The organism is Vibrio sp. J2-3(2022) (assembly GCF_021725735.1).
GTDB lineage: Bacteria > Pseudomonadota > Gammaproteobacteria > Enterobacterales > Vibrionaceae > Vibrio > Vibrio diabolicus.
This window is the reverse complement of sequence record NZ_JAKKCK010000002.1, coordinates 820,707-936,049: the sequence shown is the minus strand read 5'-3', so window position 1 is coordinate 936,049 and position 115,343 is coordinate 820,707. Positions and strand designations below refer to the sequence as shown.

General features: G+C 45.1%; 104 protein-coding genes, 3 tRNA genes and 1 pseudogene. 61 read left to right on the top strand and 47 right to left on the bottom strand.

The features are described 5' to 3' along the window. Window positions 1-149 precede the first annotated feature (149 nt). Window positions 150-599 carry a ferric iron uptake transcriptional regulator FcrX gene (gene fcrX, locus L3V27_RS12265; protein WP_005382141.1) on the bottom strand — a complete coding sequence of 150 codons (450 nt, stop codon included), beginning with the start codon at window positions 597-599 and terminating at the stop codon, window positions 150-152. A 200-nt stretch (window positions 600-799) separates the two neighbouring features. On the opposite strand from fcrX, the gene L3V27_RS12260 reads away from it, so the two are divergent. Further along, a complete protein-coding gene (locus L3V27_RS12260) occupies window positions 800-1,303 on the top strand; it encodes a DUF4442 domain-containing protein (protein ID WP_047009532.1) in 504 nt (167 codons plus the stop codon). Between the two features lie 50 nt (window positions 1,304-1,353). On the opposite strand, the gene fldA is transcribed toward L3V27_RS12260, so the two are convergent. The 3 genes from fldA to L3V27_RS12245 all read right to left on the bottom strand — a co-directional run bounded on the left by fldA (window position 1,354) and on the right by L3V27_RS12245 (window position 3,037). Beyond that, entirely contained in the window at window positions 1,354-1,887 is a 534-nt protein-coding gene (fldA, locus tag L3V27_RS12255; protein WP_005393040.1) for a flavodoxin FldA, read from the bottom strand. A 48-nt stretch (window positions 1,888-1,935) separates the two neighbouring features. Then, window positions 1,936-2,157, bottom strand: a complete 222-nt coding sequence (locus tag L3V27_RS12250) for a DUF2788 domain-containing protein (RefSeq protein WP_005393038.1) — start codon at window positions 2,155-2,157, stop codon at window positions 1,936-1,938. Window positions 2,158-2,269: 112 nt separating this feature from the next. Then, window positions 2,270-3,037, bottom strand: coding sequence for an alpha/beta fold hydrolase (locus tag L3V27_RS12245; protein WP_109168620.1), 768 nt, complete (start codon window positions 3,035-3,037; stop codon window positions 2,270-2,272). Window positions 3,038-3,129: 92 nt separating this feature from the next. Between L3V27_RS12245 and seqA the strand changes: the two genes are divergently transcribed. Both seqA and pgm read left to right on the top strand, forming a co-directional pair. Further along, window positions 3,130-3,672, top strand: coding sequence for a replication initiation negative regulator SeqA (seqA, locus tag L3V27_RS12240; RefSeq protein WP_005393026.1), 543 nt, complete (start codon window positions 3,130-3,132; stop codon window positions 3,670-3,672). Window positions 3,673-3,764: 92 nt separating this feature from the next. Continuing rightward, a complete protein-coding gene (gene pgm / locus L3V27_RS12235) occupies window positions 3,765-5,411 on the top strand; it encodes a phosphoglucomutase (alpha-D-glucose-1,6-bisphosphate-dependent) (protein WP_237311933.1) in 1,647 nt (548 codons plus the stop codon). Between the two features lie 62 nt (window positions 5,412-5,473). On the opposite strand, the gene L3V27_RS12230 is transcribed toward pgm, so the two are convergent. Further along, window positions 5,474-6,247, bottom strand: a complete 774-nt coding sequence (locus L3V27_RS12230) for a DUF1853 family protein (RefSeq protein ID WP_053303293.1) — start codon at window positions 6,245-6,247, stop codon at window positions 5,474-5,476. Window positions 6,248-6,479: 232 nt separating this feature from the next. Here L3V27_RS12230 and L3V27_RS12225 point away from each other — a divergent pair, with 232 nt between their 5' ends. Beyond that, complete coding sequence (locus L3V27_RS12225; RefSeq protein ID WP_005393019.1) at window positions 6,480-7,238, top strand: Nif3-like dinuclear metal center hexameric protein; 759 nt, start codon at window positions 6,480-6,482, stop codon at window positions 7,236-7,238. 87 nt (window positions 7,239-7,325) lie between these two features. Here the strand turns inward: L3V27_RS12225 and L3V27_RS12220 are convergent, their stop codons facing one another. Continuing rightward, a complete protein-coding gene (locus L3V27_RS12220; protein ID WP_005382163.1) occupies window positions 7,326-8,615 on the bottom strand; it encodes a citrate synthase in 1,290 nt (429 codons plus the stop codon). A gap of 396 nt (window positions 8,616-9,011) precedes the next feature. Between L3V27_RS12220 and sdhC the strand changes: the two genes are divergently transcribed. From sdhC to sucD, 8 genes are all read left to right on the top strand, one after another. Further along, window positions 9,012-9,404: a succinate dehydrogenase cytochrome b556 subunit gene (sdhC, locus tag L3V27_RS12215; RefSeq protein WP_017634811.1), complete on the top strand. Its 393-nt coding sequence runs from the start codon at window positions 9,012-9,014 to the stop codon at window positions 9,402-9,404. Then, window positions 9,398-9,742, top strand: a complete 345-nt coding sequence (sdhD, locus tag L3V27_RS12210) for a succinate dehydrogenase, hydrophobic membrane anchor protein (protein WP_005382169.1) — start codon at window positions 9,398-9,400, stop codon at window positions 9,740-9,742. Before sdhC ends, sdhD begins: the two co-directional genes overlap by 7 nt. Next, window positions 9,743-11,509 carry a succinate dehydrogenase flavoprotein subunit gene (gene sdhA / locus L3V27_RS12205; protein ID WP_005393016.1) on the top strand — a complete coding sequence of 589 codons (1,767 nt, stop codon included), beginning with the start codon at window positions 9,743-9,745 and terminating at the stop codon, window positions 11,507-11,509. Window positions 11,510-11,524: 15 nt separating this feature from the next. Continuing rightward, window positions 11,525-12,235 (top strand): succinate dehydrogenase iron-sulfur subunit, encoded by a 711-nt coding sequence (locus L3V27_RS12200; protein ID WP_005382174.1) that lies wholly within the window; start codon window positions 11,525-11,527, stop codon window positions 12,233-12,235. Between the two features lie 170 nt (window positions 12,236-12,405). Continuing rightward, window positions 12,406-15,231 (top strand): 2-oxoglutarate dehydrogenase E1 component, encoded by a 2,826-nt coding sequence (sucA, locus tag L3V27_RS12195; protein WP_005393014.1) that lies wholly within the window; start codon window positions 12,406-12,408, stop codon window positions 15,229-15,231. Window positions 15,232-15,259: 28 nt separating this feature from the next. Then, a complete protein-coding gene (gene odhB, locus L3V27_RS12190) occupies window positions 15,260-16,468 on the top strand; it encodes a 2-oxoglutarate dehydrogenase complex dihydrolipoyllysine-residue succinyltransferase (protein WP_005393012.1) in 1,209 nt (402 codons plus the stop codon). A 213-nt stretch (window positions 16,469-16,681) separates the two neighbouring features. Next, a complete protein-coding gene (gene sucC, locus L3V27_RS12185; protein WP_005393009.1) occupies window positions 16,682-17,848 on the top strand; it encodes an ADP-forming succinate--CoA ligase subunit beta in 1,167 nt (388 codons plus the stop codon). Then, window positions 17,848-18,720: a succinate--CoA ligase subunit alpha gene (gene sucD, locus L3V27_RS12180; protein WP_005382181.1), complete on the top strand. Its 873-nt coding sequence runs from the start codon at window positions 17,848-17,850 to the stop codon at window positions 18,718-18,720. The genes sucC and sucD overlap by 1 nt, the downstream gene beginning before the upstream one ends. A 71-nt stretch (window positions 18,721-18,791) precedes the next feature. Here the strand turns inward: sucD and znuB are convergent, their stop codons facing one another. Both znuB and znuC read right to left on the bottom strand, forming a co-directional pair. Then, window positions 18,792-19,577, bottom strand: coding sequence for a zinc ABC transporter permease subunit ZnuB (gene znuB, locus L3V27_RS12175; RefSeq protein WP_046874250.1), 786 nt, complete (start codon window positions 19,575-19,577; stop codon window positions 18,792-18,794). Then, the gene (gene znuC / locus L3V27_RS12170; protein ID WP_006742704.1) at window positions 19,570-20,358 is read right to left on the bottom strand and encodes a zinc ABC transporter ATP-binding protein ZnuC; all 789 of its coding nucleotides are present in this window, start codon (window positions 20,356-20,358) and stop codon (window positions 19,570-19,572) included. Before znuC ends, znuB begins: the two co-directional genes overlap by 8 nt. Window positions 20,359-20,436: 78 nt before the next feature. On the opposite strand from znuC, the gene znuA reads away from it, so the two are divergent. The 5 genes from znuA to L3V27_RS12145 all read left to right on the top strand — a co-directional run bounded on the left by znuA (window position 20,437) and on the right by L3V27_RS12145 (window position 28,460). Then, window positions 20,437-21,324: a zinc ABC transporter substrate-binding protein ZnuA gene (gene znuA / locus L3V27_RS12165; RefSeq protein ID WP_006742703.1), complete on the top strand. Its 888-nt coding sequence runs from the start codon at window positions 20,437-20,439 to the stop codon at window positions 21,322-21,324. A gap of 201 nt (window positions 21,325-21,525) precedes the next feature. Further along, on the top strand, window positions 21,526-24,903 hold the full coding sequence (locus L3V27_RS12160) for a helix-turn-helix domain-containing protein (protein ID WP_237311931.1): 3,378 nt from the start codon (window positions 21,526-21,528) through the stop codon (window positions 24,901-24,903). Between the two features lie 826 nt (window positions 24,904-25,729). Then, the gene (locus L3V27_RS12155; RefSeq protein WP_005382190.1) at window positions 25,730-25,957 is read left to right on the top strand and encodes a FeoA family protein; all 228 of its coding nucleotides are present in this window, start codon (window positions 25,730-25,732) and stop codon (window positions 25,955-25,957) included. After that, the gene (gene feoB, locus L3V27_RS12150) at window positions 25,957-28,233 is read left to right on the top strand and encodes a Fe(2+) transporter permease subunit FeoB (protein ID WP_104974369.1); all 2,277 of its coding nucleotides are present in this window, start codon (window positions 25,957-25,959) and stop codon (window positions 28,231-28,233) included. The genes L3V27_RS12155 and feoB overlap by 1 nt, the downstream gene beginning before the upstream one ends. Further along, window positions 28,230-28,460 (top strand): FeoC-like transcriptional regulator, encoded by a 231-nt coding sequence (locus L3V27_RS12145; RefSeq protein ID WP_005396058.1) that lies wholly within the window; start codon window positions 28,230-28,232, stop codon window positions 28,458-28,460. Before feoB ends, L3V27_RS12145 begins: the two co-directional genes overlap by 4 nt. A 92-nt stretch (window positions 28,461-28,552) precedes the next feature. Here the strand turns inward: L3V27_RS12145 and L3V27_RS12140 are convergent, their stop codons facing one another. Then, on the bottom strand, window positions 28,553-28,981 hold the full coding sequence (locus L3V27_RS12140; RefSeq protein ID WP_012842045.1) for an HIT domain-containing protein: 429 nt from the start codon (window positions 28,979-28,981) through the stop codon (window positions 28,553-28,555). A 126-nt stretch (window positions 28,982-29,107) separates the two neighbouring features. Then, on the bottom strand, window positions 29,108-30,841 hold the full coding sequence (argS, locus tag L3V27_RS12135) for an arginine--tRNA ligase (RefSeq protein ID WP_053807098.1): 1,734 nt from the start codon (window positions 30,839-30,841) through the stop codon (window positions 29,108-29,110). A gap of 220 nt (window positions 30,842-31,061) precedes the next feature. Here argS and L3V27_RS12130 point away from each other — a divergent pair, with 220 nt between their 5' ends. Then, window positions 31,062-31,658 (top strand): VOC family protein, encoded by a 597-nt coding sequence (locus L3V27_RS12130; protein WP_012842043.1) that lies wholly within the window; start codon window positions 31,062-31,064, stop codon window positions 31,656-31,658. Window positions 31,659-31,730: 72 nt separating this feature from the next. On the opposite strand, the gene L3V27_RS12125 is transcribed toward L3V27_RS12130, so the two are convergent. The 3 genes from L3V27_RS12125 to purU all read right to left on the bottom strand — a co-directional run bounded on the left by L3V27_RS12125 (window position 31,731) and on the right by purU (window position 34,757). Further along, window positions 31,731-32,099: a hypothetical protein gene (locus tag L3V27_RS12125; RefSeq protein ID WP_237311929.1), complete on the bottom strand. Its 369-nt coding sequence runs from the start codon at window positions 32,097-32,099 to the stop codon at window positions 31,731-31,733. A gap of 1 nt (window position 32,100) precedes the next feature. After that, window positions 32,101-33,720: a serine protease gene (locus tag L3V27_RS12120; protein ID WP_237311928.1), complete on the bottom strand. Its 1,620-nt coding sequence runs from the start codon at window positions 33,718-33,720 to the stop codon at window positions 32,101-32,103. 203 nt (window positions 33,721-33,923) lie between these two features. After that, window positions 33,924-34,757 carry a formyltetrahydrofolate deformylase gene (gene purU, locus L3V27_RS12115; protein WP_005382206.1) on the bottom strand — a complete coding sequence of 278 codons (834 nt, stop codon included), beginning with the start codon at window positions 34,755-34,757 and terminating at the stop codon, window positions 33,924-33,926. A gap of 218 nt (window positions 34,758-34,975) precedes the next feature. On the opposite strand from purU, the gene L3V27_RS12110 reads away from it, so the two are divergent. The 7 genes from L3V27_RS12110 to rnd all read left to right on the top strand — a co-directional run bounded on the left by L3V27_RS12110 (window position 34,976) and on the right by rnd (window position 42,469). Continuing rightward, window positions 34,976-36,916, top strand: a complete 1,941-nt coding sequence (locus tag L3V27_RS12110; protein WP_005382210.1) for an ATP-dependent DNA helicase — start codon at window positions 34,976-34,978, stop codon at window positions 36,914-36,916. A gap of 29 nt (window positions 36,917-36,945) precedes the next feature. Continuing rightward, window positions 36,946-37,647 carry a tRNA (adenosine(37)-N6)-threonylcarbamoyltransferase complex dimerization subunit type 1 TsaB gene (gene tsaB / locus L3V27_RS12105; protein WP_005396049.1) on the top strand — a complete coding sequence of 234 codons (702 nt, stop codon included), beginning with the start codon at window positions 36,946-36,948 and terminating at the stop codon, window positions 37,645-37,647. A gap of 60 nt (window positions 37,648-37,707) precedes the next feature. Next, window positions 37,708-38,013, top strand: a complete 306-nt coding sequence (locus tag L3V27_RS12100; RefSeq protein WP_012842040.1) for a hypothetical protein — start codon at window positions 37,708-37,710, stop codon at window positions 38,011-38,013. 41 nt (window positions 38,014-38,054) lie between these two features. After that, a complete protein-coding gene (locus L3V27_RS12095; RefSeq protein WP_237311926.1) occupies window positions 38,055-38,612 on the top strand; it encodes a Slp family lipoprotein in 558 nt (185 codons plus the stop codon). Between the two features lie 6 nt (window positions 38,613-38,618). Then, window positions 38,619-39,473, top strand: a complete 855-nt coding sequence (locus tag L3V27_RS12090) for an alpha/beta hydrolase (RefSeq protein WP_237311924.1) — start codon at window positions 38,619-38,621, stop codon at window positions 39,471-39,473. 106 nt (window positions 39,474-39,579) lie between these two features. Further along, complete coding sequence (gene fadD, locus L3V27_RS12085; RefSeq protein WP_005382216.1) at window positions 39,580-41,271, top strand: long-chain-fatty-acid--CoA ligase FadD; 1,692 nt, start codon at window positions 39,580-39,582, stop codon at window positions 41,269-41,271. A gap of 79 nt (window positions 41,272-41,350) precedes the next feature. Next, the gene (rnd, locus tag L3V27_RS12080) at window positions 41,351-42,469 is read left to right on the top strand and encodes a ribonuclease D (RefSeq protein ID WP_082244853.1); all 1,119 of its coding nucleotides are present in this window, start codon (window positions 41,351-41,353) and stop codon (window positions 42,467-42,469) included. A 78-nt stretch (window positions 42,470-42,547) separates the two neighbouring features. On the opposite strand, the gene minE is transcribed toward rnd, so the two are convergent. Genes minE through minC form a run of 3 tightly spaced genes read right to left on the bottom strand, consistent with a single transcriptional unit; the run spans window position 42,548 to window position 44,306 of the window. Next, window positions 42,548-42,811, bottom strand: coding sequence for a cell division topological specificity factor MinE (minE, locus tag L3V27_RS12075; protein ID WP_005396037.1), 264 nt, complete (start codon window positions 42,809-42,811; stop codon window positions 42,548-42,550). A gap of 2 nt (window positions 42,812-42,813) precedes the next feature. Then, window positions 42,814-43,626 (bottom strand): septum site-determining protein MinD, encoded by an 813-nt coding sequence (gene minD / locus L3V27_RS12070; protein WP_005388331.1) that lies wholly within the window; start codon window positions 43,624-43,626, stop codon window positions 42,814-42,816. Between the two features lie 17 nt (window positions 43,627-43,643). After that, the gene (gene minC / locus L3V27_RS12065; RefSeq protein ID WP_005382304.1) at window positions 43,644-44,306 is read right to left on the bottom strand and encodes a septum site-determining protein MinC; all 663 of its coding nucleotides are present in this window, start codon (window positions 44,304-44,306) and stop codon (window positions 43,644-43,646) included. A 197-nt stretch (window positions 44,307-44,503) separates the two neighbouring features. Between minC and L3V27_RS12060 the strand changes: the two genes are divergently transcribed. The 4 genes from L3V27_RS12060 to L3V27_RS12045 all read left to right on the top strand — a co-directional run bounded on the left by L3V27_RS12060 (window position 44,504) and on the right by L3V27_RS12045 (window position 48,298). Then, on the top strand, window positions 44,504-44,785 hold the full coding sequence (locus L3V27_RS12060; RefSeq protein ID WP_005382303.1) for a YcgL domain-containing protein: 282 nt from the start codon (window positions 44,504-44,506) through the stop codon (window positions 44,783-44,785). A gap of 48 nt (window positions 44,786-44,833) precedes the next feature. Further along, window positions 44,834-45,805 carry a lytic murein transglycosylase gene (locus L3V27_RS12055; protein WP_047009509.1) on the top strand — a complete coding sequence of 324 codons (972 nt, stop codon included), beginning with the start codon at window positions 44,834-44,836 and terminating at the stop codon, window positions 45,803-45,805. 91 nt (window positions 45,806-45,896) lie between these two features. Then, window positions 45,897-46,841 carry a LysR family transcriptional regulator gene (locus tag L3V27_RS12050; RefSeq protein WP_017634801.1) on the top strand — a complete coding sequence of 315 codons (945 nt, stop codon included), beginning with the start codon at window positions 45,897-45,899 and terminating at the stop codon, window positions 46,839-46,841. Between the two features lie 257 nt (window positions 46,842-47,098). After that, window positions 47,099-48,298: a NupC/NupG family nucleoside CNT transporter gene (locus L3V27_RS12045; RefSeq protein ID WP_237311922.1), complete on the top strand. Its 1,200-nt coding sequence runs from the start codon at window positions 47,099-47,101 to the stop codon at window positions 48,296-48,298. A 67-nt stretch (window positions 48,299-48,365) separates the two neighbouring features. Here the strand turns inward: L3V27_RS12045 and folD are convergent, their stop codons facing one another. Then, window positions 48,366-49,226 carry a bifunctional methylenetetrahydrofolate dehydrogenase/methenyltetrahydrofolate cyclohydrolase FolD gene (gene folD, locus L3V27_RS12040; RefSeq protein ID WP_005396027.1) on the bottom strand — a complete coding sequence of 287 codons (861 nt, stop codon included), beginning with the start codon at window positions 49,224-49,226 and terminating at the stop codon, window positions 48,366-48,368. A 203-nt stretch (window positions 49,227-49,429) separates the two neighbouring features. On the opposite strand from folD, the gene L3V27_RS12035 reads away from it, so the two are divergent. Together L3V27_RS12035 and L3V27_RS12030 are read left to right on the top strand one after the other, a co-directional pair. Next, window positions 49,430-49,506, top strand: a tRNA-Arg gene (locus tag L3V27_RS12035). Between the two features lie 162 nt (window positions 49,507-49,668). Then, on the top strand, window positions 49,669-51,363 hold the full coding sequence (locus L3V27_RS12030) for a class I SAM-dependent methyltransferase (protein ID WP_237311920.1): 1,695 nt from the start codon (window positions 49,669-49,671) through the stop codon (window positions 51,361-51,363). A gap of 94 nt (window positions 51,364-51,457) precedes the next feature. Here the strand turns inward: L3V27_RS12030 and L3V27_RS12025 are convergent, their stop codons facing one another. Genes L3V27_RS12025 through L3V27_RS11945 form a run of 17 tightly spaced genes read right to left on the bottom strand, consistent with a single transcriptional unit; the run spans window position 51,458 to window position 66,672 of the window. Then, window positions 51,458-52,681 carry a beta-ketoacyl-ACP synthase gene (locus tag L3V27_RS12025; protein WP_005382295.1) on the bottom strand — a complete coding sequence of 408 codons (1,224 nt, stop codon included), beginning with the start codon at window positions 52,679-52,681 and terminating at the stop codon, window positions 51,458-51,460. Further along, a complete protein-coding gene (gene fabG / locus L3V27_RS12020; RefSeq protein ID WP_005396021.1) occupies window positions 52,678-53,403 on the bottom strand; it encodes a 3-oxoacyl-ACP reductase FabG in 726 nt (241 codons plus the stop codon). The genes L3V27_RS12025 and fabG overlap by 4 nt, the downstream gene beginning before the upstream one ends. Beyond that, window positions 53,400-53,864, bottom strand: coding sequence for a hotdog family protein (locus tag L3V27_RS12015; RefSeq protein WP_005396020.1), 465 nt, complete (start codon window positions 53,862-53,864; stop codon window positions 53,400-53,402). The genes fabG and L3V27_RS12015 overlap by 4 nt, the downstream gene beginning before the upstream one ends. Further along, window positions 53,857-55,044, bottom strand: a complete 1,188-nt coding sequence (locus L3V27_RS12010) for a beta-ketoacyl-[acyl-carrier-protein] synthase family protein (protein WP_237311919.1) — start codon at window positions 55,042-55,044, stop codon at window positions 53,857-53,859. The genes L3V27_RS12015 and L3V27_RS12010 overlap by 8 nt, the downstream gene beginning before the upstream one ends. A 20-nt stretch (window positions 55,045-55,064) precedes the next feature. Beyond that, window positions 55,065-55,676: a DUF3261 domain-containing protein gene (locus tag L3V27_RS12005; RefSeq protein ID WP_237311918.1), complete on the bottom strand. Its 612-nt coding sequence runs from the start codon at window positions 55,674-55,676 to the stop codon at window positions 55,065-55,067. After that, entirely contained in the window at window positions 55,673-58,015 is a 2,343-nt protein-coding gene (locus L3V27_RS12000; RefSeq protein WP_237311917.1) for an MMPL family transporter, read from the bottom strand. The genes L3V27_RS12005 and L3V27_RS12000 overlap by 4 nt, the downstream gene beginning before the upstream one ends. Continuing rightward, the gene (locus tag L3V27_RS11995) at window positions 57,987-58,607 is read right to left on the bottom strand and encodes an outer membrane lipoprotein carrier protein LolA (RefSeq protein WP_170903129.1); all 621 of its coding nucleotides are present in this window, start codon (window positions 58,605-58,607) and stop codon (window positions 57,987-57,989) included. Before L3V27_RS11995 ends, L3V27_RS12000 begins: the two co-directional genes overlap by 29 nt. Further along, window positions 58,607-59,053: an acyl-CoA thioesterase gene (locus L3V27_RS11990; RefSeq protein ID WP_005388315.1), complete on the bottom strand. Its 447-nt coding sequence runs from the start codon at window positions 59,051-59,053 to the stop codon at window positions 58,607-58,609. Before L3V27_RS11990 ends, L3V27_RS11995 begins: the two co-directional genes overlap by 1 nt. Next, window positions 59,053-60,606 carry an aromatic amino acid ammonia-lyase gene (locus L3V27_RS11985; protein ID WP_237311916.1) on the bottom strand — a complete coding sequence of 518 codons (1,554 nt, stop codon included), beginning with the start codon at window positions 60,604-60,606 and terminating at the stop codon, window positions 59,053-59,055. Before L3V27_RS11985 ends, L3V27_RS11990 begins: the two co-directional genes overlap by 1 nt. After that, complete coding sequence (locus L3V27_RS11980; RefSeq protein ID WP_237311915.1) at window positions 60,590-62,296, bottom strand: glycosyltransferase family 2 protein; 1,707 nt, start codon at window positions 62,294-62,296, stop codon at window positions 60,590-60,592. Before L3V27_RS11980 ends, L3V27_RS11985 begins: the two co-directional genes overlap by 17 nt. Then, window positions 62,289-62,657: a hypothetical protein gene (locus L3V27_RS11975; RefSeq protein ID WP_021449611.1), complete on the bottom strand. Its 369-nt coding sequence runs from the start codon at window positions 62,655-62,657 to the stop codon at window positions 62,289-62,291. Before L3V27_RS11975 ends, L3V27_RS11980 begins: the two co-directional genes overlap by 8 nt. Before the next feature lie 10 nt (window positions 62,658-62,667). Further along, a complete protein-coding gene (locus L3V27_RS11970) occupies window positions 62,668-64,068 on the bottom strand; it encodes an AMP-binding protein (RefSeq protein WP_237311914.1) in 1,401 nt (466 codons plus the stop codon). Window positions 64,069-64,072: 4 nt separating this feature from the next. After that, complete coding sequence (locus tag L3V27_RS11965; RefSeq protein ID WP_164666903.1) at window positions 64,073-64,633, bottom strand: hypothetical protein; 561 nt, start codon at window positions 64,631-64,633, stop codon at window positions 64,073-64,075. Next, complete coding sequence (locus L3V27_RS11960; protein ID WP_005382279.1) at window positions 64,633-64,890, bottom strand: acyl carrier protein; 258 nt, start codon at window positions 64,888-64,890, stop codon at window positions 64,633-64,635. Before L3V27_RS11960 ends, L3V27_RS11965 begins: the two co-directional genes overlap by 1 nt. Before the next feature lie 15 nt (window positions 64,891-64,905). Continuing rightward, window positions 64,906-65,166, bottom strand: a complete 261-nt coding sequence (locus L3V27_RS11955) for a phosphopantetheine-binding protein (protein WP_005382278.1) — start codon at window positions 65,164-65,166, stop codon at window positions 64,906-64,908. 13 nt (window positions 65,167-65,179) lie between these two features. Beyond that, entirely contained in the window at window positions 65,180-65,947 is a 768-nt protein-coding gene (locus tag L3V27_RS11950; protein ID WP_006742871.1) for a lysophospholipid acyltransferase family protein, read from the bottom strand. Further along, a complete protein-coding gene (locus tag L3V27_RS11945) occupies window positions 65,944-66,672 on the bottom strand; it encodes a beta-ketoacyl synthase chain length factor (protein ID WP_053807119.1) in 729 nt (242 codons plus the stop codon). The genes L3V27_RS11950 and L3V27_RS11945 overlap by 4 nt, the downstream gene beginning before the upstream one ends. Before the next feature lie 77 nt (window positions 66,673-66,749). Here L3V27_RS11945 and L3V27_RS11940 point away from each other — a divergent pair, with 77 nt between their 5' ends. The 4 genes from L3V27_RS11940 (at window position 66,750) to L3V27_RS11925 (ending at window position 70,455) form a co-directional block, all read left to right on the top strand. Continuing rightward, the gene (locus L3V27_RS11940) at window positions 66,750-67,148 is read left to right on the top strand and encodes a hypothetical protein (RefSeq protein WP_005390458.1); all 399 of its coding nucleotides are present in this window, start codon (window positions 66,750-66,752) and stop codon (window positions 67,146-67,148) included. 27 nt (window positions 67,149-67,175) lie between these two features. Further along, window positions 67,176-68,243, top strand: coding sequence for a methyltransferase (locus L3V27_RS11935; protein WP_047009493.1), 1,068 nt, complete (start codon window positions 67,176-67,178; stop codon window positions 68,241-68,243). Window positions 68,244-68,250: 7 nt separating this feature from the next. After that, complete coding sequence (locus tag L3V27_RS11930) at window positions 68,251-69,495, top strand: NAD(P)/FAD-dependent oxidoreductase (RefSeq protein WP_237311913.1); 1,245 nt, start codon at window positions 68,251-68,253, stop codon at window positions 69,493-69,495. Between the two features lie 219 nt (window positions 69,496-69,714). Further along, window positions 69,715-70,455, top strand: coding sequence for a transglycosylase SLT domain-containing protein (locus L3V27_RS11925; protein WP_237311912.1), 741 nt, complete (start codon window positions 69,715-69,717; stop codon window positions 70,453-70,455). 9 nt (window positions 70,456-70,464) lie between these two features. Here the strand turns inward: L3V27_RS11925 and L3V27_RS11920 are convergent, their stop codons facing one another. Further along, window positions 70,465-71,769 (bottom strand): hemolysin family protein, encoded by a 1,305-nt coding sequence (locus L3V27_RS11920; protein WP_012842026.1) that lies wholly within the window; start codon window positions 71,767-71,769, stop codon window positions 70,465-70,467. Between the two features lie 176 nt (window positions 71,770-71,945). On the opposite strand from L3V27_RS11920, the gene L3V27_RS11915 reads away from it, so the two are divergent. The 9 genes from L3V27_RS11915 (at window position 71,946) to L3V27_RS11875 (ending at window position 84,730) form a co-directional block, all read left to right on the top strand. Beyond that, window positions 71,946-73,154: a DEAD/DEAH box helicase gene (locus L3V27_RS11915; protein WP_046874220.1), complete on the top strand. Its 1,209-nt coding sequence runs from the start codon at window positions 71,946-71,948 to the stop codon at window positions 73,152-73,154. A gap of 254 nt (window positions 73,155-73,408) precedes the next feature. Next, the gene (locus L3V27_RS11910; RefSeq protein ID WP_006742864.1) at window positions 73,409-74,071 is read left to right on the top strand and encodes a TrkA family potassium uptake protein; all 663 of its coding nucleotides are present in this window, start codon (window positions 73,409-73,411) and stop codon (window positions 74,069-74,071) included. After that, window positions 74,068-75,435, top strand: coding sequence for a TrkH family potassium uptake protein (locus L3V27_RS11905; protein WP_237311910.1), 1,368 nt, complete (start codon window positions 74,068-74,070; stop codon window positions 75,433-75,435). The genes L3V27_RS11910 and L3V27_RS11905 overlap by 4 nt, the downstream gene beginning before the upstream one ends. A gap of 356 nt (window positions 75,436-75,791) precedes the next feature. Beyond that, window positions 75,792-78,776, top strand: coding sequence for a M6 family metalloprotease domain-containing protein (locus L3V27_RS11900; protein WP_237311909.1), 2,985 nt, complete (start codon window positions 75,792-75,794; stop codon window positions 78,774-78,776). A gap of 174 nt (window positions 78,777-78,950) precedes the next feature. Then, on the top strand, window positions 78,951-79,763 hold the full coding sequence (locus L3V27_RS11895; protein WP_005390499.1) for a hypothetical protein: 813 nt from the start codon (window positions 78,951-78,953) through the stop codon (window positions 79,761-79,763). A 176-nt stretch (window positions 79,764-79,939) separates the two neighbouring features. Further along, window positions 79,940-81,409, top strand: a complete 1,470-nt coding sequence (locus L3V27_RS11890; protein ID WP_237311908.1) for a protein adenylyltransferase SelO — start codon at window positions 79,940-79,942, stop codon at window positions 81,407-81,409. 212 nt (window positions 81,410-81,621) lie between these two features. Next, window positions 81,622-82,620 carry a TRAP transporter substrate-binding protein gene (locus L3V27_RS11885; protein ID WP_005390503.1) on the top strand — a complete coding sequence of 333 codons (999 nt, stop codon included), beginning with the start codon at window positions 81,622-81,624 and terminating at the stop codon, window positions 82,618-82,620. A 70-nt stretch (window positions 82,621-82,690) separates the two neighbouring features. Continuing rightward, complete coding sequence (locus L3V27_RS11880; RefSeq protein WP_005390505.1) at window positions 82,691-83,365, top strand: TRAP transporter small permease; 675 nt, start codon at window positions 82,691-82,693, stop codon at window positions 83,363-83,365. A 3-nt stretch (window positions 83,366-83,368) separates the two neighbouring features. Further along, on the top strand, window positions 83,369-84,730 hold the full coding sequence (locus L3V27_RS11875) for a TRAP transporter large permease (RefSeq protein WP_053807126.1): 1,362 nt from the start codon (window positions 83,369-83,371) through the stop codon (window positions 84,728-84,730). 42 nt (window positions 84,731-84,772) lie between these two features. Here the strand turns inward: L3V27_RS11875 and L3V27_RS11870 are convergent, their stop codons facing one another. The 3 genes from L3V27_RS11870 to L3V27_RS11860 form a co-directional block, all read right to left on the bottom strand. Then, complete coding sequence (locus tag L3V27_RS11870; protein ID WP_041853050.1) at window positions 84,773-84,955, bottom strand: hypothetical protein; 183 nt, start codon at window positions 84,953-84,955, stop codon at window positions 84,773-84,775. Between the two features lie 78 nt (window positions 84,956-85,033). Then, a complete protein-coding gene (locus L3V27_RS11865) occupies window positions 85,034-86,371 on the bottom strand; it encodes a sigma-54 dependent transcriptional regulator (RefSeq protein ID WP_005390512.1) in 1,338 nt (445 codons plus the stop codon). Between the two features lie 4 nt (window positions 86,372-86,375). Further along, window positions 86,376-88,181, bottom strand: coding sequence for an ATP-binding protein (locus L3V27_RS11860; protein WP_237283721.1), 1,806 nt, complete (start codon window positions 88,179-88,181; stop codon window positions 86,376-86,378). Between the two features lie 40 nt (window positions 88,182-88,221). Between L3V27_RS11860 and L3V27_RS11855 the strand changes: the two are divergent. The 8 genes and pseudogenes from L3V27_RS11855 (at window position 88,222) to L3V27_RS11820 (ending at window position 97,644) form a co-directional block, all read left to right on the top strand. Then, window positions 88,222-88,434, top strand: a pseudogene (locus L3V27_RS11855) (hypothetical protein). 273 nt (window positions 88,435-88,707) lie between these two features. Continuing rightward, window positions 88,708-90,015 carry a trigger factor gene (tig, locus tag L3V27_RS11850; protein WP_005390526.1) on the top strand — a complete coding sequence of 436 codons (1,308 nt, stop codon included), beginning with the start codon at window positions 88,708-88,710 and terminating at the stop codon, window positions 90,013-90,015. 105 nt (window positions 90,016-90,120) lie between these two features. Beyond that, window positions 90,121-90,747 (top strand): ATP-dependent Clp endopeptidase proteolytic subunit ClpP, encoded by a 627-nt coding sequence (gene clpP, locus L3V27_RS11845; protein WP_005382347.1) that lies wholly within the window; start codon window positions 90,121-90,123, stop codon window positions 90,745-90,747. A gap of 70 nt (window positions 90,748-90,817) precedes the next feature. Further along, window positions 90,818-92,098, top strand: a complete 1,281-nt coding sequence (gene clpX, locus L3V27_RS11840; protein ID WP_005390528.1) for an ATP-dependent protease ATP-binding subunit ClpX — start codon at window positions 90,818-90,820, stop codon at window positions 92,096-92,098. A 129-nt stretch (window positions 92,099-92,227) separates the two neighbouring features. Then, a complete protein-coding gene (gene lon / locus L3V27_RS11835) occupies window positions 92,228-94,579 on the top strand; it encodes an endopeptidase La (protein ID WP_005390529.1) in 2,352 nt (783 codons plus the stop codon). Window positions 94,580-94,770: 191 nt separating this feature from the next. Beyond that, complete coding sequence (locus tag L3V27_RS11830; protein WP_005382341.1) at window positions 94,771-95,043, top strand: HU family DNA-binding protein; 273 nt, start codon at window positions 94,771-94,773, stop codon at window positions 95,041-95,043. Between the two features lie 201 nt (window positions 95,044-95,244). Beyond that, complete coding sequence (ppiD, locus tag L3V27_RS11825) at window positions 95,245-97,104, top strand: peptidylprolyl isomerase (RefSeq protein ID WP_005390530.1); 1,860 nt, start codon at window positions 95,245-95,247, stop codon at window positions 97,102-97,104. 255 nt (window positions 97,105-97,359) lie between these two features. After that, window positions 97,360-97,644, top strand: a complete 285-nt coding sequence (locus L3V27_RS11820; RefSeq protein WP_031780151.1) for a ComEA family DNA-binding protein — start codon at window positions 97,360-97,362, stop codon at window positions 97,642-97,644. A gap of 98 nt (window positions 97,645-97,742) precedes the next feature. On the opposite strand, the gene rrtA is transcribed toward L3V27_RS11820, so the two are convergent. Next, the gene (gene rrtA, locus L3V27_RS11815; protein WP_005390532.1) at window positions 97,743-98,294 is read right to left on the bottom strand and encodes a rhombosortase; all 552 of its coding nucleotides are present in this window, start codon (window positions 98,292-98,294) and stop codon (window positions 97,743-97,745) included. A 3-nt stretch (window positions 98,295-98,297) separates the two neighbouring features. Here rrtA and L3V27_RS11810 point away from each other — a divergent pair, with 3 nt between their 5' ends. Beyond that, a complete protein-coding gene (locus L3V27_RS11810) occupies window positions 98,298-98,912 on the top strand; it encodes a DTW domain-containing protein (protein ID WP_237311907.1) in 615 nt (204 codons plus the stop codon). 6 nt (window positions 98,913-98,918) lie between these two features. Here the strand turns inward: L3V27_RS11810 and L3V27_RS11805 are convergent, their stop codons facing one another. The 3 genes from L3V27_RS11805 to L3V27_RS11795 form a co-directional block, all read right to left on the bottom strand. After that, the gene (locus L3V27_RS11805; protein ID WP_167426774.1) at window positions 98,919-100,241 is read right to left on the bottom strand and encodes an anti-phage deoxyguanosine triphosphatase; all 1,323 of its coding nucleotides are present in this window, start codon (window positions 100,239-100,241) and stop codon (window positions 98,919-98,921) included. Window positions 100,242-100,256: 15 nt separating this feature from the next. Continuing rightward, window positions 100,257-100,841, bottom strand: coding sequence for a 5'-deoxynucleotidase (yfbR, locus tag L3V27_RS11800; RefSeq protein WP_031780152.1), 585 nt, complete (start codon window positions 100,839-100,841; stop codon window positions 100,257-100,259). Window positions 100,842-100,932: 91 nt separating this feature from the next. Next, the gene (locus L3V27_RS11795; RefSeq protein ID WP_005390543.1) at window positions 100,933-102,147 is read right to left on the bottom strand and encodes a pyridoxal phosphate-dependent aminotransferase; all 1,215 of its coding nucleotides are present in this window, start codon (window positions 102,145-102,147) and stop codon (window positions 100,933-100,935) included. A 217-nt stretch (window positions 102,148-102,364) separates the two neighbouring features. Here L3V27_RS11795 and L3V27_RS11790 point away from each other — a divergent pair, with 217 nt between their 5' ends. The 7 genes from L3V27_RS11790 to L3V27_RS11760 all read left to right on the top strand — a co-directional run bounded on the left by L3V27_RS11790 (window position 102,365) and on the right by L3V27_RS11760 (window position 109,877). Next, complete coding sequence (locus tag L3V27_RS11790) at window positions 102,365-103,672, top strand: isochorismate synthase (RefSeq protein ID WP_237311906.1); 1,308 nt, start codon at window positions 102,365-102,367, stop codon at window positions 103,670-103,672. Continuing rightward, the gene (gene menD / locus L3V27_RS11785; protein ID WP_237311905.1) at window positions 103,669-105,387 is read left to right on the top strand and encodes a 2-succinyl-5-enolpyruvyl-6-hydroxy-3-cyclohexene-1-carboxylic-acid synthase; all 1,719 of its coding nucleotides are present in this window, start codon (window positions 103,669-103,671) and stop codon (window positions 105,385-105,387) included. The genes L3V27_RS11790 and menD overlap by 4 nt, the downstream gene beginning before the upstream one ends. Beyond that, window positions 105,374-106,201, top strand: a complete 828-nt coding sequence (gene menH / locus L3V27_RS11780) for a 2-succinyl-6-hydroxy-2,4-cyclohexadiene-1-carboxylate synthase (RefSeq protein ID WP_237311904.1) — start codon at window positions 105,374-105,376, stop codon at window positions 106,199-106,201. The genes menD and menH overlap by 14 nt, the downstream gene beginning before the upstream one ends. Beyond that, the gene (gene menB, locus L3V27_RS11775; protein ID WP_140281195.1) at window positions 106,194-107,060 is read left to right on the top strand and encodes a 1,4-dihydroxy-2-naphthoyl-CoA synthase; all 867 of its coding nucleotides are present in this window, start codon (window positions 106,194-106,196) and stop codon (window positions 107,058-107,060) included. The genes menH and menB overlap by 8 nt, the downstream gene beginning before the upstream one ends. A gap of 126 nt (window positions 107,061-107,186) precedes the next feature. After that, window positions 107,187-108,176: an o-succinylbenzoate synthase gene (gene menC / locus L3V27_RS11770; protein WP_046874206.1), complete on the top strand. Its 990-nt coding sequence runs from the start codon at window positions 107,187-107,189 to the stop codon at window positions 108,174-108,176. Next, the gene (gene menE / locus L3V27_RS11765; RefSeq protein WP_182036794.1) at window positions 108,161-109,588 is read left to right on the top strand and encodes an o-succinylbenzoate--CoA ligase; all 1,428 of its coding nucleotides are present in this window, start codon (window positions 108,161-108,163) and stop codon (window positions 109,586-109,588) included. The genes menC and menE overlap by 16 nt, the downstream gene beginning before the upstream one ends. Window positions 109,589-109,688: 100 nt before the next feature. Continuing rightward, window positions 109,689-109,877, top strand: coding sequence for a hypothetical protein (locus L3V27_RS11760; RefSeq protein ID WP_005390556.1), 189 nt, complete (start codon window positions 109,689-109,691; stop codon window positions 109,875-109,877). Here the strand turns inward: L3V27_RS11760 and L3V27_RS11755 are convergent. From L3V27_RS11755 to L3V27_RS11745, 3 genes are all read right to left on the bottom strand, one after another. Next, window positions 109,867-110,802 (bottom strand): putative sulfate exporter family transporter, encoded by a 936-nt coding sequence (locus L3V27_RS11755; RefSeq protein WP_006743254.1) that lies wholly within the window; start codon window positions 110,800-110,802, stop codon window positions 109,867-109,869. The genes L3V27_RS11760 and L3V27_RS11755 overlap by 11 nt on opposite strands. A gap of 116 nt (window positions 110,803-110,918) precedes the next feature. Continuing rightward, complete coding sequence (locus L3V27_RS11750; protein WP_046874204.1) at window positions 110,919-112,793, bottom strand: MFS transporter; 1,875 nt, start codon at window positions 112,791-112,793, stop codon at window positions 110,919-110,921. A 13-nt stretch (window positions 112,794-112,806) separates the two neighbouring features. Continuing rightward, window positions 112,807-113,397 carry a TetR-like C-terminal domain-containing protein gene (locus L3V27_RS11745; protein WP_006743255.1) on the bottom strand — a complete coding sequence of 197 codons (591 nt, stop codon included), beginning with the start codon at window positions 113,395-113,397 and terminating at the stop codon, window positions 112,807-112,809. A 376-nt stretch (window positions 113,398-113,773) separates the two neighbouring features. Here L3V27_RS11745 and L3V27_RS11740 point away from each other — a divergent pair, with 376 nt between their 5' ends. Continuing rightward, complete coding sequence (locus tag L3V27_RS11740) at window positions 113,774-114,646, top strand: Tim44 domain-containing protein (RefSeq protein WP_046874203.1); 873 nt, start codon at window positions 113,774-113,776, stop codon at window positions 114,644-114,646. A gap of 425 nt (window positions 114,647-115,071) precedes the next feature. Here the strand turns inward: L3V27_RS11740 and L3V27_RS11735 are convergent. Both L3V27_RS11735 and L3V27_RS11730 read right to left on the bottom strand, forming a co-directional pair. After that, window positions 115,072-115,156, bottom strand: a tRNA-Tyr gene (locus tag L3V27_RS11735). 84 nt (window positions 115,157-115,240) lie between these two features. Continuing rightward, a tRNA-Tyr gene (locus L3V27_RS11730) sits at window positions 115,241-115,325 on the bottom strand. Window positions 115,326-115,343: the final 18 nt, after the last annotated feature.

Genomic DNA, 115,343 nt, shown 5'->3' with positions numbered 1-115,343 from the left:
AAAAACAATGATGTTTATTAAGGTTTGAATTGGTAAGTCTAATCGACGCTTTACAAAAGTTGGTACGGCAATTCAGCTATTGAAAGATATCGCCCTCAGAAACAAAAAACGCCAGCATGAGCTGACGTTTATTTTAAATCAACAAACCGTTATTTTTTTGGTTTGTGTGCATCTGGATTGTCTTTACAACCACCATCACTGCACTTGCCGTACAAGTATAAGCTGTGGTTTGTTAGCGTGACATTGTACTTAGCTGCAATCTCTTTTTGACGTTCTTCAATAAGATCGTCAGAAAATTCAATTACCTCACCACAGTCTAGGCACACTAGATGGTCGTGGTGATGTTGAGTCGATAATTCGAAGACTGACTTACCACCTTCAAAGTGGTGACGAGTTACAATACCAGCATCATCGAATTGGTTTAGAACTCGGTAAACAGTTGCTAGGCCAATCTCTTCACCTAGATCAATCAACTTTTTGTACAAATCTTCAGCACTGATGTGCTGGCAGTCTGGCTGCTGAAGTACTTCTAGAATTTTTAGCCTTGGAAGGGTTACTTTTAAACCCGCATCCTTCAGCGCCTGATTATTATCTGACATATACTTTCCCGTTGGATCATCTGCAGCGATTTAACAGAATTCAATCTTCCTACCATTATAGGATAAGCGCTCAGAACATTAAACCACGAACTTTAAAGGGTTAATAGAATCTTTTTGTAAATTAGAAACAGGTCGATTATATTACAGATCTGACCAGTTACAATTATGTAACATTGAGCTTGGAGAGGGCACGGACTGCGATGAATAAGCGACTTGCGAAGATATACAAACCAGGAATTGTAAAATTCGCACTCAATATTTGGCCACCTTTTTGGGGCGCTGGTATTAAAATCTTACATATTTCTGAAGACTTTCGTACCGTGAAGGTGCGTTTGAAGCTTCGCTGGTGGAATAAAAACGCCAATCGTACTCAGTATGGTGGCAGTATTTTCTCTTTAACTGATCCCATTTACTCGTTGATGCTGATGGGGATTCTACGCGAGGAGTATTACGTGTGGGATAAAGAGGCGAGTATTAACTTTATTAAGCCAGGGCAAAGTGATTTATATGCAGAATTCGAAGTTACTGAAGGGATGCTAGAAAACATTTATCAAATGACACGGAATGGAGAAAAGTGTTTTCCTGAATTTATTACCCATGTAAAAGATAAGCAGGGGAATGTGGTTTCAGAGGTTCAACGCAAGCTTTATGTAAGAAAGAAACCTCAGTATCGCGAAGAGGAAGTGCTCACCGATGCTTTGTGAAAATATACAAAAAGACCTCCAATCGGAGGTCTTTGTATAATTCGATTTATTTAGCCTTCAAGCTCAGCTAAACACATTTCTTCGTAAATCTGTTTAACCCAGTTCTCAACACGTTCGTCAGTCAGTTCCGGTTGACGGTCTTCATCGATACATAGACCTACGAATTGGCTGTCGTCGCCTTCAACAAGTGCTTTAGACGCTTCAAATTCGTAGCCTTCTGTTGAAGTATGGCCAAGAATTGTGCCACCTTTAGACTCAACGATATCACGTACTGTGCCCATCGCGTCACAGAAGTACTCTGCGTAGTCCTCTTGGTCGCCACAGCCAAAGATAGCCACTAGCTTAGTAGAGAAGTCGATTTGCTCAAGTTCAGGGAAGAAATCATCCCAATCACATTGTGCTTCGCCGTAGTACCAAGTTGGGATACCTAGAAGAAGAAGATCGAAGTTATCAATGTCTTCTTTGCTGCTTTTCGCGATGTCTTGAACGTGAACTAGATGCTTACCTAGTTGCTTTTGAATCATCTTTGCAACGGCTTCAGTATTACCTGTGTCGCTACCGAAGAAGATACCTACACTTGCCATAGAGTCTATACCTTTACATTGTTTGTTATTGGCGATGGTACTAAGGGTTTAACCTAACCCAGAGCCTTCCCAAGTTAGCTGAATTACACCTTTTGCAATAAAGCCAGCACAGCCTAGGAAAAGGACTAACCATACAATACGACGACCAAAAACAGGTACATTGCCTTGCTTTAGCACATCTTTTATCGCCATCCCGATGAAAAAGAAGATAGCAGCAAAAAGAAGATCGAGCCCAATAGACTCGAGCATATCCATATAGTCGTAAAGCATTTTAGTCCTTCATGCCGAAAAATCTTGGGCGCACTATACCACTGTTAAACGGTAAAGTTAATGCACTACAAGAAGGGTTATTTCAATAATCTATTGTTGCTTTTCGAATTTGTTAACTCGAAATGTATTTCCGAATGACTCTCATTACTTCGGCCGGTTTTTCGGCGTGCAGCCAGTGGCCAGTATTAGCGATAATATGTGCTTTTGCTTGTTTGAACTGTTTTTGCACCGCAGGTTGGTGCTCTGGCATTAAGTAATCGGAATCACCACCTTTAACAAACAGAGTGGGTATATCTGTTGGGGCAATTTCCTGCCAGCCGATAATTTGTGCGTAATTCTCAAAAAGGCTCGATACGTTAAACCGCCAGTCCATTTTATCGCCATTTTTGTATAGTGACTTAGAGAGAAATTGTCTTACACCGTCGATCTCAACATGTTGAGCTAGGATATCCATCGCTTGTTGACGGCTTGCTGGCTTTTCGTTAATTACGGCGTGTAAACCGTTAAACACATTATCGTGACGGTTTGCTGTGTAGGCGACAGGTGCCATGTCGAGTACAACCAACTGTTTGACGAGCTCTGGAGCAATGTCCACCAGTGTCATCGCGACCTTTCCACCCATTGAATGCCCAATAATAATAGATGGATCAACATTTAAGTGTTGTAGGAGTTGTGCCACATCTTTTGCCATGTCGGCGTAATTATGAATGTTTGAGTGAAAAGAGAGGCCGTGATTTCTCAGATCAATACTGATCACCGTGTGATCTTTAATAAGATCGCGGGCTAGTAGACCCAGATTACTTAAACTACCAAACAATCCGTGAATCAAAACAACTGTTTGGCCTTGGCCTTCCTGCTTATAGTTGAGTAATGCTGACATTTTATCTTATTCGTGATGGGTTTAACGTGGAGTATCCGAGAGGATCTCGTTATAATCCCCCAGAGTTTAAACATTGAGAATGTGAAAAGCGAATGAAAACAATTGAGGTTGATGAGGATCTATACCGTTACATTGCTAGCCAAACTAAGCATATCGGTGAAAGCGCCTCGGATATTTTGCGACGCCTTTTAAACCTTGATGGTCAGTTGCAGGAAGCTGAAGCCGCGCCTGTAGTAGAGAAGCCACAAGGGATTGTAGTAAGTAAAGATGCGGGTAAAACGGAATCTGTTGATGTAGTGAAAGAAATGCGTTCGCTGCTTATTTCTGATGAGTTTGCCGGCCTAAAAAAAGCGATTGATCGCTTTATGTTAGTACTATCGACCTTACATAAATTAAATCCAGAAGGTTTCGCGCAGGCTACGAATGTAAAGGGACGCAAACGCGTGTACTTTGCAGATAATGAAGAAACCTTGTTGGCAAATGGCAACACGACCAAGCCAAAAGCCATTCCTGGCACACCGTTTTGGGTTATCACGAACAACAATACCAGTCGTAAAAGACAGATGGTTGAACAAGTGATGACACACATGGGGTACCAACCTGACTTAATAGAAAAAGTAACAGGTTCAATCTAAGAAACCTGATAGAAGCCTCATAATGTGTCGCAGTTAGCGGATATTATGAGGCTTTTTTAATTTTATTTGTATTTAAAGAAAGGATGTCAAACATGGCTATGCACCCTCGTGCTGGGCAAAAAGCGCAGCAGGAAGATCTTCATAATATTCCGGCACTTGTTGCCAATTACTTCTTGCTTCAACCTGATGCTAAGAACCCCGATCACAAGGTTCAATTCGGCACATCAGGTCACCGTGGTACCGCTGATAAGCATACATTTAACGAAAACCACATTTTGGCTATTGCTCAAGCGGTTGCAGAAGTTCGTGCCCAGCAAGGAACCACAGGTCCTTTGTTTGTCGGTAAAGATACGCATGCTTTGTCTGAACCTGCATTTTCTAGCGTGATTGAAGTTTTGATTGCGAATGGCGTAAAAGTCATCGTACAGCAGGATAACGGCTACACGCCAACACCAGGTATCTCGCACGCAATTCTGACTTACAACATCAAGCACGATGAAAAAGCAGACGGTATTGTGATTACACCATCTCATAACCCACCACAAGACGGCGGTATCAAATACAATCCGACTCACGGTGGTCCAGCAGAAGCTGAGTTGACTCAAGCTATCGAAGATCGTGCGAACGCACTGATTGCCGAAGGTTTACAAGGTGTTAAACGCTTACCACTAGCAGAAGCAAAAGCATCGGATCTGTTTGTGGAGATGGACTTGGTTAAACCCTATATCGATGATCTGGTGAACGTTATCGATATGGAAGCAATCCAAAAAGCAAATCTGAAGATTGGTGTAGATCCATTGGGTGGCAGCGGCATCGATTACTGGCGTCAAATTGGTCAGGCATACAACCTAGACCTAACGCTAGTAAGTGAAGCGATTGATCCTTCTTTCCAATTCATGTCTCTCGATAAAGACGGCGTTGTACGTATGGACTGTTCTTCTCCTTACGCAATGGCGGGTCTATTGGCACTGAAAGACGAATACGATTTAGCATTTGGTAACGATCCTGACTACGACCGTCACGGTATCGTTACGCCCAAAGGTTTGATGAACCCGAACCACTTCTTAGCCGTTTGTATCGACTACCTATACCGCCATCGTGACGCATGGGGTAAAGATGTAGCTGTTGGTAAAACACTAGTATCAAGTGCACTGATTGACCGTGTTGTTGCGGATCTAGGTCGTGAGCTATGTGAAGTACCAGTAGGCTTTAAATGGTTTGTTGATAGTCTGTACACTGGTAAATTCGGCTTCGGTGGCGAAGAAAGTGCCGGGGCATCTTTTCTTCGTAAAGATGGTACGCCTTGGTCAACAGACAAAGACGGCATCTTGTTATGTCTTCTAGCGGCAGAGATCACTGCGGTAACGGGTAAGAACCCACAAGACTACTATGAAGAGCTAGCGGCGAAACACGGTGAGTCGAAATACAACCGTATTCAAGCTGTAGCGAATGGCCCTCAAAAAGACGTACTGAAGAAGTTGTCACCAGAAATGGTCGCGGCTGAAACACTAGCGGGTGATCCAATTACGGCTCGTCTCACGCATGCGCCTGGTAATGGTGCTGCAATCGGTGGTCTAAAAGTAACGACTGCCAACGGCTGGTTTGCTGCTCGTCCATCAGGCACAGAGGACATCTACAAGATTTACTGTGAAAGCTTCAAAGGTGAAGAGCACCTAAAACAAATCGAAGCAGAAGCACAAGAGATCGTTAATCAAGTGTTTGCAGCTGCCGGCCTGTAAACCATTCAATAGTCGATTTAGAAAACAAAGGGTTGATGTGCAAGCATCAACCCTTTTGCGTTTTAAGATTCCTGAACTGAGTTGTTTCCGGGCCAGGAATCCGGTACCACAAACCAGAATTGACCGTCCTCCGTTTGTGCATGTACAAATCGGTCTGAAGGCTTTTCAATGGGTTGAGATAAATCGTCCGTACCAATCGCCCAGCATGGTTTGTGTAAATGATAAAGTGGCTTACCGATTAACTCCCATTGGCTCTGGTAGCACCAGTAACCACTAATCTGACTTGGATTTAGTTCATAACCCAAGCACTCGCTAGGAGTTGGCTCTGGAGTAAACGGATTAATATAGAGTCGTCCTTGCATCAATAGACGTTCTTGTGGAGCGTCGTTTAACGGAATTATTTTTTGAAATTCCGGGCGATCGCTCATTTTCAACTGATGAGTAAGCATTCTATTCAGTTTTGTATGCAGCTGGTCGTGAGCATTCGGACCATACCATACGCCGTTATAAAGAAGATAAAACTTAATCGCTACTTCCCAGTGTTCTATTTGATTTGATTCTGTATTCCGCAACACCAAGTCGATAGCACCAATAGTCTTACCTTCGATGTCGTTTAACTGAACCTCTTCCGCGATAACCTGATATCGTTCTGAACTAGAGAGAACTGCAGTGCATAAGTGCTGATATAAAAAGCCCAATCTTGGATTACCATTGTATTGCTCAGCGTTATTTAAAGGCGTTACCGAAAGATCCTCTAAGGTTGTAAACGGAGGGCGTAACTTGAAAAGAGGAGGTGAAGTGGCGATCCATTGGTAAAAGCGTTGCAGTTGGTTCATCCGTATCCCTATATGTATGGTGAGGCGACAAGCTTTGTTATTGTAACTAAATTTGCTTTTGAGGGTAGGGTGGCTAGCATCGATATTAGGGTTCGAGATACACTTTAAGTACCTAAATGATATCAAGGTGCCAGATGTCAAAACGTTGTTGTATCAACTAGGTTGCACACTCTCGGTCTGATTTCATCGAGAGGTTATTTAGGTTTACATGCGCTAGAAATTGGAAGTAATAATGAATAACTTAAAGCTAGAACAGATTCTTAATGACAAACTGTCACCGCAGTTAATTAAAGATTACGCACCAAACGGGTTACAGGTAGAAGGGACGCCAGCCGTAAAGCGTATTATCACTGGCGTAACTGCCTCCCAAGCCTTAATCGATAAAGCGATTGAGCTTAATGCAGACGCATTACTCGTTCATCACGGTTATTTTTGGAAAGGTGAACCTGAGCCAATTCGTGGTATGAAAGGTAAACGAATTCGTAGTCTGATCAAAAACGATATCAACTTATATGGTTATCACCTTCCTCTGGATATTCACCCAGAGCTAGGCAACAACGCCGAATTAGCTCGCTTACTTGAAATAGAAGTAGAAGGTGGGCTTGAAGGACATCCTCAATCAGTAGCCATGTTTGGACGCTTGAAAAAACCGATGTCTGGTGCTGAGTTTGCGAGCAAGATCAATCAAGTTCTTGATAGAGAACCACTGCATATTGCTCCAGAGAATACCGATAAGATGATTGAGACGGTCGGTTGGTGCACTGGTGGAGGGCAGGATTTTATTGAGCTTGCTGTACAACACGGATTAGATGCGTTTATCTCTGGCGAAATTTCTGAGCGTACAACCTATACTGCGCGAGAAATGGACATTCATTACTTTGCTGCAGGTCATCATGCTACTGAGCGTTATGGTGTTCAGGCTTTAGGAAAATGGCTAGCGGATGAATACGGCCTACATGTGGAGTTTATCGATATTGATAATCCGGTTTAGTGTTCGCTATTCATAACGTGAGACGCTGAAAAGAAAAAGGGTTGAGACAAAATCTCAACCCTTTTGTTTATCTTCTAACTAAAAAGATCATTCACGTTCGTGAAGTGGAGAAAACTCACGCTGTGTCTCACCAGTGTATAGCTGACGAGGACGACCGATGCGGTTCAGTGGATCGCTGTGCATTTCGTTCCAGTGAGCAATCCAGCCGATGGTACGAGAAATCGCGAAGATAACCGTAAACATAGAAACTGGAATACCAATCGCTTTAAGAATGATACCTGAGTAGAAGTCTACGTTCGGGTACAGCTTCTTAGAAACGAAGTACTCATCAGAAAGCGCAATGCGCTCAAGTTCCATTGCTACATCTAGTAGAGGGTCTTGAATGTTTAGCTCTTTGAGAACTTCATGACACGTTTCGCGCATTACTGTCGCACGTGGATCGTAGTTTTTATAAACGCGGTGACCAAAGCCCATTAAGCGGAATGGGTCATCTTTGTCTTTCGCGCGGTCTACATACTCAGGGATGTTATCGACGCTGCCAATCTCTTCTAGCATTCTCAAGCACGCTTCGTTTGCACCACCGTGAGCAGGTCCCCAAAGTGATGCAATACCAGCGGCAATACATGCAAATGGGTTAGCACCAGAAGAGCCAGCTAGACGTACAGTTGACGTCGACGCATTCTGTTCATGATCCGCGTGTAGCGTGAAGATTTTATCCATTGCACGAGCAACGACAGGGTTTACTTCATACTCTTCGCAAGGGTTTGCGAACATCATGTGTAGGAAGTTTTCTGCGTAGCTCAAATCGTTGCGTGGGTAGATAAATGGCTGACCGATAGAGTATTTGTAACACATTGCAGCCAGTGTCGGCATCTTCGATAGCAGACGGTACGCCGCGATCTCGCGGTGCTCGTCGTTGTTGATGTCAAGAGAGTCGTGGTAGAAGGCTGCAAGTGCACCGACTACACCACACATTACTGCCATTGGGTGAGCATCACGTCGGAAGCCATGGAAAAAGCTTGCGATTTGTTCGTGGACCATAGTATGACGCGTTACGGTCGTCTTGAATTGCTCGTATTGTTCTCGGGTAGGGGCTTCACCATAAAGAAGGATGTAACATACTTCTAAGTAATCTGCGTTATTGGCTAATTGATCAATCGGGAAACCGCGGTGCAAAAGAATACCTTTGCCGCCATCGATGTACGTGATTGATGATTCACAAGATGCAGTGGCAAGAAAACCTGGGTCAAAAGTAAAGTAACCATTGGCTCCCAGCTTACGAACGTCAATTACAGGTGTACCTAGCGTACCGTCCATAATTGGCAGTTCGATTGGCGCTTGACCTTCAACATGAAGGGTCGCTTTCTTATCCGCCATAACAATCTCCTTTGTTTATTATTTAATCCGTCCAGGATGTTTATGTGCCATTTTTGTACTGTTGTTAAAGCTTAAAGTCAATTTTTCTCCATCTTTGTGTGCACTTGTTATGATTTTTCTCATGAAAATCGTTAAAAATCTGTTCTATGTAGCATAATTTGTTACACCAATTGTATTAGAATGTTGCTCGCCGTATATTGGCTAAGAAAATTTTAGTTAAATCCTTATAAATTCGGGGCTAGAAACAAAGAGTGAGGTTTGTTGCTGGACTCCGATTGTTAACAAGTTGTTTACAATTATCTGGGTGGTTACTCGCGATATTTGTTAAATAGATGTTAACTTTTGTACGTTTGGAAGCTGAAATTGGTTATAACAATAAATGCTCAATGGAGCTGAGTGAGCAAGCCCGTGAAAGAAAGAAAGTCAAGACCTGTTAATTTAGATTTACAGACCATCCACTTTCCTATCACAGCAATCGCATCCATCCTACACCGTGTGTCTGGGGTAATTACGTTTGTTGCGGTGGGTATACTACTGTGGTTACTGTCCATTTCTCTGTCATCCCCAATGGGTTTTATGGAAGCCGCTGACATCGTCGATAGCTTCTTCGTAAAATTCATCCTGTGGGGAATTCTTACTGCACTTGCCTACCACATTGCAGGTGGTATCCGTCACTTGTTGATGGATCTAGGTCACTTTGAAGAGCTAGATTCTGGCACGATGAGCGCTAAAGTCGCGTTTGGTGCAACAGCAGTATTATCATTATTGGCGGGGATCTTGGTATGGTAAAACACGTATCTTCATTTGGTCGTAATGGTGTACACGATTTCCTACTAATTCGTGCAACTGCAATCATTATGACGCTATACACGATTTATCTGATTAGCTTCTGTGCATTTTCAGATATCTCTTACGCATCTTGGACCCAATTCTTTGGTGGTACCTTCACTAAAGTATTCACCATGTTGGCACTTGTCTCGATCCTGATCCACGCATGGGTCGGTTTGTGGCAGGTATTAACGGATTACATTAAGTGCGCGAAACTGCGTGGCGCACTGCAACTTGGTGTTATTGCCGTGCTATTCGGCTATGTCTTCTCTGGTCTATTTATTCTGTGGGGTGCGTAAGTGTCTATTCCAGTTCGTGAGTTTGACGCCGTAGTAATCGGCGCTGGTGGTGCAGGTATGCGCGCTGCACTACAAATTTCAGAACAAGGCCTATCATGTGCTTTGTTGTCAAAAGTATTTCCAACACGTTCTCATACTGTGTCTGCACAGGGCGGTATTACCGTTGCTCTGGGTAACTCGCACAAAGACGATTGGCAATGGCACATGTACGATACCGTTAAAGGTTCCGATTACATCGGTGACCAAAATGCGATTGAATACATGTGTAAGAATGGCCCTGAGTCCGTTATCGAACTAGAAAAAATGGGTCTTCCATTCTCTCGTTTTGATAATGGTACTATCTACCAACGTCCATTCGGTGGTCAGTCAAAAGAATTTGGTGGTGAGCAAGCTGCACGTACAGCAGCAGCTGCGGACCGTACAGGTCACGCGCTTCTTCATACGCTTTACCAACAAAATGTGAAACACAAAACCACCATTTTCTCGGAATGGTATGCACTAGACTTGGTGAAAAACCAAGACGGCGCCGTAATGGGCTGTACTGCGATTTGTATGGAAACAGGCGAAATCTGTTACTTCAAATCAAAAGCAACGATTCTAGCAACAGGTGGCGCAGGTCGTATTTACGCGTCGACCACTAACGCACACATCAACACTGGTGACGGTGTAGGTATGGCATTGCGTGCGGGTGTACCTATGCAAGACATGGAAATGTGGCAGTTCCACCCAACGGGTATCGCTGGTGCAGGTGTTCTTGTAACAGAAGGTTGTCGTGGTGAAGGTGGTTACCTTCTAAATAAAGATGGCGAACGCTTCATGGAACGTTATGCTCCAAACGCGAAAGACCTTGCTGGTCGTGACGTAGTTGCTCGTTCAATGATGATCGAAATCCGCGAAGGCCGCGGTTGTGATGGCCCTTGGGGTCCACACATTAAGCTGAAGTTGGATCACCTTGGTAAAGAAGTGCTTGAGTCACGTCTGCCTGGTATTTGTGAGCTGTCTCGTACTTTCGCGCACGTTGATCCAGTGAAAGAGCCAATTCCAGTAATTCCAACCTGTCACTACATGATGGGTGGTGTACCGACTCAAGTGTCTGGTCAAGCAATCAAGCAAAAGGCTGACGGCAGCGAGATGGAAGTACAAGGTCTATATGCATGTGGTGAGATTGCTTCTGTATCAGTACACGGAGCAAACCGTCTAGGCGGCAATTCATTACTAGACTTAGTCGTATTTGGTCGCGCGACAGGCTTGCATCTTGGCGAAACGCTCGCAGCGCAAGCTGAGGCACGCCCTGCAACTGAATCTGATATTGAAGCATCTCTAGCGCGTACCATGCGTTGGGAAAATAGTACTGGCGGTGAAGATCCAGTTCAAATCCGTAAAGACCTACAAGCTTGCATGCAAAACAGCTTCTCGGTATTCCGTGAAGGCGATGCAATGGCAACGGGTCTAGAAGAGTTGAAAGTAATTCGCGAACGTCTGAAAGATGCGCATCTAGCGGACAAGTCTTCTGAATTCAACACGCAACGTATTGAGTGTCTAGAGTTAGACAACTTGATGGAAACAGCATTCTCTACAGCCGTAGCGGCGAACTACCGTACTGAAAGCCGTGGAGCACATGCTCGTTTCGATTTCCCTGAGCGTGATGATGAGAACTGGTTATGCCACTCTATCTACAACCCGGAAACAGAAGCGATGACTAAGCGTGATGTGAACATGACGCCAACGCATCGTGAAGCTTTCCCGCCGAAAGTACGTACATACTAAAGGGAGGATACGACTATGAAATTGAACTTCTCTTTATACCGTTACAATCCGGATGTGGATACCAAGCCTTACATGAAAGAGTATACCCTTGAGGTAGACGAAGGCTCAGACATGATGGTGCTTGATGCATTGATTCTGCTAAAAGAGCAAGATCCAAGCATCGCGTTCCGTCGCTCATGCCGTGAAGGGGTATGTGGTTCTGATGGTTTGAACATGAATGGTAAAAATGGTCTAGCGTGTATCACACCGTTATCTGCTCTACAAGGCGATAAGATAGTTATTCGTCCACTGCCAGGGTTACCTGTCGTGCGCGATCTTATCGTTGACATGACGCAGTTCTATGATAACTATGCGAAAGTTAAACCATTCTTGATTGATGATGGTGCATTACCACCATCACGCGAGAACCTACAATCGCCTGATGACCGTGCGCATTTAGATGGATTGTACGAATGTATCATGTGTGCATGTTGTACAACGTCTTGCCCATCATTCTGGTGGAACCCTGACAAATTCATCGGTCCAGCTGGTCTTCTTGCGGCGTACCGTTGGCTAATTGATAGCCGCGATACGGCAACAGATGAACGTTTGTCTGATCTTGATGATGCATTTAGCGTTTTTCGTTGCCATGGCATCATGAATTGTGTAAGTGTTTGTCCTAAGGGATTAAATCCGACGAAAGCCATCGGCCATATTAAGTCGATGCTGGTTAATCGCTCGGTTTAATTTACTCGCTCTTAGGAATGTCGCAGTGTTGCGGATCACCCGATATGACCGCTTCACTGCTTCAAGAATATTTCGAGTAAAGAATACAAAAATTGCCGACTAGTTCTGGTCGGCTCTTATAGCTCGGCAAAGACCGAAGCAAACGTGAAAACTACTGGTTAAGGGAAAATATGCACAACGGCGTGATGAAGGCATGGCTCGAGTCTTCACACTTGGCTGGCGCCAATGCAACGTATGTAGAGGACCTCTACGAACTGTATCTAAGTGATCCCGATCTGGTAAGTGAGGAGTGGAAACGTGTTTTTGAAGGCTTACCTAAGCCGTCAGAAGAAGTGGCAGAACAACCACATTCACGTGTCCGTGACTACTTCCGTCGACTCGCTAGAGAAACAAAGCATTACAATGTCCAAGTTAGTGACCCAGATGTCGATGCAAAACAAGTAAAAGTTCTACAGCTAATCAACGCATACCGTTTCCGCGGACATGAAGCTGCAGAATTAGACCCACTAGGTCTATGGCAACGCCCAACCGTGGCGGAGTTAGACCCTGCTTTTCATAATCTTACCGAAGATGACTTCGAAGAAACTTTCAACGTAGGTTCTTTTGCTGTTGGGCAAGAAACCATGAAGTTGAAAGACATCTATGAAGCCCTCAACAAAACTTACTGCGGTTCCATCGGTGCTGAATACATGCACATGACTGACACAGAGCAAAAACGTTGGATCCAACAACGTCTTGAGTCTGTCGTAGGCCAGCCATCATTCAACAAAGATGAGAAGCGCACATTCCTAGAAGAGCTAACAGCCGCTGAAGGTTTGGAGCGTTACCTCGGGGCGAAATTCCCAGGTGCAAAACGTTTCTCTCTAGAAGGTGGTGACGCACTGATTCCGATGACGAAAGAGTTGATCCGTCACGCGGGAACAAGTGGGATGCGTGAAGTGGTTATCGGTATGGCTCACCGTGGTCGTTTGAACATGCTGGTGAACGTGCTTGGTAAGAAGCCTCAAGATCTATTCGATGAGTTTGCCGGTAAACACGACGAAACTTGGGGCACGGGTGATGTGAAATATCACCAAGGTTTCTCTGCCGACTTTGCTACCCCAGGTGGTGATGTTCACTTAGCTCTTGCATTTAACCCATCGCATCTAGAAATCGTCAACCCAGTAGTCATGGGGTCGGTGCGAGCACGTCAAGATCGCTTGGGTGATAATCAAGGTAGCAAAGTGCTTCCTATCACTATCCACGGTGACTCTGCAATCGCTGGTCAGGGTGTGGTTGCCGAAACGTTCAACATGTCACTGGCTCGTGGTTTCCAAGTCGGTGGTACGGTGCGTATCGTTATTAACAACCAAGTTGGCTTTACGACGTCTAACCCTCGTGACACGCGTTCAACGATGTACTGTACAGATATCGCTAAGATGGTTCAGGCGCCAATCTTCCATGTGAATGCCGATGACCCAGAAGCAGTTGCTTTTGTTACTCGTATTGCTTTGGATTACCGCAACGAGTTCAAGCGCGATGTCGTGATTGATTTGGTGTGTTACCGTCGCCACGGTCACAACGAGGCCGATGAGCCAAACGCGACTCAGCCTTTGATGTACCAAAAAATCAAAAAACACCCTACACCACGCAAATTGTATGCGGATATTCTGATCGATAAAAACGAATCAGATATCGAGACAGCGACTCAGTTAGTCAATGAGTACCGCGACGCATTAGACCGCGGTGAAGTGGTGGTTAAAGAATGGCGTCCAATGGCGTTGCACTCCGTAGACTGGTCCCCTTACTTAGGGCATGAATGGGATATGGAGTGGGATTCAAAATATGACAAGACGCGTCTTATCGAGTTGGGTAATCGTCTTTGTCAGTATCCAGAAAGCCATAAACTGCAAAGCCGTGTTAATAAGCTTTACAACGATCGCCTAGCAATGATGACCGGTGAAAAAGCAATCGACTGGGGTATGGCCGAAACATTGGCGTATGCAACATTAGTTGATGATGGTAAGCGTATTCGCCTTTCTGGTCAGGATTCGGGTCGTGGTACTTTCTTCCACCGTCACTCGGTTCTTCATAACCAAACAGATGCAAGTACGTACATTCCATTAGCGAATATTCATGACAATCAGGGGCCATTCCAAGTGTTTGACTCAGTACTGTCAGAAGAAGCGGTATTGGCATTTGAATACGGTTACGCAACAGCAGAGCCAGGTGGTTTGACTATCTGGGAAGCGCAGTTTGGTGACTTTGCCAACGGCGCGCAGGTTGTGATTGACCAATTCATCTCGTCAGGTGAGCAGAAATGGGCACGCTTGTGTGGTCTCACAATGCTTCTACCTCACGGTTACGAAGGTCAAGGCCCTGAGCACTCCTCTGCACGTCTAGAGCGTTACCTTCAGTTGTGTGCTGAGCAAAATATGCAGGTTGTAGTTCCTTCAACACCGGCTCAGGTATACCACATGATTCGTCGTCAAGTTGTACGCCCAATGCGTCGACCTCTGATTGTTATGTCGCCAAAATCTTTGCTGCGCCATCCTCTATGTACTTCGACAATTGAAGACTTAGCGGACGGTACATTCCAATCTGCAATTCCAGAAGTAGATGATTTAGACCCAAGCAAAGTAAAACGCGTCGTGTTCTGTTCAGGTAAGGTTTATTTTGACCTACTGGAGCAGCGCCGTAACAACGAGCAAGACGATGTCGCTATCGTGCGTATCGAGCAGCTTTATCCATTCCCGATGGAAGAAGTACAAGCAGCGATTGCTCAATACACTAACGTTGAAGACTTCGTGTGGTGTCAGGAAGAGCCTCAGAACCAAGGTGCTTGGTACTGTAGCCAACACAACTTCCGTGCCGCTATTCCTGCAGGTGCAGATCTTAAATACGCAGGTCGCCCAGCTTCTGCTTCGCCAGCAGTTGGCTACATGTCGGTGCACTTGAAACAACAAAAAGCGTTGGTTGAAGACGCTCTGAACGTGAACTCAAAAACTTCGAATTAAGAACTAGAAGTTAAAGGAAGAAACAGATATGACAATTGAAATTCTGGTTCCAGATTTACCTGAATCAGTTGCTGATGCAACCGTAGCGACATGGCACAAACAACCAGGCGACGCAGTAGAGCGTGACGAGGTTTTGGTTGACATCGAGACAGACAAAGTCGTACTAGAAGTGCCAGCTCCGGAAGCAGGCGTTTTGGAAGCTATCGTTGAAGAAGAAGGTGCGACAGTACTTTCTAAACAAATCATTGCTAAATTGAAGCCAGGTGCAGTTGCAGGTGAGCCTACTGCAGACAAAACAGAAGGTACGGAAGCATCTCCTGATAAACGTCATAAAGCTGCGCTTAGCGAAGAAAGCAATGATGCACTAAGCCCAGCAGTACGTCGTTTATTGGCTGAGCATGGCTTAGAAGCAAGCCAAGTGAAAGGCACTGGCGTTGGTGGTCGTATTACGCGCGAAGATATTGAAGCGCATCTTGCGAACGCTAAAGCTGCGCCAAAAGAAGAAGCACCAGCAGTGGTTGACGTGCCGGCAGCGGCTCGTAGCCAAAAACGTGTTCCAATGACTCGCCTGCGTAAGACAGTCGCTAACCGTCTACTAGAGGCGAAGAACAACACGGCAATGCTAACGACGTTTAACGAAGTGAACATGAAACCAATCATGGACCTTCGTAAGCAGTACAAAGATCAGTTCGAAGAGCGTCACGGTATTCGTTTGGGCTTCATGTCTTTCTACGTAAAAGCAGTAACAGAAGCGCTTAAGCGTTACCCAGAAGTAAATGCTTCGATTGATGGCGATGACATTGTTTACCACAACTACTTCGACATTAGCATGGCGGTATCAACGCCACGTGGTCTAGTTACACCTGTCTTAAAAGACTGTGACAAGCTTGGTTTCGCTGATGTTGAAAAAGGCATCAAAGAACTGGCTATCAAAGGTCGTGATGGCAAGCTAACGGTAGACGAGCTAATGGGCGGTAACTTCACTATCACAAACGGTGGTGTGTTCGGTTCACTAATGTCTACACCAATCATCAACCCACCTCAATCAGCGATTCTTGGTATGCATAAGATCCAAGAGCGTCCGATGGCAGTGGATGGCAAAGTTGAAATCTTGCCGATGATGTACCTAGCGCTGTCTTACGATCACCGCCTAATTGATGGTCGCGAGTCTGTTGGCTTCCTAGTGACGATTAAAGAGTTGCTAGAAGATCCAGCACGTCTCCTATTAGACGTTTAATATCGCTAAAACGTCTAGTTATCGTAGGTAGCTAGACGTTAAAAATTTCAATGGCTAGACTAGCTCAACGTCTGGCCTTCATTTGAATCCCACTCCATGAGTACTCGTGATGAGGGATTGATTTGAGAAGACCCTACAGACGTACAAGCAGCCAAGACTGCAGCGTTATGGAAATAATAAATCCCTTAAGGGAAAAACAAACGGAATATCGAAATGAATTTGCATGAATACCAAGCCAAACAGCTGTTTGCAGAATTCGGTTTGCCTGTGCCAGAAGGCTACGCGTGTGATACACCACAAGAAGCTTTTGAAGCTGCAGGCCGTATCAGTACAGAAAAGAAAGTAGTTAAATGTCAGGTTCACGCTGGTGGCCGTGGTAAAGCGGGCGGTGTAGAGCTGCACGATACAAAAGAAGGCGTTAAAGAGTTTGCACAAAAGTGGTTAGGTAAAAACCTAGTGACTTACCAAACTGACGCTAACGGTCAGCCAGTTACAAAAATCCTTGTTGAAGAAGCTTCAAACATTGCAAACGAATTATACCTAGGTGCGGTTGTTGACCGTGCAAGCCGTAAGATCGTTTTCATGGCTTCAACAGAAGGTGGTGTTGAAATCGAAAAAGTTGCGGAAGAAACGCCGGAGCTTATCCACAAAGCTGCAATCGATCCACTAGTAGGCCCACAAGCTTACCAAGGTCGCGAGCTTGCGTTCAAACTTGGTCTTGAAGGCGACCAAATCAAACAATTCGTTAAGATCTTCATGGGTCTTGGCACGATGTTCGCCCAGTACGATCTTGCTCTACTTGAGATCAACCCGCTTGTGGTTACTGGTGAAGGCAACCTGCTATGTCTTGATGGTAAGATCAACATCGATTCAAACGCTCTTTACCGTCAGCCTAAGCTTCGTGAAATGCACGATCCATCACAAGAAGATGAGCGTGAAGCACACGCAGCTCAGTGGGAACTGAACTACGTAGCACTAGACGGTAACGTTGGCTGTATGGTTAACGGTGCAGGCCTAGCAATGGGTACGATGGATATCGTAAACCTACACGGCGGCAAACCAGCTAACTTCCTAGACGTAGGTGGCGGCGCGACGAAAGAGCGTGTTGCTGAAGCATTCAAGATCATCCTATCAGATGACAACGTGAAAGCGGTACTTGTTAACATCTTCGGTGGTATAGTACGTTGTGACATGATCGCAGAAGGTATTATCGGTGCGGTTAAAGAAGTAGGTGTAAGCGTACCTGTTGTTGTTCGTCTAGAAGGTACTAACGCTGACCTAGGTCGCGAAGTTCTTGCTAATTCTGATGTTGATATCATTGCTGCTGAGTCGCTAACGGATGCTGCTCAGAAAGTTGTTGCTGCTGCGGAGGCTAAATAATGTCTGTATTAATTAACAAAGACACTAAAGTAATCTGTCAGGGTTTCACTGGTGGTCAAGGTACTTTCCACTCAGAGCAAGCTATCGCATACGGCACTCAGATGGTTGGTGGTGTGTCTCCAGGTAAAGGTGGCCAAACTCACTTAGGTCTACCTGTATTCAACACAGTTCGCGAAGCAGTAGAAGCAACTGGCGCAACAGCGACAGTAATCTACGTTCCAGCACCTTTCTGTAAAGATGCAATTCTAGAAGCGATTGATGCGGGCATCGAGCTAATCGTAACAATCACGGAAGGCATCCCTACAACAGATATGATCGACGTGAAAGTGAAGCTAGAAGAAACTGGCGTTCGTATGATCGGTCCTAACTGTCCGGGTGTTATCACTCCTGATGAGTGTAAGATCGGTATCATGCCTGGTCACATCCACAAGAAAGGTAAAGTAGGTATCGTATCTCGCAGCGGAACTCTAACTTACGAAGCAGTTAAGCAAACAACTGACGAAGGTTTCGGCCAGTCTACTTGTGTTGGTATCGGTGGTGACCCAATCCCAGGTTCAAACTTCATTGATATTCTAAAACTGTTCCAAGAAGACCCTGAAACTGAAGCGATTGTTATGATCGGTGAAATCGGTGGTACAGCAGAAGAAGAAGCAGCAGCATACATTAAAGAAAACGTAACGAAGCCAGTGGTTTCCTACATTGCTGGTGTAACTGCTCCTCCTGGTAAACGTATGGGCCACGCTGGTGCGATTATCTCTGGCGGTAAAGGTACTGCTGAAGACAAATTTGCAGCACTAGAAGCGGCGGGCGTTAAGACTGTGAAATCTCTAGCAGAGATCGGCCAAGGTCTACGTGAAGTAACGGGCTGGTAATTTCCAACTCGAAGCTTAAAGCTAAAAAAGCCTAGCAATTATTGCTAGGCTTTTTTGTATCAAGGTACTTTTTACGATTTTTGGCGAATAAATTGGCTAAGCATAAACAGAGATGTTGCGCTGATTACTACTGATGGGCCAGCCGGCGTATCGAAGTGCCATGATAGGCTAAGCCCCATTAGTACTGCCACAGAGCCAATAATAGATGCGAACAGTGCCATTTGCTCTGGTGATGAAGAGACCTTACGTGCTGTTGCTGCTGGGATGATCAGCAAAGAAGTCATGATAAGTGCCCCAACAAACTTCATTCCTACGGCAATCACAACACCTACCATAAGCATTAACACCAATCTAACCAAGTCTGTATTGACGCCCTCGACGGCAGCAAGCTCTTCACTAACTGTGCTCGACAATAAAGGTCGCCAAAAAACGTAAAGACACACACTAACAGCAGCGACACCTGCGTAAATGAACATCAGATCTTGCGGAGATACTGCGAGTAAGTCACCGAACAAGTAACTCATCAGATCTACACGGACATTATCCAAGAAACTAACAGAAACTAGACCAACAGATAATGCGCTATGGGCGAGTATACCCAGAAGCGTATCGGTTGCGACCAGTTGTTGTTTCTGCAATGTCACGAGCAATACGGCGAGTGCTAAACAGCAAACGAGTAGTGCAAGATAAAGGTTCACGTTGAGCAGAAAGCCTAATGCCAAACCCATCAATGAAGCATGTGCCAGGGTATCACCGAAGTAAGCCATTTTGCGCCAAACGACGAATGACCCAAGAGGACCTGCAATGATCGCGATGCCAATACCAGCAAGAATAGAAGGTAGAAGAAACTCAATCATGGTGATGATGTCCGTGTTTATGGTTGGAGCATGATGTCGCATCGCCAGTTACTGGCGTTCCGGATAAATCGTGATGATGATGCTCGTGGTCGTGATGATAAAACGCGAGCGATTCTCTCGCTGCATTGCCAAATAGCGCGATGTAAGAAGGGTGCTGAGTAATCGTGGCAGGTGAACCAGAGCAGCAAACATGGTGATGCAGACAAATGACATCATCTGTTTTGGCCATTACTAAATGTAAGTCGTGTGACACCATAAATACACCGCAATCGAATCGGTGACGAATGCTTTCAATTAGATCGTAGAGATCGATTTGACCTTGAATATCCACACCCTGCGCAGGTTCATCTAGCACTAACAGCTCTGGGCGTTGAAGCAAAGCACGCGCAAGTAATACGCGTTGGTTTTCACCACCTGACAAGCGATGCATGTTACTACTAATTAAATGCTCAGCGCCAACAAGCCTTAATGCATCAATACATTCTTGTTTACTGTATTTTCCTGCTAAATTTAGAAAACGGGTGACATTCAATGGAAGAGAGTCATTGAGCTTCAATTTTTGAGGAACATAACCAATTTTTAGTTTTCTTTGTCGGTTTAATTTGCCGCTAGTCGGTTTTTGAAGGCCTAAAATGACTTTGACTAACGTTGATTTTCCCGCTCCATTGGGACCAATTAGGGTTGTTATTTTGCCCTTTTGTAATTCCATACTAATGTTATCGAGAACTCTGCGGCCATCGAACTCGACGCATAAGTGCTCAAGATGGACTAAGGAAGACATGAATGAAACTCATTTGCAAATCAATAATGTTATAATGTAACATTATCACACTTTCTACACCATATCCCAAGTAAAACTATGAAAAGAGCATTAATTCTTGCTGCGTCAGCGATGCTAACGTTGCCAGCACACGCAGTAACGGTACTAACGAGTATCAAACCGATTCAGTTATTAGTGACAGAACTTACTCAAGGTGTGACTTCGCCAGATGTATTACTGCAGTCCAACACTTCACCCCATGATTACGCTTTACGCCCATCGGATGTTAAGAAAATCGCTTCTGCTGATTTAGTTATTTGGTACGGACATGATCTCGAACCGTTTCTGGAAAAAGTCGTGTCAGACAGATCGAATACGCTGACTATTAGTCAAATTCCAGATCTAGATTTGCGTGAGTTTGATAGTGAGCACAATCATGACCATGATGGCCACGATCATGGTTCACATGATCCGCACTTTTGGTTAGGTGTAAGTCAAGCACAACAAGTTGCCAAGGCTGTCGTGAATCAACTGGGATCACTTGATCCGGAAAATGCAGCACAGTACCAAGAAAACCTTAAAAAATTTGAAACTGAGCTCAGCCAGACGGACCTAGAGATCAAGAAGAAATTATCGCCAGTGAAAGACAAAGGTTACTTTGTGTTTCACGATGCTTATGGTTATTTCGAAGAGCGTTATGAGTTAAATCAAATGGGGCACTTCACCGTGAGCCCGGATCGTAAGCCGGGCGCAAAAACCTTAATCCAAATTCGTCAAAAGTTAAGTTCAGGAGATGTAGCCTGCGTGTTTTCTGAACCTCAGTTTACTCCAGCTGTCGTTCAGAGCGTGATGCGAGGTAGCAAAGTTGCCAAAGGTGAACTTGACCCATTAGGGAGCACAATTGAAGCAAAACCGGGCAGTTACTTTACTTTTCTCAACAATATGGCGAATAATTTTGAGCAGTGCTTGAGCCAAAAGACGGATTAAGTAGTGTTGTTGTGTAGGAATAGTCCTTTTAACGTGATCCAGTAGTAAGAATTACAACCTTTGGCAAGGCGAGCCTTTTCTCAAACAGTAATTGAGATATCATTATCAATAATTAGCAGCTCAAAATAACCGTATAAGTCCATGCTGTAGAAGATATGGACGGTGAGCGCCGAGCACAAATTGATATAAAAGGTTTTCGTCTTGCTACGCCAATTAGCCCTTGTCTTGTTGGGCTTTTTCCTATCTTTCCAAGCATTTGCTCTTCATAATGCGAATGCCATCTTTTACCCTTTGCCGACTCAGGTTAAGGGTACTTTTATTGCGGCTAAAAAATTGTTCTTGGGTGAGCAAGGGGGCTTGTGGATTCACGACGTGCATGGGCGGGTGTTGTTTTATGATGGCCAAAATATCCTACCTAAATCAGGCAGTTTTTTACAAACGTCTGCCAAGCAACTGGCTTATCATGAAGGCTCGTTCTGGACCTTTGTTGAGAATGAGGTGTATCAAACTTATCCAAATCAAGAAAGACGTTTAGTCTTTAGCTTAAACCCTGGGTCGCAAATAAGAAAAATCGGTTCTTCTGAAGATTATATTTGGGTTAGTGATGGCGCACATTTCTATACTTACGACATCGATACTAGCGAGTTAAAGTCCTTTTCTTTGTTGCAGCTCTATCAACATAGCAACAATAGCTATGTTTATATTAACGATGCAGTTCTGCTCGAAGAGAAGTGGGCACTTGCTACAACTTCTGGCTTTTATCTTTCAGAAGGAGATAAGTTTGACCATGTAGTCGCTTCAGGTCAGAACTACATTGAAAAGATCTACTACTCACACACGCGCAGAGAAATTCTGGTAGGAACGTTGCGTGGGGCATTAATTTTCAATATTTATCAACCTGATAAAGAGGTGATTAAGATTGGCGGCTCTCATGTGTTGACTTTCGCTGAGACAAATCAAGAGTACTGGGTGGGGACTGAGCATGGTCTGTATTTATACTCATTCTTGTCAGGCGAAGTGACAGAAGTCGAGCCTGCAAGCTTTCTTGAACTGGAGCTGGATAATACAAAGATCTATTCGCTACTGAGTGACAACATGGGAGGGATGTGGATCGCGACTAACCAAGGCATTCGCTATTACTCCTTGTTTAGTAAAAAGTTTGAACGAGTAACCTTCAGTAGTTACGACTCGCAAACCTTATCAGGGCGAATTCGACAAACCTCCACAGGACCTGATGATGCGCTTTGGTTCGCGGATGACCGAAAGCTTTATCGGACAGGTGAGAGTGGCAACATCAAAGTCTTGGAGCTTGATTCGCAGATCAATGAATTTGCATTTCAAGGTGGGATGCTTTGGCTTGCGACCTCTAAAGGGCTCGAAATATTCGAGCTGAATGGTCTTAACAAAGTGACATTTCCTTATTTACAGGTTATGGCTGGACACGGAGTGGAGCATGTGACTGTAGATGGTAATGAGCGTCTCTGGGTATCAAGCGGATACCATCTTTACAATGTTGATATAACCAAGCAAAGCGTAAGAAATTTTGGAAGTGAGTGGCTAGTAAGTCAGTACTTACCAGCTAAGGTTACGCGTTTATACGACACTGAAGATTCTCTATTGATAGGGACCGATCATGGGATTTATCAATACAGCAATGAAAACATCCAGTTCATCCGCTATTCCGAAAAATTTGGTGAATCATTAGACATGGTCACGGCGGTTGATGGCAGTCAGTGGTTTGCGTCATCTTACGGCGTTTTTAAAACGATTAAAGGAAGTAACGAGAAACATGTTGTTGAAATGAGTGTGCCCAACGCGCGACCTGCTTGCTTGATCAGAGACAGGCAAGGTGTGTGGTTAGCCTCTTCTGTCGGATTAAGCTATTACCACCTTTCGGGTGAATTAGTGAAACATTATTCATCGGCGTCTGGCTTAATGAACAACGAGTTTCTACCAGGAATCTGCAGTGTTATACAGCAAAAAGAAGGTGGTGAGCGAGAGCTCGTCCTAGGGTCGAAATACGGGTTGGTAAAAGCTGAAGCATCCAAGCTGCTTGTGTCCAACCCTCCAGAGTCGAAGTTTATCGTGAGCCAAGTTGTGCTTGAAAACGAGATTCTACAAGTTGGTAGCGCCGATTTGAATGGCATAAAATTACCGTATGGCTCTTCTCTAAGTTTCTTATTTGGCGTGATGCCAAAACCAGACAGCCAAAATTTGTATTATCGATTGAATAGCGATGATCCTTGGCAAGCGCTAGAGGGAGGCCAACTGACTCTAGAGCATCTCAATTCCGGTGAATACCATCTACAGGTAAGTAATGAGTCTCAAGTCGCTGCTGGATTGGTTGGGCTCGAGTCATATTTTATTGTGCTTAATCCTTGGTATTTATCGCAACTCGCAATTTTAGGTTTTGTGGTCGCGAGTATTGCCATGGTTGCACTACTTATGTACTGGCGTTCTCGCTATGTTGTACAGGCTAACCGTGATTTAGCTGCGCAAGTGACACTCAAAACTAACCAGTTGAGGCATCAAAGCCGAGTGTTGTTGACGAGTAACCAACAGCTACGTAAACAGATTCAAGTCAGAAACCTGTTGGTTGATCACGTGGCGCAATCTATTAAGTCCAGTGTGGATTTTGTAGCGTCAAAATTACCCATACCTTTGGATGCAGCTACGGAAGATCATCTGGCGAAAACGACATGGCAATTAAATGAGTTAAAAAGTGTTCCTGGCGAAGCTAGCGGCGGCAGTCACAATTACAATTTGAGTCAGATAACTCAATCGGTGGTTGATGTATGGCAAGATGATTTTGCGAAGGCTGGGATTATGATGGAGCTTGAAGATGAGAGAAAAACAAGTCGAATTGCTCTGGAAAGCTTTAACCTTGATGTTATCTTCAACAGCATTTTTGCCAATATCATCAAGCGTTCTTTCCGAGGCCAAACGGTGAGAATCATGCTAGAAGAGGGCAATGATATTGTTTCATTGAGTTTTCTTGATTATGGGACGCAACTGCCTAATAAAGTCACGACCGGGCGTCCATCTAATATGAACCACTCTGAATTGAGTATTGATCATCTTGCCCAGTTAGTGACAACGAGTGGAGGATACTTGGCGGTGTTTACTTCCGACGCTCAAAATAAAATCGAAATTACATGGCCAACTGCGAAAGAGATGAGTTATGTGGATGAATCTTTGCAAGAATTTGAGTCTGAACCTATCGTCGAAGATAAAGTGACCCCAGAGAAAGAATGGTTGCAAAAAGTCTATCAGCTGGTGGCTGAGCATTACCATGACCCTGAGTTTGGTACTGCTTTAGCGGCTAAAATGCTGTTCATGTCAGAACGCTCTTTACAGAGGCGCTTTAAATCAGCCTCGTCAAGAACGTTAAAAGATTATGTAACCGAAGTTCGTTTAGAAACGGCGTGTGAGCAGTTATTAGCGGGCGAGAAAATCAGCGAAGTAGCGTTTAACTGCGGCTTTAATGATCCTTCTTACTTTAGCCAAAAGTTTAAATTGCATTTTGGTTTGCCTCCTTCCAAGTTTGCTTTGACTCAAGAAAGCCAAGAAACCAACTAAAAACCCTCATTACACACTCCCTAGTGAATATTCAAAAGACTGGGGAGCTGCTTATAGCGCTCTACTATTCTAGAGCTACCAATGCAGTGATTCTCATTGCTTCTTCATCACATCTAGCCTACAAATCCATTCTCAATACGTAAGCACGGTCACGCTCTATCTGTTAGTAGCGCTGTTCTTAGCTATAACCATACATGGCTTAAGAGGACGGATTTACCTACGGCGACAAATAGATGAATGGTTGTATTTTTGTATCTAGAGTGCGTTGGTTCATTTGAGTAGTGGGGGTATGCGAAATTCGTGAAAACAGAACTGTGCTGAAAAGGTGGATAAGATAAAGAGTTTAGAGAGAGATGAAAAAAATATCGTGGTATAGCCGGGGGGACTATACCACGGGTGTCAATGACACCTTCGCTTGCTGCCGGAGTGACATGTTGCCATGCCACCTCTGGAATTCATTTGAGAGGTGGCCCTCTCGATGGAGTAACTATACGAAAGGTTACTTATTTTTCTTATAAAAATAACGCCATGTTGATATGAGAAAAGCGACAAAGTTTTAAGTTCCAGCTAAATTATTGTTTTGTATTGAATTTTTTATTTTTGCCCTTTGTTTGTGACATTTTTATTTCATTGATCGTGATTTTTAATTGTTAATTTTGACGTAAATAACGAGAGGAAATTTACGGAGTTGACGTTTGAAAGCATGAAAACATTTATGAAATCTTTGATTTCACACAAGGATTGAAGGGTTATAGAAGAGTAATATTGGCAGCCTAAACTTATTAAATAATAATATTTCTCATTAGCAATACTCTTAAGGGCCACTATGAAGTTATCAGAGATTAATCCTGGCGATACGGTGACGATTCGGTTGTTAGATGGTCTTTCATCAGATATCAGAAAGAAACTCATGGTAATGGGGCTGCTTCCCAATACAGAAGTCAAAGTGATTCGACGTGCTCCAATGGGCGATCCTTTACAAGTCGAAGTCCGTGGTGTGTCTGTCGCATTGCGAGAAACCATTGCTCAGAAAATTGAAGTGGAGCGAGTGTAATGCAATATCAAGTGCTTACCGTAGGTAATCCTAATAGTGGTAAAACGACGCTATTTAATGGTTTGACTGGCGCAAAACAGCAAGTTGGTAACTGGGCAGGCGTCACCGTTGAAAAGAAAACGGGACAATTCAAACATGCGGGTGACGAGTTTTTGCTCACTGACCTCCCTGGCATTTACTCGTTAGACAGTGGTAATGATAGCAATAGTATTGACGAATCCATTGCATCGCGTGCGGTTCTAACTCATCCTGCTGATCTAATTATCAACGTGGTTGATGCCACGAGTTTAGAGCGCAGCTTATATATGACGTTGCAACTTCGCGAACTTGGCCGTCCTATGATTGTTGTTCTCAACAAAATGGATGCGCTAAAACGTGAACGTCAAATGATTAACGTTTCAGAGCTTGAGAAAACGTTAGGTTGTCCTGTAGTAAGTTTATCTGCAACCAATAAAACTCAAGTTGCAGAGTTTAAAGAAAAACTTCATAAGTCCATCGTTCAAGGGGTCGCGCTTAAAGAGCTATCTTTGCATTACGGTGAAAAGATGGAGTCGGCGATTCAAACTGTTTCCGCACTTTTTAACGATCAAACCGTCGCCCATCGTGCATTAGCAATTCGTGCGCTTGAAAAAGACACGATGGTTCTCAATAGCCTTTCCGATATTGATAGAAGCAAAGTATTGGAAGTCATTGCGACTTTAGACTTGGATATCGATTTGCATGTCGCGGATACCAAGTACACATACCTGCATGAACAGTGTAAAAAAGTTCGCCGAAGCGAAGGCAAATTAAGCCGTAGCGTGACTGAAAAACTCGACCAGTTTATTTTGAACAAGTGGATTGGGATCCCATTCTTCTTTGTGGTTATGTACTTGATGTTTATGTTCTCGATTAACATCGGTAGTGCATTTATCGACTTTTTTGACATTGGTGTAGGCGCATTGCTGGTTGATGGTGGACATCACTTATTAGATGGTCACCTCCCCGTATGGCTAGTTACGGTGATTGCTGATGGTTTAGGCGGCGGTATTCAAACAGTTGCGACCTTTATCCCGGTCATAGCGTGTTTGTACTTATTCCTTGCTGTGCTTGAGAGCTCGGGTTACATGGCACGCGCTGCGTTTGTGCTTGATAAAGTGATGCAGAAAATCGGCTTGCCGGGTAAAGCGTTTGTCCCTTTGGTTCTTGGTTTTGGCTGTAACGTTCCGTCGATCATGGCAACGCGCACGCTAGACCAAGAGCGTGAGCGCAAGTTGGCTGCGTCGATGGCACCGTTTATGTCATGTGGTGCTCGCTTACCTGTGTACGCTTTATTTGCTGCCGCTTTCTTCCCAAGCTCTGGTCAAAACATTGTGTTTGCACTTTACCTACTTGGTATTGTCGCCGCGGTGTTTACCGGTTTGTTCCTCAAGCACACGCTGTATCCTGGCAGCAGTGATAGCTTGGTGATGGAAATGCCTGACTATGAGCTTCCGACATTGCAGAACGTCGTGATCAAAACTTGGCAAAAACTTAAGCGGTTTGTATTGGGTGCAGGTAAAACCATCGTAGTGGTTGTTGCTATCTTGAGCTTCCTCAACTCGCTAGGAACTGACGGTACATTCGGTAATGAAGACAGTGATAAATCGGTTCTATCAAAAGCCGCTCAGGTTGTGACGCCAGTGTTTGCACCAATTGGTATTCAAGAGGATAACTGGCCAGCAACGGTTGGTATTATTACTGGTATCTTCGCGAAAGAGGCAGTCGTGGGCACATTGAACAGCTTATATACTACGCCAACCGATGGAGAGGATGCAGAATTTGATCTTATGGGTAGCCTAGAAGAAGCGGTGATGAGCATTCCTGAAAACCTAGCAGGGCTGAGCTATTCTGATCCTCTGGGGATTGACGTCGGTGATTTAGCAGATTCTCATGCAGTCGCAGAGGAGCAAGAAATTGATGAATCGATCTTTGGTAACATAAAAGAGAAATTTGTTTCTGGTCATGCTGCTTTTGCGTACCTAGTTTTTATCTTACTTTACACTCCTTGTGTGGCTGCGATGGGTGCCTATGTTCGAGAATTCGGCAATAACTTTGCGCGCTTTATAGCGGTATGGACAATGGGGCTCGCGTACTTGAGTGCGACTTTCTATCATCAGCTTATGCATTTCGCTGATAGCCCTATCACCAGCGGCGTTTGGATTGCCATAATTATTGCGATTTTCTTTGGCACGTACCGCGTTTTCAAGCGCGTAGGCAAGAAACATCAAGGCGAGTTTGAGGCGCAAGTCGTATGATTTTAAAAGAGCTTTATCAATATATTGCCGAAAAAGGAACGGTTTCCCAATCTGAGCTAGCAAAACAGTTCGGAATGAGTGAAGACGGTGCAGACGCCATGTTAAGTGTATGGATTAACAAAGGTCGCATTTCTCGCTTGGTAGATACAAATAAAGCTCATCATATAACGCGAATACGCTATGCAGTCACAAAGCACGATGGTTTGTCACTTACCGTAACCATGTAGTAGGAGCAATAACCATCGCGCACAAACAACAAAGCCGCATCAGCAATGATGCGGCTTTTTACTTTCTACCTGAATTAAAAGTTATATAACGGTTACGCTTTACGGAAGATAGAGCTTAACGACAACACATTACGAATTCGGTTAAGAATCTCTTCTTGTTCTTCGTCAGTACGAAACTCACCTTTGGTGTTACCCCAAACTGGTCCCGGCCATGCCATATCGTCTTTAAAGCGCGCAATATGGTGAATGTGCAGCTGTGGCACCATGTTACCTAGGGCGCCAAGGTTTAACTTGTCTGGGCGGAATGTCGCTTCGAGTGCTTGGCTTACCGCTTGAGATTCGAGCAAAAACTGTTGTTGCTCTTGCATTGGCAAGTGGTGTAGCTCTTTCAAATTTTCGCGTTTAGGCACCAAGATAACCCATGGCACAGCATTATCTTTATGAAGAAGCGCGACGCAAAGTGGGAAGTGACCAATCACCGAAGTGTCTTTTGCCAATTGAGGATGAAGTTCAAAACTCATTATTGCTGTCCGATTAATTTTTAGTTTGAATTAGTATACGACAGATAAAACAAAAGGTTGGCGCTTTCACGTCAACCTTTGTCATCATTTAGCTTGTGCTACTTAAGCTAACTACGTAAAAGCGGATTACATACGCTCTAGAGTATCGATACCCAGTAGAGACAGACCTTGCTTGATGGTCTTCGCTGTTAGCGCAGCTAGTTTCAGACGGCTTTGTTTCACTGCTTCGTCTTCAGCAACTAGGATAGGGCACGCTTCGTAGAAGCTAGAGAACTGACCTGCTAGTTCGAATAGGTAGCTACACATGATGTGTGGTTGGCCTTCGCGAGCAACAGATTGAACCGCTTCTTCGAACTGCATAAGTTTAGCAATAAGTGCTTTCTCTTTCTCATCAGTGATTTTGATGTCACCTTGGAGAGCGTCCATAGCAACACCAGCTTTAGCGAAAATAGAAGCTACGCGAGTGTATGCATATTGCATGTATGGTGCTGTGTTACCTTCAAACGCTAACATGTTGTCCCAATCGAACACGTAGTCAGTCGTACGGTGTTTAGATAAGTCAGAGTATTTAACCGCTGCCATTGCAACTGTTTTAGAGATCTTCTCTTTTTCTTCCGCATCTAGTTCAGGGTTTTTAGATTCGATCAGCTGTGCTGCGCGAACTTCTGCTTCATCTAGAAGATCTGCTAAACGAACGGTACCACCCGCACGAGTCTTGAATGGCTTACCATCTTTACCCAGCATCATGCCGAACGCGTGGTGCTCAAGAGATACAGACTCAGGCACGTAGCCCGCTTTACGAACAATCGTCCAAGCTTGCATTAGGTGCTGGTGTTGACGTGAGTCGATGAAGTAAAGCACACGGTCTGCGCTTAGCTCTTCATAACGATATTTTGCACATGCGATATCTGTTGTTGTGTATAGGAAACCACCATCGCGTTTTTGAACGATAACGCCCATTGGTTCGCCATCTTTGTTCTTGTATTCATCTAGGAATACAACTTGCGCGCCATCATCTTCAACGGCAAGACCTTGTTCTTTTAGGTCTGCAACGATCTTAGGAAGCATGTCGTTGTACATGCTTTCGCCCATGACGTCGTCACGAGTCAGTGACACGTTTAGACGGTCGTAGTTGCGCTGGTTTTGGATCATGGTTACATCAACGAGTTTTTTCCACATTTCTGCACAGTACTCGTCACCGCTTTGCAGTTTTACCACGTAGTTTCGCGCCTTTACTGCGAACTCTTCATCTTCATCGTACAGCTTTTTAGACTCACGATAGAAGCCTTCAAGGTCCGCAAGTTCCATAGAAACTTCGCCAGACTCTTGTTGTACACGCTCAAGGTTTGCGATAAGCATTCCGAACTGAGTACCCCAGTCGCCGATGTGGTTCGCGCGGATCACTTTGTGACCTAGGAACTCAAGCGTACGTACTACCGCATCACCGATGATGGTTGAACGTAGGTGACCAACGTGCATTTCTTTTGCTACGTTTGGTGCAGAGTAGTCGGCAACGATGGTTTGTGCTTCTTCTTTAGCTACGCCAAGACGCTCGTCTTTTAGCGCCGCGTCGGCTTGTTTCGCAAGGAACTCTTCGCTTAGGAAAATGTTGATGAAACCAGGGCCAGCGATTTCTGTTTTGCTCGCAATACCATCTAGGTCCAGAACATCCAGTACTTTCTGTGCAAATTCTCGAGGGTTAGTACCCAGTTTTTTAGCAACGCCCATTACGCCGTTTGCTTGGTAATCACCAAATTGTGGCTTTGCTGATTGGCGAACGGCTGCAGGACTGCCTGCAGGTGCGCCAGCGGCTTCTAGAGCCTGAGATACTTTGTCATTAATAAGTGCTTGGATATTCACACGCGTTTCCTTCAATTCAAGGACAAAGAACTCGGCAATATGTACGCCGAGCTCTGTTAGAGTTCACAAAAATGGGGCTAATCATAACAACTTTATTGCTTTTCATACAGAGATGAATAGGCGAAATTTTTACTTTTTCGATTGAATGGAAATGTGGCTTAGTTTGCGTTTACTATTGCACTCAAAGTAATGAGATAAATCGCCCCATAAGAGACCCACAATGACGACTCAACTAGTTGAAAAGCGCCTAACGCCTGAATTGATGATCCAAGATCTGGACGCATTTATGGCGAAGATTGAAGAGCTTGCAACCCTGTTAAAACTGGATCTGAGCTTTGCTCAAGCTGACCATATTGCGCTGCGTATTAATGATACTGAAACAGCGAAAGCCGCGCATGAAGCATGGAATCAATACGGTAAGGTGATTTCACAAGCGAAAATAAACGGTCGCCCAATCATCGTTATCGAATTCGACAAAGCGTTGGAAAGCCGTGGCTGGAAGATTGAGTGTCTAGAGCTGCCATACCCTGCGGAAGGCAAAATCTACCCAAATGAAAGCTGGGAACATGTGGAGTTTGTGATTCCGTCTCATGCCGAAACCGCAGATGAGTTTCTTGCTGATTTGAAACACACTTACCCAGCGTTTGGCGCGCGTTTTGATGAGTTAAAAGAGCTGGGTGTAAAGAGCAAATTGTCGAGCCCGAAAGGGGAAGGCGAACGCTTGAACAACCCAACCGTGGCGTTTAAGTACCAAGGCATTTGTATCAAGCTGCACCCGCATTCACTTAAGCGTATTGTGGAGTCTGAGCAGGCGTAAAACGCTAGAGTGAAAATTGCTGAGTTGCGAGAGGCAAAAAGGGAGCCGAGGCTCCCTTTCGTAAGCGAATCACTATTTAGCCAGTGACTTGCTTTTTGGGTTGGTAATGGAAAGTTTTTTGCCTTTCAACTCTTCGTCTAGAGTTAGTGTGAAAGTCTTTGGAAACGGCATTCGTTTACAATGATCCACTTTGTTCCTGACGATTGTGAGCAGGGCTTCCGTTGACGAGTTTTGCTCTATTTTTAAGCTAAAGTCATCGTTCTTACTGCAGCCATTAGACTCGGCGATAAATGAAATTTGACTATCGCTAGTTCGGTACGCTTCAACCATGACGGCTTGATGTTCAGACTCTAGACCTTGCTGCGTTTCTGTATTTGCCGAGCAAGCGACTAAACTGATGGAGCTCAAGCCAAGCAGCATTGTTTTGAGTACATATTGCATCTTATTGTCCTTTTTTGCGACGCAGGAAAGGACCTGCGGCTAGCAACATTAGTAGGCTAAGTGAGAGGCTGCCGCCTGAACTCGATGTTGTTGTTACGCTGCTCTCGCTAGTGTTATCTGAACTAACTGACATCTTGATATTGCGAATATACGCTTGCGCGTTGTAACCACCGCTAAACTCGTAGTTTTTCAGATAAGCAAAAGTAATCGTGTTTGACTTCCGGTAAAGATCGATAGAAAGTTCATTGTACTCAAGAAGCTGGCGAGTGTAGTCATACTCTTGGCCATTGACGTAAACGACAAAAACATCGAAACCATCTGACAAGACTTTAAAGTCCATTGATAGTTTGCCTTTTGGAAGATCGGTTAAATACAAGATGGATGCGCCAGCAGACGTTCCCATGTCTGCTGATTGAAGTTCACCATTTTCAGCGGTCCAAGCGTGTTCATTGGTGTACACGTTTGCGCCAGCTAGCGTAACGGCACTGCTCAATGAGCTGCTTGCTTTATCAATACCACTATATATTAAGGTAGTCGAAAGTTTAGATAGTTTCGGATGATCAGTAGAGACGTCAATCGTTTCAACTGAGTGCGAGTAGCTTGGGTAGTAGCCTACCGTAATTTGACAGCTCTGAGATGGTGCCAGTGTCGCAGTACAGGTATTTTTGGCGAGGCTGATTCCGCTTGTTAGGGTAACGCCCGTGATGTTAATTGGCGTATTCCCCTCGTCATTACGAATAGTAAAGGTCTCTTGCTGCGCTTTTCGCTCAACGAAATGAAGATCTCGATACTGAGTGTAGCTGATAGTATTACGATGACTATCTATCCAGCCGTTGTGCTGAAAATGAGCGACGTTTGCGTAAACACCATAAGCATTTGGTTGAGCACATCCATCACCCCAACTGACCACCCCTAATAATTTGTTGATGCCGTTATCGTCAACGATGAGCGGACCGCCGCTATCTCCTTGGCAGCTATCTTTACCTCCCCAATAGTATCCGGCGCAAATGCCGTCATCTGATACATTAGAGTAGTTTCCTGGTAGGTTTTGGCAGGTAGCTCGATCTACGTATTCCAAATCTACTTGTTGTAAAACGGTTGGGTATATTCTGTCTGTCGTGGACGTATTTCCCCATCCAGCCACATGCAACTTGTCTCCCACACGTACGCTATCTAAAAGTTCTGGCGTTGCCAGATCAATAGTTGCGCTATCGACATTGCGTTCTAATTCGATAAGAGCGATGTCATTGTTCGTTGTATTACTGTTATATGCAGTATGCGAGTAGATATTGTTAACCGCGATGCGCTGCGCGTGAGACTCGTTGTTTTGATCATAAAGACCAAGAGCGATATCAATATCGTCCGCATTAAGACCTTCCACACAGTGCGCAGCAGTTAATACGTATTTTCCACCAAGGAAACTACCGCCACAGAAGTGACCAATAGATGTTGGCTGTCCTTTACGGACCAGTGAAGCAATAAACTTCCAGTCGGAAGTATTAGCTGGCTCGCCGCCAATAATGCGAGTGGATACATCATTCTGAACAGGCTTAAGAGTATCTGCGATTGTGGTTGCTGGCAAAGTCAGCCCAATCAGAAAAGCCACTAACGTTTTTTTCATTTTAATTCCGTAATATTAACGTGGTTTATTATAAGGGGTCCAAATGATAAACGGAATCATTCTCTCAGTAAATAGTTGTAGTGAAATGAAAAATTATAATATATCGGTTTAATTTTGATGGTTAGAGTCGGGGGATATCCCTGAAAAGATGAAACCCGTCAAGTTGGACGGGTTTCATTCTCTTTGTAACTAGTGCGGAAGGATTACAGGATCACTGTTTTATTTCCATAAACAAAGACGTGGTCGTTAATGACTTTATTCAACGCTTTGCTCAACACATTCTTTTCTACATCGCGTCCCGCTTGTGCCATATCTTGGGCATTGAATGTATGGTCGACAGGAATTACGTCTTGCTTGATGATCGGCCCTTCATCTAAATCATTGGTCACGAAGTGTGCCGTTGCACCGATGATTTTCACACCGCGATCGTAAGCTTGTTGATATGGCTTCGCGCCAATAAAAGCAGGTAAGAAGCTGTGATGAATATTAATGATTTTGTGGTGGTATTTCTCAACAAACGTAGGCGTCAATACGCGCATGTATTTAGCTAACACCAAAAAGTCAGCATCGTATTGGTCGATCACTTCTAGCATCTTCTGCTCGTGTTCTTCACGGCTAAGGTTTTCATGGGTCACATGGTGGTAAGGAATGTCGAAGCGTTCAGTGAGAGTTTGCAGTTTGTCGTAATTCCCCACCACAGCGGCGATCTCAACATCTAGGCTTCCATCGTAGGTTTTCATCAGAATATCGCCTAAACAATGCGCTTCTTTTGTGACGAGAATGACGATGCGCTTACGGCGAGAGCCAACCAATTTACGCTTAGCACCTTGCGGGAGAGCTTGGTCCAAGTCGGCAAGAAACGTTTGATCGTTGAAGTATCCCTCCAGCTCCGTTCTCATGAAAAAGTGGCCACTGGTATTATCAACAAATTCGTTATTGTGAACGATGTTGAGTTGGTGCTTGTAACAGATATTAGTAATTTTCGAGATGAGACCCGGGGCGTCAGAACAGTGGGTCAACAGTGTTTTCTTTTCCATAAATCAGGTACTTCCATGCATTAATATTTTAGCGTACGAATTTGTTATTATTCCCTGGCGGGTGTAACTGTACTGCCATGTTTCACCATAAATAATCTATTCTTACGTTGGTTTCAACAAAATATCCGCGTGTCGCCGCAAGCTGGTCAGATTGTGGGCTGATGTCACTCCTATTCCTCTGATATACTCTCGATAATTTTTCAAACTCAATACCAAGCATGATCGCAAAAACTTTTTCCTCTGATGGCGCGTTAGGTAAGGCCATTCCTGGCTTTCAAGCTCGTCAGCCACAAATCGATATGGCGGAAGCCGTCAGCAGTGCGATCAAAGATCAAACCCAGTTGGTGGTGGAGGCAGGAACCGGAACCGGTAAGACCTTCGCCTACCTAGTCCCTGCGCTGTTGAGCGGTAAAAAAGTGATCATCAGTACAGGTTCGAAAAACTTGCAAGAGCAGTTGTACCATCGTGACTTACCACTCATGGTCAATGCGCTTGGTTTTTATGGCCAAGTTGCATTATTAAAAGGGCGTTCTAACTATCTGTGTTTGGATCGCTTGAGCCGCCAAATGGTCGAAAGCCATACTAATGAATCTGACCCGACGCTATTAACTCAATTGGTTAAAGTGCGTGCTTGGTCATCAGAAACCAAAACAGGTGACCTTGGTGATTGTGATGATCTGCCAGAAGACAGCATGATCATTCCGACCATCACTTCAACCAATGATAACTGTTTAGGTAAAGAGTGTCCGAGCTACACCGATTGCTTTGTATTGAAAGCTCGTAAGCGAGCCATGGATTCCGACATTGTTGTGGTGAACCATCACTTATTTCTTGCTGATTTAGCGATCAAAGAAACAGGATTTGGTGAACTGATCCCAGAAGCCGATGTGTTTATTTTTGATGAAGCTCATCAGTTGCCAGATATTGCGAGCGAATATTTCGGCCAGTCAGTATCAAGTCGCCAAATTCACGATCTTGCCAAAGATATTGAAATAGCCTATCGCACCGAAGCAAAAGATATGCGCCAATTGCAAAAAGTGGGCGACAAACTCATGCAAAGCGCAATGGACATGCGGATTGTACTGGGTGAGCCTGGCTTTCGTGGCAACTGGCGTGAGGCGTTGCAATCAGGCTCTATTAAGCGAGAATTATTGCGCTTAACTGATAGCCTCGAATTGGCGATTGATGTACTCAAAATAGCCTTAGGGCGCAGTCAATTACTGGATACCGCCTTTGAACGAGCCAATTTGATCAAAGGCCGCATCGACCGGGTATGTGATGTCGATATTACCGGCTACTCATACTGGTACGATACCTCGCCTCGTCATTTCGCTCTGCACATTACGCCTCTTTCTGTCGCGGACAAGTTCCATGAGCAAATAGAGATTAAACAAGGCGCGTGGATTTTCACGTCAGCAACCCTAGCCGTATCGGGCGACTTCAAGCACTTTACTGAGCGCCTTGGCCTCAAGCCTACAAAGCAATTTTCTCTGCCGTCCCCCTTTGATTATCAAAAACAAGCGCGCCTTTGTGTGCCAAGGTATCTGCCAGAGCCAAACAGTAACGGCTTAGCGGATAAGTTAGTCCGAATGCTTGCTCCGGTGATTGAAGAAAATGATGGTCGCTGCTTCTTTTTATGTACCTCGCACAGCATGATGCGTGAACTAGGTGAGAAGTTCCGAGAAGTACTTGAGCTGCCTGTGTTAATGCAAGGGGAGATGAGTAAGCAGAAAACCTTGGCGGAGTTTATGGAACTGGGTAACGCTTTACTCGTGGCGACAGGTGCATTCTGGGAAGGGATTGATGTTAGAGGTGATGCGCTGAGCTGTGTTATTATCGACAAATTACCGTTTACCGCCCCTGACGATCCATTACTCAAAGCCCGTATCGAGGATTGTCGATTGCGTGGCGGTGAACCATTTGCTGAAGTACAAATCCCGGATGCAGTGATTACGTTAAAGCAGGGAGTAGGACGATTAATTCGAGATCAGAAGGATCACGGTGCGTTGATTATTTGTGATAATCGCCTCGTCACGCGAGACTACGGTGGTATTTTCCTCGGAAGCCTACCACCTATCCCAAGAACGCGAGACTTAGATGGAATCAAAGCATTCCTGAAAGCAGAACAATCTGTCACAGACGCAAGTGCTGAGGCATAACCCAATAAATGAGAGTTGTAGAGAGTTAAATGAGCGCAAAAATTCTTGCTATCGATACAGCGACTGAAAACTGTTCAGTTGCGTTGTTGGCTAATGATCAAGTGATTTCACGTAGCGCGGTTGCACCACGCGATCACACCAAAAAAGTACTGCCAATGGTTGATGAAGTACTTAAAGAAGCTGGCCTGACTCTACAAGAGCTAGATGCGTTAGCGTTTGGACGTGGTCCAGGTAGCTTTACTGGCGTTCGTATCGGTATTGGTATCGCACAAGGTTTGGCGTTCGGTGCTGACTTACCTATGATCGGCGTTTCAACGCTGGCTGCGATGGCTCAAGGTAGCCATCGTTTACATGGTGTGACCAATGTCGCTGTTGCCATTGATGCACGTATGAGTGAAGTTTATTGGGCGCGCTATTCTCGTCAAGACAATGGTGAATGGGTTGGTATTGATGAAGAGTGTGTTATTCCACCAGCACGTCTAACTGAAGAAGCACAGGCAGACGACAAAATGTGGACGACAGCAGGTACTGGTTGGGATGCATACCAAGAAGTATTAGCAGACCTACCATTTAATTTGACGCATGGTGAGGTTCTGTACCCTGATTCACAAGACATCGTGATTCTTGCTGAACAAGAATTTAAAAAGGGTAATACTGTGCCGGTAGAAGATTCTAGCCCAGTTTATCTACGCGATAATGTGACATGGAAAAAACTTCCTGGTCGCGAATAGTCCGTTTTTCATTAACCTGACAAAAAGCAGGGCGTTTGCCCTGTATTTTTATGGAGTGCTATGGCGTCGATTAATGGCTTGCCTCCTTCTTTGATTCCCGGTGCAAATCGCACTAATAAAGTCAGCAAAAAGAAGCAGGTAGATAAATCACAAACAAAGCAGCCTGTAGGTCAGCCTTCAAAGGTTGCTAACGCTGTGGCGCACTCCATAAAACACGTGGATGAGTCCCAAATTCACCGAGCTCAAGTGCAATATGACCTTCCTGAAGGGAGCGCACGTAAAGCAATGGAGCAGTACATGGATGTCATGAATCGAGCTAAAAAAGAGGAACTGGCTCAATTACTTGGTGTCGATATTTACGTGTGAGATCTCCCCAGCTTGGGGTTACTAATATTGAAAGGTGGTTTATGAAGGTTTTTGGACGGTTTTTTCTCGCATTATTTGCTACGGTTGGTTTGTCTGCGTGTAGCTCGTTGCCAGAGGAGCTAAATGCAAGCACAGAATTGGTCGTTACAGACTATAAAGCTTTTGCTGAGTCTCAGGGGCAAGTGAGTGAAGATGTTCGCCTTGGTGGAATCATCGCTAAAGTGGATAACTTTAAAGATAAAACGCGTCTAGAGATTGTAAATCTTCCAATCAGTAAGTCTGGTAAACCTGATATTGATGAAGAGCCTACGGGACGTTTTGTCGCCTATTTTGATGGCTATTTAGAGCCTGTTGCCTTTAGTGAAGGTCGTTTGTTGACGGTTGTAGGTAAAGGCGCCGGAGAAGAAGAAGGAAAGATTGGTGAGCACGAATACGTATTCCCGATCATTAAGGGGCGAGGCTACCGTTTGTGGAAAATTGAAGAACGTGTACGCATGTATGACTCGCCAACCTACTTTTACCCATGTTACTCGATTAACTGCCGCATGTGGCGTAATGATTTCCCACAAGACGGTAAAGTGATAAAACAGGTCAAATAATCTGCGATGCATGAGCGTCAATTCGAGCTTCCTGCCGGCAAAATGGCAGCCCTAGAGATAGGGAACGAAAAAACGGCTGACTTGTCAGTCGTTTTTCTTCATGGATGGTTAGATAATGCGGGCAGCTTTAAAGCGCTCATGGAGCAGTTGAACCAACTTAATCCTCACTTACACCTCCTTGCTATCGACCATTTTGGTCACGGTTTATCGAGTCATAAATCTCACGATAATTATTACCCCTTTCACGACTATATTGCCGATTTGTATCAGTTTTTGGACGAATTATCACCAAACAGACTGATATTAGTAGGGCATTCACTTGGTGCTTTAATCGCAAGTTGCTATAGTGCTGCGTTTCCAGAGCAGGTCGAAGCTCTTGTGCAAATTGAGGGAGCAGGTCCTCTTACTGAAGATCATGCTAACAGTTTGCCTCGTCTTCGCGATGGCGTTTTAAGTCGAGTAAGACAGCACAACAAGCCAGAGCGAAGCATTACCTCCTTCGATCTGGCGTTAAAATTACGCATGCAAGCCAACCAATTAACCGCTGAGCAGCTTCTGCCGATAGTCGAGCGTGGAACAGAGCGGCGAGGAGATAAATGGTATTGGCGGCATGATGCCAAGTTAAAATGTGCGTCGCTTTACCGAATGGCGCAAGCGCATGCTAACTCGATTACCAGCCAAATACGTTGTCCTCATTTGATCGTATTAGGCGATCAAGGATTTCAGAATTTACCATCTAACCAAACTGATTGGGGAGAGAACCCGCCGCAAGTGGTTTCTGTCAAGGGTGGTCATCACTGTCATTTAGAGCAAATACTCGAGGTCGCAACGCGAATCCTTGGTGTAGTTAACAAAATTTAAACAAGTGTTTGAGAGTTGCGTGCTCAAGCACGTTCGCTGTGCTGTAATAGCTTTCAAAATAAAAAGGACGCTATTTTTTAGCCAGTTATAAACGAGGAGTAACATCGTGGATAAACCATGGCTTTCACGTTATCCAAGTGACGTACCTGAAACCATTAATCCAGAGCAATATGAGTCTTTGGTAGAAATGTTTGAGCAGTCTGTACAAAAATATGCAGACCAACCAGCATTCATGAACATGGGCTCGGTTATGACCTTCCGTAAATTGGAAGAGCGTAGTCGCGCATTCGCAGCGTATCTGCAAAACGAGTTAAAACTGCAAAAGGGTGACCGTGTTGCTCTGATGATGCCAAACCTACTGCAATACCCAGTGGCGTTGTTTGGTATTTTGCGTGCAGGTTGTATCGCCGTAAACGTTAACCCACTTTACACTCCTCGTGAACTTGAGCACCAATTGAATGACTCAGGTGCGACGACGATTGTGATTGTATCTAACTTTGCGAACACGCTAGAACAAATCGTCGATAAAACACCAGTTAAACACGTGGTGTTAACCAGCCTTGGTCAAATGCTGCCACGAGCGAAAGGTACGATTGTCGATTTTGTCGTGAAGTACGTTAAGGGCATGGTGCCTAAGTACGATTTACCTGGTGCAATCTCAATGCGTCAGGCTCTACGTAAAGGTCGTCGTCTACAATACGTTAAACCGTTTATGTCTGGGGATGACATCGCATTCCTGCAATACACGGGCGGTACGACAGGCGTCGCGAAAGGTGCGATTCTGACTCACCGTAACATGATTGCGAACGTTTTACAGGCGAAAGGCGCGTACGGGCCGGTTTTATCTCCAGGCCGTGAATTGGTCGTGACAGCGTTACCGCTGTATCACGTATTTGCTCTTACCGTAAACTGTTTACTGTTTGTCGAAATGGGTGGCCGTAACCTACTTATTACCAACCCTAGAGATATTCCAGGGTTCGTGAAAGAGCTACAAAAGCATCCGTTTACCGCGATTACGGGCGTGAATACCTTATTTAATGCATTGGTCAATAATGAAGATTTCCACGAGTTGGATTTCAGTAATCTACGTTTAGCCGTTGGCGGCGGCATGGCAGTGCAGCGCTCAGTGGCAGAAAGATGGCAAAAGACCACGGGTTGCTATTTGCTCGAAGGTTACGGTCTAACAGAGTGTTCTCCGTTGGTGGCGGCATATCCGCATGATCTTGTTGAATACAATGGCTCTATTGGTCTGCCGGTACCATCAACAGAAGTTCGTATCGTGGACGAAGAAGGCAACGCTCTTGCGAATACTGAAACTGGTGAACTTCAAGTTCGTGGCCCTCAGGTTATGCAAGGTTACTGGCAACGACCTGAAGCAACGAAAGACACGATTAACGAAGACGGTTGGCTATCAACTGGCGACATCGTTAAGTTCGATGACGAAGGCTTCCTGCATATCGTTGACCGTAAGAAAGACATGATCTTAGTATCAGGCTTTAATGTTTACCCGAACGAAATCGAAGACGTTGTAGCACTACACGGCAAAGTACTTGAAGTTGCTGCTATTGGTCAGCCGCATGAAGTGTCTGGTGAATTAGTGAAGATTTATGTCGTGAAACGCGATCCGAGCTTGACCAAAGACGAAGTGATCGCGCATTGTCGAGAACACTTAACTGGCTATAAAGTACCTAAGTTGGTTGAGTTCCGCGAAGACTTACCTAAAACCAATGTCGGTAAGATCTTGCGTCGTGTTTTACGCGAAGAGAATGACGCTGAACTCGCGAAGAAAAGCGCATAAGCCGATTTCGTCGAGTCGAGAGATTTAAAAAATGATAGAATGCCAGCGTTTTGCTGGCATTTTTTATAGCGAGAAGTATGTGAATTATCAAATTATTACCAAAAACAAAGACCTAGAAGAAGTTTGCATTCACGCCCGAGAGGCAGATGTAGTGATGCTGGATACCGAATTCGTCCGTATTCGCACTTTCTACCCGCAGTTAGGTCTGATTCAGCTTTTCGATGGTAATCGCCTCTCGCTGATTGATCCGACCGAATTAACGGATATGACGCCGTTCGTAGCGCTATTAAAAGATACTTCTGTGCTAAAAGTGCTGCACGCATGTGGTGAAGATTTAGAAGTTTTCCAAAACGCATTTGGTTGCACTCCATTCCCTATGGTAGATACACAGTTGATGGCGGCCTTTCTTGGTCACGGTCTATCAACAGGCTTCGCATCGCTGGTGGAAGAATATTTAGGCGTAGAGCTCGACAAAAGTGAATCACGTACTGACTGGATGGCTCGACCGTTGACGCAAAAGCAATTAGATTATGCTGCTGCAGACGTGCATTACTTATTACCGTTATACGAAAAGCTGTTCGATAAGGTGACGCAAGCAGGTTGGTGGGAAGCCGTACAACAAGAAAGTGATTTGTTGGTTTCAAAACGCATTCGCGTCACTAATGAGGAGAATGCCTACCTTGATATTAAAGGTGCTTGGCAGTTAAAACCTTCTGAACTGGCGATTTTAAAGCCATTGGCGACGTGGCGTTATCGTGAAGCAATCAAACGAGATTTAGCGCTGAACTTTATCTTCAAAGAAGGTGACCTATTAACAGTCGCTCGTCTTGGCTTAACGAACTTTAAGAAGATGGAAGCGGAAGATATTGATATCCGAGCGATTAACCGCCATGGCGCGAAGATTGCCGCGATTGTTAAACAAGCGAAGCAAACACCTTCTGAAGAGTATCCAGCGAAAATTGAACGCTTAATGGATTATCCAGGTTACAAACAAGTCTTCAAAAATATGAAAGACATAGTGAAATCGGCGTCGCAGAAGTCTGGCTTAGCGACGGAGTTCCTTGCTTCTAAAAAGCAGATCAATCAGCTGATCAGTTGGGTGTGGAAAAAAGATCGCGATCCAGAAGTGTTGCCTGACTTGATGCAAGGGTGGCGTTTGGATCTACTCGGCGACAAGATGAACAAAGCATTAAAGTAATAAAAGGTTAAAAGGTTGGCCTCGGTGCCAACCTTTTTCATTCAAATCTGAGCATTCAATCTCGCGAGGAAAAGTGGTTTACTTCTCGTCGTCTGGTAGCTTCACATTGAGCTCAAGAACTGAGATATCGTCGTCTTTGTGCTCAAATGTTAAGTCAACCATATTTGGATCAATTGCCACGTACTTACTGATCACCTTCAAGATGTCCTCTTTCAATTGAGGTAAGTAAGAAGGCGCTGGATCATTTTGGCTGCGGCGCTCAGCAACAATGATTTGCAAACGCTCTTTAGCTAGATTCGCAGAAGTTTTCTTCTGTGGACGGAAAAATTCTAATAATGACATGTCTAGCCTCCAAAGAGTCGTTTAAAGAGTCCTTTCTTCTCCTCAGTAAGGAAACGAAATTCAACCTGATTGCCTAATAAGCGATCAACGGTGTCAGAGTAAGCCATACCTGCATCGGTGTTATCGTCAAAAGTGACTGGCACACCTTTGTTTGACGCGTTAAGCACGGCTTGGCTTTCTGGAATCACGCCCAGTAGTGGAATATGTAAGATCTCCTCTACGTCTTCAACGCTTAGCATTTCGCCTTGAGTGACGCGAGATGGGTTGTAGCGAGTCAGTAGCAGGTGCTGTTTTACTGGCTCTAGCCCTTGTTCTGCACGCAGGGACTTAGAATCTAAAATACCGAGAATGCGGTCAGAGTCACGCACAGAAGAGACTTCTGGATTCGTTGTGACAATGGCTTCATCGGCGTAGTACAAGGCCATCAATGCGCCTTGTTCGATACCTGCTGGTGAATCACAAATAATGAAATCAAAGCCCATTTCATCAAGTTCGCCGAATACGCGCTGAACACCATCTTTTGTCAGTGCGTCTTTATCACGAGTTTGAGAAGCAGGAAGAATGAATAGGTTGTCCGTGCGCTTATCTTTGATCAGCGCTTGGTTTAATGTCGCTTCGCCGTTAATGACGTTTACAAAGTCATACACGACACGGCGCTCACAGCCCATGATTAGGTCGAGGTTACGCAAACCGATATCAAAATCGATCACCGCGGTCTTTTTTCCCTTCAGAGCTAGACCAGAGGCGATGGCTGCGCTTGAAGTGGTTTTACCAACGCCACCTTTACCAGACGTTACTACAATAATGCGTGCCATTTTTTTTCCTTTTTAGATTAAATCGCGAGAACTTCTAAATGCAATGATTCATCGGCTTTACTGATCATTACTTTCTTTTGCCAGTACTCGCTTTCAATTTGATCGCTTAACCAGTAGTCACCCGCAATGGATACCAGTTCTGCTTGTAAATCGTGGCAAATAATACGCGCTTCCTGCTGACCACTTGCGCCTGCAATCGCACGGCCTCGAAGTGTGCCATGGATATGAATAGAGCCGTCAGCGATGACTTCAGCACCAGCACTTACGTGCGCTAACACCACCAAATCACCATCTTTCGCGTAGATCTGTTGTCCTGATCGAACAGGCGTGCGAACTACTTTCGTTGGTGCCATTTTGGCTGGCGCCTGGCTTGGTGATTTGCTTGCCGACATAATGGCGAAGCCAGCTTCGGAAGCAAGATTTTGTACACGCTTGTCTTTACAGCCCGTTACACCGACCGGAATAAAACCAGCATCTGAGATGCCTTGTTTAAGCTTAGGGAAATCAATGTCGCCTTGTACTTTTGCTATATTGATTACCAAAGGCGCGGATGCAAAAAAAGAAGGTGCTTGAGAAACTTTTTCTTGCAAAAATTCGACAGTCTTTGCGATCTCATTGTCAGAAAGGTGTAAAACTGACAATGTAAAACTGCTACCTTTAAGGTCTGGTGAATGGGTCATCGTGGACTTCTTGCCTTTATTGAAAGAGCGTTGCCTTAAACTAGGTCTGTCATGTTATATTTCATCCTTTGACGCAGCAAGTTCTCTCGTGGGCAAATAGGTGAATTAATCTCAAATTTGCTATTAAGTTTGCGAGAATTTGACGTTTTCAACCTAATCCGCACTCAACGCGGCTAAATCAGCATAAAAGGCGTGTCATGCTTTGTTCTATTTATAAAAGCTCGAAAAAAGAAGGTACTTATCTCTATATTCCGAAAAAGGATGATTTTTCACAGGTTCCTGACACCTTAATGCAGATGTTCGGTAAGCCTATCGCTGTTATGACGATTAAACTTGATGGCCGTAAATTGGCACAAGTTGATATCGAAAAAGTGAAGGCTTCATTGCAAAATGATGGCTTCTTTTTGCAGGTTCCGCCTCCGCCGGAGAACCTACTAGAAAAGTACAAAGAACAAAAAGCCCAGCAGAAAGGCGAATAACGTCATCGTTTTTCATCTGGGATTTCTGCCTTGCTCAAGGAGGGCAATATGAAAAAAATACTGGCTACCATGCTTAGCGTTGGTGTGTGTACCTCGGCTTTTGCAAGTAGCGAGGGTTTCGATGAATACTTGAATAAGCTGCGTGCTGAAGCGCGTGATAAAGGTATCTCAGAGCAGGTCATTAGTGCTGCTTTTGCGAATGTTGAGTACAAGCCTCGAGCAGTAAAAGCGGACCGAAACCAACCAGAGAAGAAACTGACGTTGGATGAATACATTCCTCGCGCGGTGCCCGAATGGAAGGTGAAGCAAGCAAGACAACTCTATAAAGAGCATTACACCGAGCTAAAGCGTATAGGCGATGAGTACGGTGTGCAGCCTCGTTTTATCGTGGCGCTGTGGGGTGTAGAAAGTAACTTTGGTAAATTTACGGGTAACTTCAAAGTGATTGACGCGTTGTCTACAATGGCATTTGAAGGTCGTCGTGAAGAGTTTTTCCGTAAAGAGACCATGTCGGCATTGCAGATCCTCGATCAAGGCCATATTGAACTGGAAAACTTTAAGGGTTCATGGGCTGGTGCGATGGGGCAATGTCAGTTTATGCCAAGCTCTTTTCTTCGTTTTGCCGCTGACGGCAACGGGGATGGTAAAAAAGACATTTGGCAATCTGAAGCCGACGTGTTTGCATCAACCGCTAACTATTTGAGCAAGTCCGGCTGGGATGACAAATACACTTGGGGTCGCCAAGTGAAAGTCCCTAAAGGCATTGATCGCAGCTTAGAAGGGCGCACGGCTGAAAAAGGTAAATATCTTCAGGAGTGGAGCAAACTTGGTATCACAAAATACGATGGTAGCCCGTTGCCAAAACTGGATGAAGACATCAAAGCATGGTTGATCATGCCGGACGACGAGAATGGTCGTACGTATCTGGTTTACAATAACTACAACGTACTGATGAAGTGGAACCGCTCTTACTACTTCGCACTCGCCGTGAGTCACTTGGCTGACCGAATTAAATACTGAGCTGTTATAAAATAATCACTTGGCATCCAGTATTCAATATGAGGGCTCTTCGGAGTCCTTTGTTTTTCCTATAATCAAATCGAGGTAAAGCGTGTTATCTGAACGTGCCGCACAAATGGTGATTTTCTCCGCTCTTCTTAAACATAAAAGCTTCACAGCGGCTGCAAAGAGCTTAGGCGTGTCGGTGTCTCATGTGAGTAAACAGTTGAGTCAGCTAGAAGCGTCTCTTGGTATCAAGCTTGTTCAACGCACTACGCGAAGCTTTACGCCGACTGAGGCAGGAAAAACCTTTTTTCATCACTGTGAGCAAGTAGTACAAGCGGTGAGCAGTGCTACATTAGAGATGGAAACCCAGCGGGATGAAGTGGCAGGCTTAGTGCGTCTTGGTTTGTCGCAATCATTCGGTACCTTGCACATTATTCCTGCAATTCAAGAGTTGCGCGAACTGTATCCTCAACTTCAAGTGGAGGTGCATTTGTTTGACTATAAGGTCGATATGTTAGCCGAAGGGCTCGATTTATGGGTGACCAACAACGAGCATTTACCTGAAGGCTACATTGCGCAGCGTTTGACGGATTGCCAGTTTGTTGTTGCGGCATCGCCAGATTACTTATTGAAACATGACACGCCAACAGAACCGGATGACCTATCTGCTCACAACTGCCTCATATACAGAAGCTGGGAGCGTGACTATACGGGGTGGGCGTTTACCAAAGATCAGCAAGAATTGAACGTAAAAGTCTCCGGAAACTACTCTGTCGATTTAGCAGAAGCGGTACGTGACGCCGCGATTGCAGGTTGGGGCATTGCCTACCTTGCCACTTACTTACTGGGTGATGAGTTTAGAACGGGTAAGTTAATACAGTTGTTACCGGACTGGAAAGCAAGCCAGTCGATGCCGTTTTATGCGGTGTATCCAAGCCGCCAACATATGCCAAAAAAAATATCCGCAGTGATTAACTTCATCAAACAGAAGATCGGTAACCCGTGTCATTGGGATCAACGTCTAGCGCCTTACATATCTATTCCTAAGTAACAGGATCAATGACGTTATTGAACGGCACATAAGGTGATTCACTTCACAAAAATTTTTCCAGAACTAGAAACATCTTTTCTATATGGAAACAATAAAAATAAGCAAACGTTTATATTTATATAATTCAATGTCTTATGATTAAGGTCAATTATTGGGCGCTTAAACTTTTCACACTGTTAACATCCTCAACTTGCAGCATTTTGAGTCCGCTATACAATCCGGTGCCTTCCATATCCCCCTTCTGTCGGATTCATTTTATGAACTCAATTATTGGTATCGTAGCCATACTATTCGTAGCATGGCTACTTTCTACAAATAGAAAAAATATAAAGCTGAGAACAGTGTCGTTTGCGTTTGCTTTGCAGGTACTGTTTGCGTTGTTGGTTTTATATGTACCAGCAGGACGAGATGCGCTGAATTCAGTGAGCAGCGTTGTGTCGAATTTGATCAACTATGGTCAAGAGGGCATTGCGTTTTTATTCGGTAATTTGGCGACAGAGGGCTTCACCTTTGCGATCAATGTTCTGGGTATCATCGTTTTCTTCTCCTCTCTTATCTCCGGTCTTTATCACATTGGTGTGATGCCAAAAATCATCAACTTTATCGGTGGCGGTATTCAAAAGCTGCTGGGTATCGGTCGCGCGGAGTCTTTGTCTGCAACGGCGAATATTTTTGTTGGCACCATTGAAGCGCCATTGATGGTAAAGCCATACCTAAAGCACATGACCGACTCGCAGTTCTTTGCGGTGATGACAGGTGGTTTGGCTTCTGTTGCTGGTGGAACGTTGGTCGGTTACGCGTCACTGGGCGTTGACCTTAACTACCTGATCGCTGCCGCATTTATGTCGGCACCTGCGGGCTTGTTAATGGCAAAAATCTTAATGCCAGAAGATACGGATAAAGCAGCAGATATCGACATTAGCCAAGTTGAAATTCCACGTGCAACCAACGTAGTAGAAGCATTGGCCGATGGTGCAATGGCGGGTGTACGCATTGCTGTATCGGTAGGTGGTACGCTATTGGCGTTCATCAGTGTCATTGCAATGTTAAACGGCATGCTAGGTTGGATTGGTGACCTTGTTGGGACGCCACTAAGCTTCGAGCTGATCCTAGGTTATGTATTCGCACCTGTCGCTTGGTTATTAGGTGTACCATGGCAAGAAGCAACCACAGCAGGCTCGCTGATTGGTAATAAGATTGTGGTGAATGAGTTCGTTGCTTTCATCCAGCTTGCTGAAGTGAAGTCTCAACTCAGTGAACACTCACAAGCAATCGTGACGTTTGCTTTGTGTGGTTTTGCAAACATTTCAAGTATGGCGATGTTGATTGGCGGACTGGGCTCATTGGTACCTGAAAAGCGTGCATTTGTTTCTAAGCATGGTTTCCGTGCGATTATCGCTGGTGTGATGGCGAACTTAATGAGCGCTTCAATTGCGGGCGTGATTTTAAGTCTGTAACTGAAAGAGATACCTAAAATTAGCAAAAAGGCTCCTTGCGGAGCCTTTTTCGTATCTGAAGTTTACGTTATTTGTCTGTGTGGAACTGCTCGCAAGCGAGCATCGTGTTCTCAATTAAGCTTGCGACGGTCATTGGGCCAACACCACCAGGGACAGGAGTAATAAAGCTCGCACTTTCACGTGCTTTATCGTATTCCACGTCGCCAACTAGCTTGCCTGAATCAAGACGGTTAATGCCGACATCGATAACCACTGCACCTTTCTTAATCCACTCTCCAGGGATGAAGTTTGGCTTACCAACCGCAACCACGACAACGTCAGCTTGACGCACATGACTCTCTAGGTCTTTGGTAAAACGGTGACATGTTGTTGTCGTGCAGCCCGCAAGCAGCAGCTCAAGTGTCATAGGACGACCAACAATGTTTGATGCACCGACCACAACAGCATGTTTGCCACGAAGCTCTATGTTGTAACGGTCTAGTAGGGTAATGATGCCCTTTGGCGTGCAAGAGCGAAGCTTTGGAATACGTTGCGCAAGACGACCAACGTTATAAGGGTGGAAGCCATCCACGTCTTTCTCTGGGTGAATGCGCTCTAAAACATGTGTTGTGTCGATGCCCGCAGGAAGGGGTAATTGCACTAGAATGCCGTCAATTTCATCATCGTTGTTTAATTCATCAATCAGCGCTAGTAACTCTTCTTCTGAGCTAGACGCAGGAAGGTCAAAAGACTTAGAAACAAACCCAACTTCTTCACATGCGCGGCGTTTGCTACCGACATAAACCTGAGAAGCAGGATCTTCACCAACTAGAACCACTGCTAAACCAGGGGCACGTAGCCCAGCTTCAACACGAGCTTTAACACGTGCTGCCACTTCGGATCGAACAGTTTGGGAAATGAGAGTTCCGTCTATATTTTGAGCAGTCATGACTTTCCTTATAAATTAAGAAGGCAAATTATCTGCGGCGCATTGTCGCAGAATTTCTTATTAACATCCATACGCAAACGTTTGCTTTGTGGTGTTTTTGAACATTAAGCGTTTTGATGGACTTTTTTTAGGCATTCAGATCAGAATGTTATGAAAACCCGTTGATTTACCCGTTTGAACTCGTATAATCCTGTCCCTGTAGCGCGCCCTTAGCTCAGCTGGATAGAGCACGTCCCTTCTAAGGATGTGGTCATTGGTTCGAATCCAATAGGGCGTGCCATTATTTAAAAGCCCCGATAACTCTTTGAGTTGTCGGGGCTTTGTCGTTTTTAGGTTTTTGGCTGTAATTACCACTCTATCTACAACTTTTGAATGGCATTCTAGCCATTGCAATTTCTAGCAATTAATATGGACGCATATTAATTATCTTTCGTTAGTCTTTATGCCTGCCACTTCTAATTTTTATGACCAACACGCCGACTCTTTTGCGAAGCAATACACATCGCTCCAGTTTGAGGATGTCCACGCGAGTTGGAGAGTTTTCTGGCCCCAGGCTGGAGATCGCGTGTTAGATGTTGGCGCGGGCTCTGGTCGAGACGCGAAATGGATGGCTGAACATGGGTGTGAAGTTGTTGCGATTGAGCCTGCTCAAGCACTTCTAAGGCTTGGTAAGTCTTACTGTGGCGATTCCGTTACTTGGCTTGAAGATGCATTACCTAAGCTTGAGAAAACCATTAATCTTGGCTTTCGCTTCGATTTAATTCTTGTCAGTGCGGTATGGATGCATCTTGCGCCTACGCACCGTGAACGTGCATTTCGCAAACTTGCAAATTTGTTAGCGCCTAATGGTCGATTGGTGATTAGCCTTCGTCACGGTGACTTTTCTGACGGTCGTAAAGCTTATCCGGTATCGGTTGAAGAGCTTGAAAAGTTTGCAAAGAATAGCGCGTTAATGGTGAGAAACGTATCTCTCGATGATGATCAGTTAAAGCGAATGGGTGTATCTTGGCAAACTGTAGTTATGTCTTTGCCTGATGATGGTTCTGGTGATCTGAATAAGGTTCGCCACATTATCGTCAATGATTCCAAATCGGCTACCTATAAACTCGCACTACTGCGTACTTTACTACGGATTGCAGACGCTCATTCTGGTGCAGTGGTTGACCGCAGCGAAGGTAAAGTTGCCATCCCATTAGGATTAGTCGGCTTATATTGGATTCGTCAATTTAAGCGTTTAATCGATAAAGAGAACATCCAGCAAAGCTCGAACTCGTCTAAAGGGCTAGGTTTTATAAAGCCCGATGGTTGGGGCAGACTTTCCCATTTAAGTCCTGATGATCTTGCTATAGGCACGACATTTTTTGGCGAAGACGCAGTGGCGCTTGATAAAGCAATAAAAGACAGCTTAAAAACCATAAAAGATGGCCCCGTCACCTTTACCTATCAAGGTGATAAATCAAACCCTTACTTTGAAATAATTCGTTCAGCTAAAAAGCCTAATAAAGGCTCAATTGTTGTGGATAGTGAGTTCCTCGAAAGCTATGGGCTGTTTGTGTTGGATGAAAGCCTTTGGGATTGTTTTCGATTGTATAACTCTTGGATTGAGCCGCTGGTAGTCAACCAGTGGATTATGGAAATGCAACGATTTCGGTCTAATCAAGAGCGGGGTATTCCACTGCAAACGTATCACGATTGTTTGGTCTGGATTGATAAAGACCATGATACGCGAGCCGTTCGAAAGCGAATTGTTCAGTTGAAACTCAGCCACTCCGACATTGTCAGCGTATGGAGTGGAAGCAAATTACGAAATGAGTATCACGTTGATCACTGTTTGCCTTTTGCTTATTGGCCTAACAATGATAAGTGGAACTTGCTACCAACTTCTAAGGCTGAAAACCTGAACAAACGTGATCGTATTCCTGCTAGCTATCGATTAAACGCGTCTAAGCCGCGAATTTTGGATTGGTGGCAGTTAGCTTGGGGAGAGACGGATAGTTTGAGTCGGACATTTTTTACCGAGGCTTCATTGTCGCTACCTAATGTGCCAGCATCTTGCCAAGATTTTGAGCATGTCTTTGAAGCGATGGGATTACAAATTCGTGGTGTTAAAAGTCGCCTTTGTATCGCGGAATGGTAATGTCTTGTTTGCCGTTACAGCGTGATATATGAACCTGATAGGCAACCAACAAAAAAGCGCTGGTTAACCAGCGCTTTTGCATTTACCAAGGGCATTACATCTTTTTAAAGATGATGGAGGTGTTGATGCCGCCAAAGGCGAAGTTGTTACTCATCAAATATTTCACGTCCAGCTCTCGGCCTTGTCCGGCGATGTAGTCTAAATCACCACATTGCTCGTCGAGGTTTTTTAGGTTGAGCGTTGGGTTGAACCAGCCTGTGTGCATCATTTCTAAACCTAGCCACGCTTCAATCGCGCCACAGGCGCCTAGTGTGTGGCCAAAGTAGCTCTTGAGTGAACTTATTGGCACTTTGCCCAGAGCATTCGCTGTTGCGTTGCTTTCCGCAATATCGCCGCGGTCGGTGGCAGTGCCGTGAGCAGATACATAGTCGATCTTCTCAGCAGGAATGCCCGCGTTTTGCAAAGCCATTTCCATACAGATTTGCATGGTTTCCATCTGTGGTTGAGTGACGTGTGCGGCATCACAGTTGCTGGCAAAACCGATGATTTCTGCATAGATTTTCGCGCCACGAGCGACGGCGTGTTCGTACTCTTCCAGAACTAGCGTTCCCGCACCTTCACCAATCACCAAACCATCGCGATCGGAGTCATAAGGTCTTGGTGTGCTTTTCGGGTCTTCATTCTTCAGACTGGTGGCAAAAAGGGTATCGAAGACAGCGGATTCCGTTGGGCACAATTCTTCAGCGCCACCCGCAACCATGACCGTTTGGTAGCCGTGTTTGATCGCTTCGTAGGCGTAGCCGATTGCTTGGCTGCCAGAGGTACATGCACTGCTGGTTGGGATCACTCGGCCTTTCAAACCGAAAAATAGACCAACGTTCACCGCCGTGGTATGTGGCATCATCTGCACGTAAGTCGTTGCGGTGATCGCTTTAGTGGTTTTCTCATTCAGCATGACACCAAATGCGCCGATTGCGTCAGTACTGCCTGTTGATGAGCCGTATGCGATACCCGTTTGGCCATTGGTGAGTACGTCGTTACCAATCAAACCTGCTTGGCTTAGTGCGTTTTCTGTTGCGACGGTCGCCAATTTGGAAACACGGCCCATGCCGCGTACTTGCTTGCGCTTGTAGTGCTTTGGCAGTTCAAAATCTAAAATGGGTGCCGCGAGCTTGGTGTTCAAACCATCATACTGTTCGTAAGAAGGCATGTATTGCGTCGCGTTCTGGCAGTCACGCAGTTTTGGCTCGACAGATTGCCAATCGTTACCAAACGCAGTCACACCCGACATTCCGGTTACAACAACTCGACGGCTCATACTAGGCCTCCGTTTACCGAAATGACTTGGCGAGTTACATAGCCTGCGATGTCAGACATAAGGTAACTGACTAAACCAGCAACTTCTTGTGGCTCTCCCATGCGGCGCAAAGGAATTTGCGGCATCGCGTGTTCTTTTACGTGTTCGTCTACCATGCCTGTGTCGATAAGCCCCGGAGCAACACAGTTGACGGTGATTTTGCGTTTTGCCAGTTCAAGTGCGAGTGATTTTGTTGCACCAATTACGCCCGCTTTCGCTGCGCTGTAGTTAGTTTGACCGCGGTTACCCATTAGGCCAGAGACTGATGCAAGCGTAACAATTCGGCCGCCTTTGCGTTTTTGCACCATTGGCATAACACAAGGGTGAAGAACATTGTAAAAGCTATCTAGGTTGGTATGAATCACGCCATCCCATTCTTCTTCGGTCATCGCAGGGAAAGCGGTATCTTTTGTGATGCCTGCGTTGTTCACGACGCCATAGTAAGCGCCGTGTTCGGCGATATCGGCTTCTAGCTTCTCACGACAATCTGCACGGTCACTGATGTCGAATTGGATAAGACGACCGCTACCACCATGCTGTTCGATGGTGTTTAGGGTGTCTTGCGCGCCTTGTTGATCGCCCATGTAATGGACAATGATTTGGAAACCATCTTTGGCTAATTGAACGGCAATGGCTTTACCGATGCCTTTGCTGGCACCTGTAACGAGGACTTGTCGGGTCATTGTTGACTCCTGATTTTCATTTCTTGTAATTTTTCTTCTGATGGAACGTAAACGTTCAATTGGCAAGTCGCTACAACAGTTCCTTGTAGCTCAATACGGGCTGAAAAAACCGCCATACCGTTATCTTCCATAACTTTTTCAGCATACACATCGAGCACCTGTCCGCGAGAAAACGTATCGCATTCAGACGTGTATCGACGGCTACCAAGTAAAAAGCCAATCGGTGGTGCTTGTTCTTTCATTAATGCGTGGTAACCAGACCACGCCGCGACAGATTGCGCCATAAACTCAATGCCAACGTAAGCTGGCACAGTTTGAGAGGCCAAGTCGAAGAACGGGTTGTGTTCTGCGATATCAACCTGGCAGTGAATCGTATCTTGTTGAACATCCAAGGCACGATCGACCAAAATCATTGGTTTGTCGTGTGGCAAAAGTTGTTCGATGGGAGGAAGTTTAGTCATGAGCGTAACCAAAAATAAGACTAATATTATTGCCACCAAAAGCAAAAGAGTTGCTGAGAATCGCTTTGTTACCCAGTTTGGTTGGCGTCTCAACTAACGATATATGGATATCGTCTGCTTTGGTTTCGCAGTGTTGTATTGGCAAATCAAGGTTGTACTTGAGAATATGCCAAGCGATCGCGGCTTCCGTTGCACTTGCAGCGCCTAATGTGTGTCCGGTAAGTGGCTTTGTAGAGCTCACAGGGACGGAGTCACCAAAGCAGCGATGAATGGCTTTGCTTTCCATCGCATCGTTTAACGGCGTTGCTGTGCCATGCGCGTTGATGTAACCAATGTCTTGCGCTGTAAGTCCTGCATTGGCCAACGCTTTTTTCATCGCTTCTTCTGCGCCTAACCCTTCTGGATGTGGTGCGGAAATATGGTGTGCGTCTGAGCTGTCGCCAGCTCCGAGAAGAGCAACGGGCGCAGGTGTTTTGCTTAGCAACATTAATGCTGCGGCTTCGCCGATATTGATGCCGTTGCGATGTTGGTCAAACGGCTTACAAAGGGTATCGGATAGGGCTTCTAAACCGTTAAAGCCGTTTAGTGTGAGGCGACAAATGGTATCCACACCACCTACAATGACCGCATCAACAATGCCAGAGCGAATCAGGCGCTGCGCGGTTAAAAAGACACGACCACTAGAAGAGCAAGCGGTGGAAACTGAGTAATGTGGGCCGCTCAAATCAAAGTAGGTGGCAATAAAATCGCTGCAGTTGCCAAGTTCTTGTTTGGTGTAATGGTAGTCGGCAGGAAACTCACCATTTGCCAGCTTTTCGCCAAATGCGATTTCGCCATCTGAAATGCCAGATGTGCTGGTGCCGATCACGACTGCGATACGGTCACGACCATATTTAGCAATGGCTTCACGCACGTCGCTTTCGATTTGCTGCAAAGCCGACAGTGCGAGGCGGTTGTTTCTCGTATCCAACTGGCTGAGTGTGGTCGGTAATTGCGGTAACGTCTGTGCAATTCGACCAATTACTGTTTGGCGGCCTGAATTTAAAATATCTTGGTCAACCACCATGTTGGATGGCTTCGCTCCCGATAAACACTGGTGGATGAGCGCGTCATCTTGCCCCATGGCAGAGTGAAAGCCACAGGCCTGAATATACAAAGGTTGAGAAGAGCGAATAGGCATATTGTTATTCTAAATTGTTCTTAATTAATCTGATGTTGCAGTGTTTGAATAGAAATTGAAAACTGATGTTTGAGGTGATGAAAATCAATCTTACCCTCTAACTTGTTAGAAGAGCTGTATTGAATCTCAATGATCTTTTCACCGTCGCTATCAAAGATGGCGCGAGAATTATTTTTATCAATAATTCGCCACCTTACCTCATTTAACGATCCTTCCCAAGCGGAACTCGGCCAGAGCGTGATCATCAGGTTAAATAATACCTGTTCTGGCTGCGGTAGCGAACCTTGTAAACCGTTGAGTACTTCGGTTTGGATTTGTTCTCCATCGTAAGACAATGACAGTACTCTTGTCCCCCAGGATGAGAAGCCTGCCAGCACCACTTCGTTGTTGGTTACTTGCAGTTGTACCGGAAGTTGCTCAGATGTGGTTTTACCATCTATTGCCCAAGAAACCGTAATCAACTGACTGGCAGACAACTGATAGCCCAAGCTTGTGGGAGTGGGCAAGCTAACTTGGGTGTGCTCGGCAATATCGACCTGAGGCGTCGATTGGTGAGGTACCAAGCTACATGCACTTAAAAACAGACTCAGTGCGATTAACGCCGCGCAGCGAAAAGCATGGTTAAAAATCATGACGTCGTTTCCTCTGTTTTAATCGCAATCGGAGAGAGCAGCCAAGCGACAAAAATACCACTTAACACCGTAATGCCGAAACTGTGAATCGCGTGAGTTTGGCTTAGTGACAGCAACCCAAATGACAGCGCAGTGGTTATTGCCGAAAGGGTGATCGCCAATAGTGTGCTCACACTGCGGGCTTTCTCGGCAAAGAACAGAGTGTAATCGATCCCGATACCAAGAATGAGCACCAAGCCAAGCAAGTTGAACAGGTTTAATGTTGTTCCCATCGCGACTGCCGTTGCCAGACCGCAGGCGCAAGCAATCAATGATGGCAGTAAAACTCGCCAACTGTGTTGCAGACCGTACCGCTTGATTAATACCAGAAAGATCACAGCACTGGCGGCTACCAATAGCTCCATGATTTTGATTCGGTATTCACCAAATAGGGAGGAAATTTCTTCTGCTTTGTTTAGGTAGACAATATCAGACTGCGATTTGGCAAAAGACTTAACAACGGCGGAGTCTTGCAATTGGTTTAACACCACTACCGTTGCCGATTTTCCTTTGATCTTACCCAAATGAAGAAAACGCACAGGTGCCGATACCGGGTTTTGCAAGTACTGCTCAACCGTGACAGGGATAAAGTCGGCGTCCATTTTGGGCTTTTTATTTAAGCCCAGTCCGGATGCAAGTGGGCTGGATTGTGTTGCGTAAAGATCGCGAATCAATTGATAGTCTTGTTGCTGACGCTCCACTGAGCTCAAGTAGCGGCTCAGACTTTGGTAGCTTTCGATGGTGCTGTCCGCTTTCCACGCTTCTAATGTTGGCGTCAAAGACTCCAGCTTTTTCATTAGTTTTTCGTCATCGTCGGCGGTAACGACCAACATTTGCTGTGAAGATTGCATGCCACTAAGCGTCGTAATCAAGGTTTCTTGCTGCTTGAGATCGTTCGGCATCGTTTGCAGTAGACGAATGTCGTCATCGTAGTTCAATTGCAGCAAGAAAAAGCCACTCGCAACCACACATAACATCGGCAATCCGACTTTAATTCGAGGTTGATTCCAAAGCGTTAACCATTTCGCCAACAGTGATTGTCCCGGTAATGTCGAAATGGATCGCGATGGGTTACGAGCCAGTATCGGATACCAAGCCACCACGGTGATGTAAGCGGCAATCAGACCAATGGATGAAAACAGCGCAAGCTGCTGCAAACCAGGAAACGGCGCAACTAACATGCCCAAATAGCCGATCAAACTGGTGATTAAGCCAAGTGTGATAGCTATGAAAATATGCTTTAACCCTTGCTCGCTATCCCATTCATTTCCCGCCGCAAGACGTTCGGTTAGGTAGTGGAATGCGTAGTCGATAGACACGCCGATTAAACTTGCGCCAAACACTAAGCTGAACAGATGGACTTTTCCAAAAATCCACGTCGTAACGGACAACGCAACGAGCAAACCAATGGTGATGGAAAGCAGTGCGAGAGACAGTGGCATCACACTACGAAAGACCAACACGAATAATGCAATGATACCGAGCAGAGAGAACACACCGATGGTACTGATCTCCGATTTGGCACTTTGCGTACCAAAGTCGGCGTAAAATAGAACGCCAGTATGTGCCACTTCAGCGCCATATTTCTGCACGACGCTTTGTTCTAGCGCTTGAATGTCAGGGACGGCAAGCTGCCCAGTTAGGCTATAAGGCGAGTCTTTAAGCTCAGCAGTAATAAGCAAGTATTGAGCACCGTCTTTTTCGACGGATAGATAGCCATTATCCAATCGGAAAGAGGACGATTGCTGGGTAACTTGGCTTAAATAATCACGAAATAGCAAGAAAGGATCATTTTGTAACTCTTGCCCAGTCACTCCAGAAAACGGGTTGTACAGAGACTGAATCACATGCTGCACTTGCTGTTCTGGATTTTTGCTTAAACGCTCTCGTTGCTCAGGCGTCAGCAATTGGAAACGGTGCTTAAAGTAGTAACTTGCCCAAGCTTGCTGCTCTTGAGGTGAGATTTTTCCCACCACATCGCGAAAATGATTACTTTGTCGTAACCCCTTATCAAATTCAGCGGCCGCTGCAAAAAGGGCATTTTTGTCCGGCGCTGTGATCACGAAAATGACTTTGTCGCTCATACTTGCCGAGACCGACTCAAAGGCTTGCTCAGCCACCGGGTTTTGTTGGTTCTTAGGCAGCAGTTTTAAAATGTTGGTCTCAATCGGAGATTCTGCACTCCAAACCCATTGTTTGAGTAGCAACGCGCCCGCTAAAACAACGAGATTGAGCCAAACCAGAGCAAAGGTATGAGTGCCGAGACTGAGTTTAGAAACGGAATTGAGCGTCTTCGGCATCCGTGAGTTCCTGAGGTAGAGAGGTCTGGTTCGTAAACGTGATTTCGGTCTTATCGCCACGCAGCTCTTGTAGGGTTAGGCGATCAATGTGCGTTTTACCTGAAAGGGTGATGGCTTTAAACACCGCATTTAATGGCGACTGTTTTGGCTCTAAAATGAGCTGCCACTGATTGTTCTCAACTGAAAAATCGAGTGTGAATTGTTCTTGCAGTGCAGAAGTATCCCCGTGGAACACGGATAAAAACACATGGCTAAAGTAGAACGCCATTGGGTTTTCTTGTGCAGAGATCGTTTTCGGTGCTTGGTCGGCAAAAGTCTGACGAAGTTTGTTTTCCGTCAATACCAAATTGACTGCGAAAGGTTCTGTTTGTTGCCACAACAAGCCATGTGTTTTGCTCAGTGTGAACTGACCTTTAGAGGTTAGAGGTTGACTGAACATTTCCAGATGACGCTGCTGCGTAAAATCTCCGCGTACGATTTCATGCTGAGACAACTGCTGCTGAAGCGATGCCAAATCCGTTACGTTTGCAGTCGGTGTGGCCAGTGCTGGAACAGAAAATATCAGCAAAAAAGAGAGTAACCACTTTTGCATTAGTTCAGGCTCCCATGGTTGTGCCATTGCTCTACTTTATCTAAAAAGACTGCTGGAGAAACAAAGCACATCTCTTGCTTTTCAATGGATACGGCGACTTGCGTTGTATGCGCTTTGCACATACGTTGATTCGTTTCGGCGTCGTAAATCACGTAATCCACACGTAAGCGGTTTTCCCACTCAGTGAGTTGCGCGGTAATACGAATGGTGTGATTAAACGGAATCGCCTTCACGTATTTAACGCGCGTGTCGATGATCGGCCACATGTACCCAGAGTCTTGCATATCGCGATAGCTGTATTGGATCTTCTCCATCAGCACACGACGCGCTTCTTCAAAATATCGAAAGAAGTTGCCGTGATAAATCACGCCCATCGGGTCTGCATCTTGGAATGAGGTGACCATAGTCACCTCCGCTTCTAATGGGTAGAGAACCTGCTCTTGCATTATACCTCCGCGTAGAGTGGCCAATGACGTTGCTGAATGCGTTCAATGAAATGACGCAAATCTTGTTCTAACGGGCGATCTTCAATCACAAATTCAAACTCGCTCAGTACGGCGTCACGAATTACTCGCAAACTCTGACTCATGTGGTGTTCGTCCAATTCGTTATGACGACGACGAATCTCAACCGCTTGAACGCTTGCTAGGAGTGAAGCCGCAGCAACTTGCTCTGTTAACTCAAGTACGCGTAGGCAATCACGAGCCGCAATGGTGCCCATGCTCACTTTGTCTTGGTTGTGACATTCGGTTGAGCGAGAAAAAACGCTCGCTGGCATGGTGTTTTTCAACGCTTCTGCCGTCCAAGCTGAGATACCAATCTGAACCGCTTTAAAGCCGTGGTTGATCGGTTTACGTTCGCCTTCTGCACCGGTTAAGTTAAACGGCAGGCCGTTATTGAACTTGTAATCCATCAATTGCGCCATCTGACGATCCAGCAAATCAGCTAAGTTGGCAATGTTCACTTTCAACGTATCCATCGCCATTGCGATATGACCACCGTAGAAGTGACCGCCGTGCAGAACGCGCTCGTTGTCGCCATCGATAATTGGATTGTCGTTGGCACTATTTAGTTCATTCTCGATCAATTGACGTAGCCAAGGCAGTGAGTCTTGCACCATGCCAATTACGTGTGGCGCGCAACGCAGCGAGTAGCGATCTTGCAGTCGGTCGCTATTGCGTGGCGGACGTTCAGCATTGAGATCATCACGCAGCCAAGCCGCAACTTGCTGTTGACCAGGGTGAGGTTTTACCGCAAACAACGCTTCATCAAAGTGGAAGTCATTACCTTGCATACCCACAGAAACCATCGCGGTAATCTTGGTGCAAAGCTGCGCTAGGTATTCTGCGCGTTTGTAGGCAAGACAGGCGAGGGCAGTCATCACGGATGTACCGTTCATTAACGCCAAACCTTCTTTTGGTTTTAGGCGAATTGGCTCAATGCCCAGCTCTGCAAACACTTCTTGTGTTGGTCGCACATCGCCTTTGTAAAGCACTTCACGCTCGCCAATTAAGGTCGCCGCTAGGTAAGACAGAGGCGTTAAATCGCCGCTTGCGCCCACCGAGCCCTCTTGTGGAATACGCGGCGCAATGTCGTGATTGATAAGCGTAACGATTTGGTTCAACAGATCGTGAGACACGCCAGATACGCCTTGCGACAATGAACACAAACGGGTTGCCAACACCGCACGAGCTTGATCATGAGAAAGGATTTGACCTAAGCCACAACCATGGAAGCGTGTAAGGTGCAACGGAAGTTCATCCACAAGCGCGGGTGGAATCGCCACAGTACATGAATCGCCGTAACCCGTGGTCACGCCGTAAATAACGCCTTCTTCTTTCAGTAATCGTTCCAGAAACGCCACACCACGATCAATTTTCGCGGTAAATTCTGGCGAGGTGTTCATGTTTGCCTTTGCACCTTGAGCAATGGCAACGACATCTTCGATGGTTAAAGATTGGGCACCAAAAGTGATGTTGTGATTATTGTTGTTTGTCATGTGGCTGATTACTTAAAGTCCAGAAGTTAAAAAAGTTGTACCACTGTAACGGCGCTTGCAGTGTGTGGTGTTCTAATCTGTGTGCGTACTGTTGAACAACGTGTTCTAGTGCCTGCTGACGCTCTTTGCGCGGTAGCGTGATTTGGTCACTAAAGTGTTCAAAGTACACATTAAAATGCGGAGTATTTGCTTCGTCGTCGCGTAGGCCGAAGAGTAGGTAAACCGGCGCTTTTAATACCGAGGCCAGCATGAATGGGCCTTGCGGGAATGGTGCGGGTTTACCAAGAAAATCTGCCCAAACGACACGATTTTCTTTGCTGGTGGAAGTGCGATCGCCAACGATCACTACCCATTCGCCTTGCTCGATTTTTTGTTGAAGCAGAATCGCGGTGTCTGGTCCCATTGAGCTGACTTGAATAAGATTCAGTTCCGAATTTGGGTTTACCGCCTTCATTACCGCATTAAATTGTTCAGCGTGTTGGGTAAATACCAAGGCATTGATTTTGACATGAGAGTGTCGACGACCAAGCGCGCGGCAGAGTTCGATATTGCCAAGGTGCGAGCCTAAAATGAGCACGCCTTGTTTTTTCTGCGCCATCTCTTCGAAATGATGCTGGCCGTGAATGGTTAGGTTATCGACGTTAAAGTCACCTTGCCATGCTGCCAGTTTGTCGAGCATGGTACGCCCAAAGGAAAGCAGATGATGATAGCTGTCCAACTGTTTTGGCAGTGGGATGTTCTGCTGCGCTGTGTAGCGCTGCAAGTTTTGCAGGTAAATCTCAGACGCTTCACGGGCAGATTTACCCGTGAAGTGGTAGTAGCGCATGACTAGCTTTAAAATCAGGTCGAACGCTTTTCTGCCGAACAAGCGGTATACCGCGAGTAAGGTTTTGATGCCTAAAATTGTGCCTTGTTCTTTTCGTTTAGACCAGTGGGCATTGCTGTCATCTGTGCGACGGCGCTTTCTGGCGAGTAGCGAAGGGATGCGCGGCAACATGCCAAAAAATAGGCGAGTGTGCATCCAGCTTATCTTGACGTTATCCCACAATGCGTCGAAGTGGGAAATGCCACCTTCAGGGTAGATCACGCGAGTTGGAACAAAATCAATATCGACGCCTTCCCAGTACATTCGCACCAGAATTTCGATATCAAAATCCATACGTTTGCCGATGTTGTACTTGTTCAACACGGCGACCGTTTTCGCCACTGGGTAGGCGCGAAAACCGCACATGCTGTCTTTGATAGACAGTGACAAGGTTTCTATCCACACCCAAACGTGCGTAGCGTAGCGACCATACAAACGGGATTTAGGTACGCTCTCGTCGTATATCGGTTGGCCCGAAATCAGGTTATCTGGTTTTGTTTTGCTGGCGCTGAGCAACTTCGGCAATGCTTCTAGGTCGTGTTGACCGTCTGCGTCGATTTGAATGGTGTGCGTAAAACCAAGTTGGTGAGCTTGATGTAGGCCAGCCATCACCGCGCCACCTTTGCCTTGGTTTTCACTCAAACTAATCAGTTTTATCAGCCCTTGCTCACTCAACGCTGAAAGCGCTTGTTTGGTGTCTTCATTACTGCCGTCGTCCACGACCAGCACTGGCAAATCGAAAGAGGATAACGATGCAACCACGTCTGCAATTGTGCTGCCGTGGTTGTAGCAAGGAATTAAAAAGCAGGGACGGTAATCACTCACGTGACTCACCCAGTTTCATTTTGCCTGAAGAGTGAGTCACCAAGGTTTCACCGTTTTTCGATGTGTACTTAAAGGTCAATTTCTCGCGCTCATTGTCCCAAGAGAGTGAGAGACAAACGTCGGCGTTTGGCAGAATCGGCTCTTGAAATTTGATGACTTCCATTCCTTTAAATACCTTGGGGGTGTTCAAATATTGAACGGCGTAGAACAACGCCCAGTCAATTTGAGTGACGCCGGGTAAAAGAGGAAAGTGACTGAAATGACCTTGGAAATCTAAGATGTCAGCATCCACACGCAGCGACAGCTCTGCGGTGTGGTCACTCACTTCAATATTCTGAATAGTTGGTTTTCTTTTATCCATGTTACTAGCTTTATTGGAATAGTTTTTCAATTTCAGCAACTTGGCGTTTGCCTTGGCTGTTCAATGGAATTTCGTCGACCACTCGGAATTTTCTCGGGATAGCGATCGGTTCTAGCCAATTGCGCAGTGCCTTGCGAAGCTCAAGCCAAAACTTGCCTTTACCAAGTTCATCAAGCACATCGCTGCCTTTATCGTTAAGTACGATGATCGAGACTAACGTGAGGCGACCTGATTCTTCCATTGGGATCACCACGCTTTCTTGAACCCACGGCAGTTGCTCTAAACGTTTTTCCACTTCGACAAGGGAAATACGCTTTTCTTCGACTTTGACGATTCGGTCAGTGCGTCCACGCAATTCAAAAGAAATACTATCATGGAAATAGCATTCATCCGCAGTTTGGTACCAAGTGTTTTCATCAATGTGTGGCGAGCGGAGCTTTAAACAATTTTCATGGTTAAGCTTTGCTTCAACACCTGGGAATAACGTCCATGGAGTGCTGGCTACGTGCTGCTGACGGTAAGCGATGCCGCCGGTTTCTGTGCTGCCAAAAACTTCAATAGGAAGTGACCCAAACAACTGCTGGCTGTGCTGCGCGGCTTGGTTTGGCAAGGGGCCTCCAGAAGAGAATACGCACCGAATTGCAACCGGATTATGCTCTTCACTGAGTCGTTTTAGTAACGCAGGGCTGCTTACTAGCGTGGTGTCAGCATCAGCGTGATGGACAATTTGCTCTGGGAACTCAAGGTTGTGTGCTGAAAATGGACGTGCAGAGCACAAAGGCCACAATACGCGGAACAGCAAGCCGTAAATGTGTTGATGAGAGACGGTGCTTTCAACGCGTGTGTTGGCAACCGTGTCGCCCCATAGGTTGTCTAGAATAGACACTTCGATATCGAGCTGTTTCAGCGTTTTTGCAATGGCTTTTGGTTTGCCGCTTGAACCAGAAGTGAATAGCGTCACTGGTATTTGTGCCAGATTCAATTTACGCCAAACATAAGGTTGGTCAACTTGTTGTTTGTTAGTCAATGTGGTTTCTAACAATGAACTAGCTTCGATTAAAAGCGAACTCACCTGCTCTGGAACAGAGACATCGGCATCATGCAGCAATAAATCGTAGTGCTCGCTGAGCTCTTTGAGTGCTTCTGGTTGGTAATTACCAGGCAATACAATGGATTTTCCTGCGTGGCAACAAGCAAAAAAGCCAACGGCAAACAGGTAGCTGTTGCCAAAACACAGCGCAATGTTTTGCATTGGCTGGTTTTCTAACTGCTGAGCAAGTGTTGCGACGTGCTGCTGGAAATCACCCCAATTGATAACTGTGTCGCGATCGTAAGAGACAGGGGATTGCTCAGACCTCTCTGCGACGAACAAGGTCGCTAGGGAGGTAAAGCTCGAATACGTTGTATTCATACGATTAGTGTTCCTTTCGAACAAATTGACGCACGATCCATTCTCCAGCGAACAAGCCACCAGCAAGTAAGTAGCTGATGAGGCCGTTATAAAGCGTCCATATTTTTACTGGTAGGAAACAGGTATAGAGCGCAACGGCAGCATTGAGCGTAAAAAAAACGCACCAAACCATCGTCACTTTGCGAGTGTAAGCCACGCCACTAGCTGGAAGGTCAGGCTCTTGCAAGCGAGCAAGCCTCTCTATGATCGATTGCGGCTGTTTTAAGCTCAGCCCAAAGACACACAGCATACATACATTGACAACGACAGGGTAAAACTGAAGCCACCCGTGTTGTTTAAACACCATGCCAACCGTAATTAGAACAATGCCAACAGCGCCCGTGACGAGCGCCAAGAATTTAAACTCTTTTAGTGGGGTCTTATTTGCGACGAAAACACGCAAAAGTAACGCAGCAATTAACAAGCCCCCGACTAAGTTCAAGCCAAATTTATCTATACCGAAATAGACGGCGAAGGGGTAGGCAAACAGTACAATTGCAGACAGACCAGTCAGCAATTGGCGCATTAACTTTCCTTCAATAACTCAGTGACGGCGTTAACCACATCGTCAACGGTTCTTACAGCACTAAACTCTGCTGGCTTGATTTTTTTGCCAGTGACATTCTGTAGGTGTACGACCAAATCAACGGCGTCAATGCTATCAAGGTCGAGATCTTGGTATAAGTGCGCATCTGACTGAATGTCGGCTGCGTCAATTTCGAACAGCTCAACAAGCGCATCTTTAACTTGTTCAAATACTTGATCTTTATTTACATCAGTCATGAATATACCTACAACTTATTCATTAGTTTGAGAAGAAACGTATTTCGCTAGGTTTGCTACAGAAGCAAAGTGTTCGCGCGTGTTTGAGTCGTCGGCATCAATAACGATGTTGTATTGTTTTTTAATTGCGAGTCCAAGCTCAAGTGCATCGATAGAATCTAAGCCAAGTCCATCACCAAAAAGTGGTGCATCCGTTTCAATATCATCTACGGTTAAATCTTCAAGGTTTAAAGCATCAATAATAAGTTGCTTAATGTCGTTGTGTAACTGTTCCACTGGGACCTGCTTATTAATAAAAGTTTTCTGGAAAAATGTTTTCAGCTAGGTGCTGTTGTAAGCGTCGCGCCGCTATTGTCGGCGACGTAGTTTGCTTTATAAAAGGGTCAATCTCAACTTTATCCTTAACTTCAACCCTGAAAAAAGGCTTTGTTGCCGGTACTTGATACCATTTTTTCTCTTTTGTGAGGAAACTTGGCGTTACCGTAATATGGACAACCCTTAAATCTCGTTCTGTTCTTACCGCAATTTGTGCTGCGCCGCGTTGTAATTTTGGTTCTACACCAGGTGTTGTTCTTGTCCCTTCAGGAAATATAAGCAACACGTTGCCTTTGTTAAATCGTTCATCACAAAGTGCTAATAAATCATCCGGCGCTTCATTGGGAATATATCCGGCTGCTTTTACGATGTGCTTCATAAAAGGATTCGACCATATTGCCGATTTTACTAAACAGTCGCAGCGATTTAATTGTGAAGCAATGAGAACGTAATCGATTAAACTAGGATGGTTGGCAACAATTAAACAATTACGATCTTGTTGAAGAATATCGGCACCAATAATTTCGTAATCGATTGCTCCACTTAACTTCATCAATTTACAAAAGGTGTTGAATGAATATCGAATGGCACCTTGAACTTTATATTCACGTTCGGTTTGATCCGAAACGAAAATACGAATGGTCGGAATAACAATGAAGCTTAGTGCTAAACCACCTAACCCAAATACTGAAAAACAAAAGCCGGTTGCTAGCACGCGCCAATACTGATTTAAGCGACTCATTGCTTGTTCCATTCCCAAATTTGTTTCGGAGCGTGAATAGTCCACTGATTTTCATCTGACAGGTAGTGTTGCAAAAACGCTAAGCCTTGTGGCAACGGGTGGTTTGAGCATTTTGCACTGATGCCGCTTTGCACCGTGAAGCCATCTCCATGAGAAAGTATCAAACCGAGTCCAAACCCTTGGTATTGTTGGTTTTCATATTCTAAATAAGAGTCAGGCATAGGCTCATCAAAGTCAACAAGCAGCACTTTTTTATCAGGATTGTCGGACAAAAACAGCCATGCTTCTAATATTGCACTTTGGAATGTGTTTTCTGCCGCAGCGATAGAAGTGAGAGGGATGGGCTGTTTGGTTGCAATAGTGGCAAGCCCTGCGGCGGTATTATGCACTGACTGAGAAAAAGCCATCGGAGACGCTTCTTCACCGTTAATAATATCTTCAACTAACGCAACACTGCGATGCAATTCGCCATGACGACTCGAAAATACGAGGTAATCAACCTGATGTTGATTAAGTAATTCGATTGCCGTTTGCACTGCCAGTTTGCTAAGTGGACTCATTCTTCTGCGCATCATCGCAGGAATATCCGCAACATTGATTTTGCCATCTTCTGGCCATTTTATCTCTGTTGCCCATTGTTTCCATTCATTGGATTCGGATAAACCGAATGAATTCGCAGTCCACGCATCAATATTGAACGAAATGTTGATCTTCGAGTTTGGCATATTGGGTTAAATTGTTTATTTTACAGCTCGATACAAATTGGGTTTTACCCAAAGTCATAATAAAAAAGGAAATTATCATGTCGCGTTTTAAGCTGTATGTCTCGTTATTATTAACTTTGCTTCTTGTCGGTTGTGGACGAGTACAACCTGTAATGAATGTGGAGGATACTCCAGTTGCTTATGATCTTCAAAATAAACAAGTAAAAATGGCCATTGTGCAATCGGCAACCAACCGAGGTTGGACGATTGAAGAAGTAAGCCCAGGCGTTCTTATTGCAAAAATTCACGTTCGTAAACACTTTGCAGAAGTAAAAATTCCATATAACAACAAATATTACTCAATTATTTATCTCAACTCAGTAAATCTAAAAGCCAGTGATGGCAAAATCCATCGCAATTACAATCGTTGGATAAACAACTTGAATGTTGATATTCAACGAGCTATTGCATTGTTAGGCTCTCAGTCTAAACAATAAAAATATTAATTGCAGTTAGGTTTTTCCGTGTTAAATCAAAATAATGACCCTTTTAATGCTTTTGAAGCAAAAACAGAAGCTCAGAAGTTATCTTTTGCACCAATCGTGTTCCAGACCGCCAGAACGCTCCGAGATTTAGGTATTTTAGCCGCGCTAGACAGCGCCGGTTCACAAGGCATGAGTGCCACGGACATTGCCGAGAAAACGGGCGTGTCAGAATATGGTGTCAAAGTATTGTTGGATATGGCGATTAGCGCACATATTGTTTTATGGGAAAGACCTAACTATTCGCTTGCGAACCTTGGTTTTTACCTTCTTCACGATGGTATGACGAACGCAAACATGGATTTTACGGCTGATGTCTGTTACGCCGCGATGATGCATCTGACGGAAGCGATTCAAGAAGGTAAGCCTTCAGGTTTGAAAGAGTTGGGCAATTGGGAGACGATTTATCAAGGTCTGTCGACGCTGCCAGACCAAGCCAAACAGAGTTGGTTTAAGTTCGATCACTTCTATTCGGATCGCTCGTTTCCATTACTGCTTAAAGAAGTGTTTGCAAGCAAGCCAAAGCACCTAGTGGATATTGGCGGAAATACCGGGAAATGGGCTATTCAGTGTTGTAAGCATGATCCTGATGTTGAAGTTACTATTGTCGATTTGCCGCAGCAATTAGAAGTGGCGATGTCAAATGTCTCAGAGAACCAGTTCGCCGAGCGTGTACGTCCATACCCTGCCAACATGCTTGATAAAGCACAAACATTGCCTGAGCATGCTGACGTATGGTGGATGAGCCAGTTCTTGGATTGCTTTTCACCAATTGAGATCCTAAATATCCTTAAAAAAGTCAAAGCCCAGTTAACGAAGGGAGATACTATTTACGTATTGGAGCTATTTTGGGATGCCCAAAAATACGCGGGTGCTTCCTATAGTCTTAATGCAACCTCTCTCTACTTTACCTGTTTAGCCAACGGCAATAGTCGTTTTTATCGCAGTGATGATTTCTTAGAAATTGTCGAAGCGGCAGGTTTATCTGTCGTCGAAAGAACCGACAACATTGGCCTTGGTCACACCTTATTAAAATTACAAGCAAACTAAATTCAGAATGAAAACAGAGCTCAAGCAAGTTGTCGTCGTAGGAGCGGGCCCATCTGGCTCCACCGTTTCTGCGTTATTAAAATCGCGTGGCATAGATGTCGTTGTCATAGAAAAAGCCACCTTTCCACGTTTCTCTATCGGAGAAAGCCTGCTTCCTGCATGTATGGAAGTTGTCGAGCAAGCCGGAATGACCAATGCGGTAAAGCAGTTTGGCTTCCAATATAAAGATGGCGCTGCATTTCGTCGCAATGGTGTTTACACCCAGTTCGATTTTACGGACAAATATACCCCAGGGCCGGGTACGACGTTTCAGGTGCAACGTGCCAGTTTTGATAAAGTGCTCGCCGACAGTGCCGCAGAGCAGGGCGTCGATATTCGTTATCAACATGAGCTAGTTAGCTTGGCGTTTGAAGGCAAAAAATCGCGCTTAGAAGTTGTTGGGCCGGATAAACAGACCTATCAAATCGAAGCTGATTTTGTTTTGGATGCGAGTGGTTTTGGCCGTGTTTTGCCACGCTTGTTGGATCTTGAAGAGCCTTCTTGTCTTCCTCCAAGAAAAGCGATATTTACTCACATTGAAGATCGTATCTCTCCACAAGAGCCAGAGTACGATCGTAATAAAATTCTGATTTCCGTGCATCCTGAAAATCACGATGTGTGGTACTGGCTAATTCCATTCTCGAATGGTACATGTTCGTTTGGTGTGGTGGGTGAGCCTGAGTTTTTTGAGCGATACCCAGAGGATAAGCTTGCAGCTTTGCAGCAGTTGGCGAATGAAGAGCCGGGGTTGGCTTCTTTGTTGCGAAATGCGAATTACCCAAATCCCGCAGGCGAGTTGGGTGGCTATTCTGCTAACGTCAAACGTTTAGCGACAGAAAACTACGCACTGCTTGGCAATGCCGGCGAGTTTCTTGATCCTGTGTTTTCATCGGGTGTCACTATCGCCATGAAATCGGCGGAATTTGCGGCCGATTGCGTAGCTCGTCAATTAAATGGTGAAGTGGTTGACTGGCAAGAAGAGTATTCGGAACGCTTGATGGTGGGGGTGAACACATTCCGTACTTATGTGGAGGGGTGGTACAACGGCACATTGCAAGATGTGATTTTCTACCAAAACCCGAATCCACGTATTAAGCAGATGATTAGTGCGATTTTGGCTGGGTACGCTTGGGATACAAACAACCCTTACGTAAAACAAAGCGAACAACGTTTGTCGACGCTTGCTGAGCTGGTTCGAGAAGCGGAACTGTAGAGTATAAATTCTCTTAGCTGAGGATGCGTAAACCTAGGTCTTACCGAGAAATTGGTAAGACCTTTTTTATTCTCGACAATACCTTTTTATTTGTACTTCGAGCTTACTGGAGACATCTTGACCACTTGTTTCGAGGTGTATCGAATTTGAGAAAATTTATAGTGACTATGATCACATACATACTCATTGTTGCTGATATTTATATTAAACGTATAGGAAATGGATTACATTTTGGGAGTGTTCCCTAAATCCGGCTTCGTTGTGAAAACGGTTTATAAGCAACTGTATAAATTAGTAAAGTTCCAAAAACTGCACCAAAAAAAAGATAAGTTTCTTGCCAAATCAATTCGCTTGGTGAGTTCGAACAATCGACTGCGCCAAACACTTCCTTTACTTTCTCGAATTGTCAAAGAACACGACGCGCCAACTGTCTCTTCGGTTGTTGATCCCGAGAACGCGGTGGCGTGGGGAGGCAAAGTTTCTCCAGAGTTCAAATGCAAAGTCATTCGTATTAGTGAAGAGCTGGAGATCAACCCTAATCATCTGATGGCCTGCATGGCATTTGAAACCGCTGAAACCTTCAGTCCAAGCATCAAAAATGGTTCAGGAAGTGGGGCGACAGGGTTAATTCAATTTATGCCCTCTACCGCTGAGTCATTAGGAGTGAGTACGAAAACTCTTGCGAGGATGAGCGCGGTCGAGCAACTTGACTATGTAAAAGCCTATTACTGGCCATATCGCCATAAAATCAATAGCCTGGAAGATGCGTATATGGCAATTCTCTATCCTGCTGCGATTGGCAAACCGTCTTCTTTCGTTTTGTTCAAGCAAGGCTCGATTGCATACCGACAAAATGCGGGTATCGATCGTCACAATACAGGAAAAATCACGCTTAATGATGTTTCCTATAAAGTACGGAAAAAACTAGAGAAAGGTTTACAGCCCAATTTGATGGGATAGGGCCGTGCTTTATTCCACTTCGCTATTGTTGGTTGGTGTATCGGTGTCTTTGGTGACTCTGACTTGCATAATGCGATGTTTTTTAACGAGGAGTATGTCAAATCGCCAACCTTGGTAGTGAATGTGCTCCCCAACATTTGGGACTCGACCATAAAGCCATGTCAAAAGCCCATTTAATGTTTGAAAGCCTTCTCGCTCTTCGCCTTCTATGCTGCTCAGTTCGAGTTTATTCTTGAGCTCATTGAGCGGGATCAACGCGTCCATCAACCAGCTGCCATCTTTTTGTTGCTTGGCCCACACTTGCTGTGGTGCCATGCCCAGTTCTCCAGCAATCGACTTTAACAAGTCGTATAGGGTTACTAGGCCTTGTACATCACCATACTCATCGACAATAAAGACCATTTCCGCACTGGTTTGTTGCATGTAGTTAAGGAGAGGTAACCCTTTCATGGACTCGGGTACAAAACGTGGGCGCTTGAGCTGTTTAGCCAGTTTACTGATAGACAATTCGTCATATTCATCGAGCAGGACTTTGGATGAAATGGTACCAATAATATTGTCCAAACTACCCTTACAGACTGGCCATACGGAGTGTTGGGTTTGGCGAAGGTCAGTAAGGATGACATCAATAGGTTGGTTGGCATCTAGGTAATGGATATCGCACCGTGGTGTCATTAACGATAATGCTAAACGATCGTTAAGGTGGAGTAAGTTGCGAATCATCAATTGCTCTTGTGGCTCAATCGCACCGGACTCAGAGCCTTCGCTAACAATAGCAAAAATATCCTCCTCGGTAACAATCTCACCGTTGCTGTCGTTTTGGCGCAATAATCGGAGAAAAGTATCGGTTGAAAACGTCAATAAGAAGACAAAAGGAGTGGTGAGCTTGGCGAGCCAGTGGATCGGATAAGCTACGATAATAGCGATGGTTTCTGCGTTGTTTTGTGCAAAGCGCTTGGGAACGAGTTCTCCCACCACAATCGCGAAGTAGGTGATCATGAGCACGACGCTCATCGTTGAAAGTACCGTGGCTATCTCTCTTTCTAGCCCTTGGGTTACTAACCAATTTTCGAATGGTACTGAAAGCGTTGCTTCACCAAAAATACCACTTAATAGCCCGATGACGGTAATGCCTATTTGGATCGTGGAAAGAAACTGAGTCGGATTGTTTTTAAGTTCGAGCGCTAAAGCGGCAGAGGCGTTGTGTTCTGCAATTAATTTTAGCCTTCCGCTTTTGGCTGCGACTAGAGCGATCTCTGACATAGCAAACGCGCCATTGAGTGCGATTAATCCAACCAGCAGTAATACGTCCATAACGTTTCCCAGTAATGTACACGTTAGCAGCATAACTAGATTCACGCGCAAGAAATGTGATGTTGCGAGTAAATCATGCAGCGCTCTATTATCGGGCTCTACGCGCATGAATCCTTCTGTTACTTCACTGGGATTCTGATACACTACGCGCCCATTTCCTCTGTTGAGACGTTTCTATGCCATTTTCTAAGCTTGGTTTAAGCGCATCGATTACTGATGCAGTAAAAGCGCTAGGTTATGAAAAACCGACCTCTATCCAACAAAAAGCCATTCCAATCGTACTGCGTGGTAGCAACTTAATTGCTGCAGCACAAACGGGGACAGGTAAAACGGCCAGTTTTGTTTTACCAATCTTAGAAAAGCTTAGTCAAGGCGAAACGCAACGTAAAAAACGCGCTCGCGCTATTATTCTTACGCCCACACGCGAACTTGCGCTTCAGGTTCATCAAAGCATTGAAGCTTATGGTAAAAACTTACCGCTGCGCTCAATGGCGATGTTTGGTGGTGTGGATTATGCGCCACAAAAACAAGCCTTGATCGAGGGTGTCGATATTGTGGTAAGTACGCCGGGACGTTTGATTGACCTGTACGGTCAACGCGCCATTCACTTTGATGAAGTGGAAATGCTAGTGCTTGATGAAGCGGACAAAATGTTGGACATGGGATTCATCGATGCGATCGATAAGATCGTTGATTGCATGCCAGAACATGTTCAAAGTCTGCTGTTCTCGGCAACGCTATCTAATCCTGTTCGTGATTTGGCGAAAAACGCGATTATTGATCCTGAAGAGATCACGATTGCAAAACACAGTGCATCTAAGTCGAACATCAAGCAGTGGATCACCACCGTCGATAAGGACATGAAGTCGTCGCTGTTAAGTCACATGCTCAAAGAAAACGACTGGTCACAAGTACTGGTATTTATTGAAACCAAACACGGTGCTGCCAAGCTTGTTAGCCAACTTGAAAAGCGCGGCATTGTGGCTGAAGCGTTTCACAGCGGCCGTAATCAGCGTGTTCGCCAAGAATTAATAGAAAAGTTCAAAGCCGGTGAAATCCAGTACCTAGTCGCAACTGGTGTTGCAGCGCGCGGTATTGATATCGATAACTTGCCCGTTGTTATTAACTACGACTTACCGTATCCAGCAGATGAATATGTACACCGTATTGGTCGTACTGGTCGTGCTGGCGCACAAGGTGAAGCGATCTCATTAGTCTCAAAAGATGACTTTAAAAACCTTTGTATGATCGAGAGCCGTTTAGGGCACTTGCTAGAGCGAGTGGAAATTGACGGCTTTGCACCAAGAAAGCCAGTGCCGATTTCTATTTTAAATTACGTACCTAAGAACAAGCGTAAACCGCACGATAAGCGCGAATCAAAATAGCCTGTTTTATCTCTACGATCCAAAAGCCGCATTGTTGCGGCTTTTTGCGTTTTATGGAGATTCACTCATGGGTTGACAGTGTTGGCTTTTATGCCGTAATGAGGAAAAAAGTTAATTTATGTCATACGCTTAACACTCAAAGTGAGTCAGCTTTCGTAAAGCTTTTGTCAATTCTCTGTCCTCAGGTTTGCACAAGGTTAGGAATGGGCGCAGACTTTTTTTGCTTGCTAGTGAATGCATAAGATGAGGCATAAATGAAAACAGGTGATAAGCAATTCGCCGTTATTGGTCTTGGCCGATTTGGTTTGGCAGTGTGTAAAGAGCTACAAGATTCAGGAGCTCAAGTTTTAGCGGTTGATATCAACGAAGACAGAGTTAAAGAAGCTGCCAGTTTTGTTAGTCAGGCAATTGTGGCTAATTGTACTCACGAAGAGACGGTTGCTGAGCTTAAGCTTGATGATTACGACATGGTGATGATTGCTATCGGAGCGGACGTTAACGCCAGTATTCTCGCCACACTGATCGCCAAAGAAGCGGGAGTGAAGTCAGTATGGGTTAAAGCCAACGATCGATTTCAAGCGCGTGTTCTTCAAAAGATTGGTGCGGACCACATTATCATGCCTGAACGTGACATGGGGATACGTGTCGCGCGTAAAATGCTCGATAAACGGGTTCTTGAGTTCCACCCTTTAGGTAGTGGCTTAGCCATGACGGAGTTTGTGATTGGATCTCGTTGGATGGGTAAGACATTAAGTGACCTCGCACTGTGCAAAGTCGACGGTGTGCAAGTACTCGGGTTTAAACGGGGGCCAGAAATTACCAAGGCGCCAGACCTTAATACCAAGCTAGAAATTGGCGATCTCATTATTGTGGTTGGCCCGCAAGATGCGCTGGCAAATAAATTAAAATCACTATGACGCAGTTTCATCAAAAAGGCGTTTTTTACGCGCCAGATGGTAAACGAGAAAAAGCCAAGGGTAACGAGCCGCGGATTATATTGCTGAGTTTTCTCGGTGTGTTGCTGCCTTCTGCCGTGCTGTTAACCTTGCCAGTTTTTTCTGTTACAGGCCTTTCGATAACGGACGCTTTGTTTACCGCAACATCCGCCATCAGTGTGACAGGGCTTGGGGTTGTCGATACCGGGCAGCACTTTACGTTAGCCGGGAAGATCTTGCTGATGTTTTTAATGCAAATCGGTGGATTGGGGCAGATGACGTTGTCGGCGGTTTTACTCTATATGTTTGGTGTGCGTTTAAGCTTACGCCAGCAAGCGTTAGCGAAAGAAGCGCTAGGGCAAGATCGACAGGTCAACTTAAACCGACTGGTGAAGCGGATTGTGATTTTTGCGCTTGTCGCGGAATCTATTGGGTTTATTTTCCTTTCCGTTCGTTGGGTTCCTGAAATGGGCTGGCAAACCGGCATGTTTTACGCGTTATTTCATGCAATTTCTGCGTTTAACAACGCAGGGTTTGCTCTGTTTTCGGACAGCATGACGAGCTTTGTGAATGACCCGCTGGTCATCTTTACCCTGGCCGGGTTATTCATTTTTGGTGGGCTTGGTTTTACTGTTGTCGGAGACATCTGGCTGAACTGGCGTAAAGGTTTCCACTTTTTGCATCTTCATACCAAAATCATGCTTATCGCGACACCGATATTGCTCTTTGTTGGGACGGTGATGTTTTGGTTACTCGAGCGGAGTAATCCAAATACAATGGAATCGTTACCTGTGGTGGGTCAATGGTTGGCGGCATTCTTCCAATCCGCTAGTGCTCGAACGGCCGGATTCAACAGTGTCGACTTGGCGCAGTTTACCCAGCCAGCTTTATTGATCATGATTGTTTTGATGTTGATTGGTGCTGGGTCCACCTCAACGGGGGGCGGTATTAAGGTTTCCACATTTGCCGTTGCGTTCATGGCTACGTGGACCTTTTTGCGCCAAAAGAAACACGTGGTTATGTTTAAACGAACCGTAAACTGGCAAACCGTGACTAAGTCACTCGCCATTATCGTTGTGAGCGGCGCCATTCTGACAAGCGCGATGTTTTTATTGATGCTCACAGAGAAGGCAAGCTTTGATAAGGTCATGTTTGAAACCATTTCCGCATTTGCGACGGTAGGACTTACCGCTGGTTTGACGGCAGAGCTTTCTGAACCTGGCAAGTACATTATGATCGTGGTGATGATCATTGGTCGTATCGGGCCACTCACGCTTGCCTACATGTTGGCTCGCCCTGAACCTACCTTAATCAAATACCCAGAAGACGCCGTTCTTACAGGGTAAAGTAGTGTTTATCTGCACCCCACCGACCATAACGAGCACTGATTAATAGCAGTGCTCGTACATTTATAAAATATGTGGGACGTTGCCCAATTTTATCTACAAAGTCGCAGAAGTTTATTTCTTCTTCCTTTTGTTTCGATACTATTCATTCACTCAATTTATACCCTCGGAAGCCACACTTACAAAAGTATTTGGGCATCCGACGCTTTTGTAACGTGATGCTAAATAATATTGTGTTATCTGAGCGAATTGATACCAGCCTTAGTCGTTAGCCACTTAACCTCATTCTATGTTTATGGGTTACTGTGTACTGGCTGTGCTTGGAATTAAACGAATCGAAAAGATGGAGCCGTACTTTGAAGTTCAACACACTCGCCTTGACTATGCTAACTGCGCTTCTTGCAGGTAAGAGCATGGCAACTACTCCGCCATCACCAGTTTGGCATACTATTGCGTTGAGCGATGGTACCTCTAGTGAGGCAATTTTACGCGGCACTGCCGATTTCCACTGGTTTGAAGATAAACAAGGTAATGCCTTGGTTCATGAAGATGGCATTTGGTTGTTTGCACAGATTCAGCGCGAGTCAGACATCCCAACGTTGCGCTCGACGGGTGTTGCTAAAACTCAATCGAGTGATGCGCCTGAATCGGCGAAGTTTCGCCCGGATCTACAAGTTAAGCCGCAGTTATCTTCTCTAAAAACCATTGAACCGATGGCGCGCCAAAATCTATTGCGTTCGGCGCAAGGTTATCAGGCGATGAGTAACTCATCGGTGAAGCAACAACCACTGTTGGTTGTGCAAGTCTCCTTTGATGACCAAGCAATGGTGCATGACTTCGAACAACGTGTGTTTAATACCGATGGCCAAAGCGTTGTCGATTATTTTGATAAAAACTCTCAAGGGAAATTCAAAGTTGTCCCTGCGATTGAGAGTTATGGTACCGCGAATGATGGTGTGATCAATGTGACCGTGGCGCAAAGCCACCCAAATTGCCACTCTAGCTCAACTGACAAGACTTGTACTGCCAAGTTGAATGCGGTCTTCACCGAAGCGTATCAAAAACTGGATCCGTACTTTAATCTTTCGGCTTACGACAGCAATCAAAATGGTACCGTAGAACCGGCAGAGTTGTCAGTGATGTTTATTTTTGCTGGTGGCGACCGTTCAACCGGATTCCTTGATCGTCCTTCTATTTGGCCTCATAAATTCTCTCACGACGATGTGACACTAGATGGCAAAAAAATTGCCGATTATTGTGTGTTTGCTGACTACCAAGTTGATCATCAAGCGACGTTAGGCGTGATCGTACATGAGCTTGGCCACTTAATGCTTGGCTTGCCGGATTTGTACGCAAGGAACAGTGATGCTTCGATCGGTTCTTGGGGCGTGATGGGTGGTGGTTCATGGGCACAGAAACCGGGAGACTCATACGCAGGAGACACGCCAGTGAACATGAGCGCCTGGAGTAAACACGCCGCTGGTTTCGTAGTACCAACGATCACTCATGAAAGCCCGATGCCTATTTCCGTGAACAACGACGATGTCAAACTGGTGTATCTCGACCCGTACTTGAAAGAGTTTGGCCCACGCGTTTATTTGGAAAACCGTACCTTTAGCGGTTACGACCGAGCATTGGCGGCAGAAGGCATACTAGCGACGTCGGTTAATGTCCAGAATCGCTTTAACGATGTTGGCGCGATGCAGGTTCAAATCATGCAGGCCGATGGTCTGAATGAGTTAGAACATGATGGAAGCAGTGATGCCGGCGATTTGTATCCTAATGGTGGCAATGTCATTTCAGATACATCGACCCCAAGTCTGAGAGCGATCGCCGGGTTTGATACTGGGGTTCGTATTTCCAACATTGCCAGCAATACCAACGGCGGCAGTTTTTCTCTTGAGCATATAAACGAGCCAAATAAATCGGCATGGTTGAACTCTCTTCACCAAGGTTATGTGTACGCAAGTGGCAGTAACACCCTGGCGGTATCATTGGATTTGAATGCTGAGACAAAGCTTGATGGTCTTCAACTTTACGCGCAAAGCAATAGCGCTCAAAGTGACATGACTTATCGAGTATGGCGATTCCCATTCTCAGGTAACGTGGGCTACCGATTAATATTGGATCAGAACAATGCTGAACTTTTACAGCAAGGTAGCTTCCAAAAGCCATCCCGAATTTTATTCCCTCAACCGAGCCAATTAAGTGCGGGTCAGTACCTGTTAGTAGTGGAATTAGAAGGCGGTGAATTTGAATCGAACTTTGACTTTGGCCGCTTACTAAAAACTGAAAAATCATCCCTGCCTGTAATGTGGACTGGTAATTACAATGAGATAGGTACGTTTGGTTTAGAGCAAGCCGGGTTCTCTTATGTTCCGTTCGCAGCACTCTTGAATGTGGAGGCGAACAACATTGTTGAAGCGAAAGCTGATTCACTGCAAACCGATAAGAATACGCCAATCGATCTGAACTTGATGGACAATGATTTCATGGCCATAGGGTATCAGTTCAATGTGGACATTGTGCAGAAGCCTGAGCACGGCACCATTTCTGGCAACCAATACCAACCTGAAGCTAACTTTGTTGGTTTGGACAGCTTCCAATATCGTTTGCTGTCTACGGATGGCGTGTATTCGTCTTCGGTTGTGAGCGTGCAGGTCGAAGTACTTGGTAGTAACGAAGCACCAAAAGCGCTCATCGATGTGGATAGCCAAAAGATTACTGCTGGACAGAAAGTAACATTGTCGGCGGCAAACAGCACAGATGCGGATGGCGATGTGTTGAACTACCGATGGGAGCAATTGGCTGGTACTTCAGTTTCTATCGGAAATTCGACCAGTGCTACGGCAAGCTTTACAGTGCCTCAAGGTATAAAAGCGGGTGAGGTTCTGACATTCCGTCTAACTGTTACTGATCCAAGTAATGAAACCTCCAGTGCTACCGTCAATTTAACCATGCAAAACGCAGCGCCAGTCACGTTAGCAGATACGGCGACCGTTGCCGTTGGTGAAAGCATTGTGATTGATGCTGCTGGCAATGATTCGGATGTGAATGGCGATAAACTGGTTGTAGAAAGCGTACAGAACCTAACGGGCGTGGGAAGTGCGAGTGTAGAGAATGGTAAAATTCGTTTTCAAGCTCCGGATAGTGCGGTTGATAACATCAAGCTGCAATATACGGTTTCAGATGGCAACGGTGCTACCGCAATAGGTGAAGTGACCGTTACGGTTGTCGCTTCCTTGAAAACAACGACATTCAAGAACTCTGAAGGTAGCGGCAGTGTTTCTTATTGGGCTCTGATGTTACTTGTTGCATTGGGCTGGCGACGCCGCGTCTAAAACGATATCGAATTACGGTATAAGCCACTCACATTGAGTGGCTTATTTTTTGTGCCTGTTTTACTTCCTAAAACTTCTCATTATCTTATGAGATGTGTTTCTCATTATTTTTAAAGCGATTTTTCTATTCAGCGGTTACCCTATGGGCAGATTTTTATAAATTAAGGATGTTGTATGTCAACCGAGGACTTTTCTGTTTCGGCAATATGCCGAGAAGCAGCAGTGATGGTCAGAAGGAACCTACTCGCAATTGTCATTGCTTGTATTCCATTGATCATCGTGCACTCAATTTTTGTGTTTATGTATCCTGAAATGACGGGGCAAGATCAAGCGAACGCTCAAGAAGGAAACATCGCGGGATTTTATTTCGTCACAATCATTTTATACCCTCTTGTTGCCGCGATGGCGGCTGTGCGTGTACACCGAATTTATTTGGTTGGCGATTACATGCACTCAGCGTTGGATGTATTTCGCTTGTCAGCCAGAGAATTCCGTTTCATTGGCTGGTGGATATTATTTGGGTTGATGATGATGCTCGTCATTGGTATCCCGATCTTTGTGTTGTCGTTTCTCTATATTGCAGAAAGTGGTGAACCCGATTTTGTCGCCATGGCATTTATCACAACGGTTGCAAGCATTCCGGGCTATTGGGTGATGGCGCGCTGGTCGTTCGTGTTGCCAGCGACCGCAATGGATCATCAGCCGCGCAGCTTGCGTCGTTCGTGGAACCAAAGCAGACCATACAACAAACAAGTATTCATTTTGATGGGCTTAATTCCATTGGGCGCGGGATTGCTCAGTCAGCTTATCTTTAGTCACTTTACTAACCTCTTCATGCTGAGTCTTGTGGGTGTTGCCTATGGTATTTTCGGTGCGTACCAGTTGGCTTTGTTATCGTTGAGCTATAAAACGGTCGTGGATATTGAACGCGCTCGTTTTGATACACCATCAGAGCCACCAAAAACGGGTGAAGAGTTTTCCGCTTAATCATTTGATCGCTTTTACATACCACTTCCGTTTGTGAGGTGGTATGCAGCGGGTTAATACCTTCCTACCGCCTTCGCGTTATTCACGCAAAATACCCATGCCCATTTCATGGCTGAATGACAGTGACGTTCACACGTATACTGACAGCAGTACTTCTTTTTATTAAGGAACCCCACATGTCCATTTGGCAACGGGTCAGTTTCACCCATCGCTTTAGTCAATTACCGTCAGCTTTCTATACTTTGGTCGAGCCGCAACCCTTGGATAACGCTCGTTGGGTCGCTTGGAATTGTGAGTTTGCGCAGCAGTTTGGTTTACCAGCAGAGCAAAGCGATGAGCTATTGGCGGTTTTTTCTGGGCAAAGCGAATTCGAACCGTTTCGCCCTCTGGCGATGAAATACGCAGGACATCAGTTTGGCGTTTACAACCCAGACTTGGGCGATGGACGTGGATTGCTGTTGGCGGAAATTGAGCATCAAGATGGCACTTGGTTTGATCTTCACCTTAAAGGCGCGGGGCTAACCCCCTACTCGCGAATGGGGGACGGCAGGGCGGTGTTGCGCTCAACCATTCGTGAGTATCTATGTAGTGAAGCCATGGCAGGGCTTGGGATCCCGACGACTCGTGCTCTTGGCATGATGGTCGGTGACACGCCGGTTTATCGCGAGAAAACAGAATTCGGCGCAATGTTGATTCGTATGGCGGAGACCCACGTGCGTTTTGGCCATTTCGAGCATTTTTTCTATACCAATCAATTGGCAGAGCAGAAGTTGCTGGCGGACAAAGTGATCGAGTGGCACTTTGCTGATTGTGCATCGGCAGAGAAGCCATACGCTGCAATGTTTGGTGAAATTGTTCAGAAAACAGCGGACATGATTGCTTATTGGCAAGCGTATGGGTTTGCTCATGGGGTAATGAACACCGACAACATGTCGATCCTTGGTCAAACGTTTGATTACGGCCCGTTTGGTTTTCTTGATGATTATGAGCCGGGATATATTTGTAATCATTCCGACTACCAAGGCCGTTATGCATTTGACCAACAGCCAAGAATTGCGCTTTGGAACCTATCAGCACTCGCGCATGCGCTATCGCCACTCGTTGAGCGAGAAGATTTAGAAGCGTCGTTGAGTCAATTTGAAGTCCGGTTGAGTCAGCAGTTCAGCCGCCTAATGCGTGAGAAGTTGGGTTTAAAAACCAAGATCGCGGAAGATGGACGTTTATTTGAAGCAATGTTTGAGCTCCTTCACCAAAATAACACGGATTACACTCGCTTCTTTAGAACGCTTTCAAATCTTGATACTGATTCTTCTCAAGCCGTAATCGACTTGTTTCTTGACCGAGAAGCTGCGCGAGCTTGGCTTGATCTGTACTTAGCTCGATGTGAACTAGAGGTTGATGAACTAGGGGATCTGATTTCAGCCGAACAACGTTGCGAACAGATGCGTCAAGCCAATCCCAAATACATCTTGCGTAACTACTTGGCTCAGTTGGCGATTGATAAAGCGGAAGAAGGGGACTTTAGCGAATTACACCGATTGGCCGAACTGTTAAAGCGCCCATTTGATGAGCAGCCCGAGTTTGATGATTACGCGAAATTGCCACCAGAATGGGGGAAGAAAATGGAGATAAGCTGTTCTTCATAAATGGGTCATTTCCCACCCATTTGAATCTTTTTCTTGGGTGGAATTCACTCGTTATACTCTGTATTCATGTTAATGGGCTTTGTTAATTTATTGAAATACATATGAATTTTAACATGGTCCATTAATTGCTCTTTGTTGAACATCCGTACCCATCGCCTAACACTTAGTTATTCATGGACGGGATGGGATGTGATTCAACAAGGAGAATAATAATGTTTAAGCCTCTAACTCTACTATCTGTCTCTGCGCTTGCTGTAACGAGCTTTAACGCTGCCGCGAATTGTGACCCAGGTGAAACGGTCATCAAGTTCAGCCATGTAACGAACGCGGACAAACACCCAAAAGGTATTGCGGCTTCGTTGCTTGAAAAACGTGTCAACGAAGAAATGAACGGTAAAGTCTGTATGCAGGTGTTTCCGAACTCAACGCTTTACGATGATGATAAGGTGTTGGAAGCACTACTAAATGGTGATGTTCAACTCGCTGCACCTTCTCTTTCTAAGTTTGAGAAATTCACCAAAAAGTACCGCCTTTTCGATCTGCCTTTCTTATTCGACGATGTCGACGCTGTTGACCGCTTCCAAAACTCTGAAGCCGGTGAAAAGCTGAAAAACTCAATGAAACGACGTGGCCTACAAGGTATTGCGTTTTGGCATAATGGCATGAAGCAAATGTCAGCCAACAAGCCGCTCATTTCTCCAGCCGATGCTGAAGGGCTTAAGTTCCGTGTTCAAGCTTCGGACGTTCTCGTTGCTCAGTTTGAACAGCTAGGCGCAAACCCGCAAAAAATGTCATTCAAAGAAGTGTACGGTGGCCTGCAAACTAAGGTTATTGATGGTCAAGAAAATACTTGGTCAAACATCTACGGCAAAAAGTTCTTCGAAGTTCAAGATGGCATTACGGAAACGAACCACGGGATTCTGGATTACCTAGTGGTGACGTCAAACGACTTCTGGAAAAACTTACCAGACGATCAGCGCGAGCAGCTAAACACAATCATCCAAGAGGTGACAGCGCAGCGTAATGCTGAGTCGACCAAAGTGAACCTGGCGAACAAAAACAACATCATCGAAGCTGGTGGTGTGGTTCGCACGTTAACGCCAGAGCAGCGCCAAGAATGGGTCACTGCACTTCAGCCAGTATGGAAGAAGTTTGAAAAAGACATTGGTTCTGACCTAATTGAAGCCGCTTTGGCTTCTAACCAAAAATAATAACGCCTAGCACGCTTAGCCCTCTCGATTAGAGGGGGCTCTTTTCCCCTACAGACGACGTGATGTAATTATGGAACAGACTTTTTTTGCCAAGGCTGGACGAATCACCGATGCCATTGAAGAGACTTTGATTGCTTTCTTCTTAGGTGCCATGACCTTGTTAACCTTTGCCAATGTCATCTTTCGTTATGTCTTTAACGACAATATTCTTTGGGCGCTTGAGCTCACCGTCTTTATGTTCGCATGGATGGTGTTGGTCGGCGCTTCTTACGGTGTGAAAAAACACTTTCATATTGGTGTTGATGTGATCATCAACATAGTGCCAGAGGGCAAACGAAAAGCCTTGGCGTTATTTGCTGCAATATGCTGTTTAGCCTTCTCTATTTTGCTTTTAATTGGCTCTTGGAACTACTGGTATCCGTTCGCCACAGACCGAGCGTGGTATGAAACGGATGATATTCCAATGCCGGAAATGCTTCAGTTTATGGCGGATTGGTTAAACGAGGGAGAGCGTTACGAAAAGCTGCCACGTTTTATTCCTTATTTCGCTTTGCCGCTTGGTATGGCGTTGCTAACGCTGAGATTTGCTCAGGCAACATGGCAAATTGCTACCGGAAAGCTCGACCGACTGATTGCAGGGCATGAAGCAGAAGAAGAGCTAGAGGCGCTTCAAGAAGAGATGAGTGATGCCGGTGATCTTATGGCTCCAAAGGCCTCAGACAATTCTAAGAGCAAGGAGCAATAAGCCATGGATATCTTATTTCTATTTTTGATGGTGATTGGCTTCATGCTCGTCGGCGTGCCAATCGCAGTTTCTCTGGGGCTTTCCAGTATTCTTTTCCTTTTGATTCATTCGGATGCGTCTTTGGCGTCTGTTGCTCAAACGTTGTTTAATGCATTTGCTGGACACTACACTCTATTAGCAATTCCATTCTTCATTTTAGCTTCAAGCTTTATGTCGACAGGTGGTGTAGCAAAACGGATCATTCGTTTCGCGATTGCGATTGTAGGCTGGTTCCGTGGTGGTTTAGCGATGGCTTCGGTTGTCGCGTGTATGATGTTTGCCGCGCTATCAGGTTCATCTCCAGCAACGGTTGTTGCCATAGGTAGCATCGTTATCGCAGGTATGATCAAAAACGGTTACTCAAAAGAGTTTGCGGCCGGCGTAATTTGTAACGCAGGTACGCTAGGGATTTTGATTCCGCCGTCTATCGTTATGGTAGTTTACGCTGCCGCGACCGATGTGTCAGTTGGACGCATGTTTCTCGGTGGTGTGATACCGGGTTTGTTGGCTGGCGTCATGCTGATGATAGCGATCTATATTGCTGCCCGTATTAAGAACCTGCCAAAACAACCATTTGTCGGTTGGAAAGAGACGTTTGATGCAGCTAAGGATGCAAGCTGGGGCTTGTTGCTGGTGGTGATCATTCTCGGTGGTATTTATGGCGGTATTTTCACCCCAACAGAAGCCGCTGCAGTTGCTGCTGTGTACTCGTTCTTTATTGCCAACTTTGTATACAAAGACATGGGGCCATTTGCAGACAATAAAAACACTAAACCTGCGCTCGTTAAAATCTTCCAAACCTTCGTTCATAAAGACACCAAACACACGCTGTATGAAGCGGGTAAACTCACCATCATGCTGCTTTTCATTATTGCCAATGCGTTAATTTTGAAGCACGTTCTCACGGAAGAGCGCATCCCGCAAATGATCACAGAGTCAATGATGTCAGCTGGTTTAGGACCAATCACCTTCTTGATTGTGGTGAACGTATTGCTGTTGATTGGTGGTCAATTTATGGAGCCATCAGGCTTATTGATCATTGTTGCACCACTGGTGTTCCCAATTGCGATAGCACTGGGGATCGACCCAATTCACTTAGGTATTATGATGGTGGTGAATATGGAGATAGGTATGATAACACCACCTGTTGGGCTTAACTTGTTTGTTACTGCAGGTGTCGCCAAAATGTCGATGATGAATGTAGTAAAAGCCGCACTGCCATGGGTGGCGGTGATGTTCCTATTCCTCATTATTGTAACGTACGTGCCATGGGTGTCGACTTGGTTACCAACGACCTTGATGGGGCCAGAAATCATTACTAAGTAATGGCACCAGATATTTGAAGAAAAACAAAAGAGGTGTGATGATTCACACCTCTTCGTCTATGGGTTTGTAGCTAGGCCTACGAGGGTCTGGGTGGACTCGCCGCTCGTAGCTTCGCCACTTCTTTTTATTCTTGCGCCGCTCCTCGCCTGAACGTCTCTCTTCTTGATATTGCCCGTCTACCATCACGGTATCTGTAATGATCGGTATTCTCACTTTCTCGTTCATATCCGTAACAACCATGATGAATCAGTTATTAAAAATTATGATTCAAGTTGGATATAATACCAATCCTTGAGAATCGTTTTATTTATAGAGCTCTTTATCTATTTGATAGCGTTGCATTTTGTCATACAGAGTTTTTCGAGGCACATTCAATTGCGCCATTGTTTGTTTAATGCTGCCGTTATTTTCCAGTAATGCGCCTTCAATGGCTGCTCTCTCGAACTCTGCAACTTGTTCTGCAAGACTTGAAGAAGGCTTGGCAACCGGAGTCGATTCTCCTAACTGAATTAATTTACCCAATAGCACGAAACGCTCTGCTGCATTTCTTAGCTCGCGAACATTGCCTGGCCAGTCATGGTTCATCAGTTGGGCGAGGTCGTGGGATGACAAACTGGGAGAGCTTTTACCGTAACGTGAAGCCGCTACCAATAGGAAATGATGGAAGAGGGCAGGGATGTCTTCTTTCCGTTCACGCAGTGGCGGGAGATCTAAGGTAACCACATTCAGTCGATAGTAAAGATCTTGGCGAAAGGTTCCCTCTTCAGCAGCGCGTTTCAAATCGACTTTGGTGGCGGCAATCACTCGAATATCTAAGGGCAAGAGTTCATTCGAGCCGACACGCTCAATCACACGCTCTTGCAGTACTCTCAGTAAACGGATTTGGGCTTGGATTGGCATTGACTCTATTTCATCCAAGAAAAGTGTACCGCCTTGAGCAAATTCAAACTTACCGATACGGCGGCTTTCTGCGCCAGTAAATGCGCCTTTTTCATGCCCGTAGAGTTCGCTCTCAATCAAATTCTCTGGTACTGCACCACAATTTACTGCGACAAAGTTTTGGTTCCGTCGAGAGCTTTGCTCATGCAAAGAGCGGGCGATTAACTCTTTACCTGTACCAGTTTCGCCAAACAATAAGATATCTGCATCAGTATCGGCGATGTGAGCAATGGTTTCGCGTAACATTTGAATGCTAGACGTTTCTCCGATAACACGAGGTCCGAGCGTTTTACTTGCCTTGAGAGACAGGCGTAACTTCTCGTTTTCAACCGTTAATTGGCGCTTCTCAATGGCGCGCTTGACGGTTTCAACTAGGTGCTCAGGTGGGAATGGCTTTTCGATAAAATCATACGCTCCTTGGTGTAACGCATTAACTGCCATTGAGATATCGCCATGACCAGTAATCATAATCACGGGAAGATGGGTGTCTTTTCGTACAAGGGTATTCAGTAAATCCATCCCTGAAATACCGGGTAAGCAAATATCGGTAATCACCACACCTGGCTCGGCTCCCTGCTTAATGGCGAGTAAGGCAGATTCAGCGTCTGGAAAGAATGTGGCATCGATATCTGCCAATTCAAACGTTTGTTCTATTGCCAGTCTAAGATCGGCTTCATCATCAATAAAAAACACCTGACACATGATCTCATCCTTTTGATTGTTCTGTGTTGTTAGGAGCGATAGGTAAACACAATGAAAATCGAGCTCCGCCTTGTTCTCGATTTTGGGCACATAATCTTCCGTTCATACTGGCTAAGATTTGTTGCGAGATAGAGAGTCCTAAACCTAACCCATTTTGTTTGGTAGTTAGGAAAGGCTCACATAAGTCCGAAAGTGAGAAATCTCCAAGCCCTGGACCATTGTCATCTACATGAATCCAAACCAAACCGGCATGTTCGTCTTGCTCTACGGATAACTGTACTTGTTTGTCTTGTTGCTCTTTGAGAGCCTCTATCGCATTGGTCAGCAAATTAACCAACACTTGTTCAAGTTGAATGATATTGATCTGAACTTCAACATCGTGCTCTGGTACCTGCGTTTCTAGCGTGACACGTGCAGATTTAAGTGCGGGTTTCATCAGCTCTTTGACTGAGGCAATTACTGGAAACAAACGAGATTGAGCCAGCTCGTTTCCACTGGTTTTTTTAGCGAAAGAACGAAGCTGCTGACTGATGTTTGCCATACGATCAGTGAGGGCTGAGATGCGAGTTAGATTATCTTCCACTCGCTCATATTTTTCTTTTTGGAGGAACAGCTTGCCGTTTTCAGCAAAGCTGCGAATGGCCGCAAGTGGATTATTCAGTTCATGACTGATACTGGCTGACATTTGCCCCAATACTGCTAGTTTCGCAGCTTGAACGAGTTCGTCTTGCGTTAGGCGAAGTGTTTGTTCGGTTTCAATTCTCTGGGCGATTTCTGCTTGCAATTCTGCGGTGCGAGCCATGACTTGATATTCAAGTTTTTGATTGGCCTCTTGCTGAATTCTCTCAAGTTGTAAGTGGCGCTGTTGACGGTGATAGATGAGCTGGCCAATTAAAAACAACACGGTGAATGCAAGAGTAAGTACAAAAATGTAACCCATTGTGAGCCAGACGATAGACTGCTTGGGAGACAATACACGGATGGTCAGCTTGAGTTCTGGTAGGGGCAACGAAGAGACCACCAAGGTCCCTTTGTTATATGGGTAACCTTGTTTAAGCTCAGAATGCGTTTCCTCCACATTGCCCACCAATCCTAGAGTTTCAATTGGCTCATCAAGATATTGTCGGCTTGCCCAAACTTGTTTTCTTTCATTCTCAGTCAGTGGTTGTAAGCTTTTGAGTAGCCAATCACTTCGGCTGCTCATGAAAACAATCCCGTGCGGATCGCTCGCGACGAACACACTATTTGGTTGCTGCCAGTTGTCTTCTATCTTACTCAAGTCCATCTTAACCACGACCACACCAAGGACGCCGCCCGCGTATATGATCGGATAAGAATAGTAGTAGCCACGCTTACCCGAAGTCGAACCCAGCGCGTAGTATTGGCTTCGTTCCCCAACGATTGCTTGTTTGAAGTAAGGGCGGAACGCAAAATTTCGTCCAATAAAAGATCGCTCTTTACGCCAGTTGCTGGCCGCGACCGTCGTACCCCATTGATCGATTAAATAGGTATCTGCCGCTTCAATCACGTCATTAACGGATTCTAAATACCGATTGGTGAGTTCCAGTTGGGCACTGTTATTTGGATGCAGTAACGCTTGATGGAGAGGGTCATCTTTAGCCAGAAGATTAGGGATATGGGCGTATTTATCGAGTTTGTTTTTAATATGACTAGAAAATTGCTCAAGTTGTGACTGGTGTTTATCAAGCAATGATTGATAACTAGTCTGCCAAACCCAATGACCACCTATGATTGCGCAAAGGAAATAGAAGGCAAAAAAAGTCAGCAGAATCCGGTTTTTTTGCGACATCCTTACACTCCTTAAACCTTTCCTTTGGTCACGTAAGAAAATGTTAATAGTTTGTAGGGAGGATTAGGGATTTAGTTTTCAACTCTGTGGAGTAAAACAAGAGCAAGATCTCTTTTTAGGCTTTTCGATAAAAAAACCGGTCGATTCTCTTGAAAAAGTCGCTATTGTCCCCATTCTAGATATGCTGACGATACTTAGACGGTGTTTGAATCGCATTTTTGAAGAAAAAATGGGTCAGCATTCGAGAATTTAGCGCAGACAATGTCCACATAGTGGCTATTGGCTCGACAGGGTTGCGACAGATCGCTAGAATGTCGCGTCTAAAAATTCTGTCCTGAGGCTAATAGGAGATACCTTTGGTAATTTTATCGAAGATATCACTGATTAGTCCGGTACTGACAAACAGTATCGATACTCGATTTAAATTAGGTGTTCGGACAGAACACTACACAAGGATGAAGCGTAAGCTCCGCTGAGTTTCGCTCATACGCTCGGAAAACCGAGCCACTTTAGAGGTTTATATATAATGCAAGTTACTGTTGAAACGCTAGAGGGCCTAGAGCGCCGTCTAAACATTACTGTTCCAGCTGCAAACATCGAAGACGCTGTAACAGCTGAACTACGCAACATCGCTAAAAACCGTCGTTTCGATGGTTTCCGTAAGGGTAAAGTGCCTCTAAAAATGGTTGCTAAGATGTACGGCAAAGCAGTACGTCAAGACGTTCTTGGTGAAGTTATGCAACGCCACTTCATCGAAGCTATCGTTAAAGAGAAAATCAACCCAGCTGGCGCTCCAACTTTCGCTCCTGTAGAAAACAAAGAAGGTTCAGACCTAGTTTTCACTGCAACTTTTGAAGTTTACCCAGAAGTTGAGCTTAAAGGCCTAGAAAACATCACTGTTGAAAAACCGCTAACTGAAGTTAAAGACGCAGACGTAGAAGAGATGATCGATACTCTACGTAAGCAACAAGCTACTTGGGTTGAAGTTGAAGAAGCAGCAGAAGATGGCAAACGCGTAAGCATTGACTTCGTTGGTTCTATCGACGGTGAAGAATTCGAAGGCGGTAAAGCTGAGAACTTCCCACTAGAAATGGGCGCTGGTCGCATGATTCCTGGTTTCGAAGACGGTATCGCAGGTAAAACTGCAGGTATGGAATTCGACATCGACGTGACTTTCCCAGAAGATTACCACGCTGAAAATCTAAAAGGTAAAGCAGCTAAGTTCGCAATCAAAGTGAACAAAGTTGAAGCTCGTGAACTACCAGAACTAAACGACGAGTTCGTTGCTAAGTTTGGTGTTGTTGAAGGCGGTGTTGAAGCACTTAAAGCTGAAGTTCGTAAAAACATGGAACGCGAGCTTAAGCAAGCTGTTAAGAACCGCATCAAAGAGCAAGCGATTGACGGTCTAGTTGAGCAAAACGACATCAACGTACCATCAGCGCTTATCGAGCAAGAAATTCAAGTTCTACGCCAACAAGCTGCACAACGCTTCGGTGGTAACCCAGAAGCTGCTGCACAGCTTCCACGTGAACTGTTCGAAGAGCAAGCTAAACGTCGCGTAGTAGTTGGTCTTCTACTAGGTGAAGTAATCAAGTCTGAAGAGCTAAAAGCGGACGACGAGAAAGTTAAAGCTCTAATTGAAGAAATGGCTACTGCATACGAAGATCCATCAGAAGTTATTGCTTACTACGAGCAAAACGAAGAAATGATGAACAACATGCGCAATGTAGCTCTAGAAGAGCAAGCAATCGACGCGATCATCGCTAAAGCACAGGTTTCTGAGAAAGAAGTAGGCTTCAACGAGCTACTTAACCAACAACAACCTGCTGCTTAATAAGCAATATCTTGCGTAGAAGGTTGACTTAACGTTAACTATTCTGCTAACAATGGTCCGTATGATAGTCATCATCCGGGCCATTTATTTTAGGGACATAAGAATATGAGCTACCAAGAAAAAAATGCAATGTCGCCAATTATGGACGCGCTAGTACCAATGGTGGTTGAACAAACTTCCCGCGGCGAACGCTCTTACGACATCTACTCACGTCTGCTGAAAGAGCGCGTGATTTTTTTAACGGGTCAAGTGGAAGACCACATGGCAAACCTTGTCGTGGCTCAGCTACTTTTCCTAGAATCTGAAAATCCAGATAAAGATATTTTCCTATACATCAACTCGCCAGGTGGCAGCGTAACAGCTGGTATGTCTATCTACGATACCATGCAGTTTATTAAGCCAAATGTGAGCACTGTATGTATGGGTCAAGCATGTTCAATGGGTGCCTTCCTGTTAGCAGGTGGTGCGCCAGGTAAGCGCTACGTACTGCCTAACTCTCGTGTAATGATCCACCAACCATTGGGTGGTTTCCAGGGTCAAGCTTCTGATATCCAAATCCATGCTCAGGAAATCCTGACCATTAAGCAGAAGCTAAACAAGTTGTTAGCAGAACATACTGGCCAGCCTCTTGAAGTCATTGAGCGCGATACTGATCGTGATAACTTCATGTCATCAGAGCAGGCTGTGGAATACGGTATCGTGGATGCAGTGTTAAGCCACCGCGGCGAGTAATTAGCCAGCGCATTTTGGCAAAAATTGATATACACTCATTCATGAAGAGTAAAGGCTAAGAGGTTAGCGAATGACAGATAAAAGCAAAGAAAGTGGCAGCGGTAAATTGCTGTACTGTTCTTTCTGCGGCAAAAGTCAGCACGAAGTTCGCAAGCTAATCGCAGGTCCGTCAGTGTACATTTGCGACGAGTGTGTCGACTTATGTAACGATATTATTCGCGAAGAAATCAAGGATGTTCTCCCTAAGAAAGAATCTGAAGCGTTACCAACGCCAAAACAGATCCGTGAACACCTTGATGACTATGTGATCGGGCAAGATTACGCGAAAAAAGTGCTCGCAGTTGCGGTATATAACCACTACAAGCGTTTACGCAATGGTGATACAACGAGTGAAGGTGTGGAGCTTGGTAAAAGTAACATCCTTCTAATTGGCCCAACAGGTAGCGGTAAAACACTACTTGCTGAGACATTAGCTCGATTCTTGGATGTGCCATTTACAATGGCAGACGCAACCACACTAACCGAGGCTGGTTATGTGGGTGAAGACGTTGAAAACATCATCCAAAAGCTTCTGCAAAAATGTGATTACGATGTAGCTAAAGCTGAACGTGGCATCGTTTACATTGATGAAATTGATAAAATTTCACGCAAAGCTGAAAACCCATCTATTACGCGTGACGTATCTGGTGAAGGTGTTCAGCAGGCGCTACTAAAACTTATCGAAGGCACGGTTGCATCGGTTCCACCTCAAGGTGGTCGTAAGCACCCTCAGCAAGAATTCCTACAAGTGGACACGTCGAAGATCCTGTTCATCTGTGGTGGTGCATTTGCTGGCCTAGATAAGGTGATTGAGCAGCGTGTTGCAACAGGTACAGGTATTGGCTTCGGTGCTGAAGTTCGTTCTAAAAACGAATCGAAGACCGTGGGTGAGCTATTTACTCAGGTTGAGCCTGAGGATTTAGTGAAGTACGGACTCATTCCAGAATTCATTGGTCGTCTTCCTGTGACAACAACACTGACTGAGCTTGATGAAGAAGCGTTGATTCAGATCCTATGTGAACCGAAGAACGCATTAACCAAGCAATACGCAGCATTGTTTGAGCTTGAAAACGCTGAACTTGAGTTCCGAGAAGATGCGCTGCGCGCTATCGCTAAGAAAGCAATGGAGCGTAAAACAGGTGCTCGTGGTTTACGCTCGATCCTTGAAGGCGTATTACTGGAAACCATGTACGAACTGCCATCTGCGACAGACGTAAGTAAGGTCGTGATTGATGAGTCCGTCATCAATGGTGAGTCAGAACCATTGCTTATTTATAGCAACTCAGACAATCAGGCCGCTGGAGCAGAATAAATTCAGCCGTAATGAAAAAGGAGGTAAGTAATTACCTCCTTTTTTTATTTCTCTTATTGAATCCAAACAATTAGCCCCCATATAAATCGATAAGTAATACGTAAACGTGAAAGCGGAAGAGAGAATTATATGAACTTGGAACGTTCCGAGCGTATCGAGATCCCGGTACTACCTCTACGTGACGTAGTGGTCTACCCGCACATGGTTATTCCATTGTTTGTTGGTCGTGAGAAATCGATTAGCTGTTTAGAAACGGCGATGGAAACCAACAAACAAGTTCTTCTTGTGGCACAAAAGCAAGCTGATACTGATGAGCCTACGGTTGACGACCTATTTGAAGTCGGTACGGTAGCCACCATTCTCCAGCTACTGAAGCTTCCGGATGGCACAGTAAAAGTACTGGTTGAAGGCCAGCAACGTGCGAAAATCAATCACTTTAAAGAGAGTGACTTCTTCCTAGCGGAAGCGGAATTTGTTGTTACGCCAGAATTGGATGAGCGTGAGCAAGAAGTGATTGTTCGCAGTGCGATTAATCAGTTTGAAGGCTTTATTAAGCTAAACAAGAAGATTCCACCAGAAGTTCTCACCTCACTCAACGGTATCGACGAAGCGGCTCGCTTAGCGGATACCATTGCAGCTCATATGCCGTTGAAGCTGGTGGATAAGCAGCAAGTACTTGAAATTGTTGATGTCACTGAGCGTCTGGAATTCCTAATGGGCCAGATGGAATCAGAGATCGATTTGCTGCAAGTTGAAAAACGCATTCGTGGTCGCGTTAAAAAGCAAATGGAAAAATCTCAGCGTGAGTACTATCTGAATGAGCAAATGAAAGCGATTCAGAAAGAACTTGGTGAGATGGAAGACGCACCAGACGAGTTCGAAACGCTGCAGAAGAAGATTGACGAATCAAAAATGCCTCAAGAGGCACGTGAAAAGACTGAGCAAGAGCTGCAAAAGCTTAAGATGATGTCTCCAATGTCTGCCGAAGCAACAGTGGTTCGTAGCTACATCGATTGGATGGTCAGCGTGCCTTGGGCTAAACGCTCAAAAGTTAAGAAAAATTTAGCGAAAGCAGAAGAGATTCTTAATGAAGACCACTACGGTCTAGAGCGCGTAAAAGAGCGTATTCTTGAATACTTGGCGGTTCAAAACCGAATCAATAAGTTAAAAGGTCCAATCCTTTGTCTTGTTGGTCCTCCAGGTGTGGGTAAAACGTCTCTTGGTCGTTCAATTGCTTCTGCTACAGGTCGTAAGTACGTTCGTATGGCGCTGGGTGGTGTACGTGATGAAGCAGAAATTCGCGGTCACCGCCGTACTTACATTGGCTCATTGCCAGGTAAATTAATCCAGAAGATGTCGAAAGTTGGCGTGAAGAACCCATTGTTCTTATTGGACGAAATCGACAAAATGTCTTCAGATATGCGCGGCGATCCGGCATCAGCGCTACTAGAAGTACTTGATCCTGAACAGAATAACTCGTTCAACGATCACTACTTAGAAGTGGATTACGACCTTTCTGACGTTATGTTCGTTGCAACCTCGAACTCGATGAACATTCCAGGTCCATTGTTAGATCGTATGGAAGTTATTCGTTTATCTGGTTACACCGAAGACGAGAAGCTGAACATTGCAAAACGTCACCTTGTTGATAAGCAGGTGAAGCGCAATGGTCTAAAACCGGATGAGATCATCATTGAAGACTCTGCGATTATTGGCATCATCCGTTATTACACTCGTGAAGCGGGTGTCCGTAACTTAGAACGTGAGATCTCTAAGATCTGCCGTAAAGCCGTGAAGAACATCTTGCTGGATAAAGACATCAAGTCAGTCACGGTAACGATGGACAACCTAAAAGAGTACTTGGGTGTTCAACGTTTCGATTACGGTAAAGCGGATGAAAGTAACCGAATTGGTCAAGTGACAGGTCTAGCTTGGACAGAAGTGGGTGGCGACCTGCTAACGATTGAAACTCAATCCATGCCAGGTAAAGGTAAGCTGACGCAAACGGGTTCTCTTGGTGACGTGATGCAAGAGTCTATCCAAGCCGCAATGACAGTAGTTCGCTCTCGTGCAGAAAAACTGGGTATCAATACTGACTTCTACGAGAAGAAAGATATTCACGTGCACGTACCGGAAGGCGCGACGCCAAAAGATGGCCCAAGTGCGGGTACTGCAATGTGTACTGCCTTGGTTTCTGCTCTGACAGGTAACCCTGTGAAAGCAGAGGTAGCGATGACGGGTGAAATAACACTGCGTGGTGAAGTCCTACCTATCGGTGGCCTAAAAGAGAAGTTACTTGCGGCACACCGTGGCGGCATTAAGACTGTGCTAATTCCAAAAGACAACGAGCGTGATTTGGAAGAGATTCCTGATAATGTTATCGCTGATCTGGAAGTCATCCCTGTACAGTGGATTGATGAAGTACTGAAAGTCGCACTAGAGCGAGACCCGACGGGCGTTGAGTTTGAGTCTCAAAAATAGTGATGTGCAGCAAAAATAAGTAAAAGTTTACGCTGATAAGTCTAAAAAGGCTTGTCAGCGTTTTTTTTGGGCGCTAAGTTAGTTTCGATAGCTGCCAGCCCTTGACGAATAAGGGATGGAGCATATTTTCTTAACAATGGAACGAAAGTCATCACAAAAATAATCACAGATGACACAAAGGGGAAATTACAGTGAATAAAACTCAGTTAGTAGAACAAATCGCAGAAAATGCAGACATTTCTAAAGCGTCAGCGGGTCGTGCTCTAGATGCATTCATCGAAGCAGTAAGCGGCACTCTTCAGTCTGGTGATCAAGTTGCTCTAGTTGGCTTTGGTACATTCAGCGTTCGTACTCGTGCTGCACGTACTGGTCGTAACCCAAAAACTGGTGAAGAAATCCAAATCGCAGAAGCAAAAGTACCAGCTTTTAAAGCTGGTAAAGCACTGAAAGACGCTTGTAACTAATCACAGCGTTAATTCTGTAACCGGCCATTTGCTTAACTTTTGCTCAAACAATAAGTTTCGAACAAAAATTTACAAACTTCGAGCCGAACTTTCTTAAATTATGCGCATCATACTGATGCGCATTTCTTTTTCTGATATTATTGCGCCATTATTTCTATTAGATAGAAGCAGTAGGCTTCAATTGTGGAGAGCAGTTAAATTATGATGGATCGACTACGCGAAGGCGTGAATAGCATCGCGGTCAAAATTATCCTTGGGCTTATCATCCTGTCTTTCGTATTTGCAGGTGTGGGTAGCTACATCGTTAGTGGTAACAACAACTCTGCAGCGAAAGTCGGTAACACTGAGATTCCTCGTGGTGAGTTCGAGATGGCATACCAAAATGAGCGTAACCGTATGCAAGCTCAGTTGGGTGACTACTTCTCTCAAATGCTGGCTGACCCTGCATATGTTGAATCTTTCCGCAAATCCGTTTTAGATCGAATGATCAATGACGTGTTGCTTGACCAACAAGCAGAAGCTTTAGGTCTGCGAATCAGCGACACCCAAGTTCGCAGCATGATTCTAGACATGCCTCAATTCCAATCTAATGGTCAGTTCGATCAAGAGATCTATCAAGCTTCTCTGCGTCGTGCAGGCTTTTCGCCAGACTCTTTTGCTGAGTACATGCGTCGTGAATTGGTTCGTGAACAACTGCTGAATGCACTACAAAACAGTGAATTTATTCTGCCAGGTGAAGTACAGGCAGAAGGTAAGCTGTTCACTCAAACTCGTGATATTCGCACGATTAAAATCGACTTAGCAGAGTTTGCGAAAAACATTGAATTGACTGACGAAGAAATTCAACAGTACTACAAAGCAAACCCTGACAACTTTACTCGCCCAGAGCAGGTTAAAGTCGCTTATATCGAACTGTCTGCTGAAGCGCTAAAGGAACAAGTTAATGTTTCTGATGCTGAGGTGAAAAAGTACTACGATGAGCACTTAAACAAATACTCTTCAGAAGAGCAGCGCCGTGTCGCTCATATTCTTGTAGAAGGGGACGATGAAGCAAAAGCGCAGGCTATCCTAGATGAGCTAAATGCGGGTGCAGACTTTGCAACGCTTGCTCAAGAGAAATCTGACGATTTTGGCAGCGCTGAAAACGGCGGTGACTTAGGTTGGATTGAGCGTGATGTGATGGACCCTGCTTTTGAAGAAGCGGCATTCGCGTTGAAGAATCCAGGCGATACGTCAGGTCTAGTAAAGTCGGACTTTGGTTACCATATTATCAAGCTTGAAGAGCTAAAAGACTCTGTGGCGAAGCCATTTGAAGAAGTAGCCGCTGAAATCAAACAAGAAATGGTTGACCAACAAGCGGTTGATCAATTCTACGAGCTACAAAGTGAGCTTGAGCGCGTAGCGTTTGAATACCCAGACTCATTGTATGACGCTTCTCAAGCGGTTAACCAAGAAGTGAAGACAACGGACTTTATTTCTCAAGTTGACGCACCTGAAGTGCTTCGTAACCCTGCGGTAATGCAAGCTATCCTTAGCCCAGAAGTAAAAGAAGATGGCTTGAACTCTGAAGCTATCGAAGTTGCACCTGAACATATTATTGTTGTTCGTGTTGAAGACGCACGTGATGAGACGGTTCTTCCACTAGAAGAAGTGAAAGATCAGGTTATTGCAGAGTTATCTCGCGTTAAGGGTGAGCAAGATGCGATGGAACTTGGTACACAGGTTGTTGCTGCATTGAAAGAAGGTAAGACAGATGTGCTTACTGAAAACAACCTTGCATTTGGTGAACAAGAGACAGTAGATCGCCGTTCTCCGTTGGCAACAACGGTATTCGCGATGGCAAAACCAGTCGATGGTAAGCCAGTATATGGTCAGTCTAAAGATCTTGAAGGTAACATTGTTATCATCGAGCTTGATGCTGTAAATGCTGAGCTAGATAGTGAGTTAGAAGAGCAAGTTGCGATGCAAATGCAGCGTGCATCTTCTCAGCAAGACCTATCCTCTGTGCTAGCTGTACTGCGCGCAAACACTGACATTGAGTACTTTATTGTGAGCAACTAAGCACAATTAGTGTAATTTGCATGTTAACTAAAACGGACCGCATAAGCGGTCCGTTTTATTTTTGTCTTTATTAACTTCAATCATCAATAAGCATTACTTAAATTAGTGCGCGTTTAAGTGATACCAGTCATTGCGAATATCGGGTCATCTAAGTTTGTTAAATGCATAATCACGTTGCTTTTCACTACGAACTTGGTAGTTACTTGCTCCCGATGACTGGTTTTAGCCTACTATTTTGGAGATTGTATGTTCAATATGAAATGGATTTTGACATTGTGCTTATTTGTTTTTGCGCCTTTTAGCATGGCTGCGGATTCAGCCACTGACAAATATGAAGGAATTGAAATTACCGTAAATATCAACACGGCCTCTGCTGAAGAAATAGCGACCATGTTGAAAGGTATTGGTGAGAAGAAAGCGCAGAGTATCGTGGACTACCGCGAGGAGCATGGCCCTTTTAAAACGGCAGCAGATTTGAAGAGCGTAAAAGGCATTGGTGAAGCGACAGTTAAGAAAAACGAAGACCGCATTTTACTGTAGCTTGATGTATTGCAGATATTGAGTCTGAATTCAGAACAATATCTGTTTCCCTATTACTGCTTTCCCGAACCAACCCCTCTTTCGTGGTTCGGGATTTTTTAACCGAATAAACGACGGCGAAAGCCTTTTTCCATTAGAGCCATTGTTAACCCACCGAGTGCGCCAAATAAATGAGCATCAATAGCAACGTTTGCGCCGATAAGCGCAGCAGTGCTGCTTGATGGACCATAGATCTGCTCCCATGCTACTTTGGCAATAAGCCCGCCGACCAACAACAAGCTGCTTCTTCTGCTTTCAAAGACTTCTCTGAGTGCCCAGAATCCAAATAGTCCGTGTAGTACGCCAGATAATCCCACGTACACCGACATGTTGGTAAACAAATTCATTGCGCCAACAAATGCGCACAAGAGTGAGAAAACGATAAGGAAGTTGCGAGTGCTTGGACGAAAAATAAAAGTAATGATCCACAATCCTGCCAGGTTCATCCCTAAGTGCGCAAAGTTGGTATGTGTGAGATTTCCTGTTACGATTCGCCACCATTCGCCATGTCGTATATTGTAGCTGTGCCACTCGGTTAGGCTTGCCATTGGTTCGAATTGAAGTATCAAACAGATCACGCTGATAATACTCAGCAAGGTATAAAGGTTCACTCTATGTCTCGTTATTGTTCTCGTTGTGGAAAATCGCAAAAAGCGTGTATTTGCCAATGGATTGTACCGTTGGCAAGCGAGGTAGAACTTATCATTCTTCAGCACACGAGTGAAGAACATCGTCCGCTTGGTACGGCACGGATTCTCAATTTGAGTTTAGATAACTGTATTTGTCTGATAGGAGAGGACTTTTCTGGTGATGATGTCTTAAATCACTTGTTGGCGGATGAATCATATCAACATTTTGTTCTTTACCCATCGGAACAGTCACGATGCATCTCTGAAATTAATCAAGCGAGCCTTAGTGTATCTAAGAAAATACGTTTGATTTTGCTCGATGGGACGTGGAAAAAAGCGTACAAAATGTGGCAGCTTTCTAGCAATTTACATCCACTCCCAACCGTGCAATTACCGAAGCAATTACAAGGGCATTACACCATTCGTAAAGCGCCCTCTGAGAATAGCTTATCGACAGTCGAGGCAGGTTATCATTCGCTTCGCTTGCTTGAACCCGAGAGAGACTTTACACCGCTTATGCATGCCTTTGAAAAGATGATCGAATTCCAAATCGCCCAGATGCCGCCGGGCGTATTTGAAAAGAATTACTTGAAAGGTTGAGTGTTACTAAAGAACGATGGAAGAGAAAAGTTGACGGTGCAGCTTTTGCGCGTGACCATCGGTCATAGCAGAAATGTAATCGGCGATGACTCTCATCTTATTGCTTTCGCTTTTCGCTTGGCACCACAGTTCTCTTGTATGAACAGGCAGCAAGCGCTCTGGGTCCGCTGTTAAGGCTTCAAAAATGTCCATAATAATTTGCTGACCCTTATACTCAACGATCTGGACCTGAGGGACTTGGATAACGAAGGTGCTGACAAAGTGCTTGAGCACGTCAAGTGCTCGTGCCATTTGTGGCTCTAAACACGCATTCCAAGACAGTAATGGATTATTGAAAGGCTCATCCATCGCCTTGATTGAAATGCTGGTCAGGAGGGCGTTAACCATACCACCGATGGCATCTTTCCGTTCATGATGCTTACCACTAAATAGCATCTGTCCGATGGAATCGATATGTGCTTCAAACCACGGGTCGCCACAGTCCGCTAATTGACTTGCTGCGCCTTCTTGCCATTGCTGACGTGTCACCATACCAAGCACGATTGCATCTTCTAAATCATGAACGCCGTAGGCGATATCGTCCGCTAGCTCCATGATTGAGCAATCGAGTGATTTAAAGCGCGTTTTACTGTGCTCAAACTCCGATTCTGGTTTTGAGCGCATTAGGCTAAGCAATGCCTTGTCGTTGTCAGAAAGCGGTGCAATTACCCAATCAAATAAGTCTTTGTCACAATCATAAATGCCCTTAGCTGGGCTCCAATCTTTGGCTTTTAGTTTACGTTGATGCTCAGCTGGTTGAGGCAACTTGACGGAGCGTGTTTGACTAATAAGGGCAGGGTACTTAATCAAACCAAGCAGTGTGCGGCGTGATAAATTCATTCCGAAATGCTCGGTATAAGGCTCTAACTTAGTGACGATACGAAAGGTTTGGGCGTTCCCCTCGAAGCCGCCATGTTCGCGCATTACGTAGTTTAGAGCGACTTCTCCCCCATGACCGTATGGAGGATGCCCGATGTCGTGCGCCAAACATAATGAATCAATTAAGCTGTCTGATGGCAATAGATCACGGAACTCTGGTTGTTTTTTCTTTAACTGGGCGACGATACCGGTCCCGAGTTGCGACGCTTCTAAGGAGTGTGTTAACCGGCTGCGGTGAAAGTCTTCCAAGCTATTGCCGTGTACTTGGGTTTTTGCTTGTAAGCGTCGAAATGCAGCCGAGTGAAGAATGCGTGCTCGGTCTCGTTGGTACGGGCTCCGATGGTCGTCACGACGGATTTTATGCTCATCATCATGGCGCTCTTGCCATTGCGGGTGTAATTCAAACGACACGATTATCTCCGTAAGCTAACTGATTTCATCTAACGATAATTCGAAACTTGGGGCAAAGGTATTGAGGAAGTAATCCATTTCAGGCGTTCTACGTTCTTGCAAAGTGATGTCTAAGCGTTTTTTTGCCAGAGCGAACTCATGATTGCCTGCGCTTAGTTCTTCGAGACATTTTAAATAGGCACAGATGGAGTCGGCTTGCTTGACGATTTTTGCGTCCTCTTCGTGTGCAGAGTGAGAAAGAAGGTAGGGGGCAAATTCATCTTGGAACTCTTCCGGTAACATTGAGAGTAATTTTTGTTCCGCTGCCGATTCTATCTTCTTATATTCTTTGGCAATTTCAGGGTTGTAATACTTCACTGGGGTTGGAAGGTCACCCGTTAATACTTCGCTAGAGTCATGGTACATGGCAAGAATCGCGATGCGTTCTGGATTGAGGTTGCCGCCGAACTTTTTGTTTTTAATTAGGGCAAGGGCATGAGCGACAAAAGCAACTTGTAAGCTATGCTCTGAAACGTTTTCTGGTGAGACGGACCGCATTAAAGGCCAGCGTTGGATCAGCTTCATTCGAGCCAGGTGGGCGAAAAAATGGCTTTCTTTCATGGCTTTCTCCGTTTCTGGTGTAAAAAAAGGAACTCACTAGGAGTTCCTCTAAGCATATGAGAGATCAGCACTAATTACTACCAGTGATTCATTACTGGCTGTAGGTTGATAGGAATCGCTCAAAACGTCCAATGGCGATTTCTAGATCTTCAACGTGCGGTAGTGTCACGATGCGGAAATGGTCTGGTTTTGGCCAGTTGAAACCGGAACCTTGCACCAGTAAGACCTTCTCTTGTTTTAAGAAATCTAAAACCATCTGCTGATCGTTCTTGATGTTGTACATTTTTGTGTCGATTTTCGGGAAGAGGTACATCGCACCCTTAGGTTTGACACAAGAAACACCAGGAATCTGATTGATCAGTTCATACGCTCTATTGCGCTGCTCTAATAAGCGTCCGCCAGGTAAAATCAGTTCATTGATACTCTGGTATCCACCTAGCGCAGTTTGAATCGCATGTTGCATTGGTACGTTTGCACATAAACGCATCGATGAAAGCAGCTCCAAGCCATTCACGTACCCTTGAGCTAGGTGTTTAGGTCCCGTTAGGAACATCCAGCCACCACGGAAACCACAAACACGGTAGGCTTTTGAAAGGCCATTGAATGTCATGACTAGCACATCTTCAGTGAGTGTGGCGACTGAGGTATGTGTTGCACCGTCGTATAACACTTTGTCGTAGATCTCATCTGCGAAAATGATCAGTTTGTGCTGGCGTGCTATCTCAATCACTTCAAGTAGGAAGTCACGGCTGTATACCGCACCTGTCGGGTTGTTCGGGTTGATCAGAACAATGCCACGTGTCTTTGGTGTGATTTTCTTTTTGATGTCTTCAAGGTCTGGGTACCAGTCTGCACCTTCATCACATAGGTAATGAACCGGCTTACCGCCTGATAGTGCAACTGAAGCTGTCCACAACGGGTAATCGGGAGCTGGGATTAGCATTTCGTCGCCATTATTTAACAGCGCTTGCATGGCCATCACGATCAGCTCAGACACGCCGTTACCCACATACACATCTTCGACATCTAGCGAGCGGATACCTTTACGTTGATAGTGTTGGACCACGGCTTTACGAGCAGAGTAAATGCCTTTGGAATCACAATAGCCTTGAGAAGTCGGCAGATTACGAATCACGTCGACTAAAATTTCATCAGGGGCGTCAAAACCAAATGGGGCAGGGTTACCAATGTTTAGCTTTAGGATTTTATGCCCTTCTTCTTCCATGCGCTTAGCATGTTTGAGTACAGGACCCCTAATGTCGTAGCAGACATTATCGAGTTTTGACGACATCCCGATATTTTGCATTGTATAATTCCTAAAAATTCGTTAATTTCTTTATTAAAATACAATAATTTGTTTTTTATTAGAATATATATCTGTAAATTATCTGTTTGCTGGTTAAGTTTTGCTCGTTTGCTATCACAGGATTTTGCAAAAGATCGCATACGACCTTGATTTGCTTTGGGTCTAAACTTAGAGTAGCCGTCAGTTACCATTTATCCTCACATACTACGAGGTTGATTTGTCACAGTTCCATCAAGCCGTAAAGAGAATTATCGAGCGAGTTCAGCAAGCGGAAGGCAATCAAACACGTCTGGTCGAGCCCCTGAGCGAGAAACCTAATTTCTCATTTATTGATTGGCTTGATGCACAACCACTTTTCCCTAAATTCTACTGGCAGTCCCGCGATACTCGTGAAGAGGTCGTTGCACTAGGGCAATTACACGCTTTTGTTGAGCCAGGCCCTGCTTATACCATTCTAGGTGAAGGGCAACGAGTCTGGGGCGGACGCTCTTTTGACGGCCAGCATGAGAAGAATCGTCGCTGTATGCCTTCTTTCTTCTTTTTGCCTCAAATTGAGTTAATTCGTTTTGATCAACAATGGTCTCTCGCAGTTAATATTTCAGAAGACAAAGCGCGAACCCTAGCAGGACTGCATAAACTGGTTTGTGAGGTCGCGACCTTAGCTCCTATTTCTTCTCACATCCGCTCTATTGTTCATACGCCAAGTCAGCATCAATGGAATGAGTTAGTTCATAAAGTTCTGACTGGTATAAAGAATGATGATTTTAAGAAAGTGGTATTGGCGCGTCGCTCTACCGTGCAGCTTGATAACACATTAAGTGCTGCACAATTGCTGAAAGCGAGTTACTTAAATAACCATCATAGTTTCCATTTCATGCTGAGCTTAGACAGCAAACACAGCTTTATGGGTTCTACGCCAGAACGTTTGTATTCTCGCGTAGGGCACGAACTTCATACCGAAGCGTTAGCAGGCACGATAGGTCGAGGGGACAACGCCACTCACGATATGGAGTTGGCGAATTGGTTATCCCAAGATGAAAAGAACCTCAATGAAAACCAATATGTAGTTGATGACATTATTGATCGCCTATCACCGCATTCCGAAGCGGTTGAAGTGGAGGCCGAGGCAAGTTTGGTTAGGCTACGAAAAGTGCAACACCTCAAGCGAAATATTCACGCGAGCCTAAAGACGGGAATAAACGGTGTTCAGTTGTTATCGGCGCTTCAGCCGACGGCGGCGGTTGCTGGCTTACCTCGACAAGAATCCATGCAGTTTATTCTTGATAATGAGCCCTTTGCGCGCGGCTGGTACGCGGGGTCAATGGGTTACATAAGCCATGAACGAGCAGAGTTTTGTGTCGCGATCAGAAGCGCGCTTGTTCTCGGTGACCAAGTACAACTGTTTGCGGGCGCAGGTATTGTGCCAGGCTCTGTAGCAGAGCATGAGTGGGCGGAACTTGATAAGAAAATGTCGACGTTACTTACGCTGATTTCTGATCACCCCCCGTTGGGAGTCGCATCATGAATCATGACCAAGCGGTGCTCAATCGAATTTGGTCAGAAACCATATTGATTGAGCTTCAGCGATTTGGCGTTAAGCATGTTTGTATCGCTCCTGGCTCTCGTTCTACTCCTTTAACTTTAGAGGCGGCAGAACAGTCCAATTTTTCTATTCATACTCACTTTGATGAGCGTGGTCTCGGCTTTATGGCTCTTGGTTTAGCGAAAGCTACTCAAGAGCCAGTGGCAATCATCGTTACCTCTGGTACGGCAGTGGCGAACTTATTACCAGCCGTTGCGGAGGCTAGACTTACTGGTGAAAAGCTGGTGCTGCTCACTGCGGATCGTCCGGTGGAGCTCGTTGGTTGTGGCGCAAACCAAGCGATTAATCAGTTGGGTATTTTTTCACATCATGTCTCGGCCAGCTTGAATTTACCAAGCCCAACTTTAACAACATCGCTTAATTGGTTGCTGACCTCTGTTGACGAAGTGATGTTTACTCAGCAACTGCAAGGCAGTGCTGTTCATATTAACTGTGCATTTCCAGAGCCTTTGTATTCCAATGGTGCAAAAGCGGATTATCACACCTACTTAGACTCGGTAGCCGGATGGCGAAAAGGAAGTGGTAGTTATACCCAGCGTTTTAGCCACTTATCACAGGCGCAAATCCCGTCTTGTGCGGATAAAAAAGGCTTGGTTGTGATTGGCAGCTTACCGCTTGAACAAGCGAAGTCGGCGCAGGCATTTGCACAAAAGATGGGATGGCCGGTACTTGCAGACCCGCAAAGTGGTCTCAGTTCGGATTGGGCGCATTATGATGTATGGCTTCAACTTCCCGAGTTCGTAAACGAGCTTGAGTCTTGTGAACTTATTATCCAATTTGGTAGCCGAATCATCTCCAAACGTTTGAACCAGTGGATTGATAAACAAGTTTCGCAAAATCAACAAAATAAAGACGTTCAATACTGGTATATCTCGCCGCGTATGGACCGTAATAACCAAAATCATCTGGCGCAAATGCACTGGGTTGAGTTTCCTCAAACTTGGGTTTCTCGCATTAGCTTTGAGAAGCCAATATTTGCTGGTTGGGCTGATAGGTTAGCGAATGGAGTTAAGCGAGTTCATCAACGTATCGAAGAAGCTTTCCTATCTGATTCAGCTTCTGCCATTGACGAAATTGCGTTGGCAGCAGACATCAACGAGCGCACTAAAAACGCTGATGTCTTTTTGGGTAACAGTTTGTTTGTTCGACTTGTCGATATGTACGGCAAACTTGATGATGTAGAAGTGTTCACTAACCGAGGCGCGTCAGGCATTGACGGTTTGTTTGCTACCGCATCAGGTGTGCAGCGAGCAAGAGGTAATCCGTTACTGATGTATATTGGTGACACATCAGCACTGTATGATCTCAATTCACTAGCGCTGTTTTCTCACAATAAATTGCCGACGGTACTTGTGGTCACAAACAATGATGGTGGCGCAATTTTCGATATGTTACCGGTGCCTCAGGAGCATCGCACTGCGTACTACCAAATACCCCACGGTTATCAGTTTGAACATGCAGCCAAACAGTTTGGTTTAAAGTATGAGAAGCCAACTACGTTAGAAATGTATCAAGCAATGGTTGCCGAGCACCTGTCGAGCGGCCAAGGCACACTGCTGGTGGAAGTTCAAACTCCACCAAGCCAAGCCGCAGAGTTGATAAAGGCATTTAATAAGAGCCTGCATGCTTCACTCTGAGCGTCTCTCTTCAACTGAAAAACACCAAAGTGGCGACCTTCCCACTCTGGTGTTTTTGCATGGCTTTTTAGGAAGTGGTGCTGATTGGCAAGCTTGTTTGGATGAGCTGACTCAGTTTGAACGAGTCGTTATAGACCTTCCTGGTCATGGTCGCAGTCAGTTTACAAAGTGCAACGATTTCGATGATTGCTGCAAACTTCTTAATTCCACACTATCTTTATTATTTCCCTCACAACAACCACTTATTTTGATTGGTTACTCGATGGGCGGCCGTATTGCGATGCATGGTATTGCCAATCAATGCTTCTCAGATCTCAATATTGTGGGCGCAATTGTTGAAGGGGGAAACTTCGGGCTTCAAACTGAGTCAGAGAAACAGGTGAGATTGGAGAATGATGCTCGCTGGGCAAAGCGTTTCAAAACTGAACCACTTGAACGTGTTTTGAACGATTGGTATCAGCAAGCGGTGTTTTCTTCACTAAACCATGAGCAAAGACAAACATTAATTGCGAAGCGAAGTGATAATCTTGGCTCGGCGGTCGCGAGCATGCTGATTGCAACATCGTTAGCCAAGCAGGCGTATTTGTTGCCCACACTGAAAAAGCAGAATATACCGATGTATTACTTGTGTGGTGCGAAAGACCAAAAATTTAGCCAACTGGCACAACGTAGCGGGTTGGCGTATCGACAAGTTGAAGGCGCAGGACATAACGTTCATCAAGAGCAGCCCCAACAATTTGCGATGCATATTAAGCACATAATTCAATCTCACTTTGGTGAGAGTAACGAGAACAATGGGAATCACCATGGCTAAAACAGTAGGCATTTCTGAAGAAGAACTTTACGCTCCGGTTCAATGGAAAGATTGCGGCGAGAAATACGAGGATATTCACTACCATAAATCTGAAGATGGTATCGCGAAAATTACCATTGCACGCCCACAAGTGCGTAATGCATTCCGCCCTCAAACAGTAAAAGAGATGATTGATGCGTTGGCAGATGCGCGTTACGACTCTGGTGTTGGCGTGATCATTCTGACAGGTCTAGGTGAAGACGCATTCTGTTCTGGTGGTGACCAGAAGATTCGTGGCGACTACGGCGGTTACAAAGATGACCAAGGTACGCATCACCTAAATGTATTGGATTTCCAACGTGATATCCGTACTTGTCCAAAACCTGTTATTGCTTCAGTTGCGGGTTGGGCTGTTGGCGGTGGTCATGTACTGCACATGATGTGTGATCTAACAATTGCAGCAGACAACGCGCAGTTTGGTCAAACGGGCCCTAAAGTGGGTTCATTTGATGGTGGTTGGGGCGCGTCTTACATGGCTCGTATCGTAGGCCAGAAGAAAGCTCGCGAAATCTGGTTCCTATGTCGTTTCTATAACGCGCAAGAAGCGTTAGACATGGGCTTGGTCAACACGGTTGTGCCGCTAGAAGAGCTAGAGAAAGAAACTGTTCGTTGGTGTCGTGAAGTGCTTCAGCATAGTCCAATGGCGCTACGCTGCCTGAAAGCTGCATTGAATGCGGACTGTGATGGTCAAGCAGGTCTTCAAGAGCTTGCGGGTAACGCAACGATGATGTTCTACATGACCGATGAAGGACAAGAAGGTCGTAACGCATTCAACGAGAAACGTCGCCCAGACTTCGACAAATTCCCTCGTAACCCATAATTCGTATAAAAAGAGGAGTGTTTTAGCTCCTCTGTTCCATTTTTCCTGAGCGCCTCGCCCTCTGGGAGGCTGGTGGGATTGCTCGCCAGAACGCTCAAATATACGGCATTACATAGGACTCGAATTATGCGTGAAGCGAAAATTTATCGTTATATCTTGCCCATGGATAGTGGTGTCATCCTGCGAGACAATAAGCTAACTGAACGTGTTGGTTATGTTGTTGTGCTTTCTGAAGGTGACCAAATAGGGCTTGGAGAAGTCGCTCCTCTTCCTGGTTTTAGTTTAGAGAGCACCGAAGATGCTGGTATTCAGCTACAGGAACAAGCGGAGCGTTGGGTTGCTGGATTGGATGTGGATTACGCCAACATGTATCCATCGGTCGCGTTTGGTTTATCGATGGCACAGTTAGAGTTAGCTGGTGGCTTACCCCAACAAGGTAAGTATCAAACAGCGCCGCTGTGTACTGGTGACCCAGACGAGCTCATTCCAAAGCTGAACGAAATGGAAGGTGAGAAAGTCGCGAAAGTAAAAGTCGGGCTTTATGAGCCAATTCGCGATGGCATGCTTGTGAACCTTTTCCTTGAATCTATCCCTCAATTAACGCTTCGACTTGATGCAAACCGCGCTTGGACACCAGAAAAAGCGCAGCAGTTTGCTAAATACATTACTCCGTCTCTGCGTCAGCGCATTACCTTTTTGGAAGAGCCGTGCCGCTCTCCTGGCGATAGTCTCTCTTTTGCTATCAATACTGGTATTGCGATTGCTTGGGATGAAACGTTGCAAGATGCGGTTCGTCGAGAGGATTTCCGTCTTGAAGATCTAACTGGTGTGAAAACGATCATCATCAAACCCACACTCATTGGTTCGGTGGATTTTTGTATTACACTGATAGAGAAGGCGAAGTCACTGGGGATGAAAGCGGTTATTAGCTCGAGCATTGAATCCAGTCTCGGCTTAACGCAATTAGCGCGCTTTGCCCAATGGCAGCTGCCTGATGAAGTTCCAGGTTTGGATACGATTGGCCTATTCAAAGCTCAGTTAGAGCAAGGCTGGCCTAAGTGTGAACTTCCCGTTCTTCCTCTGAAAGATCAGGAGATTGTGTGGCATTCTGCATAGACAATGTTGCGAAGGCACCGTGGAAATATTGGGCTCAAACGAGCCCTTTTTCTATTGCACTCAAGACACCAACAGAAACATTAAACTGGCAACAACTCTCAGTACGTATTGACCAATACGCTCACTATTTGAATGACTTGGGCGTAACGCGGGGAGATGTGCTGACTTTGGTAGGTAAAAACCAAGTCGAAACTCTGCTGTTTTATCTTGCTTCCAAGCAGTTAGGCGCACTTGCTGCGCTGACCATGGTACAACCACTCGATACGCTACAGAGTAAACTTGCGACCCTTTATAAACCTGAACAAACTCGGTTTATCTGGTTTGCTCAGGAGTGCGCTTCGACCTTTTCTGAACATGATATACAAAAACTCAAGGCAACATTGCTTTCACCACCTGTAGTATCACAGCAAGAGAGTGACTCGTTGACTGAAGATAGCTATCATCATGACCGGCTCGCTTCAGTAGTATTTACTTCTGGCTCGACAGGGGAGCCTAAAGCTGTGGTTCATACACATCGACAACACCTTGCATCCGCAGAAGGCTTGTTGCAAGAGTTCATTTTCACTCAGCAAGATTCTTGGCTATTGTCGCTTCCGCTTTATCACGTCTCTGGATTGGCGATTGTATATCGTTGGCTATATGTCGGAGCGACATTGAAAATCGGTACAGGAAAACTTGTCGAAGATATTCAGGGCGTGTCACACGCATCTTTGGTTGCCACGCAGCTCAAACGGCTATTGGATGATGATGCTCACTTGTCATTGACGCATGTGCTATTGGGCGGCAGCCACGTTGCTCACGAGTTGGCGTTGAGAGCAACAGGACGAGGGATTGAGGCGTGGTTAGGTTATGGGATGACGGAAGCAGCCTCTACCGTTACCGCAAAGAGAATTGACAGTATCAGTAATGCTGGACACGTATTGAATCATCGTAAGATAAAGTTGGTTGACCAACGCATTTTTGTCGGTGGTAAAACATTAGCGGCAGGGTATTTTCATCAAGGTCATGTTACTCCGTTTCTGGATGAGAAAGGCTGGTTCGACAGCAAGGATCTCGGTGAGTGGCAAGGTGACGAGTTAAAGATCATCGGCCGTGCCGACAATCAATTTATCTCTGGTGGTGAGAACATTCATTGTGAAGAGATTGAGGCAGCATTGAACCAAATTGATGGCGTGGTGCAGAGCATAGTGGTTCCAGTCGAAGATGCGGAATTTGGTCATCGCCCTGTTGCTGTGATTCAGACCAATGATTTGCGCAGCAAAGCGGAATATGACCTGCATTTGCAATCCAAATTAGAGAAGTTTAAATGGCCAGTGGAATACCATTTAATGCCACAAGTGCTACTAGAAAGTGGGATCAAAGTTTCTCGGAAGGCAGTGAAGGAGTGGCTATTGCCATCAATTCAGCATTAGTCAATTTTGCTATGTATTAGTCAGAAAGGGAATTTCGTATCCTTATAACTCTGAATCATAATTATGCTTCTTCGAAGAGAGAAAAGGCATAAGGTTCAGGATGGTAAAGCTAGTATTAATTGCGGCGGTAGCACTACAAATTGGTATTGCAATAAGCAGTGAAGGGCTCGCCCGCTCTCTTGCAGAGCTGACGGCCTTTTTGATCGCTATCGCATTGGTTGTTACATACAAAAACAGCAAACTTGAGCCGTCGTCATCTCAACACGATGAGAAGACCACTAATATCTAAACAATAACCAACTTAGAGAAGTGGTTGAAATTAACACCCACAGAGTTACACCAAACAACAGTGGCTTAGCTCCAGCAGACCTCAGCTTCGAAATTGAAATGCTGCAACCAATCAGGAACAGGCACACCACCAAAGCTTGTTTCGCTCCAACGAAAATACCGTGATAGACCATTTCAAATTGAGGGAAGAAGTCGCTAAACGCGATGGCTGCGCAGTACCAAAAAATGAAATAAGGAATAACTAACTTTTTCGTTCCATTCTCTTTCTGGTCTCTCGAAAAGATCACGGCACTGATCAGTGCAACAGGGATGATCCACAAAGCTCGTGCGAGTTTTAACGTTGTTGCTGTAGTTAGTGCTTCTTCACCGTACGCTGAGGCAGCCCCAACAACAGAAGAAGTGTCATGAATAGCAATCGCGGCCCATGTACCAAATGTGTGTTGATCTAGCCCTAAAGCATGCCCAACCACAGGAAACACGAATAGTGCGATGGAGTTTAGGACAAATACCGTTGCCAGTGCTAATCCAATCTGTTCGTCTTTTGCTTTAATCGCTGGTGCCACCGCGGCAATTGCACTACCACCACAAATTGCTGTACCTGACGAGATTAAGTATGCGGTTACTCGCTCCAACTTAATTATTCTGGCAATGATAGTGCCTATGATCAGTGTGCCCGTAATCGTGGCGATAATCAGACCGATACCATCCGATGTAACAGAGAGTGCTTGCTCAAAGTTGATGCCAAAGCCTAAACCAATAATCGAGTAGGACAACAGCTTTTTAGTAAAAGAAGCAATGGGCAGTTCTGAAGGCACAAAACCAAAACTTGCGAGTAGAAAACCAATAACTAGGGCAATAGGAGAGGAGACAAAAGGGGTTAAGCAAAAGAGTAACGCCAATCCAAACAAGAGGTAGTTTCTATTCAAGGTTTTTATTCGCTGTTGTGAATGAAAGCGCGAGTATATCGCACTGAGTGTGGTCAGTTTGTCTTAATGATTTGAACACATGTTCAGTTATTCTAAACATGTGTTCAAATGTATTTTTATCGCCAGTCGCCTCTAAGTTGATGCACTCTATCGAACATCGTTTTTGCCGTTGCTTCATTTGGTGGAACCGGCTGTCCGGCCTCAATTTCTAGCTTTGACCAAAATCGAGTCGGTAAGCCACAACATGCGCGGCCTTTCGCGCGGCTGAAATAGCTTCCCCATAAGCCTTTGAGTGCCACGGGTATGACAGGTACTGGGCTGCGACGCAGAATAATATCAATGCCACGCATGAATTCATTCATTTCACCGTCTGAGGTTAATTTCCCCTCTGGGAAAATACAGACGATATGTCCTTCGCTTAATGCGGTTTCTACATCATTAAATGCACGCCTGATGGAGTTTCTGTTACTCGCTGAAATCGGAATTACCCCAGTTCTGCGTAAAAAGCGTCTTAGTGGAGGTAGGTTGGCGTAATCTTCCTCCATCACAAAACGAATCAACCTTGGGCATACTGCGCTAAGTAGCAAGGCGTCCATATAGCTCACGTGATTACATACGATCAACGCACCGCCTTGTTCTGGCAAGTTATGTAGGTTTTTATGTTTCACTCGATAAATAGTATGAGTTAGCATCCAAACCACAAAACGGACAACGAATATCGGTATTTGCAAAAAAATGTAAGCGGCGACCAAGAAATTCAAAATGGCTAACAATGCAAACAATTGAGGAATTGTCATCTTGATTACACTTAGGCACACAATACCTAAGACAGCACTGCCGACCATAAACAGAGAGTTAAAGATATTGAGCCCTGCGATGACTTGCGCGCGCTCGGTTTCCTTTGCTCTATGTTGCATTAATGCGTAAAGCGGCACGATAAATAACCCGCCAGAGGCGCCAATCATCAATAGATAGAAAAATAATGGCCAAAAAGGCTCATATCTAAAGAAGTCTACAAAGTTATGGAAGATAGGTAGGTCACTTGGAATGGAGGTTGCCATCAAGTACCCAAATACCGTAATGCCAAGTGCGCCAATAGGCACAATACCGACTTCGATACGATGATTTGAGATCCAATTGCAAAGTAGCGACCCCAGCGCGATACCAATGGAAAACAGAGCTAGCAAGAAAGACACCGCACTCTCGGTGCCATTTAAGTAAATCTTGGTGAAATTCGGGAACTGGGTTAGATAGGCGGCGCCTAAAAACCAAAACCAGCTTATCGCCATAATACATTGAAAAACAACACGATCTGATTTTGCGATGGATAGCGTGTGTTTAGTTTGTTTGTACGGTTGCCAACGAAAAGAAAGATTAGGTGCGCTGGCGGCTGCAAAGGGTATTGAGCGGCTCGACAAATATCCCAATAATGCAAAGAGTACGACACAAAATGCGGCAAGGTATTTTGCGTTGTCTGCTGAGGCGATAATTCCAGCACCTAGGGTACCAATAAGGATGGCGATAAAGGTACCAGCTTCAACAAGGGCGTTGCCTGGCACTAACTCTTTTGCGTTTAATTTTTGGGGCAAAAGGGCATATTTAACCGGTCCAAAGAATGCTGACTGTGTGCCCATTAAGAACAGTAGCAGCAAAAGCACACCATAACTTTCGGTTATAAAACCAATGGCGCCCAAAAGCATGATGGCGATTTCAAACAGCTTTACCTTGCGAATAAACCATGATTTTTCATATTTATCGGCTAATACGCCAGCTGAAGCGGAGAATAGAAAGAACGGTAGAATGAACAAGCCAGCCGCTAAATTGATGAACAAGTTGCTCGAAATAGGTAGTGCGCTGGATCCCGCGAAGGCGACAAACAGCAGCAAAACGTTTTTAAAAATATTGTCGTTGAAAGCGCCAAAAAACTGAGTAATGAAATAGGGTAGGAACTTTCTTTGTGTAAGTAAGGACGGCTGTCTGTCGGACGACATGGATAATCCTTTGTTACCAGTTTGTGAGGTAGTTAGAAAGCAGGTTACTGATTAATTCTTTACCATCAATGGGTTCACTAGAGAAAAATTTATCATCAACACTGAGTAAAGTAATACCGTGTACGCCAGACCAAAGCACTCGACTTGCTTGAATCACTTCGGACTCGGTACGATGTGGTGCGATTTGAGCCAATAGTGACTCCAGCATTCCTGTCATCCCGTCGATACGTTTGGCATGCCATTCTGGAAGTTCTGCACCATTCATGTTGTGCTCGAACACTAACTGCCAACGGTAAGGGTGCTTTTGAGCGAAATCGTGGTAGCAATAAGCCAGCTCAAATAGAGCTTGATGAGCGTCTTTACTGCTATTGGTCGCCTTCAGTGCTTCTTGGGAGAGTTCGTCTAAAGTTTGCGCGACTACGTGTAAAAGTAACAGGTTATAGTTGCCAAAGATGTTGACTAATGTGCTTGGCACGTAACCAATCATGTTAGCGATTTTACGAAGACTGAGTTCGTGGTAAGAATTCTCATCTAAAAAGTTTTTGACTGTTGTTAAAGTCAAATTCACTAACTCTTCTCTGGTGTGATCGTTTCTGCGCGCCATACTCTCAAACTGCTTTATTGAACATCGTTCAATATGATAGTCAGCTACCTATTAACCGTCAACAAGGCAATATACTCAAGTGACGTCAAGGTCCAGGATTCTGAGCTGTGTCACTGATTCTAATTCAATTAAAATCCCCAAGTAGCAGCGAGTTCATTCCCAGCATTTCTAAACGAACCAAGTATCTCGAAGTTAACCGAGAGCGGTCTGTATCTTTGGCAATATTCTGATACATGTCAGCTTCTGTAAGCTGTTTTCATCAACAGGCATACAGAGTATGATGACGTAACAATCATCTTTGGCGTGCTACTGTTTGAAACAATCGTTGTTTCGTCTGATAGAGCACAATCTTAGATAGCTAACTTTAAGGATAACGATGAAACGTTTATTTTCTATTGTTGCTCTGTTGATGTTTACCGTTGCTGTAACGCCTATCGCGGAAGCGAAGAAGTTTGGTGGCAGTAAGTCTTTCGGTAAGAGCTACAAAACAGCGCCAGCACCAAAACAACAGCAACAAAACACCAATACGGTCGGCAAAGATCAGACGGCGAAGTCTTCAAGTAAAAAAGGCTTAATGGGTGGTCTGCTAGGCGGACTTCTTGCTGGTGGTCTACTTGCTGCATTCTTTGGCGGTGCTTTTGAAGGTATCCAATTTATGGATATCCTAATTATTGGTTTGATTGCCTTTGTCATCTTTAAATTAATGCGCGGTATGCTAGGTGCGAAGCAGGGCAGTATGAACCAGCATCGTCAGCAACCTGCATTTGGTGGTAACGCATCTAAGTTTGAGCAACCAAACATGCAAAACTTTGAGCAACAGCCAAACACAAATAATGGTGGCTTTGGTGGTTTCGGCGCTCAAACGGACGTACCACATAACTACCCACCGGGCTTTGACCAAGCAGCGTTTATTAACGGCTCTCGTGAACACTACCGAATCCTGCAAGGAGCGTGGAATCACAATCAACTGGAAACCATTGAAGAATATGTTTCTCCAAGCTTGTTTGAAGATCTGAAAGCAGAGCGCGCGAAGCTCGACGGTGAGCAGCATACTGATGTAATGTACGTTGATGCAGAGATCGTCCGTGCCGATTACGATGCAAATAAAGCACAGCTTAGCCTACAGTTTAGCGGTCGTTACCGTGACACAGTAGAAGGTGTTGAAGAAGAAATCGAAGATATCTGGCACCTAGAGCGTGACCTGACTGTGCCTAATGCACCATGGTTAATCGTTGGTATTCAAGGCTAGTCACCTTTAAACCAATTTAGTCACTAATAAAAATCCCGCGCCCCCTGCGGGATTTTTTGTATCTGTCGTTTGTATCTACGAAAGATATTTTTATAAAACCTGCCAGGTGGAGTCTTCATCATAGCTCGCGCTTAACTCTGCCGAATATCTTTTTGCTAGCTACTCCTCAAGTGCTTTACTGAATGTTTTTAGCATTCACATTATGGTCATTGCGATAAAACAAGGACAAAGTGCTAGTACATTGTTTGTATTACAACGACCAGATCCGAACTTTGGCCATAGGAGATTCGCTTTGGCCCAGTTGTTAAAGTAGGATCCAACAGAGGGAGAACCGCGAAGAAGTTGGGTTAAATAAGGAAGGTCTTGTTACTTTATCAAGAATCCGAAACGAAAAAAGCCAGCTCAATGAGCTGGCTTTTTCAATATGGTGGAGGGGGACGGATTCGAACCATCGAAGGCAGTGCCGGCAGATTTACAGTCTGCTCCCTTTGGCCACTCGGGAACCCCTCCAGGGTGTTTTATACTTGAAAGATAGTTTCCCAACCTAGCTTCCAAGTTGTTCTTATGTTCAAAGGAAAAACACAAGAAAGAATATGGTGGAGGGGGACGGATTCGAACCATCGAAGGCAGTGCCGGCAGATTTACAGTCTGCTCCCTTTGGCCACTCGGGAACCCCTCCAGGGTGTTTTATACTTGA

What these genes read in the sequence shown, in the direction of transcription:
- fcrX (WP_005382141.1), bottom strand. Translation starts at nt 599, where the DNA reads ATGTCAGATAATAATCAGGCGCTGAAGGATGCGGGTTTAAAAGTAACC.
- L3V27_RS12260 (WP_047009532.1), top strand. Translation starts at nt 800, where the DNA reads ATGAATAAGCGACTTGCGAAGATATACAAACCAGGAATTGTAAAATTC.
- fldA (WP_005393040.1), bottom strand. Translation starts at nt 1,887, where the DNA reads ATGGCAAGTGTAGGTATCTTCTTCGGTAGCGACACAGGTAATACTGAA.
- L3V27_RS12250 (WP_005393038.1), bottom strand. Translation starts at nt 2,157, where the DNA reads ATGCTTTACGACTATATGGATATGCTCGAGTCTATTGGGCTCGATCTT.
- L3V27_RS12245 (WP_109168620.1), bottom strand. Translation starts at nt 3,037, where the DNA reads ATGTCAGCATTACTCAACTATAAGCAGGAAGGCCAAGGCCAAACAGTT.
- seqA (WP_005393026.1), top strand. Translation starts at nt 3,130, where the DNA reads ATGAAAACAATTGAGGTTGATGAGGATCTATACCGTTACATTGCTAGC.
- pgm (WP_237311933.1), top strand. Translation starts at nt 3,765, where the DNA reads ATGGCTATGCACCCTCGTGCTGGGCAAAAAGCGCAGCAGGAAGATCTT.
- L3V27_RS12230 (WP_053303293.1), bottom strand. Translation starts at nt 6,247, where the DNA reads ATGAACCAACTGCAACGCTTTTACCAATGGATCGCCACTTCACCTCCT.
- L3V27_RS12225 (WP_005393019.1), top strand. Translation starts at nt 6,480, where the DNA reads ATGAATAACTTAAAGCTAGAACAGATTCTTAATGACAAACTGTCACCG.
- L3V27_RS12220 (WP_005382163.1), bottom strand. Translation starts at nt 8,615, where the DNA reads ATGGCGGATAAGAAAGCGACCCTTCATGTTGAAGGTCAAGCGCCAATC.
- sdhD (WP_005382169.1), top strand. Translation starts at nt 9,398, where the DNA reads ATGGTAAAACACGTATCTTCATTTGGTCGTAATGGTGTACACGATTTC.
- L3V27_RS12200 (WP_005382174.1), top strand. Translation starts at nt 11,525, where the DNA reads ATGAAATTGAACTTCTCTTTATACCGTTACAATCCGGATGTGGATACC.
- sucA (WP_005393014.1), top strand. Translation starts at nt 12,406, where the DNA reads ATGCACAACGGCGTGATGAAGGCATGGCTCGAGTCTTCACACTTGGCT.
- odhB (WP_005393012.1), top strand. Translation starts at nt 15,260, where the DNA reads ATGACAATTGAAATTCTGGTTCCAGATTTACCTGAATCAGTTGCTGAT.
- sucC (WP_005393009.1), top strand. Translation starts at nt 16,682, where the DNA reads ATGAATTTGCATGAATACCAAGCCAAACAGCTGTTTGCAGAATTCGGT.
- sucD (WP_005382181.1), top strand. Translation starts at nt 17,848, where the DNA reads ATGTCTGTATTAATTAACAAAGACACTAAAGTAATCTGTCAGGGTTTC.
- znuB (WP_046874250.1), bottom strand. Translation starts at nt 19,577, where the DNA reads ATGATTGAGTTTCTTCTACCTTCTATTCTTGCTGGTATTGGCATCGCG.
- znuC (WP_006742704.1), bottom strand. Translation starts at nt 20,358, where the DNA reads ATGTCTTCCTTAGTCCATCTTGAGCACTTATGCGTCGAGTTCGATGGC.
- znuA (WP_006742703.1), top strand. Translation starts at nt 20,437, where the DNA reads ATGAAAAGAGCATTAATTCTTGCTGCGTCAGCGATGCTAACGTTGCCA.
- L3V27_RS12155 (WP_005382190.1), top strand. Translation starts at nt 25,730, where the DNA reads ATGAAGTTATCAGAGATTAATCCTGGCGATACGGTGACGATTCGGTTG.
- feoB (WP_104974369.1), top strand. Translation starts at nt 25,957, where the DNA reads ATGCAATATCAAGTGCTTACCGTAGGTAATCCTAATAGTGGTAAAACG.
- L3V27_RS12145 (WP_005396058.1), top strand. Translation starts at nt 28,230, where the DNA reads ATGATTTTAAAAGAGCTTTATCAATATATTGCCGAAAAAGGAACGGTT.
- L3V27_RS12140 (WP_012842045.1), bottom strand. Translation starts at nt 28,981, where the DNA reads ATGAGTTTTGAACTTCATCCTCAATTGGCAAAAGACACTTCGGTGATT.
- L3V27_RS12130 (WP_012842043.1), top strand. Translation starts at nt 31,062, where the DNA reads ATGACGACTCAACTAGTTGAAAAGCGCCTAACGCCTGAATTGATGATC.
- L3V27_RS12125 (WP_237311929.1), bottom strand. Translation starts at nt 32,099, where the DNA reads ATGCAATATGTACTCAAAACAATGCTGCTTGGCTTGAGCTCCATCAGT.
- L3V27_RS12120 (WP_237311928.1), bottom strand. Translation starts at nt 33,720, where the DNA reads ATGAAAAAAACGTTAGTGGCTTTTCTGATTGGGCTGACTTTGCCAGCA.
- purU (WP_005382206.1), bottom strand. Translation starts at nt 34,757, where the DNA reads ATGGAAAAGAAAACACTGTTGACCCACTGTTCTGACGCCCCGGGTCTC.
- L3V27_RS12110 (WP_005382210.1), top strand. Translation starts at nt 34,976, where the DNA reads ATGATCGCAAAAACTTTTTCCTCTGATGGCGCGTTAGGTAAGGCCATT.
- tsaB (WP_005396049.1), top strand. Translation starts at nt 36,946, where the DNA reads ATGAGCGCAAAAATTCTTGCTATCGATACAGCGACTGAAAACTGTTCA.
- L3V27_RS12100 (WP_012842040.1), top strand. Translation starts at nt 37,708, where the DNA reads ATGGCGTCGATTAATGGCTTGCCTCCTTCTTTGATTCCCGGTGCAAAT.
- L3V27_RS12095 (WP_237311926.1), top strand. Translation starts at nt 38,055, where the DNA reads ATGAAGGTTTTTGGACGGTTTTTTCTCGCATTATTTGCTACGGTTGGT.
- L3V27_RS12090 (WP_237311924.1), top strand. Translation starts at nt 38,619, where the DNA reads ATGCATGAGCGTCAATTCGAGCTTCCTGCCGGCAAAATGGCAGCCCTA.
- minE (WP_005396037.1), bottom strand. Translation starts at nt 42,811, where the DNA reads ATGTCATTATTAGAATTTTTCCGTCCACAGAAGAAAACTTCTGCGAAT.
- minD (WP_005388331.1), bottom strand. Translation starts at nt 43,626, where the DNA reads ATGGCACGCATTATTGTAGTAACGTCTGGTAAAGGTGGCGTTGGTAAA.
- minC (WP_005382304.1), bottom strand. Translation starts at nt 44,306, where the DNA reads ATGACCCATTCACCAGACCTTAAAGGTAGCAGTTTTACATTGTCAGTT.
- L3V27_RS12060 (WP_005382303.1), top strand. Translation starts at nt 44,504, where the DNA reads ATGCTTTGTTCTATTTATAAAAGCTCGAAAAAAGAAGGTACTTATCTC.
- L3V27_RS12055 (WP_047009509.1), top strand. Translation starts at nt 44,834, where the DNA reads ATGAAAAAAATACTGGCTACCATGCTTAGCGTTGGTGTGTGTACCTCG.
- L3V27_RS12045 (WP_237311922.1), top strand. Translation starts at nt 47,099, where the DNA reads ATGAACTCAATTATTGGTATCGTAGCCATACTATTCGTAGCATGGCTA.
- folD (WP_005396027.1), bottom strand. Translation starts at nt 49,226, where the DNA reads ATGACTGCTCAAAATATAGACGGAACTCTCATTTCCCAAACTGTTCGA.
- L3V27_RS12030 (WP_237311920.1), top strand. Translation starts at nt 49,669, where the DNA reads ATGCCTGCCACTTCTAATTTTTATGACCAACACGCCGACTCTTTTGCG.
- L3V27_RS12025 (WP_005382295.1), bottom strand. Translation starts at nt 52,681, where the DNA reads ATGAGCCGTCGAGTTGTTGTAACCGGAATGTCGGGTGTGACTGCGTTT.
- fabG (WP_005396021.1), bottom strand. Translation starts at nt 53,403, where the DNA reads ATGACCCGACAAGTCCTCGTTACAGGTGCCAGCAAAGGCATCGGTAAA.
- L3V27_RS12015 (WP_005396020.1), bottom strand. Translation starts at nt 53,864, where the DNA reads ATGACTAAACTTCCTCCCATCGAACAACTTTTGCCACACGACAAACCA.
- L3V27_RS12010 (WP_237311919.1), bottom strand. Translation starts at nt 55,044, where the DNA reads ATGCCTATTCGCTCTTCTCAACCTTTGTATATTCAGGCCTGTGGCTTT.
- L3V27_RS12005 (WP_237311918.1), bottom strand. Translation starts at nt 55,676, where the DNA reads ATGATTTTTAACCATGCTTTTCGCTGCGCGGCGTTAATCGCACTGAGT.
- L3V27_RS12000 (WP_237311917.1), bottom strand. Translation starts at nt 58,015, where the DNA reads ATGCCGAAGACGCTCAATTCCGTTTCTAAACTCAGTCTCGGCACTCAT.
- L3V27_RS11995 (WP_170903129.1), bottom strand. Translation starts at nt 58,607, where the DNA reads ATGCAAAAGTGGTTACTCTCTTTTTTGCTGATATTTTCTGTTCCAGCA.
- L3V27_RS11990 (WP_005388315.1), bottom strand. Translation starts at nt 59,053, where the DNA reads ATGCAAGAGCAGGTTCTCTACCCATTAGAAGCGGAGGTGACTATGGTC.
- L3V27_RS11985 (WP_237311916.1), bottom strand. Translation starts at nt 60,606, where the DNA reads ATGACAAACAACAATAATCACAACATCACTTTTGGTGCCCAATCTTTA.
- L3V27_RS11975 (WP_021449611.1), bottom strand. Translation starts at nt 62,657, where the DNA reads ATGGATAAAAGAAAACCAACTATTCAGAATATTGAAGTGAGTGACCAC.
- L3V27_RS11970 (WP_237311914.1), bottom strand. Translation starts at nt 64,068, where the DNA reads ATGAATACAACGTATTCGAGCTTTACCTCCCTAGCGACCTTGTTCGTC.
- L3V27_RS11965 (WP_164666903.1), bottom strand. Translation starts at nt 64,633, where the DNA reads ATGCGCCAATTGCTGACTGGTCTGTCTGCAATTGTACTGTTTGCCTAC.
- L3V27_RS11960 (WP_005382279.1), bottom strand. Translation starts at nt 64,890, where the DNA reads ATGACTGATGTAAATAAAGATCAAGTATTTGAACAAGTTAAAGATGCG.
- L3V27_RS11950 (WP_006742871.1), bottom strand. Translation starts at nt 65,947, where the DNA reads ATGAGTCGCTTAAATCAGTATTGGCGCGTGCTAGCAACCGGCTTTTGT.
- L3V27_RS11945 (WP_053807119.1), bottom strand. Translation starts at nt 66,672, where the DNA reads ATGCCAAACTCGAAGATCAACATTTCGTTCAATATTGATGCGTGGACT.
- L3V27_RS11940 (WP_005390458.1), top strand. Translation starts at nt 66,750, where the DNA reads ATGTCGCGTTTTAAGCTGTATGTCTCGTTATTATTAACTTTGCTTCTT.
- L3V27_RS11930 (WP_237311913.1), top strand. Translation starts at nt 68,251, where the DNA reads ATGAAAACAGAGCTCAAGCAAGTTGTCGTCGTAGGAGCGGGCCCATCT.
- L3V27_RS11925 (WP_237311912.1), top strand. Translation starts at nt 69,715, where the DNA reads ATGGATTACATTTTGGGAGTGTTCCCTAAATCCGGCTTCGTTGTGAAA.
- L3V27_RS11920 (WP_012842026.1), bottom strand. Translation starts at nt 71,769, where the DNA reads ATGGACGTATTACTGCTGGTTGGATTAATCGCACTCAATGGCGCGTTT.
- L3V27_RS11915 (WP_046874220.1), top strand. Translation starts at nt 71,946, where the DNA reads ATGCCATTTTCTAAGCTTGGTTTAAGCGCATCGATTACTGATGCAGTA.
- L3V27_RS11910 (WP_006742864.1), top strand. Translation starts at nt 73,409, where the DNA reads ATGAAAACAGGTGATAAGCAATTCGCCGTTATTGGTCTTGGCCGATTT.
- L3V27_RS11905 (WP_237311910.1), top strand. Translation starts at nt 74,068, where the DNA reads ATGACGCAGTTTCATCAAAAAGGCGTTTTTTACGCGCCAGATGGTAAA.
- L3V27_RS11895 (WP_005390499.1), top strand. Translation starts at nt 78,951, where the DNA reads ATGTCAACCGAGGACTTTTCTGTTTCGGCAATATGCCGAGAAGCAGCA.
- L3V27_RS11890 (WP_237311908.1), top strand. Translation starts at nt 79,940, where the DNA reads ATGTCCATTTGGCAACGGGTCAGTTTCACCCATCGCTTTAGTCAATTA.
- L3V27_RS11885 (WP_005390503.1), top strand. Translation starts at nt 81,622, where the DNA reads ATGTTTAAGCCTCTAACTCTACTATCTGTCTCTGCGCTTGCTGTAACG.
- L3V27_RS11880 (WP_005390505.1), top strand. Translation starts at nt 82,691, where the DNA reads ATGGAACAGACTTTTTTTGCCAAGGCTGGACGAATCACCGATGCCATT.
- L3V27_RS11875 (WP_053807126.1), top strand. Translation starts at nt 83,369, where the DNA reads ATGGATATCTTATTTCTATTTTTGATGGTGATTGGCTTCATGCTCGTC.
- L3V27_RS11870 (WP_041853050.1), bottom strand. Translation starts at nt 84,955, where the DNA reads ATGAACGAGAAAGTGAGAATACCGATCATTACAGATACCGTGATGGTA.
- L3V27_RS11865 (WP_005390512.1), bottom strand. Translation starts at nt 86,371, where the DNA reads ATGTGTCAGGTGTTTTTTATTGATGATGAAGCCGATCTTAGACTGGCA.
- L3V27_RS11860 (WP_237283721.1), bottom strand. Translation starts at nt 88,181, where the DNA reads ATGTCGCAAAAAAACCGGATTCTGCTGACTTTTTTTGCCTTCTATTTC.
- tig (WP_005390526.1), top strand. Translation starts at nt 88,708, where the DNA reads ATGCAAGTTACTGTTGAAACGCTAGAGGGCCTAGAGCGCCGTCTAAAC.
- clpP (WP_005382347.1), top strand. Translation starts at nt 90,121, where the DNA reads ATGAGCTACCAAGAAAAAAATGCAATGTCGCCAATTATGGACGCGCTA.
- clpX (WP_005390528.1), top strand. Translation starts at nt 90,818, where the DNA reads ATGACAGATAAAAGCAAAGAAAGTGGCAGCGGTAAATTGCTGTACTGT.
- lon (WP_005390529.1), top strand. Translation starts at nt 92,228, where the DNA reads ATGAACTTGGAACGTTCCGAGCGTATCGAGATCCCGGTACTACCTCTA.
- ppiD (WP_005390530.1), top strand. Translation starts at nt 95,245, where the DNA reads ATGATGGATCGACTACGCGAAGGCGTGAATAGCATCGCGGTCAAAATT.
- L3V27_RS11820 (WP_031780151.1), top strand. Translation starts at nt 97,360, where the DNA reads ATGAAATGGATTTTGACATTGTGCTTATTTGTTTTTGCGCCTTTTAGC.
- L3V27_RS11810 (WP_237311907.1), top strand. Translation starts at nt 98,298, where the DNA reads ATGTCTCGTTATTGTTCTCGTTGTGGAAAATCGCAAAAAGCGTGTATT.
- yfbR (WP_031780152.1), bottom strand. Translation starts at nt 100,841, where the DNA reads ATGAAAGAAAGCCATTTTTTCGCCCACCTGGCTCGAATGAAGCTGATC.
- L3V27_RS11795 (WP_005390543.1), bottom strand. Translation starts at nt 102,147, where the DNA reads ATGCAAAATATCGGGATGTCGTCAAAACTCGATAATGTCTGCTACGAC.
- menD (WP_237311905.1), top strand. Translation starts at nt 103,669, where the DNA reads ATGAATCATGACCAAGCGGTGCTCAATCGAATTTGGTCAGAAACCATA.
- menH (WP_237311904.1), top strand. Translation starts at nt 105,374, where the DNA reads ATGCTTCACTCTGAGCGTCTCTCTTCAACTGAAAAACACCAAAGTGGC.
- menB (WP_140281195.1), top strand. Translation starts at nt 106,194, where the DNA reads ATGGCTAAAACAGTAGGCATTTCTGAAGAAGAACTTTACGCTCCGGTT.
- menC (WP_046874206.1), top strand. Translation starts at nt 107,187, where the DNA reads ATGCGTGAAGCGAAAATTTATCGTTATATCTTGCCCATGGATAGTGGT.
- L3V27_RS11760 (WP_005390556.1), top strand. Translation starts at nt 109,689, where the DNA reads ATGGTAAAGCTAGTATTAATTGCGGCGGTAGCACTACAAATTGGTATT.
- L3V27_RS11750 (WP_046874204.1), bottom strand. Translation starts at nt 112,793, where the DNA reads ATGTCGTCCGACAGACAGCCGTCCTTACTTACACAAAGAAAGTTCCTA.
- L3V27_RS11745 (WP_006743255.1), bottom strand. Translation starts at nt 113,397, where the DNA reads ATGGCGCGCAGAAACGATCACACCAGAGAAGAGTTAGTGAATTTGACT.
- L3V27_RS11740 (WP_046874203.1), top strand. Translation starts at nt 113,774, where the DNA reads ATGAAACGTTTATTTTCTATTGTTGCTCTGTTGATGTTTACCGTTGCT.